The organism is Enterobacter kobei (assembly GCF_001729765.1).
Classification (GTDB): domain Bacteria; phylum Pseudomonadota; class Gammaproteobacteria; order Enterobacterales; family Enterobacteriaceae; genus Enterobacter; species Enterobacter kobei.
The window spans coordinates 801,789-916,311 of sequence record NZ_CP017181.1; the positions used below are offsets into that span (position 1 = coordinate 801,789).

The 114,523-nt window shown below is 54.5% G+C and carries 110 protein-coding genes, 5 tRNA genes, 3 rRNA genes and 3 pseudogenes (2 of these 121 only partly in view); 82 read left to right on the forward strand and 39 right to left on the reverse strand.

Annotation, left to right across the window (positions count from 1 at the left end; all coding sequences use genetic code 11):
- Positions 1-87, forward strand: the final stretch of a protein-coding gene (erpA, locus tag BFV64_RS03775) for an iron-sulfur cluster insertion protein ErpA (protein ID WP_008501923.1). It extends 258 nt beyond the left edge of the window; 87 of the gene's 345 nt are visible here — the last part of the coding sequence; its start codon lies beyond the left edge, outside the window; its stop codon occupies positions 85-87.
- Positions 88-146: 59 nt separating this feature from the next.
- On the opposite strand, the gene BFV64_RS03780 is transcribed toward erpA, so the two are convergent.
- The 3 genes and pseudogenes from BFV64_RS03780 to mtnN form a co-directional block, all read right to left on the reverse strand.
- Positions 147-770, reverse strand: a complete 624-nt coding sequence (locus BFV64_RS03780) for a TRIC cation channel family protein (RefSeq protein WP_014882618.1) — start codon at positions 768-770, stop codon at positions 147-149.
- Between the two features lie 27 nt (positions 771-797).
- Positions 798-1,598 (reverse strand): vitamin B12 ABC transporter substrate-binding protein BtuF, encoded by an 801-nt coding sequence (gene btuF / locus BFV64_RS03785; RefSeq protein WP_059372495.1) that lies wholly within the window; start codon positions 1,596-1,598, stop codon positions 798-800.
- Positions 1,591-2,288 (reverse strand): annotated as a pseudogene (gene mtnN / locus BFV64_RS03790) (5'-methylthioadenosine/S-adenosylhomocysteine nucleosidase). Before mtnN ends, btuF begins: the two are co-directional and overlap by 8 nt.
- An 82-nt stretch (positions 2,289-2,370) precedes the next feature.
- Here mtnN and dgt point away from each other — a divergent pair.
- The 3 genes and pseudogenes from dgt to BFV64_RS03805 all read left to right on the forward strand — a co-directional run.
- Entirely contained in the window at positions 2,371-3,885 is a 1,515-nt protein-coding gene (gene dgt / locus BFV64_RS03795) for a dGTPase (protein WP_059372494.1), read from the forward strand.
- A 131-nt stretch (positions 3,886-4,016) separates the two neighbouring features.
- Positions 4,017-5,453, forward strand: coding sequence for a serine endoprotease DegP (gene degP / locus BFV64_RS03800; protein ID WP_014882622.1), 1,437 nt, complete (start codon positions 4,017-4,019; stop codon positions 5,451-5,453).
- Between the two features lie 158 nt (positions 5,454-5,611).
- A pseudogene (locus tag BFV64_RS03805) lies at positions 5,612-6,757 on the forward strand (CdaR family transcriptional regulator); the annotation flags it as partial.
- A 92-nt stretch (positions 6,758-6,849) separates the two neighbouring features.
- Here the strand turns inward: BFV64_RS03805 and BFV64_RS03810 are convergent.
- Positions 6,850-7,236: a DUF3461 family protein gene (locus BFV64_RS03810; RefSeq protein ID WP_014168696.1), complete on the reverse strand. Its 387-nt coding sequence runs from the start codon at positions 7,234-7,236 to the stop codon at positions 6,850-6,852.
- A 321-nt stretch (positions 7,237-7,557) separates the two neighbouring features.
- Between BFV64_RS03810 and BFV64_RS03815 the strand changes: the two genes are divergently transcribed.
- Positions 7,558-8,190, forward strand: coding sequence for an ECs1377 family protein (locus BFV64_RS03815; RefSeq protein ID WP_069601711.1), 633 nt, complete (start codon positions 7,558-7,560; stop codon positions 8,188-8,190).
- On the opposite strand, the gene dapD is transcribed toward BFV64_RS03815, so the two are convergent.
- The 3 genes from dapD to map all read right to left on the reverse strand — a co-directional run bounded on the left by dapD (position 8,187) and on the right by map (position 12,576).
- On the reverse strand, positions 8,187-9,011 hold the full coding sequence (gene dapD, locus BFV64_RS03820; RefSeq protein ID WP_008501915.1) for a 2,3,4,5-tetrahydropyridine-2,6-dicarboxylate N-succinyltransferase: 825 nt from the start codon (positions 9,009-9,011) through the stop codon (positions 8,187-8,189). The two genes, BFV64_RS03815 and dapD, sit on opposite strands and share 4 nt — an antisense overlap.
- A 32-nt stretch (positions 9,012-9,043) precedes the next feature.
- Positions 9,044-11,719: a bifunctional uridylyltransferase/uridylyl-removing protein GlnD gene (glnD, locus tag BFV64_RS03825; RefSeq protein ID WP_014882625.1), complete on the reverse strand. Its 2,676-nt coding sequence runs from the start codon at positions 11,717-11,719 to the stop codon at positions 9,044-9,046.
- A 62-nt stretch (positions 11,720-11,781) separates the two neighbouring features.
- Positions 11,782-12,576, reverse strand: coding sequence for a type I methionyl aminopeptidase (gene map / locus BFV64_RS03830; RefSeq protein ID WP_014882626.1), 795 nt, complete (start codon positions 12,574-12,576; stop codon positions 11,782-11,784).
- 321 nt (positions 12,577-12,897) lie between these two features.
- On the opposite strand from map, the gene rpsB reads away from it, so the two are divergent.
- The 20 genes from rpsB (at position 12,898) to tilS (ending at position 36,382) form a co-directional block, all read left to right on the forward strand.
- Positions 12,898-13,623, forward strand: coding sequence for a 30S ribosomal protein S2 (rpsB, locus tag BFV64_RS03835; RefSeq protein WP_003856207.1), 726 nt, complete (start codon positions 12,898-12,900; stop codon positions 13,621-13,623).
- A gap of 117 nt (positions 13,624-13,740) precedes the next feature.
- On the forward strand, positions 13,741-14,592 hold the full coding sequence (gene tsf, locus BFV64_RS03840) for a translation elongation factor Ts (RefSeq protein ID WP_014882627.1): 852 nt from the start codon (positions 13,741-13,743) through the stop codon (positions 14,590-14,592).
- A 150-nt stretch (positions 14,593-14,742) separates the two neighbouring features.
- A complete protein-coding gene (gene pyrH, locus BFV64_RS03845; RefSeq protein ID WP_023332129.1) occupies positions 14,743-15,468 on the forward strand; it encodes a UMP kinase in 726 nt (241 codons plus the stop codon).
- Between the two features lie 167 nt (positions 15,469-15,635).
- Positions 15,636-16,193 carry a ribosome recycling factor gene (frr, locus tag BFV64_RS03850; RefSeq protein WP_014882629.1) on the forward strand — a complete coding sequence of 186 codons (558 nt, stop codon included), beginning with the start codon at positions 15,636-15,638 and terminating at the stop codon, positions 16,191-16,193.
- A gap of 95 nt (positions 16,194-16,288) precedes the next feature.
- The gene (gene ispC / locus BFV64_RS03855) at positions 16,289-17,488 is read left to right on the forward strand and encodes a 1-deoxy-D-xylulose-5-phosphate reductoisomerase (RefSeq protein ID WP_069601712.1); all 1,200 of its coding nucleotides are present in this window, start codon (positions 16,289-16,291) and stop codon (positions 17,486-17,488) included.
- A 186-nt stretch (positions 17,489-17,674) separates the two neighbouring features.
- Positions 17,675-18,433, forward strand: a complete 759-nt coding sequence (gene ispU, locus BFV64_RS03860) for a (2E,6E)-farnesyl-diphosphate-specific ditrans,polycis-undecaprenyl-diphosphate synthase (RefSeq protein WP_014882631.1) — start codon at positions 17,675-17,677, stop codon at positions 18,431-18,433.
- A gap of 12 nt (positions 18,434-18,445) precedes the next feature.
- Positions 18,446-19,303, forward strand: coding sequence for a phosphatidate cytidylyltransferase (gene cdsA, locus BFV64_RS03865; protein WP_014882632.1), 858 nt, complete (start codon positions 18,446-18,448; stop codon positions 19,301-19,303).
- A gap of 11 nt (positions 19,304-19,314) precedes the next feature.
- Positions 19,315-20,667 carry a sigma E protease regulator RseP gene (gene rseP, locus BFV64_RS03870; RefSeq protein ID WP_014882633.1) on the forward strand — a complete coding sequence of 451 codons (1,353 nt, stop codon included), beginning with the start codon at positions 19,315-19,317 and terminating at the stop codon, positions 20,665-20,667.
- A gap of 31 nt (positions 20,668-20,698) precedes the next feature.
- Positions 20,699-23,116, forward strand: coding sequence for an outer membrane protein assembly factor BamA (gene bamA, locus BFV64_RS03875; protein ID WP_069601713.1), 2,418 nt, complete (start codon positions 20,699-20,701; stop codon positions 23,114-23,116).
- Between the two features lie 122 nt (positions 23,117-23,238).
- The gene (skp, locus tag BFV64_RS03880) at positions 23,239-23,733 is read left to right on the forward strand and encodes a molecular chaperone Skp (protein WP_014882635.1); all 495 of its coding nucleotides are present in this window, start codon (positions 23,239-23,241) and stop codon (positions 23,731-23,733) included.
- A 3-nt stretch (positions 23,734-23,736) separates the two neighbouring features.
- Positions 23,737-24,762, forward strand: a complete 1,026-nt coding sequence (gene lpxD / locus BFV64_RS03885; protein WP_045281026.1) for a UDP-3-O-(3-hydroxymyristoyl)glucosamine N-acyltransferase — start codon at positions 23,737-23,739, stop codon at positions 24,760-24,762.
- 102 nt (positions 24,763-24,864) lie between these two features.
- A complete protein-coding gene (fabZ, locus tag BFV64_RS03890; protein WP_010426706.1) occupies positions 24,865-25,320 on the forward strand; it encodes a 3-hydroxyacyl-ACP dehydratase FabZ in 456 nt (151 codons plus the stop codon).
- Between the two features lie 3 nt (positions 25,321-25,323).
- Positions 25,324-26,112 (forward strand): acyl-ACP--UDP-N-acetylglucosamine O-acyltransferase, encoded by a 789-nt coding sequence (lpxA, locus tag BFV64_RS03895; protein WP_014882637.1) that lies wholly within the window; start codon positions 25,324-25,326, stop codon positions 26,110-26,112.
- Positions 26,112-27,260 (forward strand): lipid-A-disaccharide synthase, encoded by a 1,149-nt coding sequence (gene lpxB / locus BFV64_RS03900; RefSeq protein ID WP_023332133.1) that lies wholly within the window; start codon positions 26,112-26,114, stop codon positions 27,258-27,260. Before lpxA ends, lpxB begins: the two co-directional genes overlap by 1 nt.
- Entirely contained in the window at positions 27,257-27,853 is a 597-nt protein-coding gene (rnhB, locus tag BFV64_RS03905; protein ID WP_014882639.1) for a ribonuclease HII, read from the forward strand. Before lpxB ends, rnhB begins: the two co-directional genes overlap by 4 nt.
- A gap of 38 nt (positions 27,854-27,891) precedes the next feature.
- Entirely contained in the window at positions 27,892-31,374 is a 3,483-nt protein-coding gene (dnaE, locus tag BFV64_RS03910; protein WP_023336775.1) for a DNA polymerase III subunit alpha, read from the forward strand.
- Between the two features lie 12 nt (positions 31,375-31,386).
- Positions 31,387-32,346, forward strand: coding sequence for an acetyl-CoA carboxylase carboxyl transferase subunit alpha (gene accA / locus BFV64_RS03915; protein WP_013095666.1), 960 nt, complete (start codon positions 31,387-31,389; stop codon positions 32,344-32,346).
- A 100-nt stretch (positions 32,347-32,446) separates the two neighbouring features.
- Complete coding sequence (locus tag BFV64_RS03920; protein WP_045134607.1) at positions 32,447-34,579, forward strand: lysine decarboxylase LdcC; 2,133 nt, start codon at positions 32,447-32,449, stop codon at positions 34,577-34,579.
- 65 nt (positions 34,580-34,644) lie between these two features.
- Entirely contained in the window at positions 34,645-35,034 is a 390-nt protein-coding gene (locus BFV64_RS03925; protein WP_014882642.1) for a VOC family protein, read from the forward strand.
- Positions 35,035-35,092: 58 nt separating this feature from the next.
- Positions 35,093-36,382 carry a tRNA lysidine(34) synthetase TilS gene (gene tilS / locus BFV64_RS03930; RefSeq protein ID WP_045134608.1) on the forward strand — a complete coding sequence of 430 codons (1,290 nt, stop codon included), beginning with the start codon at positions 35,093-35,095 and terminating at the stop codon, positions 36,380-36,382.
- A 28-nt stretch (positions 36,383-36,410) separates the two neighbouring features.
- Here the strand turns inward: tilS and rof are convergent, their stop codons facing one another.
- Positions 36,411-36,671, reverse strand: coding sequence for a Rho-binding antiterminator (gene rof, locus BFV64_RS03935; RefSeq protein WP_014882644.1), 261 nt, complete (start codon positions 36,669-36,671; stop codon positions 36,411-36,413).
- A complete protein-coding gene (locus BFV64_RS03940) occupies positions 36,658-36,858 on the reverse strand; it encodes a YaeP family protein (protein WP_008501889.1) in 201 nt (66 codons plus the stop codon). The genes rof and BFV64_RS03940 overlap by 14 nt, the downstream gene beginning before the upstream one ends.
- 195 nt (positions 36,859-37,053) lie before the next feature.
- On the opposite strand from BFV64_RS03940, the gene BFV64_RS03945 reads away from it, so the two are divergent.
- Genes BFV64_RS03945 through nlpE form a run of 3 tightly spaced genes read left to right on the forward strand, consistent with a single transcriptional unit; the run spans position 37,054 to position 38,751 of the window.
- Positions 37,054-37,599 carry a YaeQ family protein gene (locus tag BFV64_RS03945; protein ID WP_045134609.1) on the forward strand — a complete coding sequence of 182 codons (546 nt, stop codon included), beginning with the start codon at positions 37,054-37,056 and terminating at the stop codon, positions 37,597-37,599.
- Positions 37,596-38,018 carry an alternative ribosome rescue aminoacyl-tRNA hydrolase ArfB gene (gene arfB / locus BFV64_RS03950; RefSeq protein ID WP_014882646.1) on the forward strand — a complete coding sequence of 141 codons (423 nt, stop codon included), beginning with the start codon at positions 37,596-37,598 and terminating at the stop codon, positions 38,016-38,018. The genes BFV64_RS03945 and arfB overlap by 4 nt, the downstream gene beginning before the upstream one ends.
- Before the next feature lie 34 nt (positions 38,019-38,052).
- Positions 38,053-38,751 (forward strand): envelope stress response activation lipoprotein NlpE, encoded by a 699-nt coding sequence (gene nlpE / locus BFV64_RS03955; protein WP_023339028.1) that lies wholly within the window; start codon positions 38,053-38,055, stop codon positions 38,749-38,751.
- Positions 38,752-38,798: 47 nt separating this feature from the next.
- Here the strand turns inward: nlpE and proS are convergent, their stop codons facing one another.
- The 6 genes from proS to metN all read right to left on the reverse strand — a co-directional run bounded on the left by proS (position 38,799) and on the right by metN (position 44,378).
- Positions 38,799-40,517 carry a proline--tRNA ligase gene (gene proS / locus BFV64_RS03960; RefSeq protein ID WP_069601714.1) on the reverse strand — a complete coding sequence of 573 codons (1,719 nt, stop codon included), beginning with the start codon at positions 40,515-40,517 and terminating at the stop codon, positions 38,799-38,801.
- 112 nt (positions 40,518-40,629) lie between these two features.
- The gene (gene tsaA / locus BFV64_RS03965; protein ID WP_014882649.1) at positions 40,630-41,337 is read right to left on the reverse strand and encodes a tRNA (N6-threonylcarbamoyladenosine(37)-N6)-methyltransferase TrmO; all 708 of its coding nucleotides are present in this window, start codon (positions 41,335-41,337) and stop codon (positions 40,630-40,632) included.
- A complete protein-coding gene (rcsF, locus tag BFV64_RS03970; protein ID WP_008501883.1) occupies positions 41,334-41,738 on the reverse strand; it encodes an Rcs stress response system protein RcsF in 405 nt (134 codons plus the stop codon). The genes tsaA and rcsF overlap by 4 nt, the downstream gene beginning before the upstream one ends.
- 106 nt (positions 41,739-41,844) lie before the next feature.
- Complete coding sequence (gene metQ, locus BFV64_RS03975; protein ID WP_014168729.1) at positions 41,845-42,660, reverse strand: methionine ABC transporter substrate-binding lipoprotein MetQ; 816 nt, start codon at positions 42,658-42,660, stop codon at positions 41,845-41,847.
- A 40-nt stretch (positions 42,661-42,700) separates the two neighbouring features.
- A complete protein-coding gene (locus tag BFV64_RS03980; RefSeq protein WP_003856130.1) occupies positions 42,701-43,354 on the reverse strand; it encodes a methionine ABC transporter permease MetI in 654 nt (217 codons plus the stop codon).
- Positions 43,347-44,378, reverse strand: coding sequence for a methionine ABC transporter ATP-binding protein MetN (gene metN / locus BFV64_RS03985; protein ID WP_023332146.1), 1,032 nt, complete (start codon positions 44,376-44,378; stop codon positions 43,347-43,349). The genes BFV64_RS03980 and metN overlap by 8 nt, the downstream gene beginning before the upstream one ends.
- Before the next feature lie 188 nt (positions 44,379-44,566).
- On the opposite strand from metN, the gene gmhB reads away from it, so the two are divergent.
- The 8 genes from gmhB (at position 44,567) to dkgB (ending at position 51,735) form a co-directional block, all read left to right on the forward strand.
- Positions 44,567-45,133, forward strand: coding sequence for a D-glycero-beta-D-manno-heptose 1,7-bisphosphate 7-phosphatase (gene gmhB, locus BFV64_RS03990; protein WP_014882651.1), 567 nt, complete (start codon positions 44,567-44,569; stop codon positions 45,131-45,133).
- Between the two features lie 368 nt (positions 45,134-45,501).
- Positions 45,502-47,041, forward strand: a 16S ribosomal RNA gene (locus BFV64_RS03995).
- Positions 47,042-47,111: 70 nt separating this feature from the next.
- A tRNA-Ile gene (locus BFV64_RS04000) sits at positions 47,112-47,188 on the forward strand.
- 108 nt (positions 47,189-47,296) lie between these two features.
- Positions 47,297-47,372: transfer RNA gene (locus tag BFV64_RS04005), tRNA-Ala, on the forward strand.
- A gap of 180 nt (positions 47,373-47,552) precedes the next feature.
- A 23S ribosomal RNA gene (locus BFV64_RS04010) occupies positions 47,553-50,458 on the forward strand.
- A gap of 64 nt (positions 50,459-50,522) precedes the next feature.
- Positions 50,523-50,638 (forward strand): 5S ribosomal RNA (gene rrf / locus BFV64_RS04015).
- Together the 16S, 23S and 5S rRNA genes with 3 tRNA genes alongside form the textbook arrangement of a ribosomal RNA operon.
- A gap of 56 nt (positions 50,639-50,694) precedes the next feature.
- Positions 50,695-50,771 (forward strand) — tRNA-Asp (locus BFV64_RS04020).
- A 160-nt stretch (positions 50,772-50,931) separates the two neighbouring features.
- On the forward strand, positions 50,932-51,735 hold the full coding sequence (dkgB, locus tag BFV64_RS04025; protein ID WP_069601715.1) for a 2,5-didehydrogluconate reductase DkgB: 804 nt from the start codon (positions 50,932-50,934) through the stop codon (positions 51,733-51,735).
- A gap of 29 nt (positions 51,736-51,764) precedes the next feature.
- On the opposite strand, the gene yafC is transcribed toward dkgB, so the two are convergent.
- A complete protein-coding gene (yafC, locus tag BFV64_RS04030; protein ID WP_069601716.1) occupies positions 51,765-52,670 on the reverse strand; it encodes a DNA-binding transcriptional regulator YafC in 906 nt (301 codons plus the stop codon).
- A 104-nt stretch (positions 52,671-52,774) separates the two neighbouring features.
- On the opposite strand from yafC, the gene BFV64_RS04035 reads away from it, so the two are divergent.
- The 3 genes from BFV64_RS04035 to BFV64_RS04045 all read left to right on the forward strand — a co-directional run bounded on the left by BFV64_RS04035 (position 52,775) and on the right by BFV64_RS04045 (position 55,736).
- Positions 52,775-53,950 carry an MFS transporter gene (locus BFV64_RS04035; RefSeq protein WP_023332149.1) on the forward strand — a complete coding sequence of 392 codons (1,176 nt, stop codon included), beginning with the start codon at positions 52,775-52,777 and terminating at the stop codon, positions 53,948-53,950.
- A 135-nt stretch (positions 53,951-54,085) separates the two neighbouring features.
- Complete coding sequence (locus BFV64_RS04040) at positions 54,086-54,886, forward strand: endonuclease/exonuclease/phosphatase family protein (protein WP_014882655.1); 801 nt, start codon at positions 54,086-54,088, stop codon at positions 54,884-54,886.
- A gap of 76 nt (positions 54,887-54,962) precedes the next feature.
- Positions 54,963-55,736, forward strand: coding sequence for a class I SAM-dependent methyltransferase (locus BFV64_RS04045; protein WP_045134674.1), 774 nt, complete (start codon positions 54,963-54,965; stop codon positions 55,734-55,736).
- 52 nt (positions 55,737-55,788) lie between these two features.
- Here BFV64_RS04045 and mltD read toward each other — a convergent pair whose 3' ends face one another.
- Together mltD and gloB are read right to left on the reverse strand one after the other, a co-directional pair.
- Positions 55,789-57,153, reverse strand: coding sequence for a murein transglycosylase D (gene mltD / locus BFV64_RS04050; RefSeq protein ID WP_045134675.1), 1,365 nt, complete (start codon positions 57,151-57,153; stop codon positions 55,789-55,791).
- Positions 57,154-57,221: 68 nt separating this feature from the next.
- Entirely contained in the window at positions 57,222-57,980 is a 759-nt protein-coding gene (gene gloB, locus BFV64_RS04055) for a hydroxyacylglutathione hydrolase (RefSeq protein WP_045134676.1), read from the reverse strand.
- Between the two features lie 32 nt (positions 57,981-58,012).
- On the opposite strand from gloB, the gene BFV64_RS04060 reads away from it, so the two are divergent.
- Positions 58,013-58,729, forward strand: a complete 717-nt coding sequence (locus BFV64_RS04060) for a class I SAM-dependent methyltransferase (RefSeq protein WP_014882659.1) — start codon at positions 58,013-58,015, stop codon at positions 58,727-58,729.
- Here BFV64_RS04060 and rnhA read toward each other — a convergent pair.
- Positions 58,730-59,307: pseudogene (rnhA, locus tag BFV64_RS04065) on the reverse strand (ribonuclease HI).
- Here rnhA and dnaQ point away from each other — a divergent pair.
- The 9 genes from dnaQ (at position 59,261) to BFV64_RS04110 (ending at position 68,355) form a co-directional block, all read left to right on the forward strand.
- Entirely contained in the window at positions 59,261-59,992 is a 732-nt protein-coding gene (gene dnaQ, locus BFV64_RS04070) for a DNA polymerase III subunit epsilon (RefSeq protein WP_032629739.1), read from the forward strand. The pseudogene rnhA and the gene dnaQ sit on opposite strands and share 47 nt — an antisense overlap.
- A 132-nt stretch (positions 59,993-60,124) precedes the next feature.
- Positions 60,125-60,201, forward strand: a tRNA-Asp gene (locus BFV64_RS04075).
- A gap of 379 nt (positions 60,202-60,580) precedes the next feature.
- On the forward strand, positions 60,581-61,300 hold the full coding sequence (locus tag BFV64_RS04080) for a FadR/GntR family transcriptional regulator (RefSeq protein ID WP_014882662.1): 720 nt from the start codon (positions 60,581-60,583) through the stop codon (positions 61,298-61,300).
- A complete protein-coding gene (locus BFV64_RS04085; RefSeq protein WP_014882663.1) occupies positions 61,297-62,310 on the forward strand; it encodes an ABC transporter ATP-binding protein in 1,014 nt (337 codons plus the stop codon). The genes BFV64_RS04080 and BFV64_RS04085 overlap by 4 nt, the downstream gene beginning before the upstream one ends.
- Complete coding sequence (locus BFV64_RS04090; RefSeq protein ID WP_023332156.1) at positions 62,307-63,389, forward strand: ABC transporter ATP-binding protein; 1,083 nt, start codon at positions 62,307-62,309, stop codon at positions 63,387-63,389. Before BFV64_RS04085 ends, BFV64_RS04090 begins: the two co-directional genes overlap by 4 nt.
- Before the next feature lie 2 nt (positions 63,390-63,391).
- Positions 63,392-64,906 (forward strand): ABC transporter substrate-binding protein, encoded by a 1,515-nt coding sequence (locus BFV64_RS04095; protein ID WP_014882665.1) that lies wholly within the window; start codon positions 63,392-63,394, stop codon positions 64,904-64,906.
- 18 nt (positions 64,907-64,924) lie between these two features.
- Entirely contained in the window at positions 64,925-65,866 is a 942-nt protein-coding gene (locus tag BFV64_RS04100) for an ABC transporter permease (RefSeq protein WP_047027768.1), read from the forward strand.
- A gap of 2 nt (positions 65,867-65,868) precedes the next feature.
- On the forward strand, positions 65,869-66,744 hold the full coding sequence (locus BFV64_RS04105) for an ABC transporter permease (protein WP_032637422.1): 876 nt from the start codon (positions 65,869-65,871) through the stop codon (positions 66,742-66,744).
- Between the two features lie 9 nt (positions 66,745-66,753).
- Complete coding sequence (locus BFV64_RS04110; RefSeq protein WP_069601717.1) at positions 66,754-68,355, forward strand: gamma-glutamyltransferase family protein; 1,602 nt, start codon at positions 66,754-66,756, stop codon at positions 68,353-68,355.
- 54 nt (positions 68,356-68,409) lie between these two features.
- Here BFV64_RS04110 and BFV64_RS04115 read toward each other — a convergent pair whose 3' ends face one another.
- Complete coding sequence (locus BFV64_RS04115; RefSeq protein ID WP_014882669.1) at positions 68,410-69,180, reverse strand: amidohydrolase; 771 nt, start codon at positions 69,178-69,180, stop codon at positions 68,410-68,412.
- Positions 69,181-69,288: 108 nt separating this feature from the next.
- Positions 69,289-71,733 carry an acyl-CoA dehydrogenase FadE gene (gene fadE, locus BFV64_RS04120; protein WP_069601718.1) on the reverse strand — a complete coding sequence of 815 codons (2,445 nt, stop codon included), beginning with the start codon at positions 71,731-71,733 and terminating at the stop codon, positions 69,289-69,291.
- Positions 71,734-71,972: 239 nt separating this feature from the next.
- On the opposite strand from fadE, the gene lpcA reads away from it, so the two are divergent.
- Both lpcA and BFV64_RS04130 read left to right on the forward strand, forming a co-directional pair.
- Complete coding sequence (lpcA, locus tag BFV64_RS04125; protein ID WP_069601719.1) at positions 71,973-72,551, forward strand: D-sedoheptulose 7-phosphate isomerase; 579 nt, start codon at positions 71,973-71,975, stop codon at positions 72,549-72,551.
- 46 nt (positions 72,552-72,597) lie between these two features.
- Entirely contained in the window at positions 72,598-73,365 is a 768-nt protein-coding gene (locus tag BFV64_RS04130; RefSeq protein WP_014882671.1) for a class II glutamine amidotransferase, read from the forward strand.
- Here the strand turns inward: BFV64_RS04130 and dpaA are convergent.
- Positions 73,336-74,076 (reverse strand): peptidoglycan meso-diaminopimelic acid protein amidase, encoded by a 741-nt coding sequence (gene dpaA, locus BFV64_RS04135; protein ID WP_014882672.1) that lies wholly within the window; start codon positions 74,074-74,076, stop codon positions 73,336-73,338. The genes BFV64_RS04130 and dpaA overlap by 30 nt on opposite strands.
- Positions 74,077-74,374: 298 nt before the next feature.
- On the opposite strand from dpaA, the gene BFV64_RS04140 reads away from it, so the two are divergent.
- The 9 genes from BFV64_RS04140 (at position 74,375) to BFV64_RS04180 (ending at position 82,851) form a co-directional block, all read left to right on the forward strand.
- Positions 74,375-75,718 (forward strand): Na(+)-translocating NADH-quinone reductase subunit A, encoded by a 1,344-nt coding sequence (locus BFV64_RS04140; RefSeq protein WP_023332159.1) that lies wholly within the window; start codon positions 74,375-74,377, stop codon positions 75,716-75,718.
- 2 nt (positions 75,719-75,720) lie between these two features.
- On the forward strand, positions 75,721-76,956 hold the full coding sequence (locus BFV64_RS04145) for an NADH:ubiquinone reductase (Na(+)-transporting) subunit B (protein ID WP_014882674.1): 1,236 nt from the start codon (positions 75,721-75,723) through the stop codon (positions 76,954-76,956).
- Positions 76,949-77,743, forward strand: a complete 795-nt coding sequence (locus tag BFV64_RS04150; RefSeq protein WP_014882675.1) for a Na(+)-translocating NADH-quinone reductase subunit C — start codon at positions 76,949-76,951, stop codon at positions 77,741-77,743. Before BFV64_RS04145 ends, BFV64_RS04150 begins: the two co-directional genes overlap by 8 nt.
- Positions 77,736-78,374, forward strand: coding sequence for an NADH:ubiquinone reductase (Na(+)-transporting) subunit D (locus tag BFV64_RS04155; RefSeq protein ID WP_014882676.1), 639 nt, complete (start codon positions 77,736-77,738; stop codon positions 78,372-78,374). The genes BFV64_RS04150 and BFV64_RS04155 overlap by 8 nt, the downstream gene beginning before the upstream one ends.
- A 6-nt stretch (positions 78,375-78,380) precedes the next feature.
- Complete coding sequence (gene nqrE / locus BFV64_RS04160; protein WP_006810004.1) at positions 78,381-78,977, forward strand: NADH:ubiquinone reductase (Na(+)-transporting) subunit E; 597 nt, start codon at positions 78,381-78,383, stop codon at positions 78,975-78,977.
- A 10-nt stretch (positions 78,978-78,987) separates the two neighbouring features.
- Positions 78,988-80,211: an NADH:ubiquinone reductase (Na(+)-transporting) subunit F gene (gene nqrF / locus BFV64_RS04165; RefSeq protein ID WP_047343779.1), complete on the forward strand. Its 1,224-nt coding sequence runs from the start codon at positions 78,988-78,990 to the stop codon at positions 80,209-80,211.
- A 2-nt stretch (positions 80,212-80,213) separates the two neighbouring features.
- Positions 80,214-80,414, forward strand: coding sequence for a (Na+)-NQR maturation NqrM (nqrM, locus tag BFV64_RS04170; RefSeq protein WP_069601720.1), 201 nt, complete (start codon positions 80,214-80,216; stop codon positions 80,412-80,414).
- Positions 80,415-80,521: 107 nt separating this feature from the next.
- Positions 80,522-81,580: a DNA polymerase IV gene (gene dinB / locus BFV64_RS04175; RefSeq protein ID WP_023332160.1), complete on the forward strand. Its 1,059-nt coding sequence runs from the start codon at positions 80,522-80,524 to the stop codon at positions 81,578-81,580.
- Positions 81,581-81,693: 113 nt separating this feature from the next.
- The gene (locus tag BFV64_RS04180; protein ID WP_045282386.1) at positions 81,694-82,851 is read left to right on the forward strand and encodes a DDE-type integrase/transposase/recombinase; all 1,158 of its coding nucleotides are present in this window, start codon (positions 81,694-81,696) and stop codon (positions 82,849-82,851) included.
- Between the two features lie 81 nt (positions 82,852-82,932).
- On the opposite strand, the gene pepD is transcribed toward BFV64_RS04180, so the two are convergent.
- Complete coding sequence (pepD, locus tag BFV64_RS04185; RefSeq protein WP_014882680.1) at positions 82,933-84,390, reverse strand: cytosol nonspecific dipeptidase; 1,458 nt, start codon at positions 84,388-84,390, stop codon at positions 82,933-82,935.
- Between the two features lie 260 nt (positions 84,391-84,650).
- Between pepD and gpt the strand changes: the two genes are divergently transcribed.
- The 3 genes from gpt to crl all read left to right on the forward strand — a co-directional run bounded on the left by gpt (position 84,651) and on the right by crl (position 86,917).
- Entirely contained in the window at positions 84,651-85,109 is a 459-nt protein-coding gene (gene gpt / locus BFV64_RS04190; RefSeq protein WP_003863205.1) for a xanthine phosphoribosyltransferase, read from the forward strand.
- Between the two features lie 104 nt (positions 85,110-85,213).
- The gene (gene frsA, locus BFV64_RS04195; RefSeq protein ID WP_014882681.1) at positions 85,214-86,458 is read left to right on the forward strand and encodes an esterase FrsA; all 1,245 of its coding nucleotides are present in this window, start codon (positions 85,214-85,216) and stop codon (positions 86,456-86,458) included.
- Between the two features lie 57 nt (positions 86,459-86,515).
- Entirely contained in the window at positions 86,516-86,917 is a 402-nt protein-coding gene (gene crl / locus BFV64_RS04200) for a sigma factor-binding protein Crl (protein WP_014882682.1), read from the forward strand.
- Between the two features lie 113 nt (positions 86,918-87,030).
- Here crl and phoE read toward each other — a convergent pair whose 3' ends face one another.
- Positions 87,031-88,083, reverse strand: a complete 1,053-nt coding sequence (gene phoE / locus BFV64_RS04205) for a phosphoporin PhoE (protein WP_063667288.1) — start codon at positions 88,081-88,083, stop codon at positions 87,031-87,033.
- 305 nt (positions 88,084-88,388) lie between these two features.
- On the opposite strand from phoE, the gene proB reads away from it, so the two are divergent.
- The 4 genes from proB to BFV64_RS04225 all read left to right on the forward strand — a co-directional run bounded on the left by proB (position 88,389) and on the right by BFV64_RS04225 (position 92,270).
- Positions 88,389-89,492: a glutamate 5-kinase gene (gene proB / locus BFV64_RS04210; RefSeq protein WP_014882684.1), complete on the forward strand. Its 1,104-nt coding sequence runs from the start codon at positions 88,389-88,391 to the stop codon at positions 89,490-89,492.
- 11 nt (positions 89,493-89,503) lie between these two features.
- The gene (gene proA, locus BFV64_RS04215) at positions 89,504-90,757 is read left to right on the forward strand and encodes a glutamate-5-semialdehyde dehydrogenase (RefSeq protein ID WP_045281951.1); all 1,254 of its coding nucleotides are present in this window, start codon (positions 89,504-89,506) and stop codon (positions 90,755-90,757) included.
- Positions 90,758-90,868: 111 nt separating this feature from the next.
- A tRNA-Thr gene (locus tag BFV64_RS04220) sits at positions 90,869-90,944 on the forward strand.
- A 153-nt stretch (positions 90,945-91,097) separates the two neighbouring features.
- Complete coding sequence (locus BFV64_RS04225; RefSeq protein WP_069601721.1) at positions 91,098-92,270, forward strand: tyrosine-type recombinase/integrase; 1,173 nt, start codon at positions 91,098-91,100, stop codon at positions 92,268-92,270.
- Here BFV64_RS04225 and BFV64_RS04230 read toward each other — a convergent pair.
- The 15 genes from BFV64_RS04230 to BFV64_RS04285 form a co-directional block, all read right to left on the reverse strand.
- A complete protein-coding gene (locus BFV64_RS04230) occupies positions 92,267-92,455 on the reverse strand; it encodes a helix-turn-helix transcriptional regulator (protein WP_000189281.1) in 189 nt (62 codons plus the stop codon). The genes BFV64_RS04225 and BFV64_RS04230 overlap by 4 nt on opposite strands.
- The gene (locus BFV64_RS04235) at positions 92,452-93,783 is read right to left on the reverse strand and encodes a DEAD/DEAH box helicase (RefSeq protein WP_235611147.1); all 1,332 of its coding nucleotides are present in this window, start codon (positions 93,781-93,783) and stop codon (positions 92,452-92,454) included. The genes BFV64_RS04230 and BFV64_RS04235 overlap by 4 nt, the downstream gene beginning before the upstream one ends.
- Positions 93,784-93,987: 204 nt before the next feature.
- On the reverse strand, positions 93,988-94,290 hold the full coding sequence (locus BFV64_RS04240) for a PDDEXK family nuclease (protein WP_047747099.1): 303 nt from the start codon (positions 94,288-94,290) through the stop codon (positions 93,988-93,990).
- 96 nt (positions 94,291-94,386) lie between these two features.
- Complete coding sequence (locus tag BFV64_RS04245; RefSeq protein WP_069601723.1) at positions 94,387-94,602, reverse strand: ANR family transcriptional regulator; 216 nt, start codon at positions 94,600-94,602, stop codon at positions 94,387-94,389.
- 10 nt (positions 94,603-94,612) lie between these two features.
- Positions 94,613-94,810 carry a hypothetical protein gene (locus BFV64_RS04250; RefSeq protein ID WP_069601724.1) on the reverse strand — a complete coding sequence of 66 codons (198 nt, stop codon included), beginning with the start codon at positions 94,808-94,810 and terminating at the stop codon, positions 94,613-94,615.
- Positions 94,807-95,019, reverse strand: a complete 213-nt coding sequence (locus BFV64_RS04255) for a hypothetical protein (protein ID WP_069601725.1) — start codon at positions 95,017-95,019, stop codon at positions 94,807-94,809. The genes BFV64_RS04250 and BFV64_RS04255 overlap by 4 nt, the downstream gene beginning before the upstream one ends.
- Positions 95,020-95,024: 5 nt before the next feature.
- The gene (locus tag BFV64_RS04260; RefSeq protein ID WP_069601726.1) at positions 95,025-97,085 is read right to left on the reverse strand and encodes a DNA polymerase; all 2,061 of its coding nucleotides are present in this window, start codon (positions 97,083-97,085) and stop codon (positions 95,025-95,027) included.
- A gap of 77 nt (positions 97,086-97,162) precedes the next feature.
- Positions 97,163-97,711 (reverse strand): DUF2815 family protein, encoded by a 549-nt coding sequence (locus tag BFV64_RS04265; protein ID WP_069601727.1) that lies wholly within the window; start codon positions 97,709-97,711, stop codon positions 97,163-97,165.
- A gap of 15 nt (positions 97,712-97,726) precedes the next feature.
- Positions 97,727-99,031 carry a DUF2800 domain-containing protein gene (locus tag BFV64_RS04270; RefSeq protein WP_069601728.1) on the reverse strand — a complete coding sequence of 435 codons (1,305 nt, stop codon included), beginning with the start codon at positions 99,029-99,031 and terminating at the stop codon, positions 97,727-97,729.
- 2 nt (positions 99,032-99,033) lie between these two features.
- Positions 99,034-99,948 (reverse strand): hypothetical protein, encoded by a 915-nt coding sequence (locus BFV64_RS04275; protein WP_069601729.1) that lies wholly within the window; start codon positions 99,946-99,948, stop codon positions 99,034-99,036.
- Positions 99,949-99,951: 3 nt separating this feature from the next.
- Positions 99,952-100,158, reverse strand: a complete 207-nt coding sequence (locus BFV64_RS25825) for a hypothetical protein (protein ID WP_235611135.1) — start codon at positions 100,156-100,158, stop codon at positions 99,952-99,954.
- Positions 100,155-101,012 carry a DUF7666 domain-containing protein gene (locus tag BFV64_RS04280; RefSeq protein ID WP_235611136.1) on the reverse strand — a complete coding sequence of 286 codons (858 nt, stop codon included), beginning with the start codon at positions 101,010-101,012 and terminating at the stop codon, positions 100,155-100,157. The genes BFV64_RS25825 and BFV64_RS04280 overlap by 4 nt, the downstream gene beginning before the upstream one ends.
- Entirely contained in the window at positions 101,012-101,158 is a 147-nt protein-coding gene (locus tag BFV64_RS25705) for a hypothetical protein (RefSeq protein WP_167353001.1), read from the reverse strand. Before BFV64_RS25705 ends, BFV64_RS04280 begins: the two co-directional genes overlap by 1 nt.
- A 113-nt stretch (positions 101,159-101,271) precedes the next feature.
- On the reverse strand, positions 101,272-101,430 hold the full coding sequence (locus BFV64_RS25710; RefSeq protein WP_167353002.1) for a hypothetical protein: 159 nt from the start codon (positions 101,428-101,430) through the stop codon (positions 101,272-101,274).
- A 390-nt stretch (positions 101,431-101,820) separates the two neighbouring features.
- A complete protein-coding gene (locus BFV64_RS04285; RefSeq protein ID WP_069601730.1) occupies positions 101,821-102,513 on the reverse strand; it encodes a S24 family peptidase in 693 nt (230 codons plus the stop codon).
- Between the two features lie 115 nt (positions 102,514-102,628).
- On the opposite strand from BFV64_RS04285, the gene BFV64_RS24000 reads away from it, so the two are divergent.
- The 15 genes from BFV64_RS24000 to BFV64_RS04355 all read left to right on the forward strand — a co-directional run.
- Positions 102,629-102,799: a Cro/CI family transcriptional regulator gene (locus tag BFV64_RS24000; protein WP_071978050.1), complete on the forward strand. Its 171-nt coding sequence runs from the start codon at positions 102,629-102,631 to the stop codon at positions 102,797-102,799.
- A 3-nt stretch (positions 102,800-102,802) separates the two neighbouring features.
- Positions 102,803-104,971: a VapE domain-containing protein gene (locus BFV64_RS04290; RefSeq protein WP_069601731.1), complete on the forward strand. Its 2,169-nt coding sequence runs from the start codon at positions 102,803-102,805 to the stop codon at positions 104,969-104,971.
- 308 nt (positions 104,972-105,279) lie between these two features.
- Entirely contained in the window at positions 105,280-105,549 is a 270-nt protein-coding gene (locus tag BFV64_RS04295; protein WP_069601732.1) for a hypothetical protein, read from the forward strand.
- A 12-nt stretch (positions 105,550-105,561) separates the two neighbouring features.
- Entirely contained in the window at positions 105,562-105,822 is a 261-nt protein-coding gene (locus BFV64_RS04300; protein WP_069601733.1) for a hypothetical protein, read from the forward strand.
- Between the two features lie 277 nt (positions 105,823-106,099).
- Positions 106,100-106,519, forward strand: a complete 420-nt coding sequence (locus tag BFV64_RS04305; protein WP_069601734.1) for a hypothetical protein — start codon at positions 106,100-106,102, stop codon at positions 106,517-106,519.
- A 13-nt stretch (positions 106,520-106,532) separates the two neighbouring features.
- Positions 106,533-106,763, forward strand: coding sequence for a hypothetical protein (locus BFV64_RS04310; protein WP_015571350.1), 231 nt, complete (start codon positions 106,533-106,535; stop codon positions 106,761-106,763).
- 3 nt (positions 106,764-106,766) lie between these two features.
- Positions 106,767-108,392, forward strand: a complete 1,626-nt coding sequence (locus BFV64_RS04315; RefSeq protein WP_069601735.1) for a portal protein — start codon at positions 106,767-106,769, stop codon at positions 108,390-108,392.
- The gene (locus BFV64_RS04320) at positions 108,389-108,622 is read left to right on the forward strand and encodes a Bbp19 family protein (protein WP_069601736.1); all 234 of its coding nucleotides are present in this window, start codon (positions 108,389-108,391) and stop codon (positions 108,620-108,622) included. The genes BFV64_RS04315 and BFV64_RS04320 overlap by 4 nt, the downstream gene beginning before the upstream one ends.
- Entirely contained in the window at positions 108,609-109,445 is an 837-nt protein-coding gene (locus BFV64_RS04325) for a hypothetical protein (protein ID WP_069601737.1), read from the forward strand. The genes BFV64_RS04320 and BFV64_RS04325 overlap by 14 nt, the downstream gene beginning before the upstream one ends.
- Before the next feature lie 33 nt (positions 109,446-109,478).
- Positions 109,479-109,979, forward strand: a complete 501-nt coding sequence (locus BFV64_RS04330; RefSeq protein ID WP_069601738.1) for a DUF2829 domain-containing protein — start codon at positions 109,479-109,481, stop codon at positions 109,977-109,979.
- A 244-nt stretch (positions 109,980-110,223) separates the two neighbouring features.
- Positions 110,224-111,135 (forward strand): phage capsid protein, encoded by a 912-nt coding sequence (locus BFV64_RS04335; RefSeq protein ID WP_069601739.1) that lies wholly within the window; start codon positions 110,224-110,226, stop codon positions 111,133-111,135.
- A 57-nt stretch (positions 111,136-111,192) separates the two neighbouring features.
- On the forward strand, positions 111,193-111,756 hold the full coding sequence (locus BFV64_RS04340; RefSeq protein WP_069601740.1) for a phage connector family protein: 564 nt from the start codon (positions 111,193-111,195) through the stop codon (positions 111,754-111,756).
- 1 nt (position 111,757) lies between these two features.
- Positions 111,758-113,746 (forward strand): phage tail protein, encoded by a 1,989-nt coding sequence (locus BFV64_RS04345; RefSeq protein ID WP_069601741.1) that lies wholly within the window; start codon positions 111,758-111,760, stop codon positions 113,744-113,746.
- A 1-nt stretch (position 113,747) separates the two neighbouring features.
- A complete protein-coding gene (locus BFV64_RS04350) occupies positions 113,748-114,197 on the forward strand; it encodes a GNAT family N-acetyltransferase (RefSeq protein WP_069601742.1) in 450 nt (149 codons plus the stop codon).
- Positions 114,198-114,199: 2 nt separating this feature from the next.
- Positions 114,200-114,523, forward strand: the 5' portion of a protein-coding gene (locus BFV64_RS04355) for a hypothetical protein (RefSeq protein WP_069601743.1). It continues 144 nt past the right edge of the window; the window shows 324 of its 468 coding nt (coding positions 1-324); the start codon lies at positions 114,200-114,202; its stop codon lies off the right edge, out of view.

Consider the following 114,523-nt stretch of genomic DNA (forward strand, 5'->3'; position numbering starts at 1 on the left):
ACCGAAGGTCTGGAAGGGTCACGCTTTGTGGTGACTAACCCGAACGCAACCAGCACCTGCGGGTGTGGTTCTTCGTTCAGTATTTAAGCCTGAATGCGGATTTGTAGGCCCGGTAAGCGAAGCGCCACCGGGCTTATAAACGACGCCTATCTTGAATTTTCATCCAGCGCAAACGTCGGCAGCTTCAGGTGCCAGCGTATTGCCGCCAGACGAATCACCAGCGTCACGACCATCCCCAGCATCGCAGCATTTTCCAGCGGCACCGCAAAGGTGTAATACGCCGTGGCGTGCACAATCCCGCCAATAATACAGGCAGTAGCATAGATCTCGGTACGCAGGATCATCGGTACTTCACGCGCCAGAATGTCGCGAATAATGCCGCCGCCCACGCCGGTTAATACGCCCATGCAGATCGCGACCATCGGGCCGGTTCCGGCATTGAAGGCTTTATTGACGCCAATACCGACAAACACGGCCAGACCCACGGCATCCAGCACCGGGAGTATCCATTTCGGTAATCTGCGGGGCTGGCGAACCAGCACAATGGTTAACAGACAGGTCACCATGGCTACCACCAGATCGGTCGGATCTTTCACCCAAAACACCGGGCCATTCGCCAGCGCCATATCACGGATAGTCCCGCCGCCAACGGCCGTGACTACGCCAAGCACCAGCACGCCAAACGGATCCATGCGTAGTTTTCCGGCGAGCAGAACGCCGGAGATAGCAAAAACGGCTGTGCCAAGAATATCCAGCCAATAAACGAGCATCGTGAAATCCTCGAAAAAGGTCTTCTGTTAGTGACTCTCTGCCAGTGCGGCACAGAGCTGTTTTGCGGCGAGGATAATACGCGGGCTGGCGCGTTCAAACCAGTCACTGTTGAGGGGTATTACCGGTATTTTTAGCTGCTTTTGCCAGAATTGTTCTATTTTGGGAATTTCGCTCGCATTTCCGACCACGACGATGGCTTGTGGCTGGCGCGCCAGAACCTGCTCACGGCTAACCTGCGGCCACGGCACCCGGCTGGCTGCAAAAATGTTTTCCCCTCCGCAGACTTCCAGGACCTGGTTCTGAATTGACCCTTTACCTGTGGTAAACAGCGGCTGACTGCCAAACTGCAGGAAGATGCGCTTTTTAACGGACGTATCGTATTGGGCTTTCAGCGCAGCATAGTCATTGAGCATCTGGCTCGCCGCGTGCCTGGCTTTTTCAGGCGCAGGGCTATAAGGGGCAAGGGCGCGCAGTGCCTGAGCGACTTGCTCAATACTGACGGCGTCAACCCACATGACCTTGATGCCAAGCGAGGTAAGCTGATTGACCTGCCGTTCGGCGTTACCGCCACGCCAGGCCAGCACGAGATCGGGTCTCAGCGCCACGATGCGCTCAAGGTTCATCCCTTGCCAGGTCGCAACGTGTTCAATGTTGGCCGCCTGGGGTGGGTAATCCGAAAAGCTACTCACGCCAACGGGGGTGATGCCAGCGGCAAAGGCCAGCTCGGTGTTAGCGGGAGAGAGCGTAATTACGCGAGGCGCGGCACAGAGCCACGCTGAAGCAAGCAGAAGCAGGGCGGCAAGCGCCCTGAGGGATGGTTTAGCCACGTGCCAGGTTCTGCACCAGGCGTTCCACCATCACGGTAGACTGTTTTGCCGCAACGGTCAGGAACTCGTCGAAGCTGATGTGAGACTGCTGGTCTGCGACGTCAGAGATGGCGCGAACCACCACGAACGGTACGCTGAAGTTGTGGCAAACGTGCGCAATCGCGGTCGCTTCCATCTCAACGGCAACCGCCTGCGGGAAGTTATGACGTATTTTTGCCAGACCGACGGAGCCATTGATGAACGCATCACCGCTGACAATCAGGCCGCGTACCGCGTTAAGATTGAGCTCAGCAATGCAGGTTTCAGCCGCCGCAATCAGTTTGTCGTCAGCTTTAAACCCTGCCGGGCAGCCCGGGAGTTGACCGTATTCGTAGCCAAACGCGGTGACGTCGGCATCGTGATAACGCGCTTCGTCGGAGACAACGATATCGCCCACTTTCAGCGTCGGCGCCAGGCCTCCAGCCGAACCGGTGTTCACGATCACGTCCGGCTTGCAGCGCTCAAGCAGCAGGGTCGCACCCAGCGCAGCAGCCACTTTACCGATGCCTGATTTCAGCAGAGCCACGTCAACACCGTTAAGCTGACCGGTGTAGATCTCACACCCCCCAGAGAGAGGGTCTGACGGTTCTCAATTTTGTCACGCAGGAGCGTAACTTCTTCTTCCATTGCACCAATAATGCCGATTTTCATAGATTTACTCGCGATGTGCCTTGTTAAGATGCATAGTCTATCATGCGGTTAAGGGGAAACGCATTCTCACGCGGGGGAGCACATGTCACCAATCGATTTTCGTACCAAAATTAACTGGCACCGACGTTTCCGCTCGCCACAGGGCGAGAAGAGCGAACATGAGATCCTGCGTATCTTCGAAAGCGATCGAGGAAGGATTATTAACTCGCCCGCCATCCGGCGTTTGCAGCAAAAAACGCAGGTGTTTCCGCTGGAGCGTAATGCCGCTGTACGCACGCGCTTAACCCACTCAATGGAAGTGCAGCAGGTCGGGCGGTATATTGCCAAAGAGATTTTAAGCCGTCTCAAAGAGCTACGTTTACTGGAAACCTATGGTCTGGACGAGCTGACGGGGCCCTTCGAGAGCATCGTTGAGATGGCCTGCCTGATGCATGACATCGGCAATCCGCCTTTTGGTCACTTTGGCGAGGCGGCAATTAATGACTGGTTTAAACAACGCCTTCATCCGTCGGATGCGGCAAGCCAGCCGCTCAGCGATGACCGCTGCATCGTGCGGGATTTACGTCTGCATGAAGGTGAAGAAGGGCTTAACGATCTGCGTCGCAAAGTGCGTCAGGATCTCTGTCACTTCGAGGGCAATGCCCAGGGTATCCGACTGGTACATTCCCTGATGCGCATGAACCTGACCTGGGCGCAGGTCGGCTGTATCCTGAAATATACGCGTCCCGCGTGGTGGACGGGAGAGACGCCCGCATCCCACAGCTATTTAATGAAGAAACCGGGCTACTACCTTTCCGAAGAGGCCTATATTGAACGGCTGCGTAAAGAACTTTCATTGACGCCAAACGGTCGCTTTCCATTAACCTGGATTATGGAAGCCGCGGATGATATTTCCTATTGCGTCGCTGACCTGGAAGACGCCGTTGAGAAAAGAATATTCAGCGTCGAGGAGCTTTACCAGCACCTTTATGCCGCCTGGGGAACCCACGAAAAAGGTTCACTGTTTGCTCAGGTTGTCGAAAATGCCTGGGAAAAGTCGCGCTCAAATACATTAAGCCGCAGCACGGAAGACCAGTTCTTTATGTATTTGCGCGTCAATACATTAAATAAACTGGTGCCCTACGCAGCCTCGCGCTTTATCGATAATCTGCCGCAGATTTTCAGCGGGGAATTCAATCACGCGCTGCTGGAAGATGACAGCAGTTTTAGTCAACTCCTTGAGCTCTATAAACATGTGGCGATGCGGCATGTGTTCAGCCATCCGGATGTCGAGCAGCTCGAACTGCAGGGCTACCGGGTAATCAGTGGGTTACTGGAAATTTATTCTCCGTTGCTTCTGCTGTCGGTCGACGAATTCAGTGAGCTGGTGGAAAAAGAACGCGTGCGACGAATTCCTATCGAATCCCGGCTTTATCAAAAACTTTCAACCCGTCATCGGCTGGCCTATGTCGAAGCGATAAGTAAGCTGGATCGTCACGCTACGCAGTGGCCGGTAATGGAATATTATTATCGCTGCCGTCTTATCCAGGACTATATCAGCGGCATGACGGATTTGTATGCCTGGGATGAATACCGCAAGCTAATGGCCGTGGAATAAACGCTGAGTTTTGTAAAGACGGCCAATAAATTTTTACCTTTTCCATAAACTTATGACCGGAACTAAGCGGTATAAAATGAATCTGAGTTACACAGCAATTTTGCGTTACCTGTAAATCGAGATTGAGAAACATGAAAAAAACCACATTAGCAATGAGTGCACTGGCTCTGAGTTTAGGTTTAGCGCTGTCTCCTCTGACTGCTACCGCAGCCGAGACCGCGTCATCGGCAGCAACCGCGCAGCAGATGCCAAGCCTGGCACCGATGCTCGAAAAAGTGATGCCATCGGTGGTGAGTATTAACGTTGAGGGGAGTACGACCGTCAATACGCCGCGTATGCCGCGTAACTTCCAGCAGTTCTTTGGTGACAACTCACCGTTCTGCCAGGACGGTTCGCCATTCCAGAGTTCCCCGTTCTGTCAGGGCGGTGGTGCAGGGGATGACAGCCAGGGCGGCGGCCAGCAACAGAAATTCATGGCGCTTGGCTCGGGAGTCATTATCGATGCAGCGAAAGGCTACGTCGTGACCAACAACCACGTGGTTGATAACGCGAACAGCATTAAGGTTCAGCTGAGCGATGGCCGTAAGTTCGACGCAAAAGTGGTCGGCAAAGACCCGCGTTCCGATATTGCGCTGATCCAGATTCAGGATCCGAAAAACCTGACGGCGATTAAAATTGCCGACTCTGATGCGCTGCGCGTAGGTGACTACACCGTGGCTATCGGTAACCCGTTCGGTCTGGGCGAAACCGTGACCTCAGGTATCGTCTCTGCGCTGGGCCGTAGCGGCCTGAACGCAGAGAACTATGAAAACTTTATTCAGACGGATGCGGCCATCAACCGCGGTAACTCCGGCGGTGCGCTGGTGAACCTGAACGGCGAGCTGATCGGTATTAACACCGCGATCCTGGCGCCGGACGGCGGCAACATCGGGATCGGTTTTGCTATCCCGAGCAACATGGTGAAAAACCTGACCGCGCAGATGGTGCAGTACGGCCAGGTGAAACGCGGCGAGCTGGGCATTTTGGGCACCGAGCTGAACTCTGAGCTGGCAAAAGCGATGAAAGTGGATGCCCAGCGCGGCGCGTTCGTCAGCCAGGTGATGCCGAACTCCTCTGCTGCGAAAGCAGGGATTAAAGCGGGTGACGTGATCACCTCCCTGAACGGTAAGCCGATCAGCAGCTTTGCAGCCCTGCGTGCGGAAGTCGGCTCTATGCCGATTGGCAGCAAAGTGACCCTCGGTCTGCTGCGTGACGGTAAGCCGGTCAACGTGAGCCTGGAGCTGCAGCAGAGCAGCCAGAATCAGGTTGATTCCAGCACCATCTTCAGCGGTATTGAAGGCGCTGAGATGAGCAATAAGGGCGCAGACAAAGGTGTGGTAGTGAATAACGTGAAGGCGAATTCACCTGCTGCCCGTATCGGCCTGAAAAAAGGGGATGTGATCATGGGCGCTAACCAGCAGCCGGTGAAAAACATCGCTGAACTGCGCAAAATTCTCGACAGCAAACCGTCCGTGCTGGCGTTGAATATTCAGCGTGGTGATACCTCTATCTACCTGCTGATGCAGTAATCCTCTTAAGCCCCTGTACGCAGGGGCTTTCTTGTTTCTGTGACTTTTCCCACAACTCCATACTTCTTCCGCTCTCTTTGTGCATTCGCACAATGCAGCCGTCACTGAACTTCCCTATGCTTGAGCTCTGCTCAGAGGAGGGTGACATGGCTGGCTAGCATCTTGATACCAAAATGGCGCAGGATATTGTGGCGCGCACGATGCGCATCATTGATACCAACATCAATGTAATGGATGCCCGTGGGCGCATTATTGGTAGTGGCGATCGTGAGCGTATTGGTGAATTGCACGAAGGCGCGCTTTTGGTGCTCTCTCAGGGGCGTGTGGTTGATATCGACGATGCGGTTGCGAAACACCTGCACGGCGTGCGTCAGGGCATCAATTTACCGCTGCGCCTTGAAGGCGAGATTGTGGGGGTTATCGGCCTGACCGGCGAGCCGGAGTCCCTGCGTAAATATGGCGAGTTGGTCTGTATGACGGCGGAAATGATGCTGGAGCAGTCGCGCCTGATGCATCTGCTCGCCCAGGACAGCCGCCTGCGCGAAGAGCTGGTGATGAACCTTATTCAGGCGGAAGAGCTTACGCCTGCACTCAGTGAATGGGCGCAGCGCCTGGGGATCGACCTCAATCAGCCGCGCGTGGTGGCGGTGATCGAGGTCGATAGCGGTCAGCTTGGCGTAGACAGCGCGATGGCCGAACTGCAGCAGCTGCAAAATGCGCTAACGACACCGGAACGCGATAACCTGGTGGCGATAGTCTCGCTGACGGAAATGGTGGTGCTCAAACCCGCGCTCAATCCGTTTGGCCGCTGGGATGCCGAAGATCATCGTCGTCGCGTGGAACTGCTGATTTCCCGGATGCAGGAGAACGGTCAGCTGCGTTTTCGCGTTGCGCTCGGCAATTACTTTTCCGGGCCGGGCAGTATTGCCCGCTCCTGGCGCACCGCGCGCACCACCATGATGGTGGGTAAGCAGCGGATGCCGGAGAGCCGCAGTTATTTCTATCAGGACCTGATGCTGCCGGTGCTGCTCGACAGCCTGCGTGGCGGCTGGCAGGCCAACGAGCTGGCGCGGCCCTTAGCGCGCCTGAAAGCGATGGACAACAACGGCCTGCTGCGCCGGACGCTGCAGGCGTGGTTCCGCCATAACGTGCAGCCGCTGGCGACGTCGAAGGCGTTGTTTATTCATCGCAATACGCTGGAGTACCGGCTTAACCGGATTTCGGAGCTAACGGGGCTGGATCTGGGGAATTTTGACGACAGGCTGCTGCTGTATGTGGCGTTGCAGCTGGATGAGCAGAGATGACTGAGTGCGGTCTGGTGCCCTCACCCCATCCCTCTCCCACGGGGAGAGGGCGCAAACATTAAAAACGGCAATCAGGGACTGCCGTTTTGCTTTTATTTCCGAGTTAACTTCTCAAGATCCGCTTCAATCTCGCTGATCTTATTGGTAACAACGCTTTCAAGGTGACGCAGATCGTCAAGGATCTTACGCTTGAGATCGACTTCAGTGCGGTCGCGCTGACAAATCTGATCGAGTTCATCGATCACATAGCGCAGGTTAGGGCTGATTTCCTGAACTTCTTTGTACCCCTGGCCTACGCCGTCCGCGACGACGGTCTTACGCTGGCGTGGATATTTAAACTTCACGCTTTTGGCGAAAAACTCGCCTTTATCCTTGTGAAAATAAATTTTTAAGATGTCGTTGTTGGCTTCCTGGCGGAGGCTGTAACGATCAATTTCATCAGGATTGGTAATGCCCAGACTTTTCAGATTATCGTACATAGCGGTACCCTTATCTCAACATAACCTTTGAATAATTAATGAAAAAATTCCTTTTTGCCACCCTCGGGTTCAAAAAAAGCGGGGTCGATCCTGATTACATTTCACTGACATTACCGAGCAGGGAAAATAAATTGCTCCCACTCGTTTATTGTTGTTTTTAACGACCACGTCAAGCGGAAATCAACGTAATAAGGTAATCATTTCTCTCAACGTTAATGCAGCATCGTGAGAGTCGTGAGAAAAGGCGAGCGAGACGGTATTCAAAGCCGGGGAATTCAGGCAAAGTTATCGCACGAAAGCGTAGGCTACGGGGATAATGACATGTCAGGACGCATTGATTATCAAATTGAAAAATATAGCTTTGGTGCCGTAGAGGAGAACCAAAGACTCACGCATCAGTGGGCAGAAGTCGCCGCCGAATGCCGCCAGCTTCAGGCGGGGGCGGAGGAGCGTTTACGCATTGCCTTGCTCAACGTGGATTATGTCACCAGCTTCGAACTGCCATTTCGGCTGATACTGACCCGCACCCCGCAGCTAATCGCCGGGCTGCGCGATGAGTTTCAGCTAAACCAGAAGAACGTCATCTTCAACGGCAAGCGCTTTGGCTGCGTTTACAGCCTGAAGGGCGATCTGGATGCGATCCCCGACGCTTTTCAATACCGCATGACCACCCGCATTCGACGGGTCGATCCCACCGGGCTTACGGCGGAGCCATTCCGGCAGATTGCCAGAGAGGTCAAAGCGCCGCGTGAGCGACTGAAGCTGGCGCTGGAATCGGGTCTGGCTGTGACTGCGCTTGACGGGCTTTTCTGGTTGGGGAGCCAGCGTATGGCGGCGGATATTGCAGGGTTGAGAAGAAAGGGAATGGCAATCGTGACTGCGGAAACGGACATCTTTGATGATTACACCGGGACGCACAGGCGGGTCCCGGTGTATCAACGGGTCAGCGATTAGTCGATGGTGCGCAGCAGTTCGTTGATACCGACTTTACCGCGGGTTTTCGCATCCACTTTCTTCACGATAACGGCACAGTACAGGCTGTATTTGCCATCTTTCGACGGCAGGTTACCGGAAACGACCACGGAACCCGCCGGAACGCGGCCGTAGTGAACTTCGCCGGTTTCGCGATCGTAAATACGGGTGCTCTGGCCGATGTAAACGCCCATGGAGATCACGGAACCCTCTTCCACGATCACGCCTTCAACCACTTCTGAACGCGCGCCGATAAAGCAGTTGTCTTCGATGATGGTTGGGTTAGCCTGCAGTGGCTCCAGAACACCACCGATGCCCACGCCGCCGGACAGGTGAACGTTTTTACCGATCTGTGCACAGGAACCGACGGTAGCCCAGGTATCCACCATGGTACCTTCGTCAACGTAGGCACCGATGTTCACGTAGGATGGCATCAGCACGGTGTTGCGTGCGATGAACGCGCCCTGACGCACTGCCGCAGGCGGCACCACGCGGAAGCCTTCTTTCTGAAAACGCGCTTCGTCGTAATCAGCGAATTTCATTGGGACTTTATCGAAGTAGCGGCTTTCTGCTCCGTCGATAACCTGGTTATCGTTGATACGGAAAGAGAGCAGCACCGCTTTCTTCAGCCATTGATGAGTAACCCACTGACCGTCGATTTTTTCTGCCACGCGCAGCGCGCCGGAATCCAGCAGGGAAATCACCTGGTTTACCGCTTCACGGGTTACGGTATCCACATTTGCCGGGGTAATCTCGGCGCGACGCTCAAAAGCGGACTCAATAACGTTCTGTAACTGCTGCATTGTTTACTCTTTCCATTTCACTAAAAAACACGTCACCCTTTATCGTTTGGATTGAGGGCTGCTGTCAACCGTTGTTGCACTTCAAGTTGCAGGTCATTATTAAGGGCACGCCGGTCGGCGGTGGCGATTATAAATAAATCTTCTACTCGCTCGCCAATGGTTGTAATTCGGGCGCCATGAAGCGAAATTCCCAGATCGGCAAAAACCTGGCCGACGCGGGCGAGCAGCCCTGGCTGGTCGAGCGCGATCAGCTCCAGGAACGATTTACGGTCGGTATGGGTCGGCAGGAAATTGACCTCGGTATCGACGGTAAAGTGGCGCAATTTCGCCGGCTGGCGACGCGGCTGCGGTGGCTGCCAGCTGCGCTGAGTGATCGCCTGTTCCAGACCGAAGCGTATCCCTTCATGTCTGTCCGACGAGAGCGGACTGCCGTCCGGCTCCAGCACGATAAAGGTATCCATCGCCATGCCGTCGCGGGTGGTAAAAATCTGCGCGTCGTGAACGCTCAGGTTACGCCTGTCCAGCTCGGCGCAGACCGCAGCAAACAGATAAGGCCGATCCGGGCTCCAGATGAAGATCTCCGTCCCGCCGCGCGTCGCCTGTGGGCTAAGCAGGATCATCGGCTGCGACAGATCGTGCTTCAGCAGATGTCGCGCGTGCCAGGCAAGCTGGTTTGGGCTGTGGCGGACAAAATAGTTGGCACGGCAGCGGGCCCAAATCTGATGCAGTGCTTCTTCATCAATGTTATCCATCCGCAGCAGCGCCAGGGCCTGCAGCTGATGATGTCGCACGCGCTCGCGCATGTCCGGGGTGTTTTGCATTCCGCGACGCAGCTGTTTTTCGGTGGCGAAATAGAGCTCGCGCAGCAGGCTTTGCTTCCAGCTGTTCCACAGGGTTTCATTGGTGGCACAAATATCCGCGACCGTCAGGCACACCAGATAGCGCAGACGGTTCTCCGTCTGGACCTCTTCGGCGAATTGCTTAATTACCTCTGGATCCTGAATATCACGACGCTGGGCAGTGACTGACATCAGCAGGTGATGGCGTACCAGCCAGGCGACCAGCTGTGTTTCGCGCGAGTTGAGCCCATGCAGCTCGGCAAATTTCAGCACGTCCTGCGCACCCAGCACCGAGTGGTCTCCACCGCGGCCTTTGGCGATGTCGTGGAACAGGGCGGCAATCAGGATCAGTTCCGGATGGGTGAGGCGCGGCCACAGCTCCACGCAAAGCGGGTGGCGGGATCGCGTCTCTTCTTTCGCAAAGCTTTCCAGCTTGAGCATGACGCGGATCGTGTGCTCATCCACCGTGTAGGCGTGGAAGAGATCGAACTGCATCTGTCCGACGATGTGCGACCACTGCGGCATATAGGCCCACAGCACGCTATGACGGTGCATTGGCAGCAGACCACGGCTGACGGCGCCAGGATGACGGAGCATACTCAAAAACAGCGAGCGCGCTTCCGGGATATAGCACAGCGGCTGCGTCAGATGACGGCGCGCATGGCGCAGATGGCGCAGGGTGGTGGAGTAGATCCCGGTAATCGTGCTGTTGCGCACCATGGTGTAGAACATTCGCAGGATCGCTTCCGGCTCGCGGATAAACAGCGTTTCGTCCCGCAGGTCGATAAGCGTGCCGCGCAGCTGGAATTCGTCATCAATTGGGCGCGGCTTTTCGTCCGCCGTCAGGGCAAGAATGGCCTCGTCGAACAGCTGCAACAGCATCTGGTTCAGCTCGGTCACCCGGCGGGTGACGCGGAAGAAATCCTTCATCATCTGCTCAACCGGTTCGTTACCTTCGCCCTGATAATTCAATCGCTGCGCCACGCTGAGCTGGCGGTCAAACAGCAGGCGGTTATCGTAGCGGGTCACTTCCAGATGCAGGGCAAAACGGATGCGCCACAGCAGATGCAGGCACTCGTTCAGTTCGTTACGTTCGGCCTCGGTTAAAAAGCCAAAGCCGACCATCTCGTCCATTGAGGTGGCGCCAAAGTGGCGGCGGGCCACCCACTGTAGCGTGTGGATATCGCGCAGGCCGCCGGGGCTGCTTTTAATATCGGGTTCAAGATTGTAACTGGTGCCGTGGTAGCGCTGATGGCGCTGATTTTGCTCCTCGACCTTCGCGGCGAAGAATTTTTCTGACGGCCAAAAGCCGTCGCTGAAGATGTGCTTTTGCAGCTCCAGGAACAGCGCCACGTCACCGATCAGCAGACGGGTTTCAATCAGGTTGGTGGCGACGGTCAGGTCAGATAAGCCCTCTAGCAGGCACTCTTCCAGGGTTCTCACGCTGTGTCCCACTTCCAGCTTCACGTCCCAGAGCAGGGTCAGCAGCTCGCCAATCTTCTGCGCCTGTTCGTCCGGCAGCTTTTTACGGCTTAAGATCAGGAGATCGATATCGGAAAGTGGATGAAGTTCACCGCGGCCATAGCCCCCGACGGCAACCAGCGCGATGTCGCTCACCTGCCCGAAACCGTAGTCGATCCACAGACGCTGCAGGAGCTGGTCGATAAATTCGGTGCGCGCTTCAATAAGTTGCTCGGCTGAGACCCCTGCGTCGAACGCGCTGCCCAGCCAGCGATGGAAAACATCCATATGGGCTTTGATATGCGCGCAGGTCAGCTCGTGCGACGGCCAGACGCCCGGGTTATCGGGCTGGTCGGGAAGGGTGGGAAGTGCTGTGTTAGCATACTGTTCGGGTAAGAGATTACTCATCGTGCGCCACCCATAAGAAAAAGCTATCGCCATTAAAAAAGCCGGCATTTGCCGGCTTCTTATCACTCAATGTTCGTCAGTATCGCCGGGATGGTGTCATCCTTGCGCAACGTCATAATTTCGCAGCCGTTGTCTGTTACCACAATAGTATGCTCGTACTGAGCAGACAAGCTTCTGTCTTTGGTTTTCACCGTCCAGCCATCTTTCATGGTGCGGATGCGGTAGTCACCGGCGTTGACCATCGGCTCGATGGTGAAGGTCATGCCCTTTTGCAGCACCACGCCGCCGTCATCGGCATCATAGTGCAGAACCTGGGGTTCTTCATGGAAAACGCGGCCAATACCGTGACCGCAGTATTCGCGCACGACGGAGAACCCTTCCGCTTCTACAAACTTCTGGATGGCAGCACCAATGGTACGCAGGCGAATACCCGGCTTAACCATTTTCAGCGCCAGGTACAGGCTCTCTTGTGTCACTTTGCACAGACGCTCGCCCAGAATCGTTGGCTTGCCGACAATGAACATCTTAGAGGTGTCACCGTGGTACTCGTCTTTAATGACGGTCACGTCGATGTTGACGATGTCGCCATCTTTCAGCAGTTTTTCGTCGTCCGGGATACCGTGACAAACCACTTCATTAATAGAAATGCAGACGGATTTCGGGAAACCGTGGTAGCCGAGGCAGGCGGAAACCGCGTGCTGCTCGTTCACGATATAGTCGTTACAGATGCGGTCCAGTTCACCGGTGCTGACGCCCGGCTTCACGAACGGTTCGATCATTTCCAGCACTTCCGCGGCCAGACGACCGGCGACGCGCATCTTTTCAATTTCTTCAGGTGTCTTAATAGAGATAGCCATGTAATCTGTCCATCGGTGTCGTTTTTTTCGACAATACTAGTCTAAGTGTCGTCAATGGTATCAGTCAGGCACGCTCCGTGCCAAATTGAGAATCATTAACAGCACACTCCGCCAACAACTGTTGGTTTCTGGTCGTGTTTTGTGGTATAAAGCGCGCCGGACTTCCGATCCATCTCAGATACACAGGCTGGACGGGAGCGACAAATCTCACTTTGTGTAACAACACACACGTATCGGCACATATTCCGGGGTGCCCTTCGGGGTCGGTAATATGGGATACGTGGAGGCATAACCCCAACTTTCAATATAGAGGTTTTAAACATGGCAACTGTTTCCATGCGCGACATGCTCAAGGCTGGTGTTCACTTTGGTCACCAGACCCGTTACTGGAACCCGAAAATGAAGCCTTTCATCTTCGGCGCGCGTAACAAAGTTCACATCATCAACCTTGAGAAAACTGTACCAATGTTCAACGAAGCCCTGGCTGAGCTGAACAAGATCTCTTCCCGTAAAGGTAAGATTCTGTTCGTTGGTACTAAGCGCGCTGCAAGCGAAGCTGTGAAAGATGCTGCTAACAGCTGCGACCAGTTCTTCGTGAACCATCGCTGGTTGGGCGGCATGCTGACCAACTGGAAAACTGTTCGTCAGTCCATCAAGCGCCTGAAAGATCTGGAAACCCAGTCTCAGGACGGTACTTTCGACAAGCTGACTAAGAAAGAAGCGCTGATGCGCACTCGTGAACTGGACAAGCTGGAAAACAGCCTGGGCGGTATCAAAGATATGGGCGGCCTGCCAGACGCGCTGTTCGTAATCGATGCAGACCACGAGCACATCGCTATCAAAGAAGCTAACAACCTGGGTATCCCGGTATTCGCTATCGTTGATACCAACTCCGATCCGGACGGTGTTGACTTCGTTATCCCGGGTAACGACGACGCAATCCGTGCTGTTAGCCTGTACCTGAGCGCTGTAGCTGCTACCGTTCGTGAAGGCCGTTCCCAGGATCTGGCTTCTCAGGCGGAAGAAAGCTTCGTAGAAGCTGAATAATAAGGTTTTACCCCTTATTAGTACCGTGTATGAATAGGGGCCCATTACCGGCCCCTTTTTTCAATTTACACTGTTTGGCCCCCGGCCGGGCAGTTCACATCTCCCGAGGATTTAAGAATGGCTGAAATTACCGCATCCCTGGTAAAAGAGCTGCGCGAGCGTACTGGCGCAGGCATGATGGATTGCAAAAAAGCGCTGACTGAAGCGAACGGCGACATCGAGCTGGCAATCGAAAACATGCGTAAATCCGGTGCGATCAAAGCAGCTAAAAAAGCAGGCAACGTTGCTGCTGACGGCGTGATCATCACCAAAATCGACGGCAACTACGGCATCATTCTGGAAGTTAACTGCCAGACTGACTTCGTTGCTAAAGATGGCGGTTTCCAGGCATTTGCGAACAAAGTTCTGGACGCAGCGGTTGCTGGCAAAATCACTGACGTTGAAGTTCTGAAAGCACAGTTCGAAGAAGAACGTGTTGCGCTGGTTGCTAAAATCGGTGAGAACATCAACATCCGTCGCGTTTCTTCTCTGGAAGGCGACGTTCTGGGCTCTTACCAGCACGGTGCACGTATCGGTGTTCTGGTTGCGGCTAAAGGCGCTGACGAAGAGCTGGTTAAACAGCTGGCTATGCACATCGCTGCAAGCAAACCAGAATTCGTTAAGCCAGAAGACGTGTCTGCTGAAGTGGTAGAAAAAGAGTACCAGGTTCAGCTGGACATCGCGATGCAGTCTGGTAAGCCAAAAGAAATCGCAGAGAAAATGGTTGAAGGCCGCATGAAGAAATTCACCGGCGAAGTTTCTCTGACTGGCCAGCCTTTCGTTATGGATCCAAGCAAGTCTGTTGCTCAGCTGCTGAAAGAGCACAACGCTGACGTAACTGGCTTCATCCGCTTCGAAGTGGGCGAAGGCATCGAGAAAGTTGAGACTGACTTCGCAGCAGAAGTTGCTGCAATGTCCAAGCAGTCTTAATGATTGAAAAGGAGCCGCCTGAGGGCGGCTTCTTTTTGTCACCCGTCATATGAAATCAGACAGGCTCCAGTATCGCTGTGCTGATTTGCGGCATATCATGTCGCCAGAATTAACTCCCATCTTAATCGTTGACAGTCTCAGGAAAGAAACATGGCTACCAATGCAAAACCCGTGTACAAACGCATTCTGCTTAAGCTGAGTGGCGAAGCGCTGCAGGGATCGGAAGGCTTCGGTATTGACGCAAGCATCCTTGATCGCATGGCACAGGAAATCAAAGAACTGGTCGAACTGGGTATCCAGGTTGGCGTGGTCATTGGCGGTGGCAACCTTTTCCGTGGTGCTGGTCTGGCGAAAGCGGGGATGAACCGCGTTGTGGGCGACCACATGGGTATGCTGGCAACCGTCATGAATGGCCTGGCGATGCGTGATGCGCTCCACCGCGCCTATGTGAATGCCCGCCTGATGTCCGCGATTCCACTCAATGGCGTATGCGATAATTACAGCTGGGCAGAGGCGATCAGCCTGCTGCGCAACAACCGCGTGGTGATCCTCTCCGCCGGTACGGGTAACCCGTTCTTTACGACCGATTCCGCTGCCTGCCTGCGCGGTATTGAGATCGAAGCCGATGTGGTACTGAAAGCGACCAAGGTAGACGGCGTGTTTACTGCCGACCCGGCAAAAGATCCTTCCGCCACCATGTACGATCAGCTGAGCTACGGCGAAGTGCTGGAAAAAGAGCTGAAAGTGATGGATCTTGCCGCCTTCACGCTGGCTCGCGACCACAAACTGCCGATCCGTGTCTTCAACATGAATAAGCCAGGCGCACTGCGTCGCGTGGTCATGGGCGAAAAAGAAGGCACTTTGATCACGGAATAATTTCCGTCGGCGATAAATACAGGTAAGATTCCGCTTTATTTTGTAGTGGTATCTTACCCGGGCGCGCCTTTGGCGTTGTCATGAATTAAACGCGACTATACTTAGCACACCTGTAGCGCTGTGCTGGCGGATAGTCTGCCTGAGACAAGTTTTCAAGGATTCGTAACGTGATTAACGACATCAGAAAAGATGCTGAAGTACGCATGGAAAAATGCGTAGAAGCGTTCAAAACCCAAATCAGCAAAATCCGTACTGGCCGTGCTTCCCCAAGCCTGCTGGATGGCATCATCGTGGAATACTACGGTACGCCAACCCCTCTGCGTCAGCTGGCGAGCGTGACGGTAGAAGATACCCGTACGCTGAAAATCAACGTGTTCGATCGCTCTATGAGCCCGGCAGTTGAGAAAGCGATCATGGCCTCTGACCTCGGTCTGAACCCAAGCTCTGCCGGTTCTGATATCCGCGTTCCACTGCCTCCACTGACGGAAGAGCGTCGTAAAGATCTGATCAAAGTGGTGCGTGGCGAAGCTGAGCAGGGTCGCGTATCCGTGCGTAACGTTCGCCGCGATGCGAACGATAAAGTGAAAGCACTGCTGAAAGAAAAAGAGATCAGTGAAGATGACGATCGTCGTTCTCAGGACGACATTCAGAAAATGACCGACGCAGCGATCAAGAAAATTGATGCGGCGCTGGCAGATAAAGAAGCGGAACTGATGCAGTTCTGATTTCTGTCGTACACTGATAAACGCCGTTCAGAGGGACTTCGGGTCTTGCTGGCGGCGTTTTGCTTTTATCTGGTCTAACTTTTTTCGGGCATCCCATGAAGCATTTAACTCTCCTTGGCTCAACCGGCTCTATCGGTTGCAGTACTCTCGACGTCGTCCGCCACAATCCTGAACATTATACCGTGACCGCGCTGGTCGCCGGTAAGAACGTGCAGCGCATGGTCGAGCAGTGCCTGGAGTTTATGCCACGTTATGCGGTGATGGATGACGATGAGAGCGCGCGTCAGTTGAAAACTCTGCTGCTTGAGAAGGGCAGTCGAACCGAGGTGCTGAGTGGGTCGCAGGCGGCCTGCGACATGGCGGCGCTGGATGAAGTTGACCTGGTCATGGCGGCCATTGTCGGTGCGGCCGGGTTGTTGCCGACGCTTGCGGCAATAGATGCGGGTAAAGATGTTCTGCTGGCCAACAAAGAGTCGCTGGTGACCTGCGGACGCCTGTTTATGGACGCGGTGAAGCAGCGCGGGGCGCGTCTTTTGCCGGTCGACAGCGAGCACAACGCCATTTTTCAGAGTTTACCGCAACCTTTTCAACAGAACCTGGGGTACGCTGACCTGGAGCAGAATGGCGTCGTGTCGATTCTGCTTACCGGGTCTGGTGGCCCGTTCCGTGAAACGCCACTGTCTGAACTGAGCGCAATGACGCCGGATCAGGCGTGTCGTCATCCGAACTGGTCAATGGGGCGTAAAATCTCCGTTGACTCCGCCACCATGATGAACAAAGGTCTGGAATACATTGAAGCTCGCTGGCTGTTTAATGCGTCAGCGAAACAGATGGAAGTTCTGATTCACCCGCAATCGGTCATTCACTCGATGGTGCGCTATCAGGATGGCAGCGTGCTGGCACAGCTGGGCGAGCCGGATATGCGTACGCCCATCGCCCATACAATGGCGTGGCCAAACCGGGTGAAATCGGGCGTGAAGCCGCTTGATTTTTGTAAGCTAAGTTCCCTGACGTTCAGTGAACCCGATTACGATCGCTATCCTTGTCTGAAGCTTGCGATGAATGCCTTCGACCAGGGACAGGCGGCGACGACGGCACTGAATGCAGCCAACGAAATTACCGTTGACGCATTTCTGCATCAGCAAATCCGCTTTACCGATATCGCAACGTTGAATTTATCGGTACTGGAAATAATGGATTTGCGTGAGCCTCAAAGTGTGGAAGAGGTGCTGGCGGTCGATGCTGCTGCACGTGATATTGCGCGTAAACAGGTGAGCCGCCTCGCAAGCTGGTGATAAAGCAAGCACTAGTCGTCGTGCTATTTGTTAGCTTTGGGCTTCAGTGATATAGTCTGCGCCACCTGATCGCAGGAATTTGACTTTATGTGGTCAGGTAAGCCGTGGTTTGACACGGCTTTTTTATGTACAGGCTTAAGTATTCCTGAGTACCGTTAAATCCTTTTCAGGGACAAAAAACGCGTTATGTTGTCTGCGAATCAACCAATAAGCGAAAACTTGCCAGCTCATGGCTGCCGTCATGTAGCAATCATTATGGATGGCAATGGCCGCTGGGCGAAAAGACAAGGGAAGATACGAGCCTTTGGGCATAAAGCAGGGGCGAAATCCGTTCGCCGCGCCGTTTCTTTTGCCGCGAATAACGGCATTGATGCGTTAACGCTCTATGCTTTTAGCAGTGAAAACTGGAATCGACCGCCGCAGGAAGTGACTGCGTTGATGGAACTGTTTGTGTGGGCGCTCGACAGCGAAGTAAAAAGCCTGCACCGCCACAACGTCCGCCTGCGTATCATTGGCGATACCAGTCGTTTTAACTCACGTTTGCAGGAACGGATTCGTAAAGCAGAAGCGCTGACTGAAAATAATACCGGTCTGACGCTCAATATCGCGGCGAATTACGGCGGACGCTGGGATATTATCCAGGGCGTTCGGCATCTGGCCGAACAGGTTCAGGAAGGGCTGTTGAGACCCGACCAGATTGATGAAGAGGCGCTGAGCAAGCAAATCTGCATGAATGAGCTGGCACCTGTGGATTTGGTAATTAGGACAGGGGGGGAACATCGCATAAGTAACTTTTTGATATGGCAAATTGCCTATGCCGAACTTTACTTTACAGATGTTCTTTGGCCCGATTTTGATGAACAAGACTTTGAAGGTGCGCTGCATGCCTTTGCCAATCGAGAGCGTCGTTTCGGCGGCACCGAGCCAGGTGGCGACAACGCCTGATGGGGGTAGCTTTTGCTGAAGTATCGCCTGATTTCCGCTTTTGTATTAATACCCATTGTCATTGCGGCGCTGTTTTTACTGCCCCCGGTGGGATTCGCTATTGTCACGCTGGTGGTCTGCATGCTCGCGGCGTGGGAATGGGGACAGTTTAGCGGCTTTACCTCGCGCAATCAGCGAGTATGGCTTGCGGTACTCTGTGGCTTTATTCTGGCCATAATGCTGTTTACGTTGCCTGAATATCACCACGATATTCATCAGCCGCTGGTTGCCGGTTCCTTGTGGATATCGCTGGCCTGGTGGGTGGCTGCATTGCTGCTGGTTCTTTTTTATCCAGGCTCTGCGGCTTTATGGCGTAATTCAAAAGTGTTGCGACTCATTTTTGGTCTGCTCACCATTGTGCCTTTTTTCTGGGGGATGGTCGCGCTACGCGCCTGGCACTATGACGAAAACCACTATAGCGGTGCGATCTGGCTGCTTTATGTGATGATTCTCGTCTGGGGGGCTGACTCCGGGGCCTATATGTTTGGTAAACTGTTCGGCAAACATAAACTGGCGCCGAAGGTGTCTCCAGGGAAAACCTGGCAAGGATTCATCGGCGGCTTGTTTACGGCTGCAGTTATCTCCTGGGGCTATGGCGTCTGGGCGGATCTGGCAGTGGCTCCGTCAATACTGCTGGTATGCTCTATTTTTGCAGCGCTTGCCTCAGTGCTCGGTGATTTAACCGAAAGTATGTTTAAGCGTGAAGCAGGGATTAAGGACAGCGGACATCTGATTCCAGGGCATGGCGGTATACTGGATCGCATTGACAGCCTGACAGCGGCTGTTCCAGTGTTTGCTTGCCTGCTTTTACTGGTATTCGGGACGATTTAACGGAAGGTTTTATGCTGAGCATTCTCTGGAATCTGGCGGCGTTCATTGTTGCACTGGGTGTGCTGATTACCGTGCATGAATTTGGCCATTTCTGGGTTGCTCGCCGTTGTGGTGTGCGGGTAGAGCGATTCTCCATTGGTTTTGGCAAATCACTCTGGACGCGCACCGACCGTCACGGCACGGAATTTGTCATTGCACTTATCCCGCTTGGCGGCTACGTCAAAATGCTCGACGAACGCGTCGAGCCTGTCGCACCCGAGCTGCGACACAGTGCGTTTAACAACAAAACCGTTGGACAACGCGCTGCCATCATCGCTGCCGGACCGGTAGCCAACTTCATCTTTGCAATTTTCGCTTACTGGCTGGTGTTTATTATCGGCGTCCCTGGCGTGCGTCCGGTGGTGGGGGAAATTGCGCCCAACTCTATCGCGGCGAATGCGCAAATTACGTCCGGGATGGAACTTAAAGCGATTGATGGCATCGAAACCCCTGATTGGGATGCCGTGCGACTGCAACTGGTAGCCAAAATTGGCGATGCGCAGACAACCCTCAGCGTATCGCCGTTTGGGTCAGACGCGCGTCAGGACAAAGTACTGGATTTACGCCACTGGCGTTTCGAGCCCGATAAAGAAGATCCCGTCGCAGCGCTGGGTATTCGTCCCCGCGGTGCGCAGATTGAGCCGGTATTAGCTGAAGTCCAGCCAAATTCGGCGGCGAGCAAAGCGGGTTTGCAAGCGGGCGACAGGATCGTTAAAGTCGATGGTCAACCATTAACAGAGTGGATGACCTTTGTTACTCTGGTGCGCGATAATCCGGGGACGTCCCTCGCGCTGGAAGTTGAAAGGCAAGGCAGTCCGCTTTCGCTGACGCTGATCCCGGATACGAAGTCGGTCGGCAAAAAGGCAGAAGGGTTCGCAGGCGTTGTGCCAAAAGTGATCCCGCTGCCAGATGAGTACAAGACAATACGCCAGTATGGGCCGTTCAGCGCCATCCTTGAAGCCACGGATAAAACATGGCAACTGATGAAGCTGACGGTCAACATGTTGGGGAAATTGATAACCGGTGATGTGAAACTGAACAACCTCAGTGGGCCAATCTCGATTGCTCAGGGGGCTGGGATGTCAGCGGAATTCGGGGTGATTTACTATCTCATGTTCCTCGCGCTCATTAGCGTGAACCTTGGGATAATCAACCTGTTCCCGCTTCCCGTGTTAGACGGGGGTCATCTGCTGTTTTTAGCGATTGAAAAGCTAAAAGGCGGACCGGTATCCGAGCGAGTTCAAGACTTTAGTTACCGCATCGGCTCGATTTTGCTGGTGCTGTTAATGGGGCTTGCACTTTTCAATGATTTCTCTCGGTTGTAAGAGAGTTAGTTAGGAAGAACGCATAATAACGATGGCGATGAAAAAGTTGCTCATAGCGTCGCTGCTGTTTAGCAGCGCCACCGTATACGGTGCTGACGGGTTCGTAGTGAAAGACATTCATTTCGAAGGCCTTCAGCGTGTCGCCGTTGGTGCGGCCCTCCTCAGTATGCCTGTGCGCCCCGGCGATACGGTTAATGATGAAGATATCAGTAACACCATCCGTGCTCTGTTTGCCACCGGCAACTTCGAGGATGTCCGCGTCCTGCGCGATGGTGATACGCTGCTGGTACAGGTAAAAGAACGTCCAACGATCGCCAGTATCACTTTCTCCGGTAACAAGTCGGTGAAAGATGACATGCTCAAGCAAAACCTTGAAGCATCCGGTGTTCGTGTGGGGGAATCTCTGGACCGCACAACCCTTTCAGACATTGAAAAAGGTCTGGAAGACTTCTACTACAGCGTCGGTAAATACAGTGCCAGCGTGAAAGCGGTGGTTACGCCGCTCCCACGTAACCGTGTTGACCTGAAGCTGGTCTTCCAGGAAGGTGTTTCCGCGAAGATCCAGCAGATCAACATCGTGGGTAACCACGCGTTTAGCACCGACGAACTGATCTCCACTTTCCAGCTGCGCGATGAAGTGCCGTGGTGGAACGTGGTTGGCGATCGTAAATACCAGAAACAGAAACTGGCGGGGGATCTCGAAACCCTGCGCAGCTACTATCTGGATCGCGGTTACGCCCGTTTCAACATCGACTCGACTCAGGTCAGTCTGACGCCGGACAAGAAAGGTATCTACATCACGATTAACATCACTGAAGGCGATCAGTACAAGCTTTCCGGTGTTGAAGTCAGTGGTAACCTGGCCGGGCATTCAGCTGAAATTGAAGCGCTGACTAAAATTCAGCCGGGCGATCTGTACAGCGGTTCTAAAGTCACCAAAATGGAAGACGGCATTAAGAAGCTGCTCGGCCGCTATGGTTATGCTTACCCGCGTGTACAAACACAGCCGGAAATCAACGACGCGGATAAAACCGTTAAGCTGCATGTTAACGTTGATGCGGGTAACCGTTTCTACGTACGTAAGATCCGCTTCGTCGGTAACGATACCTCCAAAGACTCCGTTCTGCGTCGCGAAATGCGTCAGATGGAAGGGGCATGGTTGGGTAGCGACCTCGTTGAACAGGGTAAAGAGCGTCTGAACCGTCTGGGCTATTTCGAAACCGTGGACACGGAAACGCAGCGTATACCCGGCAGCCCGGATCAGGTTGATGTCGTGTATAAGGTGAAAGAGCGTAACACCGGTAGCTTCAACTTCGGTGTGGGCTACGGTACTGAAAGTGGCGTGAGCTTCCAGGTTGGCGTCCAGCAGGATAACTGGCTGGGTACAGGTTACTCTGTCGGTATTAACGGCACCAAAAACGACTACCAGACCTACTCTGAGTTCTCTGTTACCAACCCATACTTCACCGTTGACGGTGTAAGCCTGGGCGGTCGTATCTTCTATAACGACTTTAAAGCAGACGACGCGGATCTCTCCTCCTATACCAACAAGAGCTATGGTGTAGACGGAACGCTCGGCTTCCCGGTTAACGAATATAACACCCTGCGTGCGGGCTTAGGTTACGTGCATAACGACCTGTCCAACATGCAACCTCAGGTGGCGATGTGGCGTTATCTGGACTCTATTGGCCAGTCTGCGAGTAAAACCGGCGATAACAATGGTTTTGCTGCGGATGACTTCACCTTCAACTACGGCTGGACCTATAACCGCCTCGACCGTGGTTACTTCCCAACGGAAGGTTCTCGCGTCAACCTGAACGGTAAAGTGACCGTTCCGGGCTCTGACAATGAGTTCTACAAGGTAACCCTGGATACCGCGTCCTACTTCCCAATTGATGATGACCACAAGTGGGTCGTTCTGGGTCGTACCCGTTGGGGCTATGGTGATGGTATCGGCAGTAAAGAGTTGCCGTTCTACGAGAACTTCTACGCGGGTGGTTCCAGCACCGTGCGTGGCTTCCAGTCCAACAACATTGGTCCGAAAGCGGTTTACTACGGCGGTAACGATAAAGATAACTGCTATAAATCTTCATCTTCCGAAGTGTGTAGCTCTGATGATGCAGTGGGCGGTAACGCCATGGCCGTGGCGAGCCTCGAGTTCATCACACCAACGCCGTTTATCAGTGATAAATACGCGAACTCCGTCCGTACGTCCTTCTTCTGGGATGCCGGTACGGTGTGGGACACCAACTGGCAGAATACTGCACAGATGCGTGATGCTGGCGTTCCGGACTACAGCGATCCGAGCAATATTCGCATGTCTGCTGGTATCGCATTACAATGGATGTCACCGCTGGGACCGTTGGTCTTCTCTTACGCCCAGCCGTTTAAGAAATACGATGGAGACAAAGCGGAGCAATTCCAGTTTAACATTGGTAAAACCTGGTAATAATCCGCTGCAAAGGAATGCGTTGGCAGTGTAGCGCTGACAACCGGCGATCGGTAAAACGGTCGCCTTGCCACGCAAAGAACGGTACCTTCTGGTGCCAATGGGATGGTAAGGAGTTAATTGTGAAAAAGTGGTTATTAGCTGCAGGTCTCGGTTTAGCGATGGCAACTTCTGCTCAGGCAGCAGACAAAATCGCAATCGTCAACATGGGTAATTTGTTCCAGCAGGTTGCACAGAAAACGGGTGTTTCTGCAACACTGGAAAACGAATTCAAAGGCCGTGCGAGCGAACTGCAGCGTATGGAAGGCGATCTTCAGTCCAAAATGCAGCGTCTGCAGCGTGATGGTTCTACCATGAAAGCAAGCGATCGCAGCAAACTGGAAAAAGACGTTATGGCTCAGCGCCAGACCTTCTCTCAGAAAGCGCAGGCTTTCGAGCAGGATCGTCAGCGTCGTTCTAACGAAGAGCGTGGCAAGCTGGTCACTCGCATTCAGACTGCTGTTAAAGCAGTGGCTGCCGATCAGAGCATCGATCTGGTTGTTGATGCGAATGCCGTTGCTTTCAACAGCAGCGATGTTAAAGACATCACCGCTGATGTTCTGAAACAGGTTAAATAAGTAATGCCTTCAATTCGACTGGCTGATTTAGCTCAGCAGTTGGATGCAGAATTACACGGTGATGGCGATATCGTCATCACCGCTGTTGCGTCCATGCAATCTGCTAAAGCTGGCACGATTACCTTCATGGTAAGCCCTAAGTACCGTGAACAACTGGCTCAATGCCAGGCGTCAGCTGTTGTTCTGACGCAGGACGATCTTCCCTTTGCCACTGGAAGTGCACTGGTAGTGAAAAATCCCTACCTGACGTATGCACGCATGGCTCAAATTCTTGATACCACGCCGCAGCCGGCTCAGAACATTGCTGCCAGTGCAGCAATCGATCCGACGGCTAAGCTTGGTAACAATGTTGCCGTTGGTGCGAATGCGGTTATCGAGTCTGGCGTTGTGCTGGGTGATAACGTCGTGATTGGCCCGGGGTGCTTCGTTGGGAAAAATACGAAAATCGGCGCAGGAACCCGTTTATGGGCCAATGTGTCCGTTTATCATGAAGTTGAAATCGGCGAAAATTGCCTCGTCCAGTCCAGCACCGTGATTGGTTCTGATGGCTTTGGTTACGCGAACGATCGCGGTAACTGGGTTAAGATCCCGCAGCTTGGTCGCGTTATTATTGGCGATCGCGTGGAGATTGGGGCCTGTACCACGATCGACCGTGGTGCACTCGACGACACGGTCATTGGCAATGGTGTTATCATCGATAACCAGTGCCAGATTGCGCATAACGTTGTGATTGGCGACAATACCGCAGTTGCGGGGGGCGTCATCATGGCGGGCAGCCTGAAAATTGGTCGTTATTGCATGATTGGCGGTGCGAGCGTGATTAATGGCCACATGGAAATATGCGACAAGGTGACGGTGACAGGCATGGGCATGGTAATGCGTCCGATCACTGAACCTGGCGTCTATTCCTCGGGCATTCCGCTGCAACCCAACAAGGTATGGCGTAAAACAGCAGCACTGGTGATGAACATTGATGATATGAGCAAGCGACTCAAGTCTCTTGAGCGTAAGATCGATCAACAAGACTAAACGTCACCCGTTTAACGCTATCTTTCCCGGCCTGTCGGCTTTCTAATAAACCGGCAGGCCGTGTTATTATTGTTATCAGTACATTTTGACAGGAAGAGTATTTTGACTACTGACACTCATACTCTGCATATTGAAGAGATTTTAGAACTTCTGCCGCACCGCTACCCGTTTTTGCTGGTAGACCGTGTGCTGGATTTTGAAGAAGGTCGTTTTCTGCGCGCAGTGAAAAATGTTTCCGTGAACGAACCGTTCTTCCAGGGACACTTCCCGGGTAAGCCTATCTTCCCGGGTGTGTTGATTCTGGAAGCGATGGCTCAGGCTACCGGTATTCTGGCGTTTAAAAGCGTCGGTAAACTGGAGCCAGGTGAACTCTATTACTTCGCAGGTATTGATGAAGCGCGCTTTAAGCGTCCTGTCGTGCCTGGTGATCAGATGATCATGGAAGTCACTTTTGAAAAAACGCGTCGTGGCCTGACTCGCTTCAAAGGCGTAGCGCTGGTTGACGGCAAAGTTGTTTGCGAAGCGACGATGATGTGTGCTCGTAGCCGGGAGTCCTGATACGTGATTGATAAATCCGCCTTTATTCATCCTACTGCTATTGTGGAAACCGGCGCCATCATTGGTGCCAACGTTCACATTGGCCCGTTCTGTATTGTTGGACCCAATGTCGAAATTGGTGAGGGTACAGTACTGAAATCTCACGTTGTCGTGAATGGTCATACGACCATTGGCAGCAATAACGAGATCTATCAGTTCGCTTCCATCGGCGAAGTTAACCAGGATCTGAAATATGCTGGTGAGTCGACCCGTCTGGAAATTGGCGATCGTAACCGTATTCGCGAAAGCGTCACCATTCATCGTGGAACAGTACAGGGTGGTGGGTTGACGAAGGTGGGTAGCGATAACCTGTTTATGGTGAATGCGCATATTGCGCATGACTGTACCGTGGGCGATCGCTGTATTCTTGCCAACAACGCAACGCTGGCAGGACACGTATCTGTTGATGACTTCGCAATTATTGGCGGCATGACCGCAGTCCATCAGTTCTGCATCATTGGTGCACACGTGATGGTCGGTGGCTGCTCCGGTGTGGCGCAGGACGTCCCACCGTATGTGATTGCGCAGGGCAACCATGCCACGCCGTTTGGCGTGAACATCGAAGGCCTCAAGCGTCGTGGTTTTAGTCGCGAAGCGATTACGGCCATCCGTAACGCGTACAAACTGCTGTACCGTAGCGGTAAAACGCTGGAAGAGGCGAAGCCGGACATTGCCGAACTGGCGGATAAGTTCCCGGAAGTGAACGCGTTCATGGAGTTCTTTGACCGTTCAACAAGGGGTCTGATTCGTTAATGGTCGACAGTCGTCCGCTTACGATAGCCCTGGTCGCCGGAGAAACCTCCGGCGATATTCTTGGTGCCGGTCTCATCCGCGCGCTCAAAGCTCGCGTACCTAACGCCCGCTTTGTTGGCGTGGCTGGCCCGCTGATGCAGGCCGAAGGCTGTGAAGCCTGGTATGAAATGGAAGAGCTGGCCGTGATGGGCATTGTTGAGGTGCTGGGGCGTTTGCGACGCTTGCTGCATATTCGTGCCGATCTTACCCGCCGCTTTACCGAGCTCAAACCCGATGTGTTTGTCGGTATCGATGCACCCGACTTCAACATTACCCTCGAAGGTAATCTGAAAAAGCAGGGCATCAAAACCATTCATTACGTCAGTCCGTCCGTTTGGGCGTGGCGACAGAAACGCGTTTTCAAAATTGGACGGTCCACCAACCTGGTGCTGGCTTTTCTGCCTTTCGAAAAAGCGTTTTACGACAAATTTAATGTTCCCTGCCGTTTTATCGGTCATACCATGGCGGATGCGATGCCGCTGGATCCGGATAAAAACGCGGCGCGCGACGTGCTCGGTATCCCTCATGATGTGCACTGTCTGGCATTGCTGCCAGGAAGCCGTGGCGCAGAAGTGGAGATGCTGAGCGCTGATTTCCTGAAAACCGCGCAGATTCTTCGCAAGACGTATCCCGATCTTGAAGTGGTCGTGCCGCTGGTGAATGCCAAACGCCGCGAGCAGTTCGAACGCATTAAAGCGGAAGTCGCCCCGGATCTTCACGTCCGCCTGCTGGACGGGAAAGGACGGGAAGCGATGTTTGCGAGCGATGCCGCACTGCTGGCCTCTGGCACGGCTGCGCTGGAATGTATGCTGGCGAAATGCCCGATGGTGGTCGGTTATCGTATGAAGCCGTTTACCTTCTGGCTGGCAAAACGTCTGGTGAAAACGGATTATGTTTCCCTGCCAAACCTGCTTGCCGGGCGCGAGCTGGTAAAAGAGCTCTTACAGGATGAGTGCCAGCCTCAGGCGCTGGCGGAGGCCCTGCTGCCGCTGCTCGCCAACGGCAAGACCAGCCACCAGATGCATGATACCTTCCGTGAACTGCATCAACTGATCCGCTGCAATGCAGATGAGCAAGCGGCCGATGCAGTGCTGGAGTTAGCAAAATGATGGAATTTGTATACCCTCACACGCATCTTGTGGCAGGGGTGGACGAAGTCGGTCGTGGCCCGTTAGTGGGGGCTGTTGTGACCGCCGCGGTGATCCTCGATCCCGCCCGCCCGATCGTCGGGCTAAACGACTCAAAAAAATTATCCGAAAAACGTCGACTGGCCCTGTTCAGTGAGATTCAGGAGAAGGCTCTGGCCTGGAGCCTGGGGCGCGCTGAGCCGCATGAAATCGACGAGTTGAATATTTTGCATGCTACAATGCTGGCCATGCAGCGCGCGGTAGCGGGCCTGAAAATTGCTCCGGAATATGTCCTGATTGACGGCAACCGCTGTCCGGCACTGCCGATGCCTTCTATGGCGGTCGTCAAAGGCGATAGCCGTGTCGCCGAGATCAGCGCAGCATCTATTATTGCCAAGGTGACACGCGACGCTGAAATGGCCGCGCTGGATCTCACTTACCCTCAGTATGGCTTCGCCCAGCACAAGGGGTATCCTACGGCTTTCCATCTGGAAAAGCTGGCTGAACATGGCGCAACTGAACATCACCGGCGCAGCTTTGGCCCGGTGAAACGCGCGCTGGGACGGGTGTCCTGAATCAATACGCAAGCAATTAAGTAACGCGGAATCTGAAGATGGCTGAACCACGTTTCGTACACCTGCGGGTGCATAGCGACTACTCCATGATCGATGGGCTGGCGAAGACCGGGCCGCTTGTAAAAAAGGCGGCCGCGCTTGGCATGCCTGCGCTGGCGATCACCGATTTTACCAACCTGTGTGGCCTGGTGAAGTTCTACGGAACGGCACATGGCGCGGGGATGAAGCCTGTCGTCGGTGCGGATTTTCATGTTCAGAGCGATCTCATCGGCGATGAACTGACGCAAATTTCCGTGCTGGCCATGAACAACACCGGCTACCAGAACCTCACTCTGCTTATTTCGAAAGCTTATCAGCGCGGCTATGGTGCGCTGGGCCCGTGGATCGACCGGGACTGGCTGGCGGAACTGAACGAAGGGCTGCTGCTGATCTCCGGTGGCCGCATGGGCGACGTCGGCAAATGCCTGCTGCGTGGCAACAGCGCGCTGGTGGATCAGTGCGTCTCGTTTTATGAAGAATATTTCCCGGATCGTTACTATCTGGAATTGATCCGCACCGGCCGCCAGGACGAAGAGAGCTATCTGCACGCCGCTGTTGCGCTGGCTGAAGAGCGCGGTTTGCCCGTGGTGGCGACGAATGATGTGCGTTTCCTGGAATCCGGCGATTTTGACGCCCACGAAATTCGTGTGGCGATCCATGATGGCTTCACCCTTGACGATCCAAAGCGCCCGCGTAATTACTCATCGCAGCAGTATATGCGCAGCGAAGAGGAGATGTGCGAGCTCTTTTCCGATATCCCTGAAGCGCTGGAAAACAGCGTAGAGATTGCCAAGCGCTGTAACGTCACCGTGCGCCTCGGCGAATACTTCCTGCCGCAGTTCCCGACGGGTGACATGACGACGGAAGATTTCCTGGTCATGAAATCGAAGGAGGGTCTGGAAGAGCGTCTCGAATTCCTCTTCCCGGATGAAGAAGAGCGTAAAAAACGTCGTCCGGAGTATGACGAGCGTCTGGATATAGAGCTTCAGGTTATCAACCAGATGGGCTTCCCCGGCTACTTCCTGATCGTTATGGAGTTCATTCAGTGGTCGAAGGATAACGGCGTACCGGTAGGTCCGGGCCGTGGCTCCGGTGCGGGCTCGCTGGTGGCGTATGCATTAAAAATTACCGACCTCGATCCGCTGGAATTCGACCTGCTGTTCGAACGTTTCCTCAACCCGGAACGTGTTTCCATGCCCGACTTCGACGTCGACTTCTGCATGGAGAAACGCGATCAGGTGATCGAGCACGTAGCGGACATGTATGGCCGTGACGCGGTATCGCAGATCATTACCTTCGGTACCATGGCGGCGAAAGCGGTTATCCGCGACGTGGGTCGTGTACTCGGCCACCCGTACGGTTTCGTCGATCGTATTTCTAAGCTGGTGCCGCCCGATCCGGGCATGACGCTGGCAAAAGCGTTTGAAGCCGAACCTCAGCTGCCGGAAATCTACGAAGCTGACGAAGAAGTCAAAGCCCTGATCGACATGGCGCGCAAGCTGGAAGGCGTCACGCGTAACGCCGGTAAGCATGCAGGTGGCGTGGTTATTGCTCCGACCAAAATTACCGACTTCGCGCCGCTCTACTGCGATGAAGCGGGTGAGCATCCAGTCACTCAGTTTGATAAGAACGACGTGGAATACGCCGGGCTGGTGAAGTTTGACTTCCTCGGCCTGCGTACGCTGACGATCATCGACTGGGCACTGAAGATGATCAACCCGCGCCGGGAAAAGCAGGGCCTTGAACCGATAGACATTGCTGCCATCCCGCTGGATGACAAGAAAAGTTTCGACATGCTGCAGCGCTCGGAGACCACCGCGGTCTTCCAGCTTGAATCCCGCGGCATGAAGGACCTGATCAAGCGCCTGCAGCCTGACTGCTTCGAAGATATGATCGCACTGGTGGCGCTGTTCCGCCCGGGGCCGCTGCAGTCGGGGATGGTAGATAACTTTATCGACCGTAAGCACGGTCGCGAAGAGATTTCCTACCCGGACGTGCAGTGGCAGCATGAAAGCCTGAAACCGGTACTGGAGCCGACCTACGGCATCATCCTGTACCAGGAACAGGTCATGCAGATTGCTCAGGTGCTTTCTGGTTATACCCTCGGCGGCGCGGACATGCTGCGTCGTGCGATGGGGAAGAAAAAACCGGAAGAGATGGCCAAGCAGCGCTCCATCTTTGAAGACGGTGCGAAGAAAAACGGCGTTGACGGCGAGCTGGCGATGAAAATCTTCGACCTGGTGGAGAAATTCGCCGGGTACGGATTTAACAAATCCCACTCTGCCGCCTATGCGCTAGTCTCATACCAGACGCTGTGGCTGAAAGCGCACTATCCTGCTGAATTTATGGCGGCGGTAATGACTGCCGATATGGATAACACCGAGAAGGTCGTTGGCCTGGTGGATGAGTGCTGGCGCATGGGGCTCAAGATCCTGCCGCCGGATATTAACTCGGGGCTTTACCATTTCCACGTCAACGACGACGGGGAGATCGTTTACGGGATCGGTGCGATCAAGGGCGTGGGTGAAGGGCCGATCGAGGCGATCATCGAAGCGCGTAACAACGGCGGCTATTTCCGCGAGCTGTTCGATCTGTGCGCCCGTACCGATACCAAAAAACTGAACCGCCGCGTACTGGAAAAGCTGATTATGTCCGGCGCGTTCGACAGGCTGGGGCCGCACCGCGCTGCGTTGATGAACTCCCTCGGCGATGCCCTGAAAGCGGCGGACCAGCACGCGAAAGCGGAAGCCATTGGGCAGGCAGATATGTTCGGTGTGCTGGCGGAGGAGCCGGAGCAGATTGAGCAGTCGTACTCTAACTGCCAGCCATGGCCAGAACAGGTCGTGCTGGATGGCGAGCGTGAAACGTTAGGCTTGTACCTGACGGGTCACCCGATCAACCAGTACATCAAAGAAATTGAGCGCTATGTCGGCGGCCACAGGCTAAAAGACATGCATCCGACAGAACGTGGTAAAATTACCACGGCTGCGGGGCTCGTGATTGCTGCAAGGGTTATGGTCACCAAGCGCGGCAATCGTATCGGCATCTGTACGCTGGATGACCGTTCCGGGCGTCTGGAGGTGATGTTGTTCACCGACGCGCTGGATAAATACCAGCAATTGCTGGAAAAAGACCGCATACTTATCGTCAGCGGACAGGTCAGCTTTGATGACTTCAGCGGGGGGCTTAAAATGACCGCCCGCGAAGTGATGGACATTGACGAAGCCCGGGAAAAATATGCTCGCGGGCTTGCTATCTCGCTGACGGACAGGCAAATTGATGACCAGCTTTTAAACCGACTCCGTCAGTCTCTGGAACCCCACCGCTCGGGGACAATTCCAGTACATCTCTACTATCAGAGGGCGGATGCACGTGCGCGGTTGCGCTTTGGTGCAACGTGGCGTGTCTCTCCGAGCGATCGTTTACTGAACGATCTCCGTGGCCTCATTGGTTCGGAGCAGGTGGAACTGGAGTTTGACTAATACAGGAATACTATGAGTCTGAATTTCCTTGATTTCGAACAGCCGATTGCTGAGCTGGAAGCGAAAATCGATTCTCTGACAGCGGTAAGCCGTCAGGATGAAAAACTGGATATTAACATCGACGAAGAAGTGCATCGTCTGCGTGAAAAAAGCGTAGAGCTGACGCGCAAAATCTTTGCCGATCTCGGCGCATGGCAGATCGCCCAGCTGGCGCGTCATCCACAGCGTCCGTACACCCTGGATTATGTCCGCCTGGCGTTTGACGAATTTGACGAACTGGCAGGCGATCGCGCATACGCTGACGACAAAGCTATCGTCGGCGGTATCGCGCGTCTGGACGGACGCCCGGTGATGATCATTGGTCATCAGAAAGGGCGTGAAACCAAAGAGAAAATCCGTCGTAACTTCGGTATGCCTGCACCTGAAGGCTACCGCAAGGCCCTGCGTCTGATGGAGATGGCTGAGCGTTTCAACATGCCAATCATCACCTTCATCGACACCCCGGGTGCATACCCTGGCGTGGGCGCGGAAGAGCGCGGTCAGTCTGAAGCCATCGCCCGTAACCTGCGTGAGATGTCCCGCCTGAAGGTGCCGGTCATCTGTACCGTCATCGGTGAAGGTGGTTCAGGTGGTGCGCTGGCCATTGGCGTGGGCGATAAAGTGAATATGCTGCAGTACAGCACCTATTCCGTTATCTCTCCGGAAGGCTGTGCGTCCATTCTGTGGAAAAGCGCTGATAAAGCGCCGCTGGCCGCAGAAGCGATGGGCATCATTGCACCACGTCTGAAAGAGCTGAAGCTGATCGATACCGTGATCCCGGAACCGCTGGGTGGCGCGCATCGTAAGCCGGAAGTGATGGCTGCTTCCCTGAAAGCCCAGCTGCTGGCTGACCTGGCCGATCTGGACGTCCTGAGCAAAGAAGACCTGCTCAACCGTCGTTATCAGCGTCTGATGACTTACGGCTACGCGTAAGCTTCACAATTATCTGAAAAGCCGCACAATGTTGCGGCTTTTTTTATACCCGCCGTTTACCTTAACTATGCTTAGCTAATGTTTTTCAAGGAGGTAGACCGTGAACATCATTGCCATTATGGGGCCGCACGGCGTCTTTTATAAAGACGAGCCCATCAAGGAGCTGGAGCAAGCCCTTCAGTCGCGCGGGTATCAGCTCATCTGGCCGCACAACAGCGCCGACCTGCTGAAGTTTATTGAGCATAACCCGCGAATCTGTGGCGTGATCTTCGACTGGGACGAATACGATCTGGAGCTGTGCAGCGAGATCAACAAGCTGAACGAATATCTCCCGCTGTATGCGTTTATCAATACCCACTCGACCATGGACGTCAGCGCGCATGATATGCGGATGGCGCTGTGGTTCTTTGAATATTCTCTCGGCGTGGCGGAAGATATCGCGACCCGCATTCAGCAGTACACGGGTGAATACCTCGATAACATTACGCCGCCCTTTACCCGCGCGCTTTTTACCTATGTGAAAGAGGGGAAATACACCTTCTGCACGCCAGGGCATATGGCCGGAACAGCCTATCAAAAAAGCCCGGTAGGCTGTCTGTTCTATGATTTTTTCGGGGGCAACACGCTGAAAGCGGACGTGTCAATTTCGGTCACGGAACTGGGCTCTCTGCTGGATCATACCGGCCCGCATCTGGAGGCCGAGGAGTATATTGCCCGCACCTTTGGCGCTGAGCAGAGCTATATGGTGACCAACGGCACCTCGACCTCGAACAAAATCGTCGGGATGTACGCTGCGCCTGCGGGCAGCACGCTGCTGATTGACCGCAACTGCCATAAATCGCTGGCGCACCTGCTGATGATGAGCGACGTGGTGCCGCTCTGGTTATCCCCTACGCGTAACGCGCTGGGGATTCTCGGCGGCATTCCACGCCGGGAGTTCACGCATCAAACCATTGAAAAGAAAGTTGCGGCGATCCCTGGCGCAAGCTGGCCTGTTCATGCGGTGATCACCAATTCCACCTATGACGGCCTGTTATACAACACCAACTGGATCAAGCAGACGCTGGACGTGCCGTCGATCCACTTCGATTCTGCGTGGGTGCCTTATACCAATTTTCACCCGATTTATTCGGGTAAGAGCGGGATGAGCGGCGAGCGCGTGCCGGGCAAAGTGTTCTTCGAAACGCAATCGACCCACAAAATGCTGGCCGCCTTTTCCCAGGCGTCTCTTATTCACATCAAAGGCGAGTACGACGAGGATACCTTCAACGAAGCCTTTATGATGCATACCACCACCTCACCGAGCTATCCGCTGGTGGCATCTATCGAAACCGCGGCGGCGATGCTGCGCGGCAACCCGGGTAAACGCCTGATAAACCGCTCGGTGGAGCGGGCGCTGCATTTCCGTAAAGAGGTCCAGCGGCTGAAAGATGAGGCAGACGGCTGGTTCTTTGATATCTGGCAGCCGGAAGAGATCGACGAGGCCGAGTGCTGGCCCGTTGCGCCTGGGGAGAGCTGGCACGGCTTCCGCGATGCCGATGCGGACCACATGTTCCTCGATCCGGTTAAGGTGACGATCCTGACGCCAGGCATGGACGAGCAGGGTGTAATGGGTGATGAAGGTATTCCCGCCGCGCTGGTGGCGAAGTTCCTTGATGAGCGCGGCGTGGTAGTGGAGAAGACCGGCCCCTATAATTTGTTGTTCCTGTTCAGTATCGGGATCGATAAAACCCGGGCAATGGGTCTGCTGCGCGGGCTGATGGAGTTTAAGCGTGCCTACGATCTCAACCTGCGGGTGAAGAACATGCTGCCGGATCTCTACGCGGAAGATCCTGACTTCTACCGCAATATGCGCATTCAGGATCTGGCCCAGGGGATCCACAGATTGATCCGCCAGCACGATCTGCCGCGCCTCATGCTTCAGGCGTTTGACGTCCTGCCTGACATGAAGCTGACGCCTCACAAGGCCTGGCAGCGGCAGGTAAAAAGTGAGGTAGAAACCGTTGAGCTGGAAAATCTGGTCGGGCGCGTGTCGGCCAATATGATTCTGCCTTACCCACCGGGTGTACCGCTGCTGATGCCGGGGGAAATGATCACCGAGGAGAGCCGGGCAGTGCTCGATTTTCTGCTGATGCTCTGTTCGGTGGGGCGTCACTATCCGGGTTTCGAGACGGATATTCACGGTGCGAAGCGCGATGAGCACGGCGTTTACTGGGTGCGAGTCCTAAAATAAGGGTGACCGCTTGCCAGGTGCGGGTTCTCGGTTGTAACGTTCAGACATCATAAAAAGGAGAAGCTATGCTGGGTTTAAAAGCGGTTCACCATATTGCGATCATTGCTACCGATTACGCGAAAAGTAAGGCCTTCTATTGTGACATTCTTGGCTTTACGCTGTTGAGCGAGGCCTACCGCGAGGAGCGAGACTCCTGGAAGGGGGATCTCGCTTTAAACGGGCAATATGTGATTGAGCTGTTCTCTTTTCCCTTCCCGCCTGCGCGCCCGTCGCGCCCGGAAGCCTGTGGACTGCGCCATCTTGCCTTCAGCGTTGATGACCTGGATAACGCAGTAAAACATCTGGAAGCGCACGGCGTGACGTGTGAACCGATCCGTGTCGATCCCTTCACCGACAAGCGTTTTACCTTTTTTAACGACCCGGATGGTTTGCCGCTGGAGCTTTACCAGCAGTAATGTTTGTCCTGTGTGATAATGCCCGCTCAGTTCGGGCATTTTTTATGTGTAATTTCCTATGACCTTACCCGCTATCGCACAAGCTGTTTCACCGTACCGCCAGCTGCTGGTGGGGTTTAGCGGTGGCCTGGATTCCACCGTTCTGCTCCATCGCCTGAAACGCTGGCGCGACCGGGAGCCTGACATCCAGCTTCGGGCTATGCACATCCATCATGGATTAAGTCCTCACGCTGAGGAGTGGGTGGCGCACTGTGAAGCCTTGTGTGCGGCCTGGGCGATCCCGTTCATCGTTGAGCGCGTCACGCTCATTGATGAGGGGAAGGGCATCGAGGCACAGGCGCGGAAAGCCCGCTATGCCGCTTTTTCCGCGGCATTACTTCCTGGCGAAGCGCTGGTAACGGCTCAGCATCTGGACGATCAGTGCGAAACTTTTTTGCTGGCGCTTAAGCGGGGAAGCGGACCGGCGGGGCTGTCCGCCATGCCTGCACGATCTGAGTTTGCCGGGACGCAATTGCTGCGCCCGCTGCTGGGCGAGACGCGGGCGTCGCTGGAAGCCTGGGCGCGGGAATATCAGCTGAACTGGATAGAAGACGAGAGTAACCAGGACGACAGTTACGATCGTAATTTCCTGCGCCTGCGCATCCTACCGCTGTTGAGCGAGCGCTGGCCGCATTTCGCCGACGCGACAGCGAGAAGCGCCATGCTGTGTGCTGAACAGGAATTGTTGCTGGATGAACTGTTGAGTGCGGATCTGGCTGACCTGATTTCTGAAGACGGAGCACTGGCGATAGCGCCCCTGGAGGCGATGAGCCCGGTGCGTCGCGCCGCACTGTTACGCCGCTGGCTGGCTACTCATCATGCAGCGATGCCGTCGCGGGCGATGCTGAGCCGGATCTGGGACGAAGTCGCGCAGGCGCGGGAAGATGCTTCCCCCTGCGTGTATCTGAATGGTTTTGAGGTCAGGCGCTATAAAGGCAAACTCTGGTGGATCAAATCCACGCCTTCACTGACCGAGGTGGTACTCGACTGGGCGTCGCCAGAGGTACCGCTGATATTGCCCTGTGATGCAGGGAGCGTCTCTTTGAGCCCGTCCGGTCATGTGCGTCTGCCGAAGCCTGGTGAGCCGGTAACCGTACGCTTCAAGGCTGGTGGTTTGCTGCATATTGTCGGGCGCAACGGGGGACGGAAGCTTAAGAAGATATGGCAGGAGTGCAGCGTGCCGCCGTGGCGACGTGATACCACGCCACTGCTGTTTTACGGTGAAACGTTGATGGCTGCTGCCGGGGTTTTCATCACGGAAGAGGGATGGTCAGAAGAAGGGGTCAGTTTTGATTGGCAGAAAGTGTAACGGGCAGCCAGGCTGCCCGTAAGTGTCATCAGGATTCGCTCACCACGACGGTGCCGATTTGCGGGTGGCTGAAGCTGGCTATTTTATCCAGACGTAGCTCACGCGTTGCACTGCCGTCTTCAACAACCAGATATTCCACGTTCTTACGTGAAACCAGATCGCTGGCTTTTGCCTTCAATACTTCGCCATCTTTTAGCTCCAGCGTCAGTATTAAATGATGCTGGCAGGCGAGTTCGAGGTTGTCATAGTCATCACAATTGATGGGTTGATAAGTATCATTCATCGACATAATCGCTCACCAGTAAATTCGCCGCAGCGTACGCTGCTTTTTCCCTGACCGACTCTGAAAGGCTCTCATCAGAGGCCACTTCATTAAGCACTTTCAATACACAGCCCAACGCGTCCGGGACATACCCCAGATCTCCGCTGGCGATTTCCGCATACCGTTTGCGAATTAACTCACAATAATTATTCACATCCCCTCCCGCCAGCGCACTGACTTACTGTGAGATATCATTAAGCCTACGAAGATAAACTCGGTTTAGCAAGGTGACTATACCATACTCATTTAAGCAATATCAGCGCCTTGACAGGTGTGATTTATCACCGCGTGACAGCCTTTTGCCTCTGTTTTCGCTACAATGTGCCCCTGATTCGAATGGAGTTCTCTCATGGCGCTTAAAGCGACAATTTATAAAGCAGTGGTCAATGTGGCCGATCTTGATCGCAACCAGTTTCTGGATGCGTCGCTGACGCTGGCGCGCCACCCCTCCGAAACCCAGGAGCGTATGATGCTGCGCCTGCTGGCGTGGATTAAATACGCCAACGAGCGGCTGCAGTTTACCCGCGGCTTAAGTGCAGAGGACGAGCCAGAAGCCTGGCTGCGAAACGATCATCTGGGCATCGACCTGTGGATCGAGCTCGGTCTGCCGGACGAGCGTCGGATTAAAAAGGCCTGTACCCAGTCCGCTGAAGTGGCGTTATTCGCCTATAACCAGCGCGCGGCGGAGATCTGGTGGCAACAAAACAAGAATAAATGTGCGCAGTATAAAAATCTCACCGTCTGGTATCTGGATGATGAACAGCTGGCGCAGCTCAGTGAGTTTGCCGGCCGGACGATGGCCCTGCAGGCAACCATTCAGGACGGTGCCATCTGGCTCTCTGATTCTCAGAATAATCTGGAAATTCATTTGACGGCCTGGCAGCCTGCGTCATGATTGTTTTGTCCCGAAACGTCAGCATCCCTGATAATGAGCTGGAGATCACCGCCATCCGTGCTCAGGGGGCGGGTGGACAGCACGTCAATAAGGCGTCAACGGCGATCCATTTGCGTTTTGACATTCGGGCATCAAGCCTGCCAGAGTATTATAAAGAGAGTCTGCTTGCTGCCAGCCATCATCTGATCACCAGCGAAGGTGTGATTGTGATTAAAGCCCAGGAGTACCGCAGCCAGGAGTTAAACCGGGAAGCGGCGATAGCCAGGCTGGTGGCCGTTATTAAAGAATTAACAGCAGTACAAAAAAGCCGCCGGGCAACGCGGCCAACCCGCGCATCGAAAGAGCGTCGGTTGTCCTCGAAAGCCCAAAAATCCACAGTGAAAGCACTACGCGGTAAAGTTCGTCGCCCGATGGAGTGACGAAAGGGAACACACTTTTCATAAGGAATTCATTGTGAAAAAAGCATTATTTTCAGCGCTGGCAGTGAGTACGCTGTTTGCGCTTTTCGGGTGTAACAACCGTTCTGAAACGCAGGTTTTGCAGCCCTCGCAGAATGAAGCGTTAAAGCCTATGCAGCAGAGCTGGCGCGGCGTATTGCCTTGTGCAGACTGTGAAGGCATCGAAACGTCCCTGTTCCTGCAAAAAGACGGCACCTGGGTTATGAACCAGCGTTATCAGGGCGCTAAAGAACCCTCTTCGTTTGCGACCTACGGAACCTGGGCGCGTACAGCGGAAAAGCTGGTCCTGACGGATACCACGGGTGAGAAAACGTATTTCCGCGCCAAAGGTGAGGGGATGGAGATGCTCGACCGCGAGGGCAACCCGATTGAATCCCAGTTCAACTATACGCTTGCGCCGGTGAAAGCGGCTCTGCCTGCTACGCCGATGCCAATGCGGGGTATGTATTTCTATATGGCGGATGCGGCGATCTTTACCGACTGTGCAACGGGTAAGAAAGTCAGCGTGGCGAACAACGCGCAGCTTGAACGTGATTACGCCGTGGCGCGTGGCAATGACAGCAAGCCGGTATTGCTGACCGTAGATGGTCACTTTACGCTGGAGCCAAACCCGGATAGCGGAGAGAGCGTGAAAACGCTGGTGGTGGATAAAGAGGCGAAATTTATCGCAGGCAAAGACTGTAACAGTCAATAAGCTGACGATTATCCATTAAAAAACCCCGCCTGAGCGGGGTTTTTTGTTTAGCCTTTGATGGCTTTCACCAGGTAATCAAGAATATCGCCTGTCTTGATCATCTGTTTCTCGCCGCTACGACGGTATTTGTATTCGATCTCATCGCTGTCGAGGTTACGGTCACCGATGACCACCGTGTGTGGAATACCAATCAGTTCCATATCGGCGAACATCACGCCCGGACGCTCTTTACGGTCATCCATCAGCACTTCGATACCCTGAGCACGCAGCTCGGCGTACAGCTTCTCAGCCAGCTCCTGCACACGGTAGGATTTGTGCATGTTCATTGGCAGAATCGCAACCTGGAACGGAGCGATATTGTCCGGCCAGACGATACCACGCTCGTCGTAGTTCTGTTCAATGGCCGCCGCGACCACACGAGTGACCCCGATACCGTAGCAGCCCATGGTCAGGATCTGGTTACGGCCATCTTCACCCTGAACGGCGGCGTTCAGTGCGCGAGAGTATTTGTCACCCAGCTGGAAGATGTGACCGACTTCGATACCGCGCTTAATCATCAGGGTGCCCTGACCGTCCGGACTTGGATCGCCTGCGACCACGTTACGGATGTCTGCCACTTCAGGCGTCGCCACGTCGCGATCCCAGTTAATACCGAAGTAGTGTTTACCGTCGATGTTAGCACCGGCGGAGAAGTCGCTCATCGCAGCAACTGTGCGGTCAATAACAACCGGAACCGGCATATTAACCGGGCCGAGAGAGCCAGGACCTGCATTGACCACGGCACGGATTTCCGCTTCTGTTGCAAACGTCAGCGGGCTCGCGACCTGCGGCAGCTTCTCTGCTTTCACTTCGTTCAGCTCGTGATCGCCACGCACCAGCAGGGCAACCAGCGGGTAAGCGCTGCCTTCGGTAGATTTCACCAGCAGCGTTTTGACGGTTTTTTCAATCGGCAGACCAAACTGCTCAACCAGCTCAGCAATGGTTTTCGCGTTTGGCGTATCAACCAGCGTCATCTCCTGCGTTGCAGCGCCGCGTGGTTCTTTTGGTGCCAGCGCTTCTGCAAATTCGATGTTCGCGGCGTAATCTGAAGAGTCCGAGAAGATCACATCGTCTTCACCGCTCTGCGCCAGTACCTGGAATTCATGGGATGCGTTACCACCGATGGAGCCGGTATCAGCCTGCACAGCGCGGAAATCCAGACCCATGCGGGAGAAGATTTTGCTGTATGCCTCGTACATTTTGTCGTAGGTCTCTTGCAGCGATTCCTGAGAGGTATGGAAAGAATAAGCATCTTTCATCAGGAATTCGCGGGAGCGCATCACCCCGAAACGAGGACGAACTTCATCACGGAACTTGGTCTGAATCTGGAAGAAGTTCAGCGGCAGCTGTTTGTAAGAGCTCAGCTCGTTACGGATCAGGTCGGTAATGACCTCTTCATGCGTTGGGCCGAGAACGAATGGACGCTCGCCGCGATCGACGAAGCGCAGCAGCTCTGGGCCATATTGTTCCCAACGGCCGCTCTCCTGCCACAGGTCAGCGGGCTGCACCACAGGCATGGACACCTCGATAGCACCGGCGTTGTTCATCTCTTCACGCACGATGTTTTCGACTTTTTTCAGGACGCGCACGCCGGTCGGCAGCCAGGTATATAACCCGGAGGCCAGCTTGCGGATCATCCCGGCGCGCAGCATCAGCTGATGGCTGATCACTTCGGCGTCGGCAGGCGTCTCCTTCAGAGTGGAGAGCAGATATTGGCTAGTACGCATGTTGTTACGGTTCCATTTCGACGATTGGAACAGGCTGAAACACCAGCCTGACACAAAAAAAGTGGTTTAGTTTACCAGTGTGGCAAAGATGCCAAAAGAGAGGAGAACAAAATTACCTGGGTTCAAGGGCAAACACTTCAAAACCTGCCCCGGTGACGCGCCAGCGCACGTTAAAATCCAGCAGCCAGACGGCGTATGTTTTTCCTGCTTCCTCTTCTTTACGGTAGGCTGGACGGGGGTCCTGTGCCAGCACTTCGGTGATGAAATTCCGCAAACGAGGATAGCGCTTCTCCATCTGGCTAAGCTGCGAGGCGATCTCAGGGGTAAAAGAGACAGGCATATCCGCCTGCGGTGCATCCTGAGCATAACTTGCGCGCGCGTCCGGGAGCGCTTCCGCGAAGGGCAAATAGGGTTTGATGTCGATAACCGGCGTGCCGTCCACCAGGTCCAGACTGCCTAATTCCAGTATCACCCGATCTTTCTGACAACGTATGCCTTTCAGTTCAACCAACGACATCCCGATCGGGTTTGGACGGAAGGTCGAGCGAGTCGCAAATACGCCCATTCGCGCATTTCCACCCAGACGAGGAGGGCGCACGGTTGGTCGCCAGCCGCCTTCCATCGTCTGATGAAAGACAAATACCACCCATAAATGGCTAAATGCCTCAAGCCCGCGTACCGCATCGGCCTGGTTGTAAGGCGCCAGAAGATGAAGCTCGCCCCCGCCGCTGGTCACCAGACCCGGCTGGCGAGGCACGGCGAACTTCTCTTTATAGGGAGAGTGGATAACGCCTATCTGCTCAAACTGAAATGCACTCATTTCGCCGTAATGTTCAGCGCAGAACCGATGCAAACCGCCTGACGATAGCAGCCCGGCGTGCCGCTGGTGACTTCACAGCTGTGCAGCAGAACCGCGTTGGCTTTCATTTTGGCAGCGTTAATCTGCATGCGTTTACGCGCTGTCGGGATATTCGGCGGAGAGTCCTGATTGGTTGCCTGACAGGATTCACCGCTTACTTCACCCAGTTCACGGAACGGTTTACCGACGAGTTCGTCAGCTTTCGTGATAATGCGAACCGGCGCAGGGCGAACCACTTTCGGTTTCGCAGGCTCTGTTTTTGGCGGGGTTGCCGTGCTTTGAACAGGTTCAACAGGAGATCTGCTTAGCATAGAACAGCCGCTCAGCATGAGTGCTAAAAGACAGATCGGTAAAGCACGCATAATAATTCCTCAATGGATAATCAAAACGTCAGATATTGAATCAGTTGACTGCACAAATGACAAGACGGGCATAAGCCCGTCCTGATGATATTACACTGAGGTGAGATTACCAGCCTTTAACCGCGCCACCGTTAAACACTTTGTTGGCTTCCTGGTAAACTTCGTCAGACTGATAAGCCTGTACGAACTTCTTCACGTTTTCCGCGTCTTTGTTGTCTTCGCGAGTCACGATCAGGTTAACGTACGGGGAGTCTTTATCTTCAACGAAGATACCGTCTTTCGCTGGCGTCAGGCCAATCTGGCTGGCGTAAGTGGTGTTGATAACGGCCAGAGCAATCTGCGCATCGTCCAGAGAACGTGGCAGCTGTGGGGCTTCCAGCTCAACAATTTTCAGATTTTTCGGGTTCTCGGTGACATCCAGAACGGTTGGCAGCAGGCCAACACCGTCTTTCAGTTTGATCAGGCCCACTTTCTGCAGCAGCAGCAGGGAACGACCGAGGTTGGTTGGGTCGTTAGGCACCGCAACCTGAGAGCCCGGCTGCAGTTCGTCCAGTGATTTAATTTTCTTGGAGTAACCGGCAATCGGATAAACGAAGGTGTTACCGACACCTACCAGCTTATAGCCACGATCTTTGATCTGCTGATCCAGGTAAGGCTTATGCTGGAAGGCGTTAGCGTCGATATCGCCTTTGCTCAGCGCTTCGTTTGGCAGAACGTAATCGTTGAAGGTCACCAGCTCAACGTCCAGGCCGTATTTCTCTTTCGCCACTTTCTGGGCAACTTCAGCAACCTGCTGTTCTGCACCAACGATAACGCCCACTTTGATGTGGTTTGGATCTTTTTCGTCCTGACCGCAACCCACCAGTGCCAGAGAGCCAATAAGCGCGCCTACTGCTGCAAAGGTCTTTAATTTAAACGCCATGTTTTATCCTTAACTCGTCGAGTTTGTGTTGTGTGTAACGTTATTTGTGAGTAACAGCCCGGACGATGCGATCGCCAGAGAACTGGATTAAGTAAACCAGCACAACCAGCAATACCAGAACGGTATTCATTACGGTAGCGTTATAACCAATATAGCCGTACTGGTAGCCAATCTGGCCTAAACCGCCGGCACCTACGGCACCGCCCATCGCGGAATACCCCACCAGAGTAATAAGCGTAATCGTGGCCGCGTTCACCAGGCCTGGCAGTGCTTCAGGCAGCAGTACCTTGCGGACGATCTGCATAGGTGTTGCGCCCATCGCACGAGAGGCCTCGATCAAACCCGTCGGGATCTCCAGCAGGGCGTTTTCCACCATACGGGCGATAAACGGCGCAGCGCCGACCGTCAACGGAACAATGGCCGCCTGCAGACCGATTGACGTACCAACGATCACGCGGGTAAATGGAATCATCCACACCAGCAGAATAATGAACGGGATGGAACGGAAGATGTTAACCAGTGCAGAGAGCGTACGGTAGAGCTTCGCGTTCTCAATGATTTGACCCGGACGCGTGACATACAGCAGTACGCCGACCGGCAGGCCAATCACAAAACCAAAGAAACCCGATACGAAGGTCATTGCCAGCGTTTCCCAAACGCCGCGAACCAGCAGCCACATCATCGGCTCAGACATAACCCAGTACCTCTACTTTTACGTGGTGTTCTTGCAGCCAGGCGATTGCCGCCTGGGTTTCTTCTTGTGTGCCGTGCATTTCCGTCAGCATGATGCCGAACTTCACGCCACCGGCGTAATCCATCTGGGCGCTGATAATGTTGTTGTTCACGTTAAAGCGACGCGCGGTTTCGGAAAGCAGAGGGGCATCAACGGACTGACCGGTGAACTCCATGCGCAGCATTGGGACACTGTCTGCCGCGGGTTCAGTTTTCAAACGCTCCAGATAATCTTCCGGAATATCCAGGTGCAGCGTCGACTGAATGAACTGCTGCGCCAGCGGGGTCTTCGGATGGGAGAATACTTCGCTGACGGTATCCTGCTCAATCAGTTCACCGTTGCTGATGACCGCCACGCAGTCGCAGATGCGTTTCACCACATCCATCTCGTGCGTAATAAGGAGGATCGTCAGGCCGAGGCGACGGTTAATGTCTTTCAGCAGTTCCAGAATAGAACGCGTGGTAGCCGGATCCAGTGCGCTGGTCGCTTCATCACACAGCAATACCTTAGGATTGCTAGCCAGTGCGCGGGCAATCGCCACACGCTGCTTTTGACCACCAGACAGATTTGCCGGGTAGCTGTCATGTTTGTCACCCAGACCCACGAGGTCGAGCAGTTCGGTAACGCGACGCTTCACTTCTTCTTTCGGTGTGTTGTCCAGCTCCAGCGGCAAGGCGACGTTGCCGAAAACGGTGCGGGAAGCCAGCAGGTTGAAGTGCTGGAAGATCATGCCAATCTGACGACGCGCTTTGGTGAGTTCTTTCTCTGAAAGAGCGGTAAGTTCCTGGCCGCCAACTTCTACGTTACCCTGGGTTGGGCGCTCAAGCAGGTTAACACAACGGATCAGCGTGCTTTTACCTGCACCCGATGCGCCAATGACGCCATAAATTTGACCAGCAGGAACATGCAGGCTGACATTGTTCAGCGCCTGAATGGTTCGGTTCCCCTGCTGGAACACTTTGGTGATATTGGAAAGTTTAATCATTAGATTATTTTTATCGTATGTAAGTTAGCCGTGGCATTTTGTTCTGCCAGATACGGGTGATGACCGTAAACAAAACGGATGTTAAGGCATCCAGACGTCTAAATCAATCCAACTCTGTACGATGAGCACTTTATTGCGCTGCGTTTCATGAGATACTAGCTCAACAGGCCTTTTTCAGGAGCAAACCGGTGGCAAAATCAGTACCCGCAATTTTTCTCGATCGTGATGGCACTATTAATGTGGATCACGGTTATGTCCATGAGATTGATGAGTTCGAATTTATCGAAGGCGTTATAGAGGCAATGCGCCAGCTGAAAGAGATGGGCTACGCGCTGGTGGTCGTAACGAACCAGTCTGGTATTGCGCGCGGTAAATTCACCGAAGCGCAATTCGAGACGCTGACAGAATGGATGGACTGGTCACTGGCGGATCGCGGGGTCGATCTTGATGGCATTTATTATTGCCCACACCACCCTCAGGGAACCGTAGAAGCGTATCGCCAGACCTGTGATTGCCGTAAACCGCATCCGGGAATGTTTATCTCCGCGCAAGAGTTTCTGCACATCGATATGGCCGCTTCTTATATGGTGGGCGATAAACTGGAAGATATGCAGGCAGCTGCAGCTGCAGGTGTGGGGACCAAAATATTAGTGCGCACGGGTAAGCCTGTTACGCCAGAAGCTGAAAATGCCGCGGATTGGGTGATTAATAGCCTGGCCGATCTGCCAAAAGAGATTAAAAAGCACCAAAAATAGCCGTTCTGGTGAAAAGGTGAGCGGTCGAAATAAAAATGCATATTTCCACTTGTCATTCCTCGGCAGCTCCCTATAATGCGCCTCCATCGACACGGCAGATGTGAATCACTTCACAGACAACCCGGTCGGTTGAAGAGAAAAAATCCTGAAATAACGGGTTGACTCTGAAAGAGGAAAGCGTAATATACGCCACCTCGCAACGGTGAGCGAAAGCCGCGTTGCACTGCTCTTTAACAATTTATCAGACAATCTGTGTGGGCACTCAAAGTGACATGGATTCTTAACGTCGCAAGACGAAAAATGAATACCAAGTCTCTGAGTGAACATACGTAATTCATTACGAAGTTTAATTCACGAGCATCAAACTTAAATTGAAGAGTTTGATCATGGCTCAGATTGAACGCTGGCGGCAGGCCTAACACATGCAAGTCGAACGGTAGCACAGAGAGCTTGCTCTCGGGTGACGAGTGGCGGACGGGTGAGTAATGTCTGGGAAACTGCCTGATGGAGGGGGATAACTACTGGAAACGGTAGCTAATACCGCATAACGTCGCAAGACCAAAGAGGGGGACCTTCGGGCCTCTTGCCATCAGATGTGCCCAGATGGGATTAGCTAGTAGGTGGGGTAACGGCTCACCTAGGCGACGATCCCTAGCTGGTCTGAGAGGATGACCAGCCACACTGGAACTGAGACACGGTCCAGACTCCTACGGGAGGCAGCAGTGGGGAATATTGCACAATGGGCGCAAGCCTGATGCAGCCATGCCGCGTGTATGAAGAAGGCCTTCGGGTTGTAAAGTACTTTCAGCGGGGAGGAAGGTGTTGTGGTTAATAACCGCAGCAATTGACGTTACCCGCAGAAGAAGCACCGGCTAACTCCGTGCCAGCAGCCGCGGTAATACGGAGGGTGCAAGCGTTAATCGGAATTACTGGGCGTAAAGCGCACGCAGGCGGTCTGTCAAGTCGGATGTGAAATCCCCGGGCTCAACCTGGGAACTGCATTCGAAACTGGCAGGCTAGAGTCTTGTAGAGGGGGGTAGAATTCCAGGTGTAGCGGTGAAATGCGTAGAGATCTGGAGGAATACCGGTGGCGAAGGCGGCCCCCTGGACAAAGACTGACGCTCAGGTGCGAAAGCGTGGGGAGCAAACAGGATTAGATACCCTGGTAGTCCACGCCGTAAACGATGTCGACTTGGAGGTTGTGCCCTTGAGGCGTGGCTTCCGGAGCTAACGCGTTAAGTCGACCGCCTGGGGAGTACGGCCGCAAGGTTAAAACTCAAATGAATTGACGGGGGCCCGCACAAGCGGTGGAGCATGTGGTTTAATTCGATGCAACGCGAAGAACCTTACCTACTCTTGACATCCAGAGAACTTAGCAGAGATGCTTTGGTGCCTTCGGGAACTCTGAGACAGGTGCTGCATGGCTGTCGTCAGCTCGTGTTGTGAAATGTTGGGTTAAGTCCCGCAACGAGCGCAACCCTTATCCTTTGTTGCCAGCGGTTAGGCCGGGAACTCAAAGGAGACTGCCAGTGATAAACTGGAGGAAGGTGGGGATGACGTCAAGTCATCATGGCCCTTACGAGTAGGGCTACACACGTGCTACAATGGCGCATACAAAGAGAAGCGACCTCGCGAGAGCAAGCGGACCTCATAAAGTGCGTCGTAGTCCGGATTGGAGTCTGCAACTCGACTCCATGAAGTCGGAATCGCTAGTAATCGTAGATCAGAATGCTACGGTGAATACGTTCCCGGGCCTTGTACACACCGCCCGTCACACCATGGGAGTGGGTTGCAAAAGAAGTAGGTAGCTTAACCTTCGGGAGGGCGCTTACCACTTTGTGATTCATGACTGGGGTGAAGTCGTAACAAGGTAACCGTAGGGGAACCTGCGGTTGGATCACCTCCTTACCTTAAAGAACCTGCCTTTGTAGTGCTCACACAGATTGTCTGATGAAAAAACAGCAGTAAAAATCTCTGCAGGCTTGTAGCTCAGGTGGTTAGAGCGCACCCCTGATAAGGGTGAGGTCGGTGGTTCAAGTCCACTCAGGCCTACCAAATTTTTGCTGATGCTGCGTTGCGGCGACACTCACATACTTAAGTATGCTTCGTGTCACCACGCCTTGCCTCAACAAAAATTACCGGTACAGAGGTTGGCAAAACGATGGGGCTATAGCTCAGCTGGGAGAGCGCCTGCTTTGCACGCAGGAGGTCTGCGGTTCGATCCCGCATAGCTCCACCATCTTTTACTGCGAACACAAGAAAACTTCAGAGTGAACCTGAAAAGGTGCACTGCGAAGTTTTGCTCTTTAAAAATCTGGATCAAGCTGAAAATTGAAACGACACACATGTTATGTGTGTTCGAGTCTCTCAAATTTTCGCAAACCGATGATGAATCGAAAGAAACATCTTCGGGTTGTGAGGTTAAGCGACTAAGCGTACACGGTGGATGCCCTGGCAGTCAGAGGCGATGAAGGACGTGCTAATCTGCGAAAAGCGCCGGCGAGGTGATATGAACCTTTGACCCGGCGATGTCCGAATGGGGAAACCCAGTGTGATTCGTCACACTATCGTTAACTGAATACATAGGTTAACGAGGCGAACCGGGGGAACTGAAACATCTAAGTACCCCGAGGAAAAGAAATCAACCGAGATTCCCCCAGTAGCGGCGAGCGAACGGGGAGCAGCCCGGAGTCTGAATCAGCTTGTGTGTTAGTGGAACGGTCTGGAAAGTCCGACGGTACAGGGTGATAGTCCCGTACACGAAAATGCACAGGTTGTGAACTCGAAGAGTAGGGCGGGACACGTGGTATCCTGTCTGAATATGGGGGGACCATCCTCCAAGGCTAAATACTCCTGACTGACCGATAGTGAACCAGTACCGTGAGGGAAAGGCGAAAAGAACCCCGGCGAGGGGAGTGAAAAAGAACCTGAAACCGTGTACGTACAAGCAGTGGGAGCCTACTTGTTAGGTGACTGCGTACCTTTTGTATAATGGGTCAGCGACTTATATTCTGTAGCAAGGTTAACCGAATAGGGGAGCCGAAGGGAAACCGAGTCTTAACTGGGCGTTAAGTTGCAGGGTATAGACCCGAAACCCGGTGATCTAGCCATGGGCAGGTTGAAGGTTGGGTAACACTAACTGGAGGACCGAACCGACTAATGTTGAAAAATTAGCGGATGACCTGTGGCTGGGGGTGAAAGGCCAATCAAACCGGGAGATAGCTGGTTCTCCCCGAAAGCTATTTAGGTAGCGCCTCGTGAACTCATCTTCGGGGGTAGAGCACTGTTTCGGCTAGGGGGCCATCCCGGCTTACCAACCCGATGCAAACTACGAATACCGAAGAATGTTATCACGGGAGACACACGGCGGGTGCTAACGTCCGTCGTGAAGAGGGAAACAACCCAGACCGCCAGCTAAGGTCCCAAAGTCATGGTTAAGTGGGAAACGATGTGGGAAGGCACAGACAGCCAGGATGTTGGCTTAGAAGCAGCCATCATTTAAAGAAAGCGTAATAGCTCACTGGTCGAGTCGGCCTGCGCGGAAGATGTAACGGGGCTAAACCATGCACCGAAGCTGCGGCAGCGACGCTTATGCGTTGTTGGGTAGGGGAGCGTTCTGTAAGCCGTTGAAGGTGGCCTGTGAGGGTTGCTGGAGGTATCAGAAGTGCGAATGCTGACATAAGTAACGATAAAGCGGGTGAAAAGCCCGCTCGCCGGAAGACCAAGGGTTCCTGTCCAACGTTAATCGGGGCAGGGTGAGTCGACCCCTAAGGCGAGGCCGAAAGGCGTAGTCGATGGGAAACAGGTTAATATTCCTGTACTTGGTGTTACTGCGAAGGGGGGACGGAGAAGGCTATGTTAGCCGGGCGACGGTTGTCCCGGTTTAAGCATGTAGGCGGAGGTTCCAGGTAAATCCGGTACCTTTTTAACGCTGAGGTGTGATGACGAGGCACTACGGTGCTGAAGTAACAAATGCCCTGCTTCCAGGAAAAGCCTCTAAGCATCAGGTAACACGAAATCGTACCCCAAACCGACACAGGTGGTCAGGTAGAGAATACCAAGGCGCTTGAGAGAACTCGGGTGAAGGAACTAGGCAAAATGGTGCCGTAACTTCGGGAGAAGGCACGCTGATATGTAGGTGAAGCCCCTGCGGGTGGAGCTGAAATCAGTCGAAGATACCAGCTGGCTGCAACTGTTTATTAAAAACACAGCACTGTGCAAACACGAAAGTGGACGTATACGGTGTGACGCCTGCCCGGTGCCGGAAGGTTAATTGATGGGGTTAGCGGTAACGCGAAGCTCTTGATCGAAGCCCCGGTAAACGGCGGCCGTAACTATAACGGTCCTAAGGTAGCGAAATTCCTTGTCGGGTAAGTTCCGACCTGCACGAATGGCGTAATGATGGCCAGGCTGTCTCCACCCGAGACTCAGTGAAATTGAACTCGCTGTGAAGATGCAGTGTACCCGCGGCAAGACGGAAAGACCCCGTGAACCTTTACTATAGCTTGACACTGAACACTGGTCCTTGATGTGTAGGATAGGTGGGAGGCTTTGAAGCGTGGACGCCAGTCTGCGTGGAGCCGACCTTGAAATACCACCCTTTAATGGCTGGTGTTCTAACGTAGACCCGTAATCCGGGTTGCGGACAGTGTCTGGTGGGTAGTTTGACTGGGGCGGTCTCCTCCCAAAGAGTAACGGAGGAGCACGAAGGTTAGCTAATCCTGGTCGGACATCAGGAGGTTAGTGCAATGGCATAAGCTAGCTTGACTGCGAGAGTGACGGCTCGAGCAGGTGCGAAAGCAGGTCATAGTGATCCGGTGGTTCTGAATGGAAGGGCCATCGCTCAACGGATAAAAGGTACTCCGGGGATAACAGGCTGATACCGCCCAAGAGTTCATATCGACGGCGGTGTTTGGCACCTCGATGTCGGCTCATCACATCCTGGGGCTGAAGTAGGTCCCAAGGGTATGGCTGTTCGCCATTTAAAGTGGTACGCGAGCTGGGTTTAGAACGTCGTGAGACAGTTCGGTCCCTATCTGCCGTGGGCGCTGGAGAATTGAGGGGGGCTGCTCCTAGTACGAGAGGACCGGAGTGGACGCATCACTGGTGTTCGGGTTGTCATGCCAATGGCACTGCCCGGTAGCTAAATGCGGAAGAGATAAGTGCTGAAAGCATCTAAGCACGAAACTTGCCCCGAGATGAGTTCTCCCTGAGACTATAAGTCTCCTGAAGGAACGTTGAAGACGACGACGTTGATAGGTCGGGTGTGTAAGCGCAGCGATGCGTTGAGCTAACCGATACTAATGAACCGTGAGGCTTAACCTTACAACGCCGAAGCTGTTTTGGCGGTGAGAGACGATTTTCAGCCTGATACAGATTACAGAATTTGCCTGGCGGCTTTAGCGCGGTGGTCCCACCTGACCCCATGCCGAACTCAGAAGTGAAACGCCGTAGCGCCGATGGTAGTGTGGGGTCTCCCCATGTGAGAGTAGGGAACTGCCAGGCATCAAATTAAGTAGTAAGCCGGTGCATAAATCCGGTGGTTACAAGCAGTCTTCGGTGGAGCGGTAGTTCAGTCGGTTAGAATACCTGCCTGTCACGCAGGGGGTCGCGGGTTCGAGTCCCGTCCGTTCCGCCACTTATTGAAAGCCCTGAGTTAACGCTCAGGGCTTTTTTCTTATCTGCTGTTTAATTATTGCGAAATGAGCAAAAATCCTCTGCGTTTTACGATCTTTTTCAATATAACAACGCCAGCGATAATCCTCCTCAGTTTACGAACATAATGATTGAGGAATACTATGACTCTCCCTGCATTTGGTCTGGGCACTTTCCGCCTGAAAGACGACGTTGTTATCGCATCTGTTAAAACGGCACTCGAGTTAGGCTATCGCGCAATTGATACGGCACAGAACTATGAAAATGAAGCTGCCGTTGGACAGGCCATTGAAGAGAGTGGCGTACCGCGTAACGAGATATTCATCACCACCAAAATCTGGATTGAAAACCTCAGCAAAGACAAACTGATCCCGAGCCTGAAAGAGAGTCTGAAAAAGCTGCGTACTGACTACGTGGATCTGACGCTGATCCACTGGCCATCACCAAACGATGCCGTTTCTGTAGAAGAGTTCATGCAGGCGCTGATGGAAGCGAAAAAGCAGGGACTAACGCGTGAAATCGGTATTTCAAACTTCACCATTCCGCTGATGGAAAAAGCCATTGCCGCAGTAGGTACAGAAAATATCGCGACCAACCAGATTGAACTTTCACCTTACCTGCAAAACCATAAAGTCGTGGACTGGGCAAAGCAGCACGGTATCCACATCACGTCATACATGACGCTGGCTTATGGTAAGGCACTGAAAGATGAGGCGATTATACGTATTGCTGAAAAACATAACGCGACCCCGGCACAGGTCATTCTGGCATGGGCAATGGGCGAAGGTTATGCCGTGATCCCATCGTCAACCAAACGTGTAAACCTGGCCAGCAACCTGTCAGCGGTCGACCTTCATCTGGATGATGACGATAAAAAAGCGATCGCAGCACTGGAGTGCAACGATCGCCTGGTCAGCCCGGAAGGTTTAGCGCCTGACTGGGATTAAGTTTCACTAACCCTCTGTCACCTTAACCCTCATACAGCTCCTCCGGGAGCTGTCTTTATATGTTCACTCAGGAAGTCAATAAAAGCACGAATCCGCGTACTCACCGCTCTGTCACTGTAATACACTGCGCTAAAAGGCATCTCGACCGGCAAACGTTTATCCGCCATCAGTTCCACCAGTTCACCTCGTGCAATCTCCTTATCTATCATATAGTCAGACAGGCACGCGATGCCGTTCCCTTCAAGACACAGTTGCTTTAGCGTTTCTCCACTGTTTGACGATAACCCACTGGTAATTTCATGAAGCTGACCATCACGACAGGCGACAGGCCAGGTGTTCAGTGATACCGGTTCCGTAAAGCCCAGACAAAGATGCTGCTTCAACTCTTCAACGGTCTCCGGTTTACCGTGCTCAGCAATGTACTGCGGCGACGCGATAATTTTTCGGTAGCTGGCAAACAGCGGGCGGGCGCGCAAGCTTGAATCGGTCAGTGTACCGGCCCGGATAGCCACATCCACTTTACGCTCGATGAGGTTGATAAACGTCTCTGATGAGACCAAAGAAAGCGTCATCTCCGGATAGCGTTCACGAAAAGGTTTGATCAGCGGCATCAGAAAGTACAGTACTACCGGCGTGGCCGCATCAATGCGCAGCAATCCCCGCGGCGTGCTGCGGCTTTCCATAATTTCTGTCTCAGCTGCAGCCATCTCCTGCAGCACCGACTGCACGCGGCGGAAATAACGCTCTCCTTCTTCCGTCAGGCTCAGTTGCCGCGTCGTCCGGTTGAGCAGGCTCACCCCAAGCTTCATCTCCAGCTTTTTCACTGAGCGGCTGATGGCCGAGTTAGCCTGTCCCAGCTGTTCGGCTGCCCGGCTAAAGCTACCGCTTTCAACAACGGCGACAAAGATTGTCAGCTCTTCTGACGTTGCTTTCATTGTTGCACCACCTGCAAAATTCTATTGATATTTTGACCATTTTTGTTATTTAAGCACTGGCGCATACTGCCTGTCATCTTAATCCTGATGATACGGAGTATTTTATGCCACTGGCGCTACTTGCCCTGACGATCAGTGCCTTTGCAATTGGCACGACCGAATTTGTTATCGTGGGACTGGTTCCCACCATTGCTAACCAGCTTGCGATCTCGCTGCCTTCCGCCGGATTGCTGGTGTCAATCTACGCCCTGGGCGTCGCCGTCGGTGCGCCTGTGCTGACGGCTCTGACCGGACGTTTTCCGCGTAAGCAGCTGTTAGTTGCGTTGATGGTGTTGTTCACCGCCGGTAACATTCTGGCCTGGCAGGCACCGGACTACACCACCCTGGTAATTGCCCGTCTGTTGACCGGCCTTGCACACGGCGTGTTCTTCTCAATTGGTTCCACTATTGCAACCAGCCTGGTCCCCAAAGAGAAAGCAGCCTCAGCTATTGCGATCATGTTTGGTGGACTGACCGTCGCACTCGTTACGGGTGTGCCGCTAGGCACGTTTATCGGACAGCACTTCGGCTGGCGTGAGACGTTTCTGGCCGTCTCCTTATTGGGGGTTATTGCCCTTGTTGCTAGCCTGCTGCTGGTACCGTCGACTATTCCAGGCCGGGCCAGCGCCAGCCTGAGCGATCAGCTAAAGGTGCTTACCCATCCGCGTTTGCTGATCATCTACGCGGTCACGGCTCTGGGCTATGGAGGCGTATTTACCGCCTTCACCTTCCTGGCACCGATGATGCAGGACCTGGCAGGCTTCTCCCCGAGTGCCGTGAGCTGGATTTTGCTGGGATACGGTATTTCCGTGGCGATTGGCAATATCTGGGGCGGCAAGCTTGCAGATAAACATGGTGCGGTTCCGGCGCTGAAATTTATCTTCGCCGCCCTGGTGGTTCTGCTGTTGATATTCCAGTTCACGGCGTCCATGCAATACGCCGCACTGATCACGGTACTGGTAATGGGTGTCTTCGCTTTTGGCAACGTGCCCGGGCTTCAGGTTTATGTTGTTCAGAAAGCGGAGCTCTATACGCCAAACGCCGTGGATGTGGCATCCGGACTGAACATTGCCGCGTTCAATATTGGGATCGCGCTGGGCTCCATTATTGGCGGACAAACCGTCGAACACTTTGGATTAACCCAGACTCCCTGGATTGGTGCGGTGATCGTCCTTGTCGCTTTCCTGCTGATAGGGCTGAGTGGCCGCCTCGATAAACCTACTCGCGTAGCACTGGGATAACATCAGTAAGTGCTTGCTTACAAAACTGGAAAGCGGTTTCTCAGAAATTGCGTTGAAAGTGTGACCTAAAGTCCCTATAACATTAGAACCAGTCCGTTTTCGGGCTGGTTCATGTTACAGAGGCCGTTTCCAAAAGTGCGAAAAAATACCTATGCCATGCGTTATGTTGCCGGAATGCCCGCGGAGAGGATCTTGCCTCCGGGGTCGTTTGCGAGCATAAGCCAGGCATTACCCGCAGGGACACCGTTAAGCAGCGATGACAAAATTCGGGTACTGGTCTGGAATATCTTTAAGCAGCAGCGTGCGGAGTGGTTATCGGTACTCAAGAATTTTGGTAAAGATGCTCATCTGGTTCTGCTTCAGGAGGCGCAAACCACACCTGAACTGGTTCGGTTTGCCACAACGAACTATCTTGCTGCCGACCAGGTGCCGGCGTTTGTCCTGCCGCAACATCCTTCAGGCGTGATGACCCTCTCTTCAGCACACCCGGTTTACTGCTGCCCGCTGCGTGAGCGCGAGCCTATACTGCGTCTGGCGAAATCGGCGCTGGTGACCGTCTATCCGCTGCCGGATACCCGGATGCTGATGGTGGTGAACATCCACGCGGTAAATTTCAGCCTGGGCGTGGATGTGTACAGTAAGCAGTTACTTCCCATTGGCGATCAAATTGCCCACCACAGCGGGCCTATCATTATGGCCGGTGATTTCAATGCCTGGAGTCGTCCGCGCATGAATGCGCTGTATCGCTTTGCGCGTGAAATGTCTCTGCGTGAAGTCCGTTTTAGTGACGATCAGCGTAAAAAAGCCTTTGGTCGACCTCTCGATTTTGTCTTCTATCGTGGTCTGAGCGTGCATGATGCCTCTGTTCTGGTCACGCGCGCCTCCGATCACAACCCTCTACTAGTCGAATTCAGTCCCGGCAAACCTGATAAATAATGGTGTGTCAGGTCTGCCGTGGGGCAGGCCTGCGCGGGTGCTGCCCTTTTATTTTTAACCAACAAAGGACAGTACGATGACAACAACACACTCCCATCATGACAACGTAGAAAAACAGTTTGGCTCCCAGGCAAATGCCTATCTGACCAGCGCCGTGCATGCTTCAGGTCGTGACCTGCTGCGTCTCGGCGAACGTCTGGCAGCATTCCCGCAGGCGCACGTGCTGGATTTAGGCTGTGGGGCAGGGCATGCCAGCTTTACGGCTGCGCAGCAGGTGGCGAAGGTCACCGCGTATGACTTATCCAGTCAGATGCTGGATGTTATTGCTGAGGCGGCGAAGGCGAAAGGGTTGAGCAACGTGGATACGCGCCAGGGGTACGCCGAGTCCTTACCGTTTGATGATGCCTCGTTTGAGGTGGTGATTAGCCGTTATTCCGCGCACCACTGGCATGATGTCGGCCAGGCGTTACGTGAAGTCAAACGTGTCCTGAAGCCGGGCGGGATCTTCATTATTATGGATGTGATGTCTCCCGGGCATCCGGTGCGCGATATCTGGCTGCAGACAGTAGAAGCGCTGCGTGATACTTCCCATGTACAAAACTACTCCAGCGGAGAGTGGTTATCGCTTATCACTGAAGCGGGGTTGATTACCCGAACGTTAACAACAGACCGTTTGCCGCTGGAATACCCTTCGTGGATTGCCCGTATGCGTACCCCGGAAGCATTAAGTCAGGCGATTCGCCTCTATCAGGAGAGTGCCTCTGCTGAGGTAAAAGCGTACTTTGAATTGCAGGAGGATGGATCGTTTACCAGCGATACCATCATGGCTGAAGCGCAAAAAGCGGGATAAACAAAAAAGGCACCGAGGGGAATCGGTGCCTTTTTATCTTTCGATCGTGTAATCAGGAGTCTGGCGTGGCGCTGTTCTTCACAAACAACGTCAACTGGTCGCCTGGTTTCAGATTGTCAGTATCATTGTTCCAGCGCATTACATCTTTGATGTTCACGCCATGTCGTTTTGCGATACTGGACAGTGAATCGCCTTTGCGTACGCGATAAGTGATGCTATCGCTGTTGCTGGCGAGACGCTGTGCGCTGCTACCTGCGCCTACCGTCAGAGTTTGACCCACTTTCAGACCTGAGCTGCGCAGATCATTCCACTGCTGCAGATCTTTCGCCGTCACGCCAAGACGTGATGCAATGCCAGAAAGCGTATCACCTGAACGCACCTTATAGCTGCGGCTGTTAACGGATGAAGCATCGGCGATCAGCGTTGACTGAACGGCGGCAATCTCACCCGATGCTAAAGACTCACGCAATTGCTCAGCATGTTTCTGCGGAACCATCACATACTGCGGGCCGCTAGCCCCCAGCGTTGAGCCTTTAACGCCTGCATTAAAGGTTTTAAGTTTACTTACCGACATACCCGTCATATCAGCAACCTGTTGAATATCCACAGGGTTGCTGAGGCGAACGCGCGCCAGTGCACGACTTTCGTCTGGTGTTGGCAGTTGTACACCGTAACGCTTGCTGTTCTTGAGAATATCGCTCAAGGCCAGCATCTTCGGTACGTAAATCTTCGTTTCCTGTGGCAGTGAGAGCGACCAAAAATCGGTGGATTTACCCCGTGCTTTATTCGCTTTCATTGCCTTCAGTACACGACCCTCGCCACTATTATACGCTGCGACCGTTAACAGCCAGTCGCCGTCAAACATCTTATTCAGACGTTGCATCATGTCGAGAGCGGCTGTCGTTGAAGCGACAACATCCCGACGCGCATCATAGTTGCGGGTCTGTTTCAGACCATAGTTTCGCCCGGTGCTCGGAATGATCTGCCAAATGCCTGCGGCATTGGCGCCAGACGTCGCGTGTGGGTCAAAAGCGCTCTCCACTATGGGTAGGAGTACCAGCTCCATAGGCATGTTACGTTTCTTAACTTGCCCGGCTATCCAGTACATATACGGCTCTGCCCGTAACGTTACATCGTGGAGATAGCTCTTATTTCTTAAATACTTCTGCTTCTGTTCGCGAATCCGGCTGTTTTCCGGAATTCCCATCTTTAGCTCGTCGCCAATAGAGGTCCACAAGTCTTGCTCCTGCGCGAAAGATGTCCCATCGTCCATCCAGCGCGCCGAACTTGTAAACTTCCCTGCTTCCCCTTGACCAGCTGCAGAAAGGCTCTGTGCGTGCTGTTGTACGTTGCTGCCGTTCTGCGACTGGCAACCTACAAGCAGGACAGAGGCGAGTAATATCGCTTTTGCCTTCATGTGTGTGTCAATAGTTGCTTAAAAGACGAGCGATGATAACGGCGAAATTTTGAAAAGGCAACCCGCATTTATCTGAAGTTATCTTTCTTTGACCTTAACCATGCAAATCGCTGTTCTGGTTGTTGCAAATTTGTTTCTTGGTTAATTTTATTAATTAAATCAATATCATCTGTTCGCAGAAATAAATTAATTCGGCGCTCATTTTTCAGAATTGCGGGTAGTGTATTTTGGTTTTTTGCACGTAACTCCTTCACTTTGTGATAATAATCCTGAATCGCCCGATCCTCGGGTAAGAGGCTCTCCGCAAACTTCATATTCCCTAATGTATACTCATGGGCACAACAAATAAGTGTGTCATCGGGTAAAGCACTAATCTTTTGTAAAGACTGATACATCTGTTCTGGTGTGCCTTCAAAAAGTCTTCCGCAACCGCCTGAGAAGAGGGTGTCGCCACAAAAAAGATAAGGTTTACTGTAGAAACACAGATGTCCCAAAGTGTGACCTGGCGTAGCAAATACGGAAAACTCCCACTCACGGATGTGGATATTTTCGCCCTCCTGGACTACTTGCGTCGTTCCCTTATCTTGTGTCTCAGCCGGTCCGTAAACCACAAGATGCGGAAAATGAGCGCTCAGTTCCGGCACGCCGCCAGTGTGATCGTTATGATGGTGCGTCAACAGAATGGCTTCTGGCTGCCAGCCGTTCTCCTTTATTGCATCAAGCACAGGGGCGGATTCGCCGGGATCGACAATGACGCATCGACGATCGTTATCGACCAAAACCCAGATGTAATTGTCCTGAAAAGCAGGAATACTGATAAGATTCATACATTACCTCTTATAGCGTGGCGGGTGTTTTGATGAAACCGGCAAGGATACCTCAGACTGTCGCAGCACCGGAACGTTGGGCGGAATTGCCCTGGGGTGAATACTATCGCGAGGCGCTTGAGCAACAGCTGAAGCCCTGGCTCGCGAAAATGTATGGCTTTCACCTGCTTAAGATTGGCAATCTCAGCGCAGAAATCAATACCGAAAGCTGCGCCATCTCACATCAGGTCAATGTCTCTCTCGGCGGATCGCCGGTTCAGGTGAAGGCTGACCCATTGCATCTGCCGTTTGCGGAAAAATCCGTAGATGCGTGTCTTCTTGCCCACGCGCTGCCCTGGTGCAGCGATCCTCATCGTATGCTGCGTGAAGCCGATCGCGTGCTGATTGATGACGGCTGGCTGATACTCAGCGGTTTTAATCCGCTGAGTCTGATGGGGTTACGTAAGCTGGTGCCTGTATTGCGCCGAACGCCACCCTATAACAGCCGGATGTTCACCATGATGCGCCAGCTCGACTGGCTGTCACTGCTCAACTTTGAAGTGCTCAACTATGGCGGTTTTCAGGTACTGCCGTGGGCACGTCAGGGGGGAGTTTTATTGAGTACGCATTTGCCCGCATTAGGCTGCATGCAGTTTATCGTCGCGCGTAAGCGAACCATCCCTCTGACGCTTAACCCCATGAAGCAGAGCAAATCGAAAACGCCCATCCGCCAGACCGTTGGCGCAACGCGGCAGTACAGAAAACCCTGATCAGGATTCAGGCTGGTAGCCAGTATCCTCATGGGCCGGATTTGAGGCCGCCGCGCGCGCCAGTTCATCGCAGCGCTCGTTTTCCGGGTGGCCGGCGTGGCCTTTAACCCACTCCCACTTAATCTCGTGCTGGCCCAGTGCCGCATCAAGGCGCTTCCAGAGATCGACGTTCTTCACGGGCTTCTTATCTGCAGTTTTCCAGCCGCGTTTTTTCCAGTTGTGGATCCACTGGGTGATACCCTGTCGCACGTACTGGCTATCCGTACTCAACACCACGTCGCAGTGTTCTTTTAAGGCTTCCAGCGCCACAATGGCCGCCATCAACTCCATACGGTTGTTGGTGGTCAGGAAATACCCTTCGCTAAAAGTTTTCTCATGCTGACGATAGCGCATAATCGCACCGTAGCCGCCGGGGCCTGGGTTCCCGAGACAAGATCCATCGGTGAAAATTTCTACCTGTTTACGCATCTCTGGTAGACTTCCTGTATTGAAACGTTCAGTTAAACGATAAGTCTGACATAAATGACCGCTATGAGCACTGCAATTACTCGCCAGATTGTCCTCGATACCGAAACCACCGGTATGAACCAGATCGGCGCGCACTACGAAGGGCACAAGATCATTGAGATCGGTGCCGTTGAAGTGGTGAACCGTCGTCTTACGGGGAACAACTTCCACGTCTACCTCAAACCCGATCGGCTGGTGGATCCAGAAGCGTTTGGCGTTCACGGTATTGCCGATGAGTTCTTGCTGGATAAACCGACCTTCGCTGAGGTGGCAGACGAGTTTCTCGACTACATCAAAGGCGCTGAGTTAATCATCCATAACGCGTCGTTCGATATCGGCTTTATGGACTATGAGTTTAGTAAGCTCCATCGCGATATTCCGAAAACCAATACCTTCTGCAAAGTGACCGATAGCCTGGCGCTGGCGAGGAAGATGTTTCCCGGCAAGCGTAACAGCCTCGATGCACTCTGTTCACGTTATGAAATAGACAACACCAAGCGAACGCTGCACGGGGCACTTCTCGATGCCCAGATTCTGGCTGATGTCTATCTGGCGATGACGGGCGGTCAGACGTCGATGAAATTCAGCATGGAAAATGAGTCGCAGCAGGCGCAGGGCGAAGCGGGCATCCAGCGCGTGGTTCGTCAGGCAAGTCGTTTACGGGTTGTTTTAGCCAGTGATGAAGAGTTACTTAACCATGAATCCCGTCTCGATCTGGTACAGAAGAAGGGCGGCAGCTGTATGTGGCGCGCCTGAAAAAACGCCATGATGTCTGTAAAATCATCGGTTGGGCGATTTTTGCAGCAAACGATTCAAAACGTGAGAAAAAGCGTTGACGAGATCGGAGGCACACCGTAATATGCGCCTCGTTCCCCAAACGGGAACAGTGGAGCGGTAGTTCAGTCGGTTAGAATACCTGCCTGTCACGCAGGGGGTCGCGGGTTCGAGTCCCGTCCGTTCCGCCACTATTCAGAAGGCCTGAATCAGAAATGATTCAGGCCTTCGTCGTTTCAACAGCCTTTGTCTTTTATCCCCCTTTCTTTTCATTAACAAAATGTTAATTTATGTGGTGCAATTAATTAACATTTGCACAGCATTAGTGCGTTATTTGCACTTTGTTTGTGCATTCTTTCGCCCAGCCACTTTTTGGCCTTAATCAGACTGTGTCGCTTTGTAAAAATAATTTTCATGAAATCATTCGCTTACAGTGGATATCGTGAAAGTTTTTGAACCAATAAATAATTGGTTCGGTTATTGCTTAATCATTAGCACGATAAGGTTCATGCCATATCAATAACTTATCGTTAATAAAAAGAAAATAATGATGATAGCGAGCGAACCAATATGGAAAAACCGTCACGGTTTCTGGCCAATTCCAGTACCGCGCTTGAGCAGTTGCGCGGGCTTATCAACCAGCATGAGTCAACACCAGGCACTCCGCTGCCCACGGAACGTGAGCTGTCGGAAACTCTCGGCGTAGGACGACGCGAAGTGCGTCGCGCGCTGGATGTGCTGGAAGAGGAAGGACGGATCTGGCGTAAACAGGGTAAAGGCACCTTTATTGGTCCCGCTGCCCCTGTTGAACCGCTGGCGCTTCAGGGATTGGTTCAGCAAACCAACCTGCTGGAAGTTATGGAAGCTCGTCTACAGCTCGAACCCGGCTTAGCCCGGCTTGCGGCACTGCGTGCCACCAGGGAAAACCTCGCGCTCATGCAGCGCATGCTGGAACGCATCGACAAGGTCAGCCCGGATGACCGCGATCTCAACGAACTATGGGATAGCGCCTTTCACCGCGCTATTGCCGAGGCTGCGGGCAACCGCCTGATGCTCGGCCTGTTTGACGCGATTGATGCCGTGCGGCGCGAACCGGGCTGGCAGCATCTGCGTGAATTAGCCCGCACGCCCGAACGTGTCGACAGCTATAACGACCACCATCACAAGATCATGTCTGCGATTATCCATCGCCAGCCTAATGAAGCAGCTGCCGCCATGCGCGAACACCTGCTTAGCCTGCAAACCGCCCTGATTCAGGCGATCCACCTTGAGGACGACTTCACGCTATGACGACGATCCCGTTTAAGGACACCACGCCTGTACTTCGGCTGAATAATCTCAACGTTAAATTTTCCGGCTCGCCGGTTAGCGTACTGGACGGTATTTCCCTGACGGTCAAAGCAGGCGAGACGCTGGCGCTGGTGGGAGAGTCCGGCTGCGGGAAAAGTATCACCTCACTGGCGCTGATGGGATTACTGCCCGCCAGCGCGCAGATTGTCAGCGGAGAAATGCAGTTTCGCCGTCACGATCTGCGAAAGCTCTCGCCGCGGGACTATGCCGATTTGCGCGGCAGCGAGCTGGCGATGATTTTCCAGGAGCCGATGACCTCGCTCAATCCCGCTTTCACATTAGGCGATCAGCTCAGTGAAGCGGTCATGCGTCACCAGAGCGTTTCCCGCACAGAGGCGATGAAGGTCGCGCTGCAGATCCTGGAGAAGGTACAGATCCCCGCGGCGGAGATGCGCCTCAAGGCTTACCCGCATCAGCTTTCCGGCGGTATGCGCCAGCGTGTGATGATTGCCATGGCGCTGATCAACCATCCTAAATTACTGATTGCCGATGAACCGACTACCGCGCTCGACGTCACCATCCAGGCGCAAATCCTCACCTTGCTCAACACCCTCAAAGAAGAAACCGGCACGGCGGTCCTGATGATCACCCACGATTTAGGCGTGGTGGCCGAAGTCGCCCAGCAGGTGGCGGTAATGTATGCCGGGCAGGTGGTGGAGCAGGGGAGCGTCGAGGCCATCTTTGCCGACCCGCAGCACCCGTACACCATCGGCCTGATGGGCTCAATCCCTTCGCTGGGCGCACGTAAAGGCCAGCTCTCCACCATTCCCGGGTCGGTCCCGCTCCCGGAATCCATGCCGAAAGGCTGTCGTTTTGCGACGCGCTGCCCGTTTGCGCAGTCTCGCTGCCATGATGAAAAACCGCCGCTCAACACGCTCGGCGCGGGTCATCAGGTCGCCTGCTTCCGCGTGCCGCTCGAACACCACATTGCCCTGGGAGAGACCGCATGACTACGCCAATTCTTGAAGCCCGCGACCTCAGCAAGCGCTTCCCTGGTCCGAAAAAACTCTTTTCACCGGCCCGGTTTGTTACGGCGGTCGATCGCGTTTCGCTTGCCGTGATGCCGGGTGAAACGCTGGCAATTGTCGGCGAGTCTGGCTCCGGCAAATCCACCCTTGGGCGTCTGCTGCTGCGCCTGCTCGCCGCCAGTGAAGGGCGCGTGTTTTACCAGGGTGAGGAGATTACCGACGCCTCGGGCGCCCGTCTGAACCAGCTCCGGCGTGAGCTGCAAATTATTTTCCAGGATCCGTTTGCCTCGCTGAACCCGCGCATGACGGTGGAGCAGATCGTCGGTGAGCCGCTGTGGCTGCACCAGAATATGAAGAAAGCCGACCGACAGTATCGCGTCGCCGAACTCCTCAAAACCGTTGGCCTGCCTGCCGCCTGGTCCGGGCGCTATCCGCACGAGTTTTCCGGCGGCCAGCGCCAGCGTATCGGCATTGCGCGCGCGCTGGCCTCGGGACCAAAACTGTTGCTTGGCGATGAACCCGTCTCTGCGCTGGATGTTTCCGTCCAGGCGCAGGTCGTCAATTTGCTGGAAAGCCTGAAGCACCAGCTCGGGCTGACGATGGTGATCGTTGCCCACGGCCTGGCGGTAATTCGCCATATGAGCGACCGCGTGGCGGTCATGTATCTCGGGCAAATCGTTGAACTTGCGACCGTCGACGAGATCTTTGACGCCCCGCTGCACCCTTATACCCAGGCACTGATCGCCTCGGCACCACAGATGCAGCCGGGCATTGAACGCGACGCACCGCTGCTGCAGGGGGATCTGCCGAACCCGGCGAGCCCTCCATCCGGCTGCCGTTTCCATACCCGCTGCCCGTATGTTACCGATGAATGCCGTCAGGTTGAGCCGATTAATCAGGTGCTGGACGGTGGACGTCAGGTTGCCTGTCACCGCTGGCAGGACATCAATCGCGATCGCAGTGTTATTCAGATAGCACCGCCATCCGCAGCTTTTCTGCGCCGCCGCGCGCTGTTTGAACACGCGGCCACTCACTCCTCCCTTCCTTCAAGGAACTCATGATAATGACAATGCGTAATTCTCTTTTGACCGTACTGGGAAGTGTTATGTTGCTTGGCGCGGCGCTGCCCGCCCATTCTGAAAGCGTGCTGCGAATTGGTCTGGGAGCTGACCCGGACATGCTCGACCCGCATCTGGCGCGCACCTACTATGGCCGCTTTGTCTTTGCTTCCCTGTGCGACAGGCTGGTGGATGTCGACGAACATCTGAAAGTGGTGCCAGGTCTGGCGAAGTCGTGGGCCTGGAGCGATGACGGCAAAACGCTGACCATGGATCTCCGTGAGGGGGTGACCTTCCATGACGGCGAGAAATTCGACGCCGCTGCTGCGAAATACAACCTCGACCGTGCGTTGACCCTAAAAGGCTCCCTGCGCAAAAGCGAGATCTCCTCGGTGGAATCGGTAGAGGTCACCGGTCCGATGCAGATTGCGCTGCACCTGAAAACCCCTGACGCCGCGCTGCTGATGCAGCTGACTGACCGCGCGGGCGCGATGATGGCACCCGACGCGGCGAAAAAGCCTGACTTTGCCGCCCATCCGGTCTGTTCCGGTCCTTATAAGTTTGACAGCCGCGTGTCCCAGGACCGCATTGTTCTGACTCGCTTCGACAATTACTGGAATAAAGACGCCTACCACTTCGACAAAATTATCTATCTGCCGATCCCGGACGCCTCCGTGCGCCTCGCGAACCTGCGGGCAGGCGATCTCGACCTGACCGAAGGCATTGCGGCCAGCGACGTTAAAACCGTTGAAGCCGACAGCAAGCTGGCGCTGGCGAAGGTAACTGGTCTGGGTTACCAGGGCATTACCTTCAACATCAATAACGGCAAGGTCCCGGCGAACGATCCGTTCAGAGATGCCCGCGTACGCGAGGCATTTTCTCAGGCCATCGACCGTGATGCGCTAAATCAGGTGGTCTTTGAAGGGCTATACACGCCGGCAAACCAGGCGTTTTCCACGGTGAGCCCGTATCACGTCAATCTGCCGGTTCCGCCCCGTGACGTCGATAAAGCCAAAGCGCTGCTCAAAGCGGCAGGCGTCACCACGCCGCTGACCGTCAACCTGCTGGTGCCGAACAACCCGACCTCGCAGCAGGTGGGTCAGGTTCTGCAGGCAATGGTTGCCGAGGCCGGCTTCACGCTCAACCTGCAGATGACCGAATTCGCGACGCTGCTGGATCGTCAGCAGAGTGGTGATTATCAGCTCAGTTTCTCCGGCTGGTCGGGCCGCCCGGACCCGGACGGCAGCATCTACGGCTTTGTCCATAGCAAAGGCACTCTGAATGACGGACGCTACAGCAACGCGCAGGTCGACGAATGGCTGACTCAGGCGCGCCAGAGCACCGACCAGGCCGCACGCCAGCCGCTGTATGACAAGGTGGTGAAACAGCTGCAAACCGACATGCCGATTGCCTACCTCTACTTCGAGCCGCGCATTTTTGGTCTGAACAAGCGCGTGCAGGGCTTTAAGCCTTACCCGGACGGCATCGTGCGTCTGGCGGGTTTGACGCTGGCGAAATAAACGTCCTGAGGAGAACCCATGCTGGAACTGATTTGCAAACGTCTGCTGCTGGCCATCCCGACCCTGCTGCTGGTGAGCATGATGGTGTTTGGCCTGCAAAAACTGCTGCCCGGCGACCCGCTGATCGCCATGGCCGGGGAGGAGCGCGATCCGGCGGTTATCGCCCAGTTGCGTGCTGAGCTCAATCTGGATGCGCCCATTCCTGTGCAGTATTTCAACTGGTTATCGCGCGCATTGCAGGGCGACCTGGGGGTCTCCTTACGCACGCACGAACCGGTGACGCAGCTGATTGCCAGTAAGCTGCCTGTGACGCTGGAGCTGTCGCTGCTGGCGATGATTATCGCGCTGGTATTTGGCATTAGCATGGGGATCCTCGCGGCAGTGAACAAAAACAGTTGGGTCGATCACGGGGCGAACTTTGTGGCGATCTCGGGGATCTCGATCCCCCATTTCTGGCTGGGGATCCTGCTGATTCTGGTCTTCTCGGTGAACCTGCAGTGGCTTCCCGCGTCCGGCTATGTACCGTTCAGTGAGGATCCGGTGCAAAACCTGCGCACGCTGCTGCTGCCCGCAGCCGTTCTCGGAACAGGGCTGGCGGCGACGCTGATGCGCCATACCCGAGCATCGATGATTGCGGTCCTGAAAGCGGATTACATCCGCACCGCGCGCGCGAAAGGATTACTGCCGAAAGCGGTGATCTTAAAGCACGCGTTTCGCAATGCGCTGGTGCCGGTGATCACCCTTACGACGCTGCTGTTTGGTGAGCTTCTGGGCGGTGCGGTGCTGACCGAGCAGGTCTTCACCATTCCCGGCTTCGGCAAGATGATCGTCGATTCGGTATTTAACCGAGACTACGCGGTGGTGCAGGGCGTGGTGCTGATCGTGGCGATCGGCTTCCTGCTGCTCAACCTGCTGGCTGACGTGCTCTACGTTCTTATCAACCCGAAAATGCGAGGTTAACCATGGCGGAACTGACGACGCAAACCGCTGTGCCCGCGCTGCCGCGCGCGCAAAACCGGGTGCTAAAGAAATTCCTCGCCAATAAAAGTGCGGTGATTGGCGCGGTGGTGGTGGGCTTCTTTGTGCTGGTGGCGCTACTGGCGCCGTGGATTGCCCCGTTCGACCCGGTCAAAGCCAACTTCCTCGCGGTGCGTAAAGCGCCGTCGGCAATGTACTGGTTCGGCACCGACGAGCTGGGGCGCGACATTTTATCCCGCATTATCTGGGGGGCGAGAACCTCGCTGATGGCGGGCTGTATGTCGGTCGTTATCGCGGTAGCGATCGGCGTGCCGCTGGGGCTGGTAGCGGGGTATTTCCAGAAGATGTGGGATGGGGTGATCTCGCGCTTCATTGAAGCGCTGCTGGCCTGCCCGTTTCTGATCATGGCGATCGCGCTGGGGGCATTTTTAGGCCCAAGCCTGACCAACGCGATGATCGCCATTGGCCTTTCCGCGATGCCGATCTTCGCCCGTCTGACGCGTGGGCAGGTGATCGCCATCCGCAACGAAGAGTACATCGACGGCGCGCGGGCGATTGGCCTGCCGGATCGCTGGATCATCATCAAATACGTGCTGCCCAACGTGATGTCACCGATCCTGGTGCAGGCCACGCTGGCGATTGCCTCGGCGATTATCGCCGAAGCCAGCCTGTCGTTTTTAGGGTTGGGGCAGCAGCCGCCCAATCCGTCCTGGGGGTCAATGCTCAACACCGCGAAAGGTTTTCTTGAGCAGGCGCCGTGGATGTCCGTTTTCCCCGGCGTGGCAATTTTCCTTGCCGTGCAGGGCTTTAATTTACTTGGCGACGGGCTGCGCGATGCGCTCGATCCGCGCCACGACTAAGGAGTCATGATGACCAAAGCGCTTGATTTTACGTCCGGTTACGAATCACGACGCCCGCCGATGATGGGCCATAACGCCGTTGCCACTTCGCAACCGCTGGCGGCGCAGGCAGGAATGAAAATGCTGCAGCTGGGTGGTAATGCTGTTGATGCGGCGATTGCCACCGCGATGGCGCTGACGGTAGTCGAGCCGACCGGTAACGGGATCGGCAGTGATGCCTTTGCCATCGTCTGGGACGGTGAAAAACTTCACGGTCTGAACGCGTCGGGGCGCTCACCGGCCAGCTGGCATGCAGATCTGTTTGCCGGAAAAACGGCGGTACCCGAAATCGGCTGGGACGCCGTGACCGTGCCCGGTGCGGTATCCGGCTGGGTCGCACTGGCAGAGCGTTTCGGCACGCTGCCGCTGACCACGCTGGCGCAGCCCGCCATTGACTATGCGCGAAACGGTTTCCCGGTTTCGCCGCTGATTGGCCATCTCTGGCTGCGCGGCTACAACAAACTGAAAGATCAGCCTGGCTTCAGCGCCTGCTTCGCGCCGGAAGGCCGCGCGCCGCGAGTGGGGGAGATCTTCCGTAACCCGGCGCAGGCGAATTCGCTGGAACTGATAGCGAAAACCAACGGCGATGCGTTTTACCGCGGCGAGCTGGCGCAGAAAATTGCCGCCTTTGCCAAAGAACACGGCGCGCATTTGACGGCTGCAGATCTCGCCAGCCACCGCGTGGACTGGGTAGACATGCTGTCACGCGACTTCGCGGGTGGTTCGGTGCAGGAGCTGCCACCAAACGGCCAGGGGATCGCCACGCTGATTGCGCTGGGTATTCTGGAGCAGTGCGGCATCGAGCAGCATCATCCGGACTCCGTGCAGTCTCTGCATTTGTCCATTGAAGCGATGAAGCTGGCGCTGGCGGATCTCGACCGCTACGTGGCGGATGAAGATCATATGGCGTTCGCGGCCAAAGAGCTGCTGAGCGATCATTACCTGAAATCGCGTGCGGCGCTTATCAACCACGAAAGCGCCTCTGATTTTGTCTACGGTTCACCCACCCAGAGCGGTACGGTCTACATCAGCACTGCGGATGCCAGCGGGATGATGGTCTCCTTTATTCAGTCCAACTATATGGGGTTTGGTTCAGGGATTGTGGTGCCAGACACCGGGATTAGCCTGCAAAACCGGGGCTGTGGTTTTTCGCTGGATCCTAATCATCCGAACGCGCTGGCGGGCAGCAAGCGTCCGTTCCACACCATCATTCCGGGCTTTGCGATGGACGGCAACGGCAAGCCGTTGATGTCCTTCGGCGTGATGGGCGGCCCGATGCAGGCGCAAGGACACATGCAGATGGCGCTGCGCATTATGCTGCACGGGCAAAACCCGCAGGCGGCGATTGACGCTCCGCGCTGGCGCGTGGTGCAGGGCAGGGAAGTGATCGTCGAATCAACCTTCGATCGCAATACTATCGCCGCGCTGCGCGAACGCGGACACCAGATCGTGGTGGAAGATCCGCTGCAGGATTATAACTTCGGCGGTGCGCAGGTGATTTATCGCCTTCCGGAAGGGCATTACGTGGCTGCGACGGAGAGCCGCAAAGACGGGCAGGCGTTGGTGAGTTAAACGCGCGATCAACATTTGTAGGCCGGGTAAGGCGTAGCCGCCACCCGGCTTTTTTTACCCGATGCTAAACGGATCCGCATCCTGCCAGGCCGGAAACTTCTCCCGATACTCCTTCAGTGCGGTCAACGATAGCTCCGCATCAATTCGCGTTGCCTGATGCGGCTCGGCAGTCGCAATAATCTCGCCCTGCGGATTTACCACCCGGCTGTCGCCGCGGTAGTGATGCCCGTTGCCATCCGTCCCCACACGGTTACAGCCCACCACATACGCCTGGTTCTCAATGGCGCGCGCCACCAGCAGCGACTGCCAGTGCAGCGAGCGCGGTGCTGGCCAGTTGGCGACATACAGCGCCAGGTCATAATCGTTGCGGTTGCGCGACCACACCGGGAAGCGCAGGTCGTAGCAGACCAGCGGCAGAATGCGCCAGCCGCGCCACTCGAATACCACGCGCTCGTTACCCGCTTCATAGTGATGATGCTCATCCGCCATGCGGAACAGGTGGCGTTTATCGTAAAAATGCACTTTCCCTTCCGGCTCAACCAGCAGAAAACGGTTCACTGGCCCGCGCTCGGTTTGCAGGGCGGCACTACCCGCGATCAGCGCGTTTGTTTGCTGCGCTTTGGTATGCATCCAGGCGACCACGTCATCCTGAGGCATTGATTGCTTAGCCGCTTCCATGGCGAAGCCGGTGGTGAACATCTCCGGCAGGACAATCACATCTCGTCCGGTAATCTCTTCCAGTTGACGATCAAAGTGGCGCAGGTTGGCAGGGCCATCCATCCACACTAAAGGTTGCTGCAAAATCGAAATCTTCAAACCCGGCACGATACAGACTCCTCAAACGACCCCTTTTTGACACTGTAGCACGTCATTACGAGAAAATGTGGCAATAAAAAACCCCGCGCGCGGCGGGGTTTGTCAGAACGAAACGGGTTATGCCGCTTCAGGTTTACGGTGCTTCTCTGGCAGCTTTACCGGCTGTGTTGCCAGCTCGTCCGGTTCGAAATCATCGACGTTAATACTGCGCAGACGGCTCTCTTCGGCTTTCACCAGAATTGCTGCTTCTGCATTATCGATAATGCCACCTGACAGCGCCTGTTTCGCCAGTTCATCCAGACGGGTGAACGGCAGGTTTTTGCCCAGTTGTTTGCAGATCTTCTGATGAATTGGGTCGGCGGCCATTACATCAAGCAGCGCCTCTTCCAGCAGACCCACCGGGTTATGTGGCGTAGGGGCCAGGTACTGACCACGGCCGATACGGGAGCGTGTCGCGCTCGGTACCTGCAGGATTTTCGCCACTTTGTGGTCCAGCTTGTCGGACGGTGCCAGGTGGTGACGACCGGTCGGGAAGATCACCACGCGCAGGGCGCCCGCAACAAAGCGGTTCGGGAAGTTCGCCAGCAGATCGTCAATCGCCTGTTCTGCCTGATACATCGCATCCTGAACGCCCCAGTGTACCAGCGGCAGATCCGCTTCCTGACGCCCTTCGTCGTCGTAACGCTTCAGGACCGCAGACGCCAGGAAGATCTGGCTCAGCACATCCCCCAGACGGGCAGATATACGCTCGCGACGCTTCAGGCTACCGCCGAGAACGGCCATGGAAACATCCGACAGCAGAGCCAGGTTGGCGCTCAGACGGTTCAGATGCTGATAATAGCGTTTGGTCGCATCACCGGTTGGCGTCGCGCTGGTAAGACCGCGCGTCAGGCCGAGCCAGAAGCTATGCACCTTGTTGCTACCCACATGACCGATATGTTTGAACAGCAGCTTATCGAAAGCATCCACGTCATTATTCTGCGCAGCGGCCATCTCTTCCAGCACGTACGGATGGCAGCGAATCGCCCCCTGACCGAAGATCATCATGCTGCGGGTCAGGATGTTTGCCCCTTCCACGGTGATGGCAATCGGTGCGCCCTGATAGCCGCGCGCCAGGAAGTTGCCTTCGCCGAGCATAATGCCTTTACCGCCTGCGATATCCATCGCGTCAATGATCGACTGCTGCGCGCGGTGGGTACAGTGGTATTTCACAATCGCGGACAGCACGGCCGGTTTTTCGCCCAGCATAATGCCGTAGGTAATCAAAGATGCGGCGGCATCCATCACGTAGGCATTACCTGCGATACGCGCCAGCGGCTCTTCGATACCTTCCATCTTGCCAATGGAGATTTTGAACTGACGGCGGATGTGGGCGTATGCACCAATCCCCATCGCCACAGATTTCAGGCCACCGGTAGAGTTCGACGGCAGGGTAATGCCGCGGCCAACCGACAGACATTCCACCAGCATACGCCAGCCCTGACCGGCCATTTTCGGACCACCGATGATGTAATCAATCGGCACAAAGATGTCCTGACCGCGGGTTGGGCCGTTCTGGAACGGCACGTTCAGCGGGAAGTGACGGCGACCAATTTCAACGCCCGGGGTAGAGGTTGGGATCAGCGCACAGGTAATGCCCAGATCTTCTTCGCCGCCCAGCAGTTTTTCCGGGTCAGAGAGCTTAAAGGCCAGACCCAGCACGGTGGCGATTGGCGCCAGGGTGATATAACGCTTGTTCCAGGTCAGGCGCATGCCCAGCACCTGCTCGCCCTGCCACTCGCCCATGCAGACCACGCCGGTATCCGGGATCGCGCCTGCATCGGAACCCGCTTCCGGGCTGGTCAGCGCGAAGCAGGGGATTTCCTGACCACGCGCAAGACGCGGCAGGTAGTGATCTTTCTGCTCTTCGGTACCGTAATGCTGCAGCAGTTCACCCGGGCCTAAGGAGTTAGGCACGCCAACGGTAATCGCCAGGATCCCGGATACGCCCGCCAGCTTTTGCAGGACGCGAGCCTGAGCGTAAGCGGAGAATTCCAGACCGCCATACTCTTTCTTGATGATCATCGCGAAGAAGCGATGTTCTTTCAGATACGCCCACAGCTCTGGCGGCAGATCGGCCATTTCATGGGTGATGGCAAAGTCGTTTGCCATGCGGCACGCCTCTTCCACCGGGCCGTCAATAAAGGCCTGCTCTTCAGCGGTCAGACGCGGCTGCGGATAGTTATGCAGCTTTTTCCAGTCCGGGTTGCCCTGGAACAGGTCGCCTTCCCACCAGGTGGTACCGGCATCAATCGCTTCTTTCTCAGTCCGCGACATTGGCGGCATCACTTTGCGGAAGCCTTTGAACACCGGCGCGGAGATCATCGACTTACGCATCGGGGTAAAGTTAAACGGCAGAAGAATGATGGCCAGCGGAACTAAAAGCCAGATATTCCACAGACCAGCGACGCCAAGTGCAGCCGTCCAGGCCAGCAGAATCACACTACTCAGGAATAAACTGACGCGGTGATAGAACAACACACCGAGCAGTACAACAGTTGCGAGAATGCTCAAAATCATCATAAAGAAAAGCTCCCTTGCTTGTAGGAGGTCTGACCACTTGTGATGATATGGTTGTAGTTGATGTTATTTCCTTTAGCAATGTGTTTACAAAATAATTACAACCGGGCTCACATTGTTCGTGTTTTCGCCGGCACGAAAAAGCAAAACGCCGGAGGATTCGCATGGCTTTAGCTTCTCGCTTTTCCCGCTATCCGGTACACTCCACTGTGTTATTTCATCAATACTGAAGGATTATCCTCATGTACCAGGATCTTATTCGTAACGAACTGAACGAAGCGGCGGAAACGCTGGCTAACTTTCTGAAAGATGATGCCAACATTCACGCTATTCAGCGCGCGGCGGTCCTGCTGGCCGACAGCTTTAAAGCGGGCGGCAAAGTGCTCTCCTGCGGTAACGGTGGTTCCCACTGTGATGCCATGCACTTTGCAGAAGAGCTGACCGGACGCTATCGCGAAAACCGTCCGGGCTACCCGGCGATTGCGATTTCCGACGTCAGCCACATCTCCTGCGTAGGCAATGACTTCGGTTACGACCACATCTTTTCCCGCTACGTTGAAGCGGTAGGTCGTGAAGGCGACGTGCTGCTGGGCATTTCGACCTCCGGTAACTCCGCTAACGTGATCAAAGCGATCGCTGCCGCGCGTGAAAAAGGGATGAAAGTCATCACCCTGACCGGTAAAGATGGCGGTAAGATGGACGGTACGGCGGATGTCGAAATTCGCGTTCCGCACTTCGGTTATGCTGACCGTATTCAGGAAATTCACATCAAAGTGATCCATATCCTGATCCAGCTGATCGAAAAAGAGATGGTTAAGTAAGACTTCGCTGGGGGCACTCTTGCCCCCGCTGTTGTGGAGGTGATGTATGTGCGAACTGCTCGGGATGAGCGCCAATGTGCCAACCGATATCTGCTTTAGTTTCACCGGGCTGGTGCAGCGCGGTGGAGGAACTGGGCCGCATAAAGACGGCTGGGGCATTACCTTCTACGAAGGCAAAGGGTGTCGCACGTTCAAAGATCCACAGCCCAGCTATAACTCACCGATTGCCAAACTGGTGCAGGACTATCCCATCAAGTCCCGCTCGGTGATTGCGCATATCCGTCAGGCAAACCGCGGCGAAGTGGCGCTGGAAAATACCCATCCGTTTACCCGTGAACTGTGGGGGCGAAACTGGACCTACGCGCACAACGGGCAACTGACGGGCTATAAGTCGCTGGAGACGGGGAATTTCCGCCCGGTCGGCGAAACGGATAGCGAAAAAGCCTTCTGCTGGCTACTGCACAAGCTGACGGAACGTTATCCTCGTACGCCCGGCAACATGACCGCCGTGTTTAAATACATCGCGACGCTGGCATCCGAGCTACGTGAAAAAGGCGTGTTTAACATGCTGCTGTCAGACGGACGCTATGTCATGGCGTTCTGTTCGACGAACCTGTTCTGGATCACGCGCCGTGCGCCGTTTGGCGTTGCAAAGCTGCTCGATCAGGATGTGGAGATAGACTTTCAGAAAGAGACCACACCGAACGATGTGGTCACAGTCATTGCGACGCAGCCGCTGACGGGCAACGAAGCCTGGCAAAAGATCATGCCAGGCGAGTGGGTGCTATTTTGTCTCGGGGACCGTGTAATTTGACGCCAGCTGTGGATGGACGACTTCGTGGCTCAGCGGTTTGCTGACCACGTAACGGCCATCTACGATAGAAACCACAGGCGGCTTGTGGGTCTGCTCAAAGTAGTCGTAACCCGGCTTCAGCTGTTTCCAGAAATCGGCGTAATAGGAGTACTTATGGCGGGCCATGTTGGCATCCGTCATACGGAACGGATAAATGCTGACCTGAACGTTAGGCTGCCCGAACACCAGCGCGCCTGTTACGAACTGGAAAATTTCATCAATGCCGGCATCGGTCATCGCATAACAGCCGATAGACACGCAGGCACCGTGGATCATCAGGTATTTCCCTTCATAACCGTGAGCACGGTCATAGGCATTGGGGAAACCGATGTTAATGGCTTTATAGAAGCGGCTGTCCGGTTTGAGCTGGCTACGCTGAACGTTATAAAACCCTTCCGGACTTTTAAAATCACCCTGGCGCTGTTTTGGCCCCAGCCCGCCGGAGTAATTACAAATTTTGTAGCTATCAAGCAGCTGATATGTCTCGCCCATTTTCACAAATAGATCGAGCGTGCGTTCTTCCTTGAAGATTTGAATATAAACCGGCGATCCCATTAACTGCTGTTTATATTCTTTGCTGATCGGCGTCGTGGAGCTGTTGCTGCTGAGCAGCCCGGCAAACGACATGCACGGAATCAGAAGCATCGCAATGAACAATGCGATTTTACGCATACTACAAGTTCCTTGATAAAACGTAGACCAACTTGCCAGGGCGGCAAAAGAGACCCAAAATCAGATTATTCTGTTAGGAGCGCTCACATTAGCACCGCTATAGATTTTCGCAAGAGTCGGGCGATGAGTTTACAAATTAGTTTTACTTTATAAACCATCAAAATCACGCTGGCTCCAGGAACTTTGCGTATTAGCTCGCAATTTGGCGCACCCGCAGGCGGATCCCCTGCCCGTGAGAAGGGGAAAATGGTACACTTCGCGCCCACTGGATTGTTGTTTATGGAAACCTGCTAACCACATGTTTAAAATAAAAAAAGGACTTAATCTGCCGATTGCAGGCGTGCCCGAGCAGCACGTTTCGCCCGGTGCAAGTGTCCGTCATGTCGCCATCGTCGGCGACGATTATCTGGGAATGCGCCCCTCTATGCTGGTTCAGGAGGGCGATCGCGTTATCAAAGGGCAGGCGCTCTTTGAGGATAAAAAAAATCCCGGCGTGCTGTTCACTGCTCCCGCCAGCGGCACCGTTGTGGCTATCAATCGTGGCGAGCGCCGTGTCCTTCAGTCGGTGGTGATCCGCATTGAAGGCGATGAACAGCGTGAGTTTGCCCATTACGACGCCGCAGAACTCGCGTCGCTTAGCCGGGAAACTGTGCAGGCTCAACTGCTGGCATCCGGTTTGTGGACGGCACTTCGCACGCGTCCTTTCAGCAAATCCCCCGCTCCTGATACGGCCCCGGCTGCCATATTCGTGACGGCCATCGACACCAACCCGCTCAGCGCAGACCCGCAGCCCGTTATTCTGGCGCAGCGTAAAGCCTTCGATGCCGGGCTGACGGTTTTAACGCGCCTGACGCCCGGAAAAGTTCACGTCTGCCAGGCCGGCGGTGGCAAGCTTGGCGGCCATCCGCAGGGGCAGGTCACGTTTAATGAATTTTCGGGTCCACATCCGGCTGGGCTGGTCGGCACCCATATTCACTTCCTTGAGCCGGTGAGTCTGAAAAAACAGGTCTGGCATCTTAATTATCAGGACGTCATTGCCATTGGTAAGCTCTTTACCACTGGCGTTCTCTGCGCTGAACGGGTCATCGCTATCGGCGGTCCGCAGGCTGCAAACCCGCGCCTGGTAAAAACGCTTCTGGGAGCCGATCTTAATGACCTGCTTTCCGGGGAAACGAAAGAGGGTGAAAACCGCCTGATTTCCGGTTCAGTACTCAGTGGGCGCCGCGCAGTTGATGCGCATGCGTACCTGGGCCGTTTCCATCTTCAGGTGAGCGTTGTGCAGGAAGGGCGTGAGAAAGAGCTGTTCGGCTGGGTGCTGCCGGGTGCAGAGAAATACTCCGTGACCCGCACTACGCTGGGTCACTTCCTGCGTCATAAGCTCTTTAATTTCTCCACCAGCACGAACGGCGGTGAGCGCGCAATGGTCCCGATTGGCAACTACGAACGCGTGATGCCGCTGGACATTCTGCCCACCGTGCTGCTGCGCGATCTCCTTGCCGGTGATACCGACGGCGCGCAGGCGCTGGGCTGTCTCGAGCTGGATGAAGAAGATTTGGCGCTGTGTACCTATGTGTGTCCAGGTAAATACGAATATGGACCCGTATTGCGCGAGGTGTTAACCCGCATTGAGCAGGAAGGATAACGATGGGCTTAAAACACCTCTTTGAAAAAATAGAGCCGCATTTTACCGAGGGTAAACTGAAGAAGTACTACCCGCTGTACGAAGCGACGACGACCATTTTCTACACGCCGGGTCTGGTGACGAAAGGGGCGGCGCACGTTCGCGATGCCATCGACCTGAAACGCATGATGATCCTGGTGTGGTTTGCGGTCTTCCCGGCCATGTTCTGGGGTATGTACAACGTGGGTCTGCAAACCATTCCGGCGCTGCATCATCTCTATGATGCGCAGCAGCTGGCGCAGGTCATTCAGTCTGACTGGCACTACCGCCTGGCACAGTCGTTAGGCGTGAGCTTCGCGGCGGACGCGGGCTGGCTCAGCATGATGACGCTGGGGGCGGTATTCTTCCTGCCGATTTATATGACTGTCTTTATCGTGGGCGGTTTCTGGGAAGTGCTGTTCGCCATCATCCGCAAACACGAGATTAACGAGGGCTTCTTTGTTACCTCTATCCTGTTTGCGCTGATTGTGCCACCTACGCTGCCACTCTGGCAGGCGGCGTTGGGGATAAGCTTTGGCGTCGTGATTGCCAAAGAGATCTTCGGCGGGACCGGGCGTAACTTCCTGAACCCGGCGCTGGCGGGGCGTGCGTTCCTGTTCTTTGCCTACCCGGCGCAGATCTCAGGTGACCTGGTGTGGACGGCTGCGGACGGTTTCTCTGGTGCGACCCCCCTTTCCCAGTGGGCGGCAGGCGGCGGTGAAACGCTGGTCAATAATGCGACCGGCCAGCCGGTGACCTGGTTTGATGCGTTTATTGGCAACATCCCGGGCTCCATCGGGGAAGTGTCTACCCTGATGATTTTGCTCGGTGGGGCGATCATTCTCTTTGGTCGCGTGGCCTCCTGGCGCATCGTCGCAGGCGTGATGCTCGGGATGGTGCTTACTGCCACCCTGTTCAATCTCATTGGTTCAAACACGAACCCGATGTTCTCTATGCCGTGGTACTGGCACCTTGTGCTGGGCGGTTTTGCGTTTGGCATGATGTTCATGGCCACCGATCCCGTCTCAGCCTCGTTTACCGACAGAGGTAAATGGTGTTACGGCGCGCTCATTGGGGTGATGTGTGTATTGATTCGCGTGGTCAACCCGGCCTATCCGGAAGGGATGATGTTGGCCATTCTGTTTGCCAATCTGTTTGCGCCGCTGTTCGACTATCTGGTCGTGCGCGCCAACATTAAGCGGAGGAAGGCGCGTGGCTGAAGTCAAAAATAACGACAGCATCAGCAAAACATTGCTGGTGGTTCTGGTGCTTTGCCTGGTCTGTTCCATTGTCGTCGCCGGTTCTGCCGTCGGGTTAAAACCGCTGCAGCAGGAGCAACGGGCGCTGGATAAACAGCGTAACATCCTGGCCGTGGCCGGGCTGATGCAGGAAGGCATGACGAAGGACGACGTCTCAGCCGTGTTTGCTGAACGCATTACCGCACGGCTGGTGAATTTAAAAACCGGTGAACTGATGGATAAAGACCCGGCGAAATATAACCAGGCGCTGGCGCTGAAAGATCCGCAGATGAGCACTTCGCTTGATGCCTCTCAGGATCCGGCAGGGATTAAGCGCCGCAGCAATATTGCGGAGATTTATCTCGTTCGTGACGAGCAAAAACGCGTGCAGGAAGTGGTTTTACCCATCTATGGTAACGGCTTGTGGTCAATGATGTACGCCTTTGTGGCGCTGGACACCGATGGCCGCACGGTCAAAGGCATTACTTATTATGATCAGGGCGAAACGCCGGGGCTGGGTGGCGAAGTTGAGAACCCTAACTGGCGTGCGCAGTTTGTCGGTAAAAAAGTACTCGACGATAACGGTCAGCCTGCGCTTAAGGTGGTGAAAGGGGGCGCGCGTCCCGGTGATGACTTCGCCGTTGACGGCCTTTCCGGGGCCACGCTCACCTCTAACGGTGTGCAGCACAGTTTTGATTTCTGGATGGGTGAACTGGGCTTTGGTCCCTTCCTGAAAAACGTACGTGAAGGAGCGCTAAACAATGGCTGATACGGGTGAACTGAAAGAAGTTAAAAAGGTACTGATTGGCCCACTTTTAGCCAATAACCCGATAACGCTACAGGTGCTGGGCGTTTGCTCTGCCCTGGCGGTGACGACCAAACTGGAAACGGCGGTAGTGATGACGCTGGCAGTTACGCTGGTGACAGCGTTCTCCAGCATGTTTATCTCAATGATCCGCCACCACATACCCAACAGCGTAAGGATCATCGTCCAGATGGCGATCATCGCTTCGCTGGTGATCGTCGTCGATCAGCTGCTGCGCGCGTTTGCTTATGAAACCTCGAAGCAGCTTTCGGTGTTTGTCGGCCTGATTATCACCAACTGTATCGTGATGGGACGCGCTGAAGCCTACGCCATGAAAATGCCGCCGCTGGCGAGCTTTATGGATGGGATCGGCAACGGTCTGGGCTACGGCGTGATCCTGCTGACGGTCGGTTTCCTGCGCGAGCTTATTGGCAGCGGCAAGCTGTTTGGCATCACGGTGCTGGACACGGTACAGAACGGCGGCTGGTATCTGCCAAACGGACTGTTCCTGCTGGCCCCAAGCGCATTTTTCATTATCGGTTTGCTGATCTGGCTGATTCGTACGTTGAAGCCCGAACAGCAGGAAAAGGAGTAACCGACAATGGCTCATTACCTGAGTTTATTTGTGCGCGCGGTGTTTGTTGAAAACATGGCGCTCGCCTTCTTCCTGGGCATGTGTACGTTCCTTGCCGTTTCCAAAAAGGTCTCGACGGCATTTGGTCTGGGCGTGGCGGTCACCGTGGTGTTGGGGCTTTCCGTTCCGATTAACAACCTGGTGTTCAACTTTGTGCTGCGGGACAGTGCGCTGGTGGAGGGGATTGATCTCAGCTTCCTGAACTTCATCACCTTTATCGGGGTAATTGCGGCGCTGGTGCAAATCCTGGAGATGATCCTCGATAAGTATTTCCCGTCGCTGTACAACGCGCTGGGGATCTTCCTGCCGCTCATCGCCGTAAACTGTGCCATCTTTGGTGGCGTCTCATTCATGGTTCAGCGTGATTACAACTTCAGTGAATCCGTGGTGTATGGCTTTGGATCCGGTATCGGCTGGATGCTGGCGATTGTTACCATGGCGGGGATCCGCGAAAAAATGAAATATGCCAACGTCCCTGCCGGGCTGCGTGGCTTAGGGATCACCTTTATCACCACCGGCCTGATGGCGTTGGGCTTTATGTCCTTCTCCGGTGTGCAGCTATAAGGGCTAAAAGATGGAAATTATTCTTGGCGTGGTGATGTTCACGCTGATAGTACTGGTGCTCTCAGGGCTGATTCTGGCGGCGCGCGCGAAGCTGGTCAATTCCGGTGATGTGGTCATTGATATCAATGACGATCCCCAGAATCAGATCCGTACCCCGGCAGGGGATAAACTGCTTAATACGCTCTCCGGCAACGGGATCTTTGTCTCGTCAGCCTGCGGTGGCGGCGGCTCATGCGGGCAGTGCCGTGTGACGGTGAAAGAGGGGGGCGGTGATATTCTGCCCACAGAACTGTCGCATATTACGAAACGTGAAGCGAAAGAGGGTTGTCGTCTGGCATGCCAGGTCGCGGTGCGTCAGAATATGAAGATTGAGCTGCCGGAAGAGATCTTCGGCGTGAAAAAATGGGAGTGCGAGGTTATCTCTAACGATAACAAAGCCACCTTCATTAAAGAGCTTAAGCTGCGTGTGCCTGAAGGGGAGAGCGTCCCGTTCCGTGCGGGTGGCTATATCCAGATTGATTGTCCGGCACACACCGTGGCGTATGCCGACTTCGAGGTGCCTGAAGAGTACCGTGCCGACTGGGATAAATTTAATCTCTTCCGCTTTGTTTCCGAGGTCAAAGAGCCCGCGCTTCGCGCCTATTCCATGGCTAACTACCCGGAAGAGAAGGGCATCATTATGCTCAACGTGCGTATCGCCACTCCGCCGCCAAACGTGCCACATGCCCCGCCGGGCGTGATGTCGTCGTACATCTGGTCCCTCAAGCCTGGCGACAAAGTCACCATCTCCGGTCCGTTCGGGGAGTTCTTTGCCAAAGATACCGACGCAGAAATGGTCTTTATCGGCGGGGGCGCGGGTATGGCGCCAATGCGCTCACACATCTTTGACCAGCTCAAGCGTCTTGGGAGCACGCGTAAGATCAGCTTCTGGTATGGGGCGCGTTCCCTGCGCGAAATGTTCTATGACGATGAGTTCGAACAGCTGGCGCGTGAGAACCCTAACTTTACCTTCCACGTGGCGCTTTCCGACCCGCAGCCGGAAGATAACTGGACAGGCTATACGGGCTTCATCCACAACGTGCTGTATGAAAATTACCTCAAACAGCACCCGGCACCAGAAGACTGCGAGTTCTACATGTGTGGTCCGCCAATGATGAACGCCGCTGTGATAAAGATGCTGAAAGATCTCGGCGTGGAAGATGAGAACATCCTCCTTGATGATTTTGGAGGCTGATCATGTTGACCTTTCTGGCGACCTTTGCGGTGTTTGTGCTGGTGGTATTCGGCATGTCATTAGGCTGGATCATCAAGCGTAAAAGCATTCAGGGCAGCTGCGGCGGGATCTCTTCTCTCGGAATGGAAAAGGTCTGCGACTGCCCGGAACCGTGCGATGCGCGGAAAAAAAGAATGGCCCTCGAACAGCAGCGCATTATTTAGTCTTGTTAGTCGGGTAAGGCGAAGCCGCCACCCGACAATTCCCACGTACACTTCTCAACCCTCATTTGTTTACTGTATACTTATCCAGTGATGAGTGAGGGCTTACTATGCGCAAAATAATCCATGTCGATATGGACTGCTTTTTTGCCGCAGTGGAGATGCGTGACAACCCGGCGCTGCGGGATATCCCCATCGCCATTGGCGGCAGCCGCGTACAGCGTGGGGTGATCAGCACCGCCAACTACCCTGCGCGCAAATTTGGCGTGCGCAGCGCCATGCCGACGGCGATGGCGTTAAAACTCTGCCCGCACCTCACCCTTTTGCCTGGGCGCTTTGAAGCCTATAAAGAAGCGTCGAACCATATACGGGAAATCTTCTCACGCTATACCTCACTGATTGAGCCGCTATCCCTGGACGAAGCCTATCTTGACGTCACCGACAGCCTTCACTGTCACGGCTCCGCCACCCTGATGGCGCAGGAGATCCGCCAGACTATTTCCAGCGAGCTGAATCTCACCGCATCGGCAGGGGTCGCGCCGGTAAAATTTCTCGCTAAAATCGCCTCCGATTTAAATAAACCCAACGGTCAGTACGTCATTACCCCCGAAGAGGTGCCTGCGTTTTTGAAAACGCTTCCGCTTGGCAAAATCCCCGGCGTAGGCAAAGTCTCCGCCGCGAAGCTGGAAAGTATGGGATTACGCACCTGCGAAGATGTGCAGCGAAGCGATCTGGCTATGCTACTCAAGCGTTTCGGAAAGTTTGGTCGCGTGCTGTGGGAACGCAGTCAGGGCATTGATGAACGCAGCGTAAGCAGCGAGCGGTTGCGTAAATCGGTTGGTGTTGAACGCACGCTGATGGAAGATATTCACGACTGGTCCGAATGTGAATTCATCATCACTGAACAGCTTTATCCTGAGCTGGAAAGGCGCTTAGCGAAGGTTAAGCCCGATCTGCTCATCGCCCGGCAGGGCGTGAAGCTCAAGTTTAACGACTTCCAGCAGACTACGCAGGAGCACGTCTGGCCGCGTCTGAACAGAGACGATCTTATCGCGACGGCAAAAAAAGCATGGGAAGAACGGCGGGCAGGGCGCGGAGTACGGCTGGTGGGGCTGCACGTCACACTGTTGGATCCGCAGTTAGAGCGTCAGTTGGTTTTGGGATTGTAGATTACGCCAATCGTAGGCCCGGTAAGCGTAGGGTATGAACCGGAAACATGGGTAACACTTTAGACCGGATACATGGGTAACAGTTATAACTGGCATAGAAGAGGAGACTCGCTATGCCCTGGACTGAGACCCGACCTATGCAACGCCTTGATTTTATCCGTGCCTGCCATGCAGGTACGGACTCCTTCTCCGCGCTTTGCCGTCTTTTTGGCATCAGCCGTAAAACCGGCTATAAATGGCTTCAGCGTTTTGACCCTTCTGACCTGTCATCTCTCTCGGACCGGTCGCGTGCGCCACGCTCCCACTCCCGGACGGTTCCTGATGATATCGCCGGACACCTGACTGCCCTGCGTCAAAAACACCCTGACTGGGGGCCAAAAAAACTGCGGATGTGGTTGCTCAATCATCACGTCGATTTTACCGTACCTGCCGCCAGCACTATCGGCGATATCCTCAAGCGCGAAGGCCTGGTTCCGGATAAAAAACGAAAACGCAGAACACCAGGCAATCGCCAGCCCCTGACCATCATCAGTGAGAACAATCAGGTCTGGAGCGCTGATTTTAAAGGCAAGTTCAGGCTGCTCAGCAGAGAGTACTGCCATCCTTTCACCCTGACCGATAATCACAGCCGGTATCTGCTCAGCTGCCGGGGAACACACCGTGAGAGTGAACCCTTTGTCAGAGAGTGCCTGACGGATGCGTTCCTGGAATATGGTCTGCCGGAAGTGCTTAGAACCGATAACGGCCAGCCCTTCGCGGGAACAGGAATAGCCGGATTAAGTCGTCTTGCCGTCTGGCTAATCAAGCTGGGCATCAGGCCGGAGCGTATCAGAAAGGGGCATCCGGAAGAAAATGGCCGCCATGAGCGAATGCACCGCTCCCTGAAAAGTGCGGTGAAACAGGGCAACACCTTCATGACGATGGAAGAACAACAGCGGTGGTTCAGTGACTACCGGAAAGAATTTAACTACGAAAGGCCGCATGAAGCACTGGCGGGAGCAACGCCCGGAACGGTATGGCAACCCTCAAACCGACACTGGGATGGCCGTGTTCCTGAATATGCTTATCCGGAAGGAGGTACAGTCTACAGGGTGAAATCGAGGGGGACCCTCTATATGGGAAAAAAGGGTACGGTGTTCCTGAGTGAAGCACTGACTGGGGAGTACATCATGCTGGAAGAACAAGATGATGGCCTTGAGGCCATCATCTTTAATGGGATAACGCTTGCGTACTACGACCGAAAAACCCAGAGTGTGCTCCGGATAGACTAAAAGTGTTACCTATGTTCCCGGTCTGATCTGTCACCTATGTATCCGGTCATACAGCAGCGCCACCGGGCAACAGACGACGAATTACTTAGCAGGAATCGCCTTTAGCAACTCGGTCAGCAGGGTCCAGTAATGGCCCACGCTTTCGATATGAACTTGCTCATCCGGCGAGTGCGGCCCGGTAATGGTTGGCCCGATAGAGACCATGTCCATGTTCGGATACGGTTTCTTGAACAGACCACACTCCAGACCCGCGTGGATCACCTGAATGTTCGGCGTGCTGTTGAACAGACGCTGATAGGTTTCGCGCACCAGCGCCATCACCGGAGAACTGGCATCCGGCTGCCAGCCCGGGTAGCTGCCTTTAGCGGAGGTTTTGGCACCCGCCAGCGTCCCCAGAGATTCCAGCATGCTCACCACGTACTCTTTACCGCTGTCGATCAGGGAACGGATCAGGCAGATAATTTCTGCACTGTCGTCGCTCATGGTGACCACGCCCACGTTCAGTGAGGTTTCTACCACGCCTTTCGCCACGTCAGAGTTGCGGATCACGCCGTTTGGCGTCGCGTTCAGCAACTGAACAAAGGTGTCACGAGACTGCACGGTCAGCGCGGCTTTGTCGGTAGTAACAGATTCCAGCACCACGGTCAGGTTTTTCTCTTTCGCTGACAGTTCGTTTTTCAGGATATCCAGGTAGACGCTGGAGAGTTTTTTCAGCTCGTCCGCTTTTGCTGCAGGTACTGCAACGGTGGCGAAGGCTTCGCGTGGGATCGCGTTGCGCAGGGTACCGCCGTTGAAGTCTACCAGGCGCAGATCCAGCTCAGCCGCGTGGCCCGCCAGGAAGCGTGCCAGCAGTTTGTTGGCGTTGCCCAGGCCCAGGTGGATATCGCCGCCGGAGTGGCCGCCTTTTAGCCCTTTCAGCGTCAGCTTGAAGGTCTGGTAACCCGCAGGCACCGCTTCGCGTGACAGTGGTAGGGTAGAGATGAAATCAATCCCGCCCGCGCAGCCCATGTAGATCTCACCTTCTTCTTCGGAGTCAGTGTTGATCAGGATATCAGCCTGCAGCCAGTTCGCCTGCAGACCGAATGCGCCGTCCATGCCCGCTTCTTCGGTCATGGTCAGCAGCACTTCCAGCGGACCGTGCTCAACGCTGTCATCCGCCAGCACGGCCAGCGCAGAGGCCATGCCGATGCCGTTATCTGCACCCAGGGTGGTGCCGCGCGCTTTCACCCAGTCGCCGTCGATGTAGGGCTGGATCGGGTCTTTAGTGAAATCGTGAACGGTATCGTTGTTTTTCTGTGGCACCATGTCCAGGTGCGCCTGCAGGACAACCGGTTTGCGGTTTTCCATGCCTGCGGTGGCCGGTTTACGGATAAGAATGTTGCCAACCTGGTCGCGTTCAGCGTGCAGACCTTTTTCCTTCGCCCAACCCATAATATGTTCGGCAAGCTGTTCTTCATGATAGGAAGGGTGTGGAATGGAACAGATTTTGGCAAAAATATCCCACAGCGGCTGCGGAGATAATTGAGACAGTTCAGACACGATAAGTCTCCTTGTCGATGCTCTGCAAACAAGGTTGCAGGTCACAGGGTTAGCAGGTTAATAGTTACCACAAGACAGGCTTGCGAGATGCAACTGAGAATACCACTTTCTCTGCGGGCTGGTAGCATAAAGCATGTAAAAACTCAGGCAGAGGGCGCTAAACACTGGTTTTTAGTGCGTCAGATCTCTATAATCTCGCGCAACCTATTTCCCCCTCGAACACTTTTTAAGCCGTATAAAAACAGGCTGGGACACTTCACATGAGCGAAAAATACGTCGTCACCTGGGACATGTTGCAGATTCACGCCCGCAAACTGGCTGCGCGTCTGATGCCTTCCGAACAGTGGAAAGGCATTATTGCCGTCAGCCGTGGCGGTCTGGTACCGGGGGCGCTGCTGGCACGTGAGCTGGGTATTCGTCATGTCGATACCGTTTGCATCTCCAGCTATGACCACGACAACCAGCGTGAGCTGAAAGTGCTGAAACGCGCTGAAGGCGACGGTGAAGGCTTTATCGTCATCGACGATCTGGTGGACACCGGTGGTACCGCGGTGGCTATCCGCGAAATGTATCCAAAAGCGCATTTCGTCACTATCTTCGCGAAACCGGCGGGTCGCCCACTGGTTGACGATTACGTGATTGATATCCCTCAGGATACCTGGATTGAACAGCCATGGGATATGGGCGTGGTCTTTGTACCGCCTATTTCAGGTCGTTAATTTCCGCACGTAACTTTACACGCCCGGCTATGTCGGGCGTTGTTCTTTTTATCCTGCCACGCGTTACAATGGACGTTATATGACGTATCCATGGAGGCAACGCAATGACGCAGGCGAATCTCACCGAGACACTCTTCAAACCCCGTTTCAAACACCCTGAAACGTCGACGCTGGTCCGTCGGTTCAATCCGGGTATCCAGCCTGCCGTCCAGTCTGCCTTAGACGGCAAAAACGTCCCCCACTGGTATCGCATGATTAACCGCCTGATGTGGATCTGGCGCGGTATTGATCCGCGTGAAATCCTGGATGTGCAGGCGCGTATCGTCATGAGCGAGTCGGAGCGCACCGACAGCGAACTCTACGACACGGTGGTCGGCTATCGCGGCGGCAACTGGATCTATGAATGGTCTAAACAGGCGATGCTCTGGCAGCAAAAAGCCAGCCAGGAGGAAGATGCTACGCGGAGCGGCAAGCACTGGCTCCATGCGGCCAATCTCTACGCCATTGCCGCCTACCCGCATTTAAAAGGTGATGAGCTGGCTGAGCAGGCTCAGGCGCTGGCGAACCGAGCCTATGAAGAAGCGGCTCAGCGCCTTCCGGGCCAGATGCGCGAACTGGAGTTCACCATTCCCGGCGGTGCGCCCGTCACCGGCTTCCTTCATATGCCTGAAGGAGACGGCCCGTTCCCGACCGTCCTGATGTGCGGCGGGCTGGATTCGCTGCAAATCGACTATTACAGCCTGTATGAGCGTTACTTCGCACCAAAAGGGATCGCGATGTTGACGCTTGATATGCCTTCAATTGGTTTCTCATCCAAATGGAAGCTGACTCAGGATTCCAGTCTGCTGCACCAGCATGCGCTAAAAGCGCTGGAAAACATTCCTTGGGTTGACCACACCCGCGTGGCGGCATTCGGCTTCCGCTTTGGGGCGAACGTCGCAGTGCGTCTGGCTTACCTTGAATCATCGCGCCTGAAGGCCGTCGCGTGCCTGGGCCCGGTAGTCCACGCCCTGCTTAGCGATCCTGCCCGTCAGGGCAGCGTGCCGGAAATGTACCTTGACGTGCTGGCCAGCCGCCTTGGCATGCATGATGCATCAGATGAAGCGCTGCGCGTTGAGCTCAATCGTTACTCGTTAAAAACGCAAGGTTTGCTGGGACGCCGTTGCCCGACGCCGATGTTGTCCGGCTTCTGGAAAAACGATCCGTTCAGCCCGGAGGAAGAGTCACGCTTAATCACTTCGTCATCTGCGGATGGCAAATTGCTTGAGGTGCCGTTCAGCCCGGTATATCAGAATTTCGACAAAGCACTGAAAGAGATTACGCGCTGGATCGCTCAGAGATTGTGTTAATAGATTGCTAAATTTTGCTGGTTTGGTAAAACAGTGGCTTCACAAAAGGAGATCGCAATGACGTTACCGAGTGGACACCCGAAAAGTAGGCTGATTAAGAAATTTATGGCTCTCGGCCCGTATATTCGAGAAGAGCAGTGTGAAGAGAATCGCTTTTTTTTCGACTGCCTGGCTGTTTGCGTCAACGTGAAGCCTGCACCCGAAAAACGTGAATTCTGGGGCTGGTGGATGGAAATGGAAGCTGAGGAGAAACGTTTTACCTATAGCTACCAGTTTGGCCTGTTTAATAAAGACGGCAACTGGCAGGCCACCACCATCAACGATCAGGAAGTGATTGATCGCCTGGAATATACCCTCAAAGAGTTCCACGACAAAGCGAGCGCACTGCTGGCCTCTCTGGAGCTGAAGTTCGAACCCGCGGATAACTTTTCCAGCGAAGCGGTGAAGCTGACCGCGTAATGCTTTTCTCCCTCTCCCTGTGGGAGAGGGCCGGGGTGAGGGCATCAGACAGCATTCATTTCGGGCAAAAAAAATCCCGGCACATCTGCCGGGATTTTCTTATTCGGATTATCTTAGAACTGGTACGTCATACCCAGCGCAACAATATCATCGCTGCTTACGGCCAGTTTATTATCGTCGTCAATCTGGTTGATTTTATAATCAACAAATGCGGACATATTTTTGTTGAAGTAATAGGTAGCGCCGACATCGATATATTTCACCAGGTCTTCGTCACCAATCCCTTCGATATCCTTGCCTTTAGACTGGACATAGCCCAGAGACGGGCGCAGGCCGAAATCGAACTGATATTGTGCAACAACTTCAAAGTTCTGCGCTTTATTAGCAAAGCCGCCGGAAATTGGCGTCATATTGCGGGTTTCGGAATACATGGCTGCCAGATAAATATCGTTCGCGTCGTATTTCAGACCGGTAGCCCAGGCTTCCGCTTTCTGGCCCTGACCACGCGCCAGCAGGTTCTGTGCGTTGGTGCGGTCAGAGTTGGTGTACGCGCCGCTGACGGCGAAATCGCTGCCGCCGAAGTCATAGGTCAGAGAGGTACCGAAACCGTCACCGTTCTGTTTTTTGGCGTCACGGTTTTCGTTTTTGCCCTGGTACTGCAGCGTCATGTCCAGGCCATCAATCGCACCGAAGAAATCGGTGTTACGGTAGGTTGCAAGACCGCTGGCACGCTTGGTCATAAAATTGTCGGTCTGTGCGGAAGAGTCGCCGCCGAACTCAGGGAACATATCGGTCCACGCTTCGACGTCGTAAAGCGCACCCAGGTTACGACCATAATCCAGGGAACCAAAGTCTTTCAGTTTCAGACCCGCAAATGCCAGGCGTGTTTTCTGAGAAGAGTCGCTTTCGGCTTTGTTACCGGCAAATTCAGCTTCCCAACGGCCATAGCCCGTCAGCTGATCGTTAATCTGGGTTTCACCTTTAAAACCGAAGCGAACGTACGTCTGGTCACCATCTTTGGTGTCATCATCGCTGATATAGTGCATCGCTTTAACTTTGCCGTACACGTCCAGTTTATTACCGTTTTTATTATAAACTTCAGCTGCGTGAACGGATGCAGAAGCCACCACGCCCATAACCACTAATGCCAGAGTGCTCTTTTTCATTTTCGATCCTGTCTTATAAACGCGCTAAAAAAATTCGCTGGACGATAAGCTCATGCTTAAGTCCCGTGAAAAAACAGGAAGGGTTTTATCGTTCTGGAATGAAACTTTTATGACAAACTAAGAATAATTTTAAAAAACTGTGATTTATTATTTCGGTAATAAATCCGTCAAATTTTGCCGCTACGCTTCCTGATCCCGCGCAACAAAGTGCTTTGTGATGTACTAAGGCAGTTGGCAACCGGGCTGACTCCTGTTAAAACGTTCGTTCGACATTACTTTCCCTTATCGTTGAACGGCAGAGAATCATGAGTGACAGCCAGACGCTGGTGGTAAAACTCGGTACCAGTGTGTTAACAGGCGGATCGCGCCGCCTAAATCGCGCCCACATTGTTGAGCTTGTACGTCAGTGCGCTCAACTGCATGCCGCAGGGCATCGTATTGTGATTGTGACTTCCGGGGCGATTGCCGCCGGGCGTGAACATCTGGGTTATCCCGAACTCCCCGCGACGATCGCCTCTAAACAGCTGCTGGCCGCCGTGGGACAAAGCCGACTCATTCAACTCTGGGAACAGCTGTTCTCCATCTATGGTATTCACGTCGGGCAGATGCTGCTGACGCGCGCGGATATGGAAGACAGAGAGCGCTTCCTGAACGCGCGCGACACCCTGCGCGCGCTGCTGGACAACAACATTGTTCCCGTCATCAACGAAAACGATGCCGTTGCCACCGCTGAAATCAAAGTGGGGGATAACGATAATCTCTCTGCGCTGGCCGCCATTCTGGCCGGAGCTGATAAACTCCTGCTTCTGACCGATCAGCAAGGGCTGTTTACCGCCGATCCGCGCTCCAACCCGGAAGCCGAACTGATCACCGACGTTCATGGCATCGACGATGCGCTACGTGCCATCGCGGGTGACAGCGTTTCAGGCCTGGGAACCGGTGGCATGGGAACCAAGCTGCAGGCTGCTGACGTGGCGTGCCGTGCCGGTATCGACACCATTATTGCGGCGGGCAGCCGTCCGGGCGTGATTGGTGACGTGATGGAAGGCATCTCTGTCGGCACCCGCTTCCACGCGCAGGAATCCCCGCTGGAAAACCGCAAGCGCTGGATATTTGGCGCGCCTCCTGCCGGTGAGCTCACCGTTGATGAAGGCGCGACGGCGGCGATTCTGGAACGAGGGAGTTCATTGCTTCCTAAAGGAATTAAAAGCGTGACAGGCAACTTCTCCCGTGGTGAAGTGATCCGCATCCGTAACCTTGAAGGTCGCGACATCGCCCACGGCGTAAGCCGCTATAACAGCGACGCGCTGCGCCGCATTGCGGGCCACCATTCGCAGCAGATCGACGCCATTCTGGGCTATGAATATGGCCCGGTTGCCGTTCACCGCGATGACATGATTATTCGTTAAGGAGCCAGAACATGCTGGAACAAATGGGCGCAGCCGCGAAGGCCGCCTCTTACAAACTGGCGCTCCTTTCCAGCCGTGAGAAAAACCGCGTGCTGGAAAAAATCGCTGATTATCTGGAATCGCAATCCGCTGAGATCCTGCGAGCCAACGAACAAGATTTAGCTGAGGCGCGTGAAAACGGCCTGAGCGAAGCGATGCTCGACCGCCTGGCACTGACGCCAGCGCGCCTGAAAGGCATCGCTGATGATGTCCGTCAGGTTTGTAATCTGGCTGACCCGGTAGGGCAGGTGATTGACGGTGGGCTGCTTGACAGCGGTTTGCGTCTGGAGCGTCGCCGCGTGCCGCTCGGCGTCATCGGTGTGATTTATGAAGCCCGTCCAAACGTGACGGTTGACGTTGCCTCTCTGTGCCTGAAAACCGGTAACGCTGCCATTCTGCGCGGCGGAAAAGAGACCTGGCGCACCAACGCCGCGACGGTAAACGTAATTCAGCAGGCGCTGGAAGAGTGTGGCTTACCGGCGGGAGCCGTGCAGGCGATCGAGAGCCCAGACCGTGCGCTGGTCAACGAAATGCTGCGCATGGATAAATACATCGACATGCTGATCCCACGCGGTGGCGCAGGTCTGCACAAGCTGTGCCGTGAACAGTCCACTATTCCGGTCATTACAGGCGGTATCGGCGTATGCCATATCGTTGTCGATGACAGCGCAGAGATCGCCCCGGCTCTGAAGATTATCGTTAACGCCAAAACTCAGCGTCCAAGTACCTGTAACACTGTGGAAACGCTGCTGGTGCATCAGGGTATTGCAAATACCTTCCTCCCGGCGCTGAGCAAACAGATGGCGGAGAGCGGCGTAACGCTGCACGCGGATGCCAATGCGCTCACACTGCTCCAGGATGGCCCGGCTAAGGTAGTGCCTGTCAAAGCGGAGCAGTACGATGACGAGTTCCTGTCGCTGGATCTGAACGTGAAGATTGTTAGCGATCTCGATGACGCAATTGCCCACATCCGTGAGCATGGTACCCAGCATTCTGACGCGATCCTGACGCGTACGCTGCGCAATGCCGATCGCTTCGTGAACGAAGTAGACTCCTCTGCGGTGTATGTCAACGCCTCAACGCGCTTCACCGACGGTGGCCAGTTTGGACTTGGCGCAGAAGTGGCGGTCAGCACGCAGAAACTGCACGCGCGCGGTCCGATGGGCCTCGAAGCTCTGACCACGTACAAGTGGATCGGCTTCGGTGACGATACAATTCGTGCGTAAATAATCACGGGTGATGCAAAAATAGCCGTTTGATTCAAAAGGGCATTGACGCATCACCCGGTTAGATCTAACCTTTTGCACCGTGGTTACACTCGTAACCGGCCTCTCAGGGCCGATATAGCTCAGTTGGTAGAGCAGCGCATTCGTAATGCGAAGGTCGTAGGTTCGACTCCTATTATCGGCACCATTTTTTCATCCGCCACCCTCCCTAATTCTCCATTTTTCCTTATTTTTCGCTGTATTGGCTGTTTTGTTTGTCCAGCTTTATCCACCCTTTACCGTTGCAATCCAAATTTAAAACGGGTACATAATCGGGTATCTGAGTTTGAGGCGGGTACCTATGAAACTAAACGCACGACAAGTAGAGACGGCAAAGCCAGGCGAGAAAGACTACAAGCTGCCAGACGGTAACGGGCTTATTCTACTTGTGAAAACCAGCGGGGCAAAATACTGGCGCTATCGCTATACCTTCGCCGGTAAAGAAAAGATGCTGGCGCTCGGTGTATACCCGGCTGTTTCGTTGGCGGCCGCTCGCGAGAAACGGGACGAAGCCCGGCGGAACGTTGCCGCAGGTGTTGACCCGGTAAAGGTCAAAAGCCATGTTGCAGCTGCCGCAGCAAAGACGATCATGTTTAAAGATATTGCCGCAGAATGGCACGAATTCAAGAAGCCGCGCTGGTCGCCTGGTTATGCTTCTGACATTCTCGAAGCGTTCAATAAAGATATTTTCCCGGCTGTTGGTAAGTTGCCGGTTGCTGAGATCGAGCCCGTCCAGATGTTGACGGCGCTGCGTAAAATTGAGAATCGTGGCGCAACTGAGAAAGCAGCCAAAACGCGCCGGTGGTGCGGTGAGGTATTTAGCTATGCAGTAGCGACCGGTCGCGCAAAGTATAATCCTGTCAGCGAACTCAACAGCGCAATGACCGGACATAAAGGGGAATCCTTTCCGTTCCTGACGGCGGAAGAGCTGCCCGATTTTCTGGCGGCGCTTGAGAGCTACAAGGGGAGTCCGCTCCCCCGGTTGGGCTTGCAGATTATGATGCTGGCGGGCCTGCGTACTTACGAACTGCGGCACTCAAAATGGGAATGGGTAGATTTCGATAATCGGCTGTGGGAGATACCCGCCGAATTTATGAAGATGGACCGCCCGCACCTGGTACCGCTTTCCGATCAGCTTGTGGTCTTGCTGAAAGAGTTGCACGGTCTGACAGGTCGATACGCGAATATGTTCCCCGGCAGGAATGACCCGTCAAAGGTCATGAGCGAGAACACAATAAACAGGATGATCCACACGCTGGGGTATAAGGGGAGGGTAGTAGGGCATGGCTTCCGGCATACGTTCAGCACCATACTGAACGATAAGGGATTCAACTCTGATTGGGTTGAACTCCAGATCGCTCACGTGGATAAGAATAATATTCGCGGTGTTTATAACCATGCCCTGTATATGGAAGGGCGTCGGGAAATGATGCAGTGGTATGCGGATTATATTGACCAGCTGCGTTTGATTTAAAGAAACTGTTTTTTCCACTCTTCGACCTCACCGCGTACCCAGCGGGAGGTCCGGCTGCCGAGTTTCTTCGGCTTCGGAAACTCGTTATTACTGATGCGCTCGTAAATGCTGGATTTTTTCAGGCCAACAGAGCGCTCAACTTCTTTGATGTTAATCAGGTCAGTGTCAGAGATAACCGGTGTCATGCTATACCTCTCTTTTTCATGGCATCGAGCAGGATGTCCTGCACTGTTCGTTTGGAGTTGCGCCGTTCCATCACCATTTCGTCCATAGTGTCGGCGGCGATAATGTGGTGAATGAACACCGGGCGGTTGTGTCCGGCCTGAATTTGCCGGGTTGGTCCGATGCGTTCGATAATTTGCTGGTACTGCTCCAGGTCCCACCAGTGCGAGAAAAACACCAGTATGTTGCCGCCGTCCTGCATGTTCAGGCCGTGGCCTGCGCTGGCCGGATGTGCGAACAGCACCGGTATCTTCCCGGCGTTCCAGTCGCGCAGCGTCTGCGGATCCTGGTCAAGATGGCGACCGCGAGGGAATGCTTTTAACAGACGCTCGAGGTCGTGTTTCCAGTGGTAGGCAACCAGCACTGGTGCGCCAGCTGCTTCGGTGAGAATACTGTCCAGCGCCTGGAGCTTCGCGTCATGCAGTTCTGACCAGCTCCCGGCGTCATCGGTATATACCGCGCCGCTGGCTATTTGCAGACACTTCACCGTTTTTGCAGCTGCATTCGGCGCTTCTATGCCTTCGCCATTCAGCTCGAGGAACATTTCCTTTTCCATTTCGCGATACTGTTGGCGGGCCTTCGGCGGCATGTCCACGCGGATCACGTTATGGATGGGCTCTTTGATATCGAACCAGTCGGCGGCATCCAGCGAGATAGTCACGTCGGCCAGTGCGCGCTGTATCTCGTCCTGCGAATGGGCGAACGGTTCCAGCTTCGTCCAGCTCTGCCCCGGAAACTGTATCGAGTTGAACCAGCGTGAGGTAAATGCGCCGTACGTGCGTCCGAGGCGCTGCCCCTGGTCTACAAACCACGCTTGCCCCCACAAATCCACCAGGCCGTTCGGCGCTGGAGTACCAGTGAGATTCATCCAGCGCCGGATGTGCTTATGTGCCACTTTGCCCAGAGCCGCAGCGCGCTTACCACCACCGCGCAACCGGAAGGATTTCAGTCGGGTGCTTTCGTCGGGGATAACGGTACCGAACGGCCAACGGCCGCCCAGCTCTTCAACCAGCCAGACCAGATTGTCGTAGTTGATGGTAAACACGCTCGCGTTACTGTTCGCCAGCGCCGCAGCGCGTGCTTTGGCGTTACCGACAATCGGCTGCACCTCGATATTGCGCAGATGCCCCCATTTAAGCGCTTCATCCGGCCAAGTGCTGGCCGCCACGCGCAGCGGCGCGAGCACCAATGCTGGCTGTGTCTCCGCGCCCGCCATGAGGAGATCTTCCAGTGTGGTGAGCGTCGCCACGGTTTTACCCATGCCCATTCCCGCCCAGATGTTGCAGCGCATGATGTCGATTTCGTGGTTGATAATGAGGTCTTGATAGGGGCGGGGCGTGAAAATTTTAGAAGGGGGGTTATCTGACACGTTTTTCCTCCCAGTGTAGCCTGTCGCCGCTATGTCCTGTATACCGCCCGGTCTGCCCTTTGGCTGTAAATTCCAGTGTGCCAGCGGTAAAGAGCATCACGATAGCGCCATCATACGGGCCGCCAATCAGGCGGAATTTACTGCGTCGTTGGACTTTTCGCACAATATCCCCTCCAGATTTTTGCTATCCAGCACCACCACGGTAAAACCCAGTGCGCGCAGCCTTTCGTGCTCGCGCAGCTGGTCGGCGCGTGGTGGTTTGCCGGGTGCTTTGCATTCAACGAAAACTAGACGGCCGCCGGGTAACAGCACAATGCGATCCGGTACCGAACGGCGACCTGGTGAGACGAACTTAAAGGCGACCCCGCCAGCCTTTTTCACTTCGGCGACGAGGTGCTTTTCGATAAGGCTTTCACGTTCATAAGCCATAAACTAAGCCCCATAGCTTCACGCCTAACCAGATCGAAACTCCCCAGAAAAGCAGGCAACAAAAGAAGCAAGCCAGCAGTATTTTTCCTCGGTAGTTCATTCGCCCACCGCCTTACGCTTTTCGCGCATGTTCTGCATCAGGCAAAAATCAGACCGGCGTTCGCTCCAGTCCTGATTAAGTTCGTTACGTGATTCGCGGTTGGCTTTGGCCCAGAGCTTAGCCGCCCGGTCGTATTCACCGGACTGCTCAAGGCGCAAAGCCTCCCGCGCAGTCCGGTAATAAAGCGGACTGTCCCGATATTTAAATGACATAAGGGTTACCTCAGGAAGAGAACGCGTCGGTGTCAGGCTGCAACTGGATCATGTCGTCGATAGGCATCATAGTGATGGGGCTTTCGCCTAACGCGCCCAGGGTGAGCTTTGCAAAAAGCCGCTTTTGCTCTTTGGTCAAAAAGACCTGTTTTGTGCCACCATTTACCAGCACGATGATGGCGAAATTCTGGATATTGCCCTGAGTCATTTCTGTTGGCCCTCAGTTTTAACGATAGGGCGGATGCTGCTCAGCACCAGACGAGTACGGACACCAACAGCGCCGCCACGGCGGCCAGTATCCTTGTAGTAATACTCTTTTGGGCCAGCCACCCACGTTGTAGGGTTTTGATGCAGTTGCACTTGTTTCTCACCGGTGCGGGTAATAACCGTTCCGGTATGCGTTTTTATTACAGCCATAGCGATTAATCCTTACGGTAGTGGTATGCCTCAAAACCGCCGGCGTTCAGCGGGATGTCGGGCGCCCATTCGGGGTTAGTGGAGAGCAGCGCGGAAAGCGCCGTATCGTTGAAATCGTCAGTGTCCGGCGCTTCGGTGATTACTTCATCGTGTACCGTCAGAACAATGCTGTATCCGGCATCCTCGATCAGTGGCATGTTTCTGGCCAGAACGTCACGCGCAGCAGCCTGGGTGACGTTTTCCACCAGTTTTCCTCCGTAGGTTTTGAGCCGCTGCCATTTGCGCGAGTAGGAGTTAACGCCCTGGTAGGTGATGTTTCCTTTCTCGATGGACGGGGACGGGTAGCAAAGCGCGCGACCGGATGGCAGCTGTATGCGCAGCCATGCGCCATCACGGCGGACTTTCAGATAACCGCAGTACAGCGTTTTTTGCGGTGTTGCTATGGCGGTGCGGACAGTGCGCTCGAGTTCGTACCAGAAATCGCAGGTTGCCGGGTGGGCTCTGCGCCACAGGCGCTTAAGTGAGTCACATGCGATGAATACACGCTCAGTCAGGCCGTAGGTCGCCTTACGTTTAACCGATTCGTCGTACCAGCTTTTCGCCTCGCGGATAACATCGCGGGGGATATTCGGCAGCGCGGCGTTCGCCAGTTCGTCGAGGTCGAGGCCATAGACCAGAGCGAAGGTCAGGAATGCCGCAACACCCCCGCCGAAGCCGAGGCCCAGCTCCATCACCTTTCCGATCTGACGCTGGTATTTATCTACATCATCCGGCGAGATATTAAAGGCCCGGGCGTAAGCCAGTTTATAAAGGTCTGGCCCGGTTCCCTCGTCATAATCGCGGAAAGCGTCCAGCTTCCACTGCTCGCCGGCAAGCCAGGCCAGTTTTCGCCCTTCGATGTTCGACAGATCGCTAACCACCAGTTTTTTGCCTTCTGGTGCCATGATGCAGCCGCGTAACGCTGAGCTGGTCAGTTCCATAATGTTATCGAACAGCAAATCGGCGCATCCCGCTTTCAGTGCCTCGATGCCCTCGTCTATCTGTTCCTGCTCGAGCGAAGGGCGGGGCAGGTTCTGCGGCTGGAATAACCGCCCGGCCCAGCGCCCGGTTCGCGATGCGCCGCAGAATTGCAGCGTGCCACGCAGACGCCCGTCGCTGCTCACTCCCTTCATCAGCGATTTATATTTACTGGTACTGGTGGTACTGGCTTGCAGACGAATTGCCAGCAGCTCTTTCACCGCCGACGGCAAATCAGGATCTGCCATACGGCGCTCAAGAGTGCTGCGCTGCATGTCCGGCAGCTCCACGCCGTAGGATTCAACAATATGCTTAATCAGGGCATCGCGCTGCGTGGCCGCCTGCACTTCGCCGTCGGTCATCACCTGCGTGCGCTTCGCCAGGCGCTTTTGCTCCTGGTCTACCGCTTCGATCGCTGCCTGAGCAAGTTGCACATCCATGCAGACGCCGCGGTCGTTGATCTGCTGGTCGCGATGCCATAGCGCCAGCTCTGTGCCCTTATAGTTCCACTTCGGCAGCCGTTTAAAGACTTCGCGCATAGCCTCGATATCAAGGCCAGCGTACGCTACAAATCGTCTCCACTCTTCCGGGTGGGTTTTGCAGGTGGCCCGGCGCAGTTTGCTGTTCTTTGGCCGTGGCTTACAGAACAGCTGGATCAGCGCCTTTCCTTCTTTGTCCTTCGCCTTGTCCTGCGGAACGCCGAGCACTTCGCACAACGCCCCCAGCGCACCGGGGAGCCCGTGCGCCAGTGCCTGCACCATCGTGTCGCGCCATCGTGTGACCTCAGGTGCCAACTCCGGATGGTCGTGCCGCATAACCGTACGGTCGAAATGCGAGTTATGCGCCCATACCTCCATCGCAGGATCTGCCAGAGCCTGATACAGCATCGGCGGCATTACGGTGCCCACCGTTAAATCCCATACGCTGACAGGGCCATCGTCAATGGCCCAGGCCATAAGCATTACCTCAACCTTTTCAGCATAGGCATGGGTACCGTTGTTAATAGGCACCTCGCTGAAGGTTTCGAGGTCAATCCATAATTTTTCCATACTCAATCCTCGCGGGTGCTTTGCGAAAAGGGATGCTCTTTGCAAAACACCCGGCGCGTGGCCGGGTGAGGGAAGGGTTAAACTAGATCGGAAGCGTCTGCGCCTTCGCTGATATCGTCGAAGTCGTCAGTGCTTGCCACTCCGCCGCCAGTGAATGCATCGCCATCTTTGTAGAACTGGACGCCACCGAGAGAGAAGCCAATGCCTTTCCCTTTGTTGTCATATGCGTACACAGTCACCGTCGCATTGACGAAGCAGCCTGAATAAGGTCGCCCATCCGCAGCAACGAGAGGGGAACGATCGCGGTCAATGACCAAAGGTCTGGCTTTGTTTGAAGCGGCCAGGAACATGTGACCTTCAAATCCTTCATACTCGGATTTAGTGTCACCGTCCCGATATCCGGCGCGGTTCGGGATGTGTTTGATAGATTCCAGAATTTTTTCGTACTTATCACCCCAGGCTTCTTTTGCAACTTTGCGAACAGCTGCCCAGATTTCTTTATCAAGTTCACTGTTTTTGGGGATCAGGAAGGTGTCGCGAAACTTAAAATTTCCATCCCCTTCAAAGTCTGTAGCTTCAAACAAATTGACGAATGCATGGCGTACAGCGGTCAGTTTAATTTTCATGGAGTCGTTCCTTAATCAGATGAGGTCTGCGGCGAGCGCATCGTCGGACACGTCGTCGAAATCGTTAACAGGGTTGATATTGAGCGCAGGGCGCGGGTCAGATTCGGGGGCGACAGTGGGCTTACCGTCAGCACGGGTGATTAGCGCTTCGACTTTCGTCCAGCGGCGAGGGTTGGCCTTTTTGATGAGTTTCTCAGCTTTGGTCGGGCTGATAAGCTTCATGTCGAAGACTTCCTCATTTTTATAGCGGAACTGATCTTTAAGCAGTGCTCGGGCAGCTTCTTCATCCCCCCAGGCGCGGTTACCCTGCTTGCCAGTAACCAGCTTAAAGCCCGGTACCGTGCGGCCAGCGTTCAGCTCACTGTTCACCCGGTCGCGCACCGCTTTGCAAAAAGATTCGATTAGCCCCACCTGACCATAAATATCCGCCAGCTGTTCGGCAGTCAGCATAGGCACGCGTTTAACTGCTTCCGTCAGCTGCTCGCCAGTAGGTTGCGTCAGGTCGACGAAATCGTCTTTCACATCGTTAAGTCTGGCCTGAGCCTCCGCGGTGCACAGGCCACCTTTTGCTTTGCAGAACTGGCACTGTTTTTCACCGGGGGTGAAATTTTCCAGCGGCAGGGTTTCTACGCCTTCGCAGTCCGCGATGTTGAACATCACGATCACACTGGCGGCCGCTTCCTGCGCCCGTTCGCCGAAAGCCTGGAGCTCTTCCACAGTCAGCGCCCACTCAGAAACGTGGTTTAGCCGTGGTTGGTGGATGAACAGGCGCACGGTTTCGAAGTCGTACAACATGCTGAATTGCTCGAGCGCCCCAAGGGCATACAACTGTAACTGCTCGTTCTGTTCAGCATCGACGCGCACACCCTTACCGTATTTCAGGTCGTGGATCTGCAACTCAGTACCCGCGATGATTACTCCATCGGCGGTACCGAATGACTCTTCAACACCCACAATGTGAGAGAAGTCGACTCGTTGCTCGACAAGCAGCTCATTGCCCTGCGATAGTGCCCAGACGGTGTCGACGTAGCGGCCAACGGCTTCGACCATTTCTTCATCTACCTGCGGGCCGGAAGTATCATCCGGGTGTTCAGCAAGCGGGTAAGAGCCGAGGAACATAGCGACTTCACAACCCGCATAGTATTCCGGGTTGTTTTGGCGGTTGCGCAGCACCTTTTCACCCAGTGCATGTGCTGCGGTACCTTCTACGGCGAAAGACGTTTCTTTATCTGGCTGCGTGGCTTCCAGAGCCAGGCTACCAGGGCAGCGCATCCAACGATGCGCTGATGATGGGGAAAGTCGTGCGTGAACGTCTGGCATGATTAACCCTCCAGTGCTTTTTCAGCCTGGGCGATCACGTCTGCGAGGTTCTCGTCGGCAACTTCGCCGAGTTTCTTCGCACCCTGTTTTTCCAGAATGGCGACAGCTTCAGCACGGTAACCACCTTTCGCCAGCTGGAGGATCAATCCCTCCGCATGTTTTCGTTGGTTTTTGTACCGATTGGTAAGTGCTTCATCGGATTCTGTTTCCGTCTCGGAACCACCTTTTGCTGCTTCCTTACGTGCAAAATCTTCCTGCAACTGGAGGTATTCAACGCGGGTGATCTCGATATGGCCCTTTTTAAGCAGCTCATTCAGCTTGCGTAAGGTATGGAGCTCGCTGGCGGCGGAGCCATCGACGTTCTTGCAGTAGAACGGCCCGGTGCGTTCCTCATCCTTGCCGCTGGTTTTCGGCTTCACTTCATGGCGCCCGTCAGCTGGTGCGTCCAGTAAACGCTCGGCAAAGTCACGGCGTGCTGCGATGGTTGGCAAATCGTCCCAGAAGCGCAGGATGTTGCGCGACAGATCCAGTAATGCCGGTTTGTTCAGATGATTGGCTCGTTTAACACCTTGCAGCGCACTGTCCAGTGCATCGATTTGCACCACGCGCTTATCACCTTCGGCGTCGCGGTAATCAACAACACGCTTGACCATCGTTTCGCTGAGCTCCTGCGCGACCGGGTAAAATGCAGCCAGAGCGATAATGTCGCTGAACTCCAGATCGTCCAGCGTAACCTTACGGATAACGGTATTTTCCGCTTTGGTGTCCGTTACCGTTTCGCGGTATTCCTGCACCTGCGCTACGGTGTCCGGACGAAGAGCGACGCCAGAGGCCAGGGCAGTGATAAGGCGTTCAAGCAGGGCGTTATGCTGCGTCAGCAGCTGGTTGTTAAGTTCGAGACTGGTTTCTAAGCTCATGGATTATTCCTCAATTTCTACAAACTGGCCGTCTTCGCTCAGCTTGTACCAGGTGTCAGATTTAACGCCGTTGTCGCCGACTTTGCTGGCGCGGATGTGGATTAACTCACCTTCATCGTTGCGGTAGCAGAGAACAATGGCACCGTTTTTCGAAGCTCGGGCTTTACTCTCAATGCCAAACGCAGCTGCTACCGAATGGGATCCGCTCACTTCGGCAGCGGAGCGGTTGCCGGTGTTGCTGGCAGCGGACTGGTAGCCGGTGTTGCTGGCAGCGGAGCGGTTGCCGGTGTTGCTGGCAGCGGACTGGTAGCCGGTGTTGCTGGCAGCGGAGTAGTCGCCGGTGTTGCTGGCAGCGGAGTAGCGGTGTTGCTGGCAGCGGAGCGGTTGCCGGTGTTGCTGGCAGCGGAGCGGTTGCCGGTGTTGCTGGCAGCGGAGCGGTTGCCGGTGTTGCTGGCAGCGGAGCTGGTTGCCGGTGTTGCTGGCAGCGGAGCTGGTTGCCGGTGTTGCTGGCAGCGGAGTAGTTCGCCGGTGTTGCTGGCAGCGGAGTAGTCGCCGGTGTTGCTGGCAGCGGACTGGTAGCCGGTGTTGCTGGCAGCGGAGTAGTCGCCGGTGTTGCTGGCAGCGGAGTATTCGCCGGTGTTGCTGGCAGCGGAGCGGTTGCCGGTGTTGCTGGCAGCGGACTGGTAGCCGGTGTTGCTGGCAGCGGAGCGGTTGCCGGTCATAACCTGCTGTTCGAGTGACCTATCGACCTTACTCGAGATCCAGTCAATCGCACGCTGAACGAATTCAGGCATTGTGAGTTCAGCTTTAATCGTAATAGAGGCGCTGGCGATTTTGCTGTCGCCACCATTTTCACGGCTGACATCACCTTCGGCCACCGTCTCAGCGTAACGACTCTCCGCTGGAGGGTAGTAACTGAAGCAATCAAGTGGGTATTCGCAGGAGTGGAACCCCGCAGAACAGGCGCGGACCCTGCCTTCATGCTCGAAGGTTTTACCGATTTCGAACTGGAAACCACGGCAGGTAAGATCCTGTTTAAATCCCTTAAACGTTGTTATTTGCATTAAGCAGTCCTCGCTACAAGGAGAATGAAGGTAATAGCCAGGCCGAACGCAGTAGCGAGGGCCAGACCGGTGAAGATGTCGAAGTGTTTACGGCGCCAGCGGAGCACATCGCGCCCCGTCAGCCGGTGGAGGTGTTCAGGTTTCATCGTGGTGCTCCTTTTCATGTCGGGGAGCGCACTATGTCGAATGCGCTTTCAGGCATGAAAAAAGCCCGTCATGGGAGGCGGGCAAAGACTACACACACACAGCAATGGATGATTCAGTAACCGAGCCAGATCAGAACGGCCTGAGCGTCGTATGATTGCATATCGCCCATTTCAGCCAGGAACTCGGATTCGCAGGCACCATGACGTCTAACCTCATTCAGTGCACGGCTTTTAGTGATCGTTTCACCTTCGGCAGATTCGTAGTAAGTCATATTCATTGTCCTCTCAGTGGATTAGTAAAAGGCCCGAAGCCTTTGATTAATTCACTGCACGCCCCATCGTCGGGGCGTTTCAACTTGCGTGACTTTTCAGCTCGTCGCGGTGTGGTCCTCTACGCTTACCGTACGCATACGGACTCGGCGCTTACCTCGATCCCATCGGGTGCCATTTTGTTGCCAGGAGCACAGCGGCTTACCTGTCACGCGGTTCTGTTTGTTAAAGAGCATGTTAAGTATTGCGTATAGATATCTTAACCTTTGATGCATAGTTAAGACCTCTAAACCTTTAAAGTCAAGAGTTGGAGTTAAGAAAAATGTACTTTTTTGCAAGTTGGTAAAGAAAAGCCCGCTTAATAGCGGGCTAATAAAGAGGGGGGAATTCTTTTACAGGAGGACGGAATACCAGAATACCTGTCCTATGATATTTATCTTATTGGCCTCATGGTAAAAATAATCTTCATCCGTGTATTCATCCCTGTTAAATGAGCGAACTCTGATACCATTCGGCAACCGATACAATAGTTTTACACGTAACAAACCATCCTGGTCTATCGCATACATTTGACCGTCTTTTATCCCCGTCTTTGAGGTATCAACACCGACGACAGCCCCATCAGGTAAAACGGGTTCCATACTATTACCGTGTACGCTAACACAAGCGGCGGCGCTGGCGTCAACGCCAGCTTTACGTAGCGTGGATTTCGCAAAGCGCAGTTTACACCCCGAGCGATCCAGTTCTACGTAGGTACCATCCCCGGCTGATAATTCAATCTCGTGGTAGAAAGGTATTTCCACTTCATCATCCTCTAATGGCGTGGTTGAGTCCCATGTTGAAAAGCCACCTTCTACCTTTGCGTTTGAAGTGATCTTTTTATCGTCAGAAGTCCTACCGGTCAGTAGCCACTCTGGGGATGTCCCCAGAGCATCCGCCAGGCTGACCAGGTTTTTACCATTAGGCGCTGTAGAACCTGATTCCCACTGGGAGATGGTAGCTTTAGTGACTCCAATTCGTTTTGCCAGCGCGTCCTGAGTCATTTTTATATTGCGGCGTGCTTCGCGAATACGTTCGTTAATCATGGTGTTACCCCTCATATGGTTTAGTTAGCTTAACCTAGTTAGGGTATCGTTTTCTTGACTTATATGTTTAGTTTTCTTAACCTCATGCTAACTACATATGTCCAGGAAAACGGATATGAAAAAGACAAAGGCCATAGAGCTAGCTGGCAGCAAAGCTAAATTAGCCAGATTACTAAAGGTTTCTAAGGGGGCTGTGTCCCAGTGGGGGGATGATATCCCCGAGCTGCGAGCACTCCAGCTTGAGAAAATTTTAGAAAAGAAAACGACAGCCAGACAAAAGGCGTAACCCATGCCAGAGAATAAGAACTGGGGGGCTACGCCTGACGAATGGTTCCACTTCGATCTGGTGCTGGGGCGTACTGACCAGCTACTGCCAGTCGTGTGCAACCCGGGCGCAGCCATTTCCCCCGACAGTAAACTGAAAGCGCTGGGCAAGACGCCTAGCCGCTATAACCGCGACCGCCTGGTCACCGGTATTGCTCAGTGGACGGAGCACGTAGTTACGGACCGTGACTTTTCCCGCTGGTCAAACGAACCGGATTACGGCATCTGCGTGCGCACTGGCCACGGCTGGCTTGCGCTGGACTGCGACAGTGAAGATGAAGACATCCAGTCTGATATCCGCAAAACGCTGGTGCAGCTGCTGGGCAAACTGCCACCGCGTCGCTGGCGCGCCAACAGCAACAAATGCCTGTACCTGCTGGGCGTTGATGGCGATTTCCGTAAGCGCATCCACCGTCTGGCGGGTGATATGGGGATTATCGAGCTGTTGGCGAACGGACAGCAGTTCGTTGCCTGCGGTACGCACAGCAGCGGCGCACGTATTGAATGGGATGGCGGTCTGCCGGATGAGCCTCCAGCTATTACTGCCGACCAGCTCGAAACGCTGTGGCAGCGCCTTGCCGAACAGCTGCCTGTGTCGGTCACCACAGAAGCGGGTAGCACGAAGATGCGTGACCGTTCAACATTCACGCCTGGTGCCACGGATGAAACGGCAGAGTATCTGGACGCCAATGGCTGGACGTTGCTTGATGGCGCAAATGGCGAGCGATACATCCGCTGCCCGTTTGAGGATGGCCACAGCACTGGCGGCGACCCGACCAGTACGGTTTACTTCCCCGGCGGTACCGCAGGCTTTGAGCAGGGGCATTTCAAGTGCCTGCACGCCAGTTGCGCACACCGCGACGACGGCGATTTCCTTAATGCCATCGGGATCCGCAACAACGATTTCGAAGACCTGACCAGCACCGAAGTGGCTGAGCCATTACCGCTGCCGGCGTTCGAGCGTGACAAATGGGGACGTATCGAGTCGACCATCAGCAATGCGGCCAAAGCGGTAGTGCGTCCCGACTTCGTGAATATCGATATTCGCTTTGACCAGTTCCGCGACGAAATCATGTTCGCTCAGGCTGACTCCGGCCAGTGGCAGGCATTCACCGATGCGGACTATGCGCGCCTGCGCATCACAATGGAAAAGCGCGGCTTTAAACCGGTTGGGCGTGAACTTATACGCGACGTGGTGCTGCTGGCCGCTGACGAACAGCCATTCGATTCGGCGACTACCTGGCTGAACGGGCTGGAGTGGGACGGCGTACCGCGCATCGAATCTTTCTACCATACGCACTTCGGTACCGCCGACACGCCATATACCCGTTCGGTGTCCATGTACATGTGGACGGCACTGGCGGGCAGGGTACTGGAACCCGGCGTTAAAGCCGACATGGTACCTATCCTCGTGGGTCCACAGGGTTGCGGCAAGTCTTCCGGTGTAGAAGCGCTGAGCCCCGACCCGGCTTTCTTCACTGAGATATCGTTCGCTGAAAAAGACGACGACCTCGCGCGCAAGATGCGCGGGCGTCTGGTGGCGGAGATTGGCGAACTGCGCGGCCTCAATACCAAAGAGCTGGAATCCATCAAGGCATTCGTGACGCGTACGCATGAGAACTGGATCCCTAAGTATCGTGAGTTTGCCACCCAGTTCCCGCGTCGCCTGGTGTTCGTCGGTACCACCAATGAGGACGAGTTCCTCGCGGATAAAACCGGTAACCGTCGCTGGCTTCCCGTGGAGGTGTCGAAAGTCGACGTGAAAGCGATAAAAACCGACCTCCTTTTGCTATGGGCTGAAGCCCGCGAGACGTTTAAGCGCCTCGGCGGTATCCAGTTCCGCGATGCTGAGCGCCTCGGGGCGAGTGTCCACGAGCAGTACACCATTAAGGACGCGTGGCTCGAAACGGTCGAGAAATGGCTCGACACGCCCGACCTGATGACTAACGACATTCCGCGAAGTTGCGAATTTTTACGTGCTAGTGACGTTTTGCGCGATGCGATTGGCTTAAACCCCAGCCACATCGGAAAGCGTGAAGAAATGCGAATCAGTAATGTTTTGCAAAATTGCGGTTATAAGCGCGTTCAGCGTCGTGTTGACGGGAAAGTCTTAAAGGTTTGGGTAGCGGCGTAACCACCTGTAACCACCTCAAGTTAAAGGTGGTTACGTTTTAACTAATTGAATTTAAAGGTTTGTATCCACTGTATCCACTGTATCCACCTTATTACTAAGAACCCCATATATATATATAAGTCGTTCAGGGAAAGGTTAGAAATATGGTGGATACAGTGGTTACAGGTGGATACAGGCCGAACATGTAATTTATTGCGGGTAGCGATATGCAAACACGATTTGATTCCACCACGGCGATTAACGAGCGCCAGAAGCTCAATAAAATCGCTCTCTATGCTCGCGCGTGCGCGCGTTTTGCGGGGTGACCTATGCCAGTTGTCGCAACGTTCAAAACAGACTGGTTCCGGGTGATAAACGACATCACGCGCAGCGGCATTCCCCTCCAAGAGATTGCCAGAGAGCTCGACGTGTCAAAGTCTGCTATCATCGGCTGGAAGCAGGGTGCAGCGCCGAACCACCACACAGGTGAAGCGCTGATCGATTTCTGGTGCTACGTAACGCAGCGCCCACGTTCTGAGCTGCCAGCACAGGTCACATCACGGCGCTTTGTTTACGCCTGGCGCACCAAGCGAGTTTGAGAGGGGGATGATATGCAGGAATATTCGCACGTTAACGAGCTGCTGGCCGATGCCTGTTTTGATAACTACGAACTGCACAGCGGGCAGCTTATCGACCAGTATGTTTGCGTGGTTCAGGACGCCGGTGATGAATTTATCCAGTGGGATCTTACTCTGCGTAACAGTCAGGTAGTTCATTTCCGTGAGCTCAAGCGTACGCTGATGCAGCCGAAGGTTTTGGCAGCTTGTAAGAACCACATCCTGCGCACTCTGCCAAAAGCTTATACCTCATGAAAACTTGCAAAAACAGGGCGTTCATCGGTTAAAAACGCTATGCAAAAACCGCCCTGTTTTATGCACGATTTATGCAGTCAATTTTCCCCGCTTTCCCGCAGTAAACTGCAACAAATAAACCCTTCACGCATTTAACGTAATGAACCCATTTTTGATAGTTCGTGTAACGGTCATTATGTTAAATCTGCCCTGTTTTTAACAAATCTTCCATTTGGTCGGGATCCCGACCGCGACCCCGTTTCACACTTACGGCTCAATCATCACAGGAGCCAACACAATGGGCCGACCAAAGAAAACCGTCGAAGTACCGGGGCAGGAGCCTGAAACGGGCGCAGAACCGGCTACGGGCACGTCTGGCGAAGCGGTAACGCTGGACCAGCAACGCGCTGAGCCTGAGGTAATCCAGCAACGCGTTGCCAGCCTGCTCGACGATGCCGCACTCACTGAGCGCAATACTCTGCTGGGTACCATTAACGAGCAGGGCGCGGCCATCATCGCCCGCTTTGAAACGCTGGGGTACACCGACCTGGCTGACCAGCAGCTCACCGACAATCTCGAATTCCTCCAGCTCGTCAAAAAAGCTACTACGGCGGAGTCTGCCGCGCCGCTTGGCTATGTGACGAACGACGAGGGTAAACGCCAGCCGGTTACGGGTAAGCCCGTTCTGACTGAGCACGGCTGGCACGTTCCGGGCTAAGGGGGGAATCGTTATGTGTGGAGGCGGAGCGCCAAAGGTCGTACAGACCGACCCGCAGGCCGAAGCGGATGCAGCTGCCGATGCAGCAGCGAAAGCGGCAAACGCAGATGCAGCAGCGCGCAAGAAGCGCAAGAAAGGTTCGTCCCTTCTCGCCAGTGGTGCAGAGGGCGCGGCTGATTCTGGCAGCTCTCTGCTGTCCTCTGGTGCGCAGGCAGCGCAGCAGAAAAACACTCTGGGGGCGTAACTGATGGATGAACTCGCCGTTAAGCTGATTAAGCGTTCCGACACGCTGAAAGCCAACCGCCAGCAGCACGAAAGCGTCTGGCGTGAATGCTATGACTACACCTATCCGCTGCGCGGCGCGGGATTCTCTGACGAAGTGCTCGACGCTCAGAGTGCAAAACATAAGGTGGCGAGGCTACTGGATGGCACCGCCACCGACAGTGCCAGAATGCTGGCCTCTGCGCTGATGTCCGGCATGACCCCGGCAAACGCGCAATGGCTTAACCTGGACAGCGAATCACTTCCTGACGATGCGAAAGCCTGGCTGTCTGAATGTGCAACGCTGGTCTGGGAAAATATTCACGCGGCCAACTTCGACGCAGAGGGCTATGAGGCTAATCTCGACGTGGTGTGTGCTGGCTGGTTCGTCCTGTACATCGACGAAGACCGCGAAGAGGGCGGCTACACCTTCCAGCAGTGGCCGCTGGCGCAGTGCTATGTCACGTCAACCCGCAAAGACGGCATCGTGGACACAATCTACCGTCGCTACCAGCTGACCGCCGAGCAGGCCATCAAGGAATTCGGCGCGGACAAGGTCAGCGAGAAGATCCGCGACGCAGCGAAGAAAAAGCCCGACGACAAATTTGATTTCCTGCACTGCATTTTCCCGCGGGAAACCTACATGGTCGATGCCCGCATGGCGAAAAACATGCGCTTTGCGTCGTACAACGTCGACGTGAGCAACAAGCAGGTTGTGCGCGAATCTGGTTATCACGAATTTCCATGCTGCGTACCGCGCTGGATGAAAATCCCTGGCGGCTCCTACGGCATCGGCCCGGTATACGACGCGCTGCCAGACTGCAAAGAGCTGAACGAAACCAAGCGCATGGAGAAGGCCGCACAGGATCTGGCTATCTCTGGCATGTGGATTGCCGAAGATGATGGCGTGCTAAACCCGCGTACGGTCAAGGTCGGCCCGCGTCGCATCATCGTGGCGAACAGCACCGACAGCATGAAGCCGTTGCTGACCGGTTCCGATTTCAACGTGGCGTTTACCGCAGAAGAGCGCCTACAGGCATCAATTCGCAAAATCATGATGGCCGACCAGTTGCAGCCGCAGGACGGGCCAGCCATGACCGCCACCGAAGTGCACGTGCGTGTCGCACTCATCCGCCAGCTGCTTGGCCCGGTCTATGGCCGGTTCCAGGCTGAATATCTCCAGCTGCTTGTGGTGCGTTGCTTCGGTATCGCTTTCCGTGCAGGTGTTTTCTCCCCACCGCCTGAAAGCCTCCAGAACGCCAATTTTAACGTGCGTTACATCTCGCCTCTGGCACGCGCTCAAAAACTTGAAGACGTAACAGCAATCGAGCGGCTCGGGGCTAACGTGGCAAATCTCGCAAACATCAGTCAGGACGTCGTTGACCTCATCGATACCGACGAGGCCACGCGTGTTGTGGCCGATGCGCTTGGCGTCCCGGCGAAGGTTATTCGCTCTTCCGATGCAGTAGCAGACCTCCGCGATCAGCGACAGAAAGCACAGCAGCAGGCCGCGCAGCAGCAACTCATGATGCAGGCGGGTGGGGAGGCGGCGAGCGCCGCAGGGAAGACCGCTGGCGCGGCGATAGGGCAACGACTGGCAGGTAACCAATGAGAATAAAACAGGCCACACCTCAGGACTTTAAGCGCATTTTCGAAGAGATGCCTGGCGGTTCTCAGGTGCTGGAAGAATTGACCCGCCGCTTTGGGCGTGCGGCGTATGTCCCCGGAGGTACCGAGGGGGACCGTGAAACGTGTTACAGGGCAGGGCAGCGATCCGTACTGGATTACATCCTGCGCGAAATCAACAAGTCCGATGGAGTAGAAGACGATGTGGAAGCTTAAACACTTATTCATGAACGCCGAGCAGGGGGCAGAACAGCCGGTCGGCAGTAACGGAGGTGGTGAAGATGGCGGCAATAATCCGGGTGCTGGTGAGCCTTCTGGCACTTCTCTGCTCAGCACCGGCGCGGGCGAACCGGGTGCGAATGACTGGATACCTGAGAAATTCCGCGTTATGGGCGAAGACGGAAAGCTCAGTATTGAAAGCTCTGCCCGCAAACTGGCGGAAAATTACACTCACCTTGAAAAACGCATGGGCAGCGGCGATGCACCGCCGAAAACGGCTGATGAATACGCTCCCGATGTGAAGGTGGACGGGTTCAACTGGGAAGAATTCAAAGCCGATCCGCGTATGCAAGGCTTCATGAAAACCGCGCACGCCAAAGGCATTACCAATGACCAGATGAGTTTTATCCTGGGTGAATATGCACAACGCGCCCCGGAGTTGGTGGGTGGTGCTGCTGAGCTGGATTCTGAAGTGGCCACCACGCAGCTGCGCGAAGTGTGGAAGACAGACGCTGAGTTTAAGCAAAACATCGGTCTGGCTTTCCGCGCGTTTAATTCGCTTGCTGACGAGAGCGACAGGGGGCGTATCGACGAGATCGGCAATAACCCGATGGTTATCCGAATGCTGGCAAAAGTCGGCGCTGAAATGCAGGAGGATGCACCTGCTGGCGGTGATGTGAATCTCGAAGAGCAGCAGACCATCCGCGACCTGATGAAATCCCCGGCCTACATGGACCCGAAACACGCTGATCACGAACGTGTATCCGCGCAGGTCAAAGCGTATTACCAGAAGCGTTACGGCGATCAAACCGTAGCGTGACATGTCACGACAACTTAAAGCGAGGAAAGACCGATGACTAAACATATTGGCGTCAAATTAGTTAATGCATTCCCTATGAACCGTCTGGCGTATAACGATTTCCGTGGCTGGCAACTTCCGCCAGACGAGAACGGCGCAGACGATGGTTATCTGGTTGAATATCTCGACGGCGGCAAACCTAACACCGAACGCTTTGACGGTTACGTTTCATGGTCGCCGAAAGAGGTTTTCGAGAAGGCTTACCGCCCGGTATCAGGTCTTAATTTTGGCCTTGCCATTGAAGCGCTCAAACAGGGTAAGAAAGTTTCCCGCTCTGGATGGAATGGAAAAGGAATGCATTTGCAGCTTGTTAAGCCGCCACAATCCGCAACGCCAAATGATTGGCGATATGACGTTACTTGTGGTGACGAATATACTTTTGTCCCCGGGGTAAAACTTATGCCGTGGATTGGAATGAAAACTGCCGATGCTTGCTTTGTCCCGTGGCTGGCAAGCCAAACTGATGTATTGGCCGAAGACTGGCAAATCATTTAATCCCTTCTAAGGGATAATCGATTCAATATCCCTTGCAGGGGATAAAAAGAGCCTCGCTGATGCGGGGCTTTTTTCATTTGGTCGGGATTCCGACCGCACACCTCGCTAACAATCTCTCCACAACCAGCCCGGCGGGGACGCCGGATAACTGAATTTTCCCGCAATGCGTAAGCGCCACGCGCATTGTGTTAATCGGGCCGGGAAACCGACAACCCAGCAGGCGATATTTTCTGGAGTGATTGTTATGCCATTTGATGCCAACAAGAACATGATCACCGCTGCGTTTATCACGCAGTTTCATGATTCTTTCGAAATCGCCGCGCAGCAGAAGGATTCTCGCCTGCAAGCAGCGGTACATGACCGTGGGATGATCACCGGCGAAGCGTTCACCATTAACGATATGGGCACCATCGAAATGACGCAGATCACCACGCGTTTCGGTGACACCGTATGGGACCTGCCAGAAGCCGGTACCCGTAATGCGCTGATGGCTGACTACGGTGTATTCGTTCCGGTTGAAAAACGCGACCTGCGTAAACTGCTGGCCGACCCGCAGGGCCCTTATCTGCAACTGACCCTGGCGGCCGCCAACCGCAAAAAAGACGATGTTGTTTATCGCGCGCTGCTCGATACCGTACTGCGCAAAACGTCCAGTGGTGGTGCGTACGCACCGGTTGCGTTGCCAGCTGCACAAAAAATCGTTGCTGGTGGTACGGGTATGACCAAAGCCAAGCTGATCGCCGCAAAAGCGATGTTCCGTCGCAATGAGTGTGACGAGCAGAACGGCGAAGAGCTGTACATGACGTACAACGCCGACATGTTGACGCAAATTCTCAGCGATACCACGCTGACCTCTGCTGATTTCATGGCGGTAAAAATGTTGCAGGAAGGTGCGGTTTCTTCCAAATGGCTCGGCTTCAACTGGCTGGCGTACGAGAAGCTCGACTCTGTGACCGCTGGCGATCCGGCAGTAACAACCAAAACCGCAGCTGCGTGGTGTAAATCCGCCGTTCATTTCGGTACTGGCGCTGAGTACAACGTTGATATCGGTCCACGCCGCGATAAAAACAACACCATTCAGATCTCTGTTGATGCGTCTTATGGTGCTGGCCGTGCCAACGAGAAAAAAGTCGTCGCCATCGATTTTGTTGTTTAAGCCGCTGGTGTGTTTGCCGGGGTAAAACCCCGGCCTTTTTTCATCTGAGGTTCTGCCATGACTTCGAGTGTATCAATTTGTTCAAACGCACTTCTGGCGCTGGGTGCACACCCGATAAATGATTTCGACGAAGACACTGATCATGCCCGTCTTTGCGCCAACCTTTACCCGACAGTCCGCAATAAATTACTCCGTGCTCACCCGTGGAACTGTGCAATTAAACGCGCGGTGCTCTCGCCCGTCAGCACTGCACCGGCCTTTGGGTATGGTTACCAGTTTTCTTTGCCGGGTGACCTTATTCGTGTTCTGTCCGTTGGTGAGCCACAGGATGATATTGACTACCGGATTGAGGGGAGCCGGCTGCTGTCCAACGTCGATGTGATTCGGTTGCGTTATATTTTCCGTAACGAGGACGAATCCACGTGGGATGCGGCGCTGGTTGATGTTGCTGAAATGATGATGCAATCCAAGCTGGCATACGCGGTTACTGCCTCCACCAGTCTGCGTGATAGCCTGGCACAGGAAGCCGCATTCCTGCTTAAACAGGCAAAGGCCGTGGACGGCCAGGAAGACCCGCCAGAGGAACTCGGCGGCTATCCTACTTACGAGTCGAGGTTCTGATATGCGTGCGAACCTCATAAAAACCAATTTTACAGCTGGCGAAGTTTCCCCGCGTCTGATGGGGCGTGTCGACATCGCCCGCTACGCCAACGGCGCAAAGATTATCGAAAATGCCGTAGTGGTCGTGCAGGGTGGCGTTGTCCGTCGACCAGGCACCCGTTTCGCGGCGGCCACGAAATTCGGCGGTAAAAAATCCCGCCTGATTCCCTACGTGTTCAACCGCTCTCAGGCTTACATGCTTGAATTTGGCGATGGGTACATGCGTATTTATCAGGACGGTAAGCAACTGGTGAACGGCGATAATACGCCGTACGAAATTGCCAGCCCCTACACATCTGACATGCTCCCCTCTGTCAATTACGTCCAGGGCGCTGACACCATGTTTCTGGTGCATCAGTCTGTGAAGCCCTACCGTCTCCAGCGACGCGGTCAAACAGACTGGGTGCTTGAGCCTGCGCCGTTCGTCGTAGAGCCGTTTGACGAGGTACGCGATACCCCGCAGAAATGGTGTAAACCGTCTGTCAAAGAATTCGTGGGCTCTGAAATTACGTTGACGCTTAGCGATGCGGATCCCGGTACAAACCCTACACCACCATTTACCGGTGCTGGATGGGTTGCCCAGGATGTCGGTTCGTATGTGCGTATCAACGAAGGTCTGGTGCTGATAAAGAGCATTACCAGCGCACAGGTTGCAGTCGGCACCATTCGCAGCGATTTAACGGCAACGCAGGCCGCGTCACCGGGTTCGTGGACACGCGAGGATTCAGTCTGGACGGATGAGTTTGGCTATCCAGGTGCGGTTACGCTTTACCAGCAGCGCCTTGTCCTGGCTGGTTCGCCAAAATACCCGCAAACAATCTGGTGGAGTGAAACGGGCGTTTATCTGTCCTTCGAGATTGGTACCGAAGATGACGATGCGATCAGCTTCACTCTGTCTTCTGACCAGCTCAACCCGATAGTGCATCTGGCGCAGATGAATACCCTGATTGCGCTGACCTATGGCGGTGAGTTTACGATTACCTCCGGTAACGATGCGGCCATTACACCGACCAATATTTCGGTGAAAAATCCAAGTCCGTATGGCTGCAATGGGATCCGCCCGGTTCGTGTTGGTACCGAAATCATGTTTGTGCAGCGTGCTGGCCGCAAACTCTACGCAGTAGCATACGATCCAGACAGCTTTGTTTCCTATTCAGCCAACGACATGACGGTTCTTGCCGAGCATATTACTGCTGGTGGCGTGCTGGACATGGCCTATCAGCAACAGCCGGATGCGTTTATCTGGATGGTCAGGGCAGATGGCGTTGCGGTCACAATGGCTATCGATCGCGCTCAGGATGTTATTGCCTGGTCCCGCCAGGTTACCGACGGTTTCTTTGAATCTGTTGCGACAATTCCATCCGACGCAAACGATGTTGTTTACGCCATCGTTCGTCGTGAGATAAACGGCCAGACCGTTCGTTATGTCGAAGTGTTTGACAGCAATCTTTATACCGATGCCGCAGTGACCGGTACCAGTAGTGCCGGTTCTGCCACATGGACAGGTCTTGCTCACCTCGAAGGGCAGACTGTTGATGTGGTAGCCGACGGCGCTGTTATGCCTCAGTACACAGTTTCCTCAGGTCAAATCACCCTGTCGCGTAAGGCGAAAAGCGTGGAAATTGGCCTGCATTTCGAAAGTACGATCGAAACGCTTTCGCCAGAAGTCCAGACCACAGAGGGTACGACACAGAACGCGAAGAAGCGTACCAGCGAAGTGACGATGCGTTTTCTCGAAACTACTGGCGCGGAGTGCAACGGCCAGGTAATCCCGTTCCGCCGCTTCGGGCCAAAAATCCTCAACCAGCCCGCACCGCTTTTCACTGGTGATCATTACTGGGGAAAACTCGGCTGGGAGCGCGGGGAAGACACCCTGCTTATTCAGCAGCGCCAGCCGCTGCCATTCCACCTTCTCGCAATTATTTTCACGTTCACCAGTAACGGGGGCTGACATGGTACGTAACGCAAAAGCCGGGGATATCCCGGCGCTGATCGAACTGGGGGCGCGGATGTATATCGAGTCCCGATATTCGCAGAACTCACCATTTGACGAAGAAAAATGCGCAGAGCTCGCCCGTACTCTTATTTCCTCACCAGCAGGTTGTCTGTTTGTGGCTGAAAAAGACGGTACCGTAATCGGCTGGCTGGCAGGAGGTATTGCAGAGCAATGGTTCAGCCGTCAGCTGATGGCCTTTGAATACGGACTGTTTATTGCTCCTGAGCATCGTGGCGGAACCGCAGGCCCGCGCCTCGCTAAAGCGTTCATTACATGGGCGGAAGAACATGGCGCCGCGCTAATCAATATGGGGATCACCACGGGGGTACATGAAGAACGCACCGGTGATTTGTATTCACGTCTCGGCCTGTCCCGTACCGGCCTGCTTTATTCCAAAGAGGTGTAACGATGTGTACCGGGTTAGAGGTGGCTGCAATTGGCGCGTCTGTTCTCGCAGCTGGCGGTGCGGTTTACAGCGGTCAACAGCAAAAGAAAATGGCTAACTATCAGGCTGCGCAGGCGGAGGCAGATGCTGAGGCAGCACAGGCACAGGCCAAAGTAGAGGCTGACAGGATCCGTAAGGCGGGCAAAGCGCAAGCGGCGCAGGCGAATGCGTCGCTGGCAGCGTCAGGCGTTGACACTGGAGAAGGTACCGCATTGCGTATTCAGTCCGGTATCGTGGGTGACGCAGAGCAGGATGCATACCAGACCATTTTGAATGGAGCGAACCAG

Bases quoted from the DNA above. Each gene is read 5' to 3' on its own strand.
- BFV64_RS03780 (WP_014882618.1), bottom strand. From the start codon at position 770: ATGCTCGTTTATTGGCTGGATATTCTTGGCACAGCCGTTTTTGCTATC.
- dgt (WP_059372494.1), top strand. From the start codon at position 2,371: ATGTCACCAATCGATTTTCGTACCAAAATTAACTGGCACCGACGTTTC.
- degP (WP_014882622.1), top strand. From the start codon at position 4,017: ATGAAAAAAACCACATTAGCAATGAGTGCACTGGCTCTGAGTTTAGGT.
- BFV64_RS03810 (WP_014168696.1), bottom strand. From the start codon at position 7,236: ATGTACGATAATCTGAAAAGTCTGGGCATTACCAATCCTGATGAAATT.
- BFV64_RS03815 (WP_069601711.1), top strand. From the start codon at position 7,558: ATGTCAGGACGCATTGATTATCAAATTGAAAAATATAGCTTTGGTGCC.
- dapD (WP_008501915.1), bottom strand. From the start codon at position 9,011: ATGCAGCAGTTACAGAACGTTATTGAGTCCGCTTTTGAGCGTCGCGCC.
- glnD (WP_014882625.1), bottom strand. From the start codon at position 11,719: ATGAGTAATCTCTTACCCGAACAGTATGCTAACACAGCACTTCCCACC.
- map (WP_014882626.1), bottom strand. From the start codon at position 12,576: ATGGCTATCTCTATTAAGACACCTGAAGAAATTGAAAAGATGCGCGTC.
- rpsB (WP_003856207.1), top strand. From the start codon at position 12,898: ATGGCAACTGTTTCCATGCGCGACATGCTCAAGGCTGGTGTTCACTTT.
- tsf (WP_014882627.1), top strand. From the start codon at position 13,741: ATGGCTGAAATTACCGCATCCCTGGTAAAAGAGCTGCGCGAGCGTACT.
- pyrH (WP_023332129.1), top strand. From the start codon at position 14,743: ATGGCTACCAATGCAAAACCCGTGTACAAACGCATTCTGCTTAAGCTG.
- ispC (WP_069601712.1), top strand. From the start codon at position 16,289: ATGAAGCATTTAACTCTCCTTGGCTCAACCGGCTCTATCGGTTGCAGT.
- ispU (WP_014882631.1), top strand. From the start codon at position 17,675: ATGTTGTCTGCGAATCAACCAATAAGCGAAAACTTGCCAGCTCATGGC.
- rseP (WP_014882633.1), top strand. From the start codon at position 19,315: ATGCTGAGCATTCTCTGGAATCTGGCGGCGTTCATTGTTGCACTGGGT.
- bamA (WP_069601713.1), top strand. From the start codon at position 20,699: ATGGCGATGAAAAAGTTGCTCATAGCGTCGCTGCTGTTTAGCAGCGCC.
- lpxD (WP_045281026.1), top strand. From the start codon at position 23,737: ATGCCTTCAATTCGACTGGCTGATTTAGCTCAGCAGTTGGATGCAGAA.
- lpxB (WP_023332133.1), top strand. From the start codon at position 26,112: ATGGTCGACAGTCGTCCGCTTACGATAGCCCTGGTCGCCGGAGAAACC.
- rnhB (WP_014882639.1), top strand. From the start codon at position 27,257: ATGATGGAATTTGTATACCCTCACACGCATCTTGTGGCAGGGGTGGAC.
- dnaE (WP_023336775.1), top strand. From the start codon at position 27,892: ATGGCTGAACCACGTTTCGTACACCTGCGGGTGCATAGCGACTACTCC.
- accA (WP_013095666.1), top strand. From the start codon at position 31,387: ATGAGTCTGAATTTCCTTGATTTCGAACAGCCGATTGCTGAGCTGGAA.
- BFV64_RS03925 (WP_014882642.1), top strand. From the start codon at position 34,645: ATGCTGGGTTTAAAAGCGGTTCACCATATTGCGATCATTGCTACCGAT.
- tilS (WP_045134608.1), top strand. From the start codon at position 35,093: ATGACCTTACCCGCTATCGCACAAGCTGTTTCACCGTACCGCCAGCTG.
- rof (WP_014882644.1), bottom strand. From the start codon at position 36,671: ATGTCGATGAATGATACTTATCAACCCATCAATTGTGATGACTATGAC.
- BFV64_RS03945 (WP_045134609.1), top strand. From the start codon at position 37,054: ATGGCGCTTAAAGCGACAATTTATAAAGCAGTGGTCAATGTGGCCGAT.
- arfB (WP_014882646.1), top strand. From the start codon at position 37,596: ATGATTGTTTTGTCCCGAAACGTCAGCATCCCTGATAATGAGCTGGAG.
- proS (WP_069601714.1), bottom strand. From the start codon at position 40,517: ATGCGTACTAGCCAATATCTGCTCTCCACTCTGAAGGAGACGCCTGCC.
- tsaA (WP_014882649.1), bottom strand. From the start codon at position 41,337: ATGAGTGCATTTCAGTTTGAGCAGATAGGCGTTATCCACTCTCCCTAT.
- rcsF (WP_008501883.1), bottom strand. From the start codon at position 41,738: ATGCGTGCTTTACCGATCTGTCTTTTAGCACTCATGCTGAGCGGCTGT.
- metQ (WP_014168729.1), bottom strand. From the start codon at position 42,660: ATGGCGTTTAAATTAAAGACCTTTGCAGCAGTAGGCGCGCTTATTGGC.
- BFV64_RS03980 (WP_003856130.1), bottom strand. From the start codon at position 43,354: ATGTCTGAGCCGATGATGTGGCTGCTGGTTCGCGGCGTTTGGGAAACG.
- metN (WP_023332146.1), bottom strand. From the start codon at position 44,378: ATGATTAAACTTTCCAATATCACCAAAGTGTTCCAGCAGGGGAACCGA.
- dkgB (WP_069601715.1), top strand. From the start codon at position 50,932: ATGACTCTCCCTGCATTTGGTCTGGGCACTTTCCGCCTGAAAGACGAC.
- yafC (WP_069601716.1), bottom strand. From the start codon at position 52,670: ATGAAAGCAACGTCAGAAGAGCTGACAATCTTTGTCGCCGTTGTTGAA.
- BFV64_RS04035 (WP_023332149.1), top strand. From the start codon at position 52,775: ATGCCACTGGCGCTACTTGCCCTGACGATCAGTGCCTTTGCAATTGGC.
- BFV64_RS04045 (WP_045134674.1), top strand. From the start codon at position 54,963: ATGACAACAACACACTCCCATCATGACAACGTAGAAAAACAGTTTGGC.
- mltD (WP_045134675.1), bottom strand. From the start codon at position 57,153: ATGAAGGCAAAAGCGATATTACTCGCCTCTGTCCTGCTTGTAGGTTGC.
- gloB (WP_045134676.1), bottom strand. From the start codon at position 57,980: ATGAATCTTATCAGTATTCCTGCTTTTCAGGACAATTACATCTGGGTT.
- BFV64_RS04060 (WP_014882659.1), top strand. From the start codon at position 58,013: ATGAAACCGGCAAGGATACCTCAGACTGTCGCAGCACCGGAACGTTGG.
- dnaQ (WP_032629739.1), top strand. From the start codon at position 59,261: ATGAGCACTGCAATTACTCGCCAGATTGTCCTCGATACCGAAACCACC.
- BFV64_RS04080 (WP_014882662.1), top strand. From the start codon at position 60,581: ATGGAAAAACCGTCACGGTTTCTGGCCAATTCCAGTACCGCGCTTGAG.
- BFV64_RS04085 (WP_014882663.1), top strand. From the start codon at position 61,297: ATGACGACGATCCCGTTTAAGGACACCACGCCTGTACTTCGGCTGAAT.
- BFV64_RS04090 (WP_023332156.1), top strand. From the start codon at position 62,307: ATGACTACGCCAATTCTTGAAGCCCGCGACCTCAGCAAGCGCTTCCCT.
- BFV64_RS04095 (WP_014882665.1), top strand. From the start codon at position 63,392: ATGACAATGCGTAATTCTCTTTTGACCGTACTGGGAAGTGTTATGTTG.
- BFV64_RS04100 (WP_047027768.1), top strand. From the start codon at position 64,925: ATGCTGGAACTGATTTGCAAACGTCTGCTGCTGGCCATCCCGACCCTG.
- BFV64_RS04105 (WP_032637422.1), top strand. From the start codon at position 65,869: ATGGCGGAACTGACGACGCAAACCGCTGTGCCCGCGCTGCCGCGCGCG.
- BFV64_RS04110 (WP_069601717.1), top strand. From the start codon at position 66,754: ATGACCAAAGCGCTTGATTTTACGTCCGGTTACGAATCACGACGCCCG.
- fadE (WP_069601718.1), bottom strand. From the start codon at position 71,733: ATGATGATTTTGAGCATTCTCGCAACTGTTGTACTGCTCGGTGTGTTG.
- lpcA (WP_069601719.1), top strand. From the start codon at position 71,973: ATGTACCAGGATCTTATTCGTAACGAACTGAACGAAGCGGCGGAAACG.
- BFV64_RS04130 (WP_014882671.1), top strand. From the start codon at position 72,598: ATGTGCGAACTGCTCGGGATGAGCGCCAATGTGCCAACCGATATCTGC.
- dpaA (WP_014882672.1), bottom strand. From the start codon at position 74,076: ATGCGTAAAATCGCATTGTTCATTGCGATGCTTCTGATTCCGTGCATG.
- BFV64_RS04140 (WP_023332159.1), top strand. From the start codon at position 74,375: ATGTTTAAAATAAAAAAAGGACTTAATCTGCCGATTGCAGGCGTGCCC.
- BFV64_RS04145 (WP_014882674.1), top strand. From the start codon at position 75,721: ATGGGCTTAAAACACCTCTTTGAAAAAATAGAGCCGCATTTTACCGAG.
- BFV64_RS04155 (WP_014882676.1), top strand. From the start codon at position 77,736: ATGGCTGATACGGGTGAACTGAAAGAAGTTAAAAAGGTACTGATTGGC.
- nqrE (WP_006810004.1), top strand. From the start codon at position 78,381: ATGGCTCATTACCTGAGTTTATTTGTGCGCGCGGTGTTTGTTGAAAAC.
- nqrF (WP_047343779.1), top strand. From the start codon at position 78,988: ATGGAAATTATTCTTGGCGTGGTGATGTTCACGCTGATAGTACTGGTG.
- nqrM (WP_069601720.1), top strand. From the start codon at position 80,214: ATGTTGACCTTTCTGGCGACCTTTGCGGTGTTTGTGCTGGTGGTATTC.
- dinB (WP_023332160.1), top strand. From the start codon at position 80,522: ATGCGCAAAATAATCCATGTCGATATGGACTGCTTTTTTGCCGCAGTG.
- BFV64_RS04180 (WP_045282386.1), top strand. From the start codon at position 81,694: ATGCCCTGGACTGAGACCCGACCTATGCAACGCCTTGATTTTATCCGT.
- gpt (WP_003863205.1), top strand. From the start codon at position 84,651: ATGAGCGAAAAATACGTCGTCACCTGGGACATGTTGCAGATTCACGCC.
- frsA (WP_014882681.1), top strand. From the start codon at position 85,214: ATGACGCAGGCGAATCTCACCGAGACACTCTTCAAACCCCGTTTCAAA.
- crl (WP_014882682.1), top strand. From the start codon at position 86,516: ATGACGTTACCGAGTGGACACCCGAAAAGTAGGCTGATTAAGAAATTT.
- phoE (WP_063667288.1), bottom strand. From the start codon at position 88,083: ATGAAAAAGAGCACTCTGGCATTAGTGGTTATGGGCGTGGTGGCTTCT.
- proB (WP_014882684.1), top strand. From the start codon at position 88,389: ATGAGTGACAGCCAGACGCTGGTGGTAAAACTCGGTACCAGTGTGTTA.
- proA (WP_045281951.1), top strand. From the start codon at position 89,504: ATGCTGGAACAAATGGGCGCAGCCGCGAAGGCCGCCTCTTACAAACTG.
- BFV64_RS04225 (WP_069601721.1), top strand. From the start codon at position 91,098: ATGAAACTAAACGCACGACAAGTAGAGACGGCAAAGCCAGGCGAGAAA.
- BFV64_RS04230 (WP_000189281.1), bottom strand. From the start codon at position 92,455: ATGACACCGGTTATCTCTGACACTGACCTGATTAACATCAAAGAAGTT.
- BFV64_RS04235 (WP_235611147.1), bottom strand. From the start codon at position 93,783: ATGCGCTGCAACATCTGGGCGGGAATGGGCATGGGTAAAACCGTGGCG.
- BFV64_RS04240 (WP_047747099.1), bottom strand. From the start codon at position 94,290: ATGGCTTATGAACGTGAAAGCCTTATCGAAAAGCACCTCGTCGCCGAA.
- BFV64_RS04245 (WP_069601723.1), bottom strand. From the start codon at position 94,602: ATGTCATTTAAATATCGGGACAGTCCGCTTTATTACCGGACTGCGCGG.
- BFV64_RS04250 (WP_069601724.1), bottom strand. From the start codon at position 94,810: ATGACTCAGGGCAATATCCAGAATTTCGCCATCATCGTGCTGGTAAAT.
- BFV64_RS04255 (WP_069601725.1), bottom strand. From the start codon at position 95,019: ATGGCTGTAATAAAAACGCATACCGGAACGGTTATTACCCGCACCGGT.
- BFV64_RS04260 (WP_069601726.1), bottom strand. From the start codon at position 97,085: ATGGAAAAATTATGGATTGACCTCGAAACCTTCAGCGAGGTGCCTATT.
- BFV64_RS04265 (WP_069601727.1), bottom strand. From the start codon at position 97,711: ATGAAAATTAAACTGACCGCTGTACGCCATGCATTCGTCAATTTGTTT.
- BFV64_RS04270 (WP_069601728.1), bottom strand. From the start codon at position 99,031: ATGCCAGACGTTCACGCACGACTTTCCCCATCATCAGCGCATCGTTGG.
- BFV64_RS04275 (WP_069601729.1), bottom strand. From the start codon at position 99,948: ATGAGCTTAGAAACCAGTCTCGAACTTAACAACCAGCTGCTGACGCAG.
- BFV64_RS04280 (WP_235611136.1), bottom strand. From the start codon at position 101,012: ATGCAAATAACAACGTTTAAGGGATTTAAACAGGATCTTACCTGCCGT.
- BFV64_RS25705 (WP_167353001.1), bottom strand. From the start codon at position 101,158: ATGAAACCTGAACACCTCCACCGGCTGACGGGGCGCGATGTGCTCCGC.
- BFV64_RS25710 (WP_167353002.1), bottom strand. From the start codon at position 101,430: ATGACTTACTACGAATCTGCCGAAGGTGAAACGATCACTAAAAGCCGT.
- BFV64_RS04285 (WP_069601730.1), bottom strand. From the start codon at position 102,513: ATGATTAACGAACGTATTCGCGAAGCACGCCGCAATATAAAAATGACT.
- BFV64_RS24000 (WP_071978050.1), top strand. From the start codon at position 102,629: ATGAAAAAGACAAAGGCCATAGAGCTAGCTGGCAGCAAAGCTAAATTA.
- BFV64_RS04290 (WP_069601731.1), top strand. From the start codon at position 102,803: ATGCCAGAGAATAAGAACTGGGGGGCTACGCCTGACGAATGGTTCCAC.
- BFV64_RS04295 (WP_069601732.1), top strand. From the start codon at position 105,280: ATGCCAGTTGTCGCAACGTTCAAAACAGACTGGTTCCGGGTGATAAAC.
- BFV64_RS04300 (WP_069601733.1), top strand. From the start codon at position 105,562: ATGCAGGAATATTCGCACGTTAACGAGCTGCTGGCCGATGCCTGTTTT.
- BFV64_RS04305 (WP_069601734.1), top strand. From the start codon at position 106,100: ATGGGCCGACCAAAGAAAACCGTCGAAGTACCGGGGCAGGAGCCTGAA.
- BFV64_RS04310 (WP_015571350.1), top strand. From the start codon at position 106,533: ATGTGTGGAGGCGGAGCGCCAAAGGTCGTACAGACCGACCCGCAGGCC.
- BFV64_RS04315 (WP_069601735.1), top strand. From the start codon at position 106,767: ATGGATGAACTCGCCGTTAAGCTGATTAAGCGTTCCGACACGCTGAAA.
- BFV64_RS04320 (WP_069601736.1), top strand. From the start codon at position 108,389: ATGAGAATAAAACAGGCCACACCTCAGGACTTTAAGCGCATTTTCGAA.
- BFV64_RS04325 (WP_069601737.1), top strand. From the start codon at position 108,609: ATGTGGAAGCTTAAACACTTATTCATGAACGCCGAGCAGGGGGCAGAA.
- BFV64_RS04330 (WP_069601738.1), top strand. From the start codon at position 109,479: ATGACTAAACATATTGGCGTCAAATTAGTTAATGCATTCCCTATGAAC.
- BFV64_RS04335 (WP_069601739.1), top strand. From the start codon at position 110,224: ATGCCATTTGATGCCAACAAGAACATGATCACCGCTGCGTTTATCACG.
- BFV64_RS04340 (WP_069601740.1), top strand. From the start codon at position 111,193: ATGACTTCGAGTGTATCAATTTGTTCAAACGCACTTCTGGCGCTGGGT.
- BFV64_RS04345 (WP_069601741.1), top strand. From the start codon at position 111,758: ATGCGTGCGAACCTCATAAAAACCAATTTTACAGCTGGCGAAGTTTCC.
- BFV64_RS04350 (WP_069601742.1), top strand. From the start codon at position 113,748: ATGGTACGTAACGCAAAAGCCGGGGATATCCCGGCGCTGATCGAACTG.